Raw genomic sequence first — 112,305 nt, 5'->3', positions numbered from 1 at the left:
GCCGTCACTCGGCGTATAGAGCCGGCTCAGGCAGTTGAACAAAGTGGTCTTGCCCGCACCGTTGGGGCCGATCAGGCCCACGATCTTGCGAACAGGCATATCGAATGAGACGCCGTCGAGGGCGACGATGCCACCGAAACGGACAGCGACGTCGCGAACGGACAGTATTGGCTCTGACATAATGGAGACCGTGGCGGCTAATGCGAACTCGGGACGCGATTCGGCAGCAGGCGGTGCATCGCCTTTCGCGTGACGGATCGTTGAAGTGAGTTTGACACGTGCTCCTCCCTGGGCCGGAATTGGTTTTCGTTTTTCGGCGGCCCATCTTCCTCAGATCGGGCCCGTTTGGCAACGGGCCGCCGCTGGCGGACCGGCAATTTTCATATTTTATTTGTTGTCAGATCCGGCCCGAGCGGGACGCGTCCGCAACCGCCGCGAACAATGCCCACATCATGAGCATTGCGCACAGCGCATGTGCGACCAGTCAGTATGGCATACGTGTGACGCTGTCAAAGCCTTGCCGCGCTGAGGCCGGGAACTCAGCCGTGGTGCCGCGGGTTCCCCTAGGTCCGACGTTCTTGGCAACGCGAGTGGGGAGTCGGGACAATGAGGTTTGCAATTGCAGCGTTTATTGTGGCGATGACGGCCGCGCCGCTCGCCGCACAGGCGCAATCCGCACCTGGCAATGTGCCGCAGGCACCGGTCGGCCACCGGCAACCCCGGCAGGACGACCTGCTGTCCGCCACCAGTCGGCTCGGTGATCCGATCGCAGCGCAACAGCAGCGGCGGAATCAGGAAGACAACAGAATCGTCGGCAGCATCTGCAGCGACTGCGGCGTTTCGCCGAGACGTTGAGCGGGACCGTCTGGCCCGGCAGGGGCGGATCGGCCGCTCCTCGCCGCGTCAGGTGTCGTTCTGCGCGTTGAGCTGGTCGGGGGCCACCGAGGCGACGGGCGCTTCCAACCGGGCCCCGCCGCCGTCCTGGAAGTGCACGCCGTGCGCCCGCAACGTGCGGATGACGACCCCGTACGCCTCGTCGCCGTCCTGCACCGCAGCCCCCCGCTCCACAGCGGCGATCGTCGCGGCCGAGAGGCCGCAATGGGCTGCGAGATCCGCGGCACTCCATTGCAGAAGTGCGCGGCCAGCCTTGATCTGAGCCCCCGTTACTTCGCCCGACATGGCCTGCTCCCTATCGCCTCTTTCCGCCGGCGCGGCGGTGCCAGCTCTACCTGCGATACTGGCTGGCCACCACGAGCCCGGGCGGCGACGGCCAGACATCCTCAGCCTCACCGAGGCGGATGATCTGGGTCACGAACGCCATCATCGCCTTGAACATGGCACTTGTGAACGGCTTCGGCAGGCAACCGATGACATGGGGGTCGTCGAGCCCGGCGAGCTGGCGCTCGCTGGTGATGAAGACGACCTGCGTGGCGTAGTCGCGCATGATGTCGTGGGCGACCTGAAGGCCGGTCAGGCCATCGCGCAGATTGAGATCCACCAGCGCGACGTCGGGCCGATGCGCCTTGGCGAGGGCGATGGCGGCGGCGGAATCGGCCGCCACCCCGATCGGCGCGTGGCCGAGACCTTCGAGCAGGCTCTCGTATTCCAGGGCAAGAAGAGGCTCGTCTTCCACGATCAGAACCCGCAGGCCTCCGACAGCGCCCATTGCACGATCCACTCCTTCGGATGCCAGCACCGTCGTGCGCATCAGCTCGGCGCTATGTCGGCCATCACACAAAATGCCTGTAGTTCATCCATGGTTCCCTTAACAGTGCCAAAAACTGGTTGCGCTCGGGGGGTGTTCGGCCCGTATCCGCTCGCCGATGGTCACAATGGATCGGTTGCGAACTCGGCCGTGGCGTTATCCATGTCGAGCATCGACGGCAGGATGGATTGGGCGCGCCGCCGCTCCTCGTCGTAACAGTTGCACGCGCGCCGCCGGAGAATGCCGGCATCGACGATGTCGAGCCGGCCACGGCTGTAGCGAATGGCCCCCGCGCGCTGGAGCGCCTGGGCCGCCAGGGTGACCGTCGTGCGCTGGACGCAGAGCATCGCCGCCAGGAACTCCTGGGTGAGCGGAAACCGGCGCGCATCGCAGCGGTCGCAGCACATCAGCAGCCAGCGCGCGAGCCGCTCCTCGGCGCTGTGCAGTGCGATGCAGGCAACCGACTGCATCGCCTGGGAGAGGGCCAGATCCGTGCAGCGGACGAGCAGCTCATTGGCTTCGGCATCGTCATCGATGGCAGTCCGCAGCGCCGCCGCGCCGACGCAGTGGGCGTAGCCCGGCACCTGGATCACCGCCCGCTGCAGAGCGACGCGCCCCTCCCACCACGCCGGCAGACCGAGCGCTTCACGCCGGCCGACGAGGCCCGTCTCCACCTGCGCCTGCCCCGGCAGGAGCGTGATCAGCGAGATGATCCCGTCGGACGGAAAATAGATGCGGTCGATGACGTCGCCCGGCTCGTAGAGGATGTCACCCTGCCTCAGATCGGCGAGGGCCAGCTGCCCTGCCAGCCGGGCGAAGACGTCATGGGGCAACAGGCGAAGTATCCGGTTTTTCACCGGTATCTCGGTCACGCTTGGTTTGATCATGCAACCGAAACGCCCAGTCTCCGCTGTGCGTTCCAAGCGATGGCGCGTTCGGCGCAGAACCGGCCGTGGCCGGAAACGAGACGCCCCGCGGAACCGATGGTCCGCGGGGGCGTTTGCATTGGCCGCGGCGAGCCGAGCGGCCGCGCGGGGATCGACGGGGGCCGCCGGCTCGGGCCGGCGACCTTCCAGAGCGACGGACACCCCAATGGAATCGGGGCTGCCGCTCCAGCTTCCTGTCAGAGCTCGTGCAGCTTCTTGCCCTCGGCCGCGACCTTCTCGAGCAACGCCGAAGGCTTGAAATCGTCGCCCATGGTGCGCTCGAACTCGCGCATCTTGGCGAGCACCTTGTCGGCGCCGATCACGTCGCCGTAGAACATCGGGCCGCCGCGATAGACGGGCCAGCCGTAGCCGTTGATCCAGACGATGTCGATGTCGGAGGCACGGATCGCCTTGCCCTCTTCGAGGATCTTGGCCCCCTCGTTGATCATCGGATAGATGCAGCGCTCCAGGATCTCCTCGTCGGAGATGACGCGCCGGTTGATGCCCTTCTTGGCGGCGAAGTCGAGGATGACCTTTTCCACCTCGGCCGACGGCTTGGCGTTGCGGTTCTCGTCGTAGTCGTAGAAGCCCTTGCCGTTCTTCTGGCCGCGGCGATCCATCTCACAGAGCACCTCGCGGATCGTGGAGCTCGAGGTGGTCTCCTTCGACCAGCCGATGTCGAGGCCGGCGAGGTCGGACATGGCGAAGGGGCCCATGGGCATGCCAAAGTCGTAGAGAACGCGGTCGACGTCCCACGGCATGGCGCCTTCCAGCACCAGCTTGTTCGCCTCGCGCTGGCGCTGGGCGAGCATGCGGTTGCCGACGAAGCCGTGGCAGACGCCCACCAGCACCGCGACCTTGCCGATCTTCTTGGAGAGCTGCATGAGCGTGGCGATGACTTCCTTGGAAGTCTTGTCGCCACGCACCACCTCGAGCAGGCGCATGACGTTGGCCGGCGAGAAGAAGTGGGTGCCGATCACCCACTCCGGCCGCTTGGTGGCCGAGGCGATCTCGTTGACGTCGAGGTAGGAGGTGTTGCTGGCGAGGATGGCGCCGGGCTTGGCGATGGCGTCGAGCTTGGCGAACACCTCCTTCTTGATCGCCATGTTCTCGTAAACGGCCTCGATGATGAGGTCGCAGTCGGCGAGCTTCTCCAGCTCGAGCGCGCCGGTGAGCAGGCCCATGCGGGTCTCGACGTCCTCCGGGCGCAGGCGGCCCTTCTTGGCCGTATTCTCATAGTTCTTGCGGATGACGCCGAGGCCGCGCTCGAGGGCGTCCTGCTTCATCTCGACGATGGTTACGGGAATGCCGACGCTGGCGAAGTTCATCGAGATGCCGCCGCCCATCGTGCCCGCGCCGATGACGCCGACCTTCTTGATCGGCAGGACGGGCGTGTTCTCCGGCACGTCGGGAATCTTGGCGGCCTGGCGTTCAGCGAAGAAGATGTAGCGCTGAGCGGCGGACTGCGTGCCGCTGACCAGGCCGACGAACAGGTCGCGTTCCGCCTTCATGCCCTCATCGAAGGGCAGGTTCACGGCCGCCTCGATGCACTTGATATTCGCTTCCGGCGCCTCGAAACCCCGGAACCGGCGGGCGTTGGCCTTGCGGAACTCGGCGAAGATCTCGGGCTTGCCGCGGGCCGCCTCGACCTTGTCCTGGAGATCGCGGACCTTCTTCAGGGGGCGCTGCTCGGCCACCAGCTTGCGGGCGAAGGCGATGGCGCCCTCGCGCAACTTGCCCTCGTCGACGATCTCGTCGACCAGCCCGGACTTGAGCGCGACGCCGCTGCCGACGAACTCGCCGGAGGTGACCATGCCGAGCGCGACTTCGGGACCGACCAGCCGCGGCAGGCGCTGGGTGCCGCCGGCGCCCGGCAGCAGGCCCAGCTTGACCTCCGGCAGGCCGACCTTGGCGGAGGGCACGGCCACGCGATAGTGCGCGGTCAAGGCCACCTCGAAGCCGCCGCCCAGCGCCGTGCCATGGATCGCCGCGACCACCGGCTTGGGCGAGTTCTCCATCATCGCCTGCACCGCCGGCAGACTGGCCCCCTTCGGCGCCTTGCCGAACTCGCTGATGTCGGCGCCGGCGATGAACGTGCGGCCGTCGCAGATGAGCACGATGGCTTTGACCGCATCGTTGTCGATCGCCGCCTTGAATCCGTCGTGCAGGCCGTCGCGCACCGGCGCGGACAGGGCATTCACCGGCGGGGAGTTCAACGTGATCACGGCGACGTCGCCTTCGATCGTCAGATCGGTCACTGGATTGATCGCGGTCATCTGCTTCTCCTTGGCCGGTAGCCCATCTTTTTTGGCATCTTGATCGGCATCCGCTTTAGGCAATGAACGAACGGAAGTCGAGAGTAGCGGGGGGTTGCGACAGCCGCAGCCCCGGCGGCGCCATGGCCTCTCCCCGATGACCTCTCCGCGATGCGGAAGCGCCGGTCGGCCGCCGCGGGACATTTCCTGCACAGGCGCCGCTTCAAGCTGGCATTTCGAGCTGGCTTTTCGACGTGTGCGCTGCCGTAAAACTTTCCAGCAGCCGCCGAAAACTTGCCGCCGACGGATTGAGCAGAGAGCTATTGCGCATGCCCGGCTTAGCGCCCTACACTCTTGGTGTCACGGCGGCGTTTATCCTCTTTCAACTGGCGCGGTCTGGGGGTACTAATGAACTGCCGTTCCAAAACCGACCGCGCCTTGATCTGTAACCACGCCTGAGCATCCGGATGAGCCGAGACAACGATTTTCGCGACCGTCGCCGTTCACGTGACCATGCGCCTGACCCCTGGGCCAACGACCTGCCTCCCCTTCCATCGCGTCCGTCGCCGTCGTTCTCCCGGCCTGCCCCGAGCAGCGGCCCCGAGGTCGGAGCCACGGTCAAGTGGTTCAACGCCCAGAAGGGCTTCGGCTTCGTCCAGCTGACGGACGGGTCCGGTGAGGCTTTCCTGCATATCCGTCCGGTCGAGGCCGCCGGACATACGACGCTGGAGCCTGGCACCACGCTGACCGTGCGCATCGGTCAGGGCCAGAAGGGCTCGCAGGTCACCCAGATCCTGAACGTCGACACCAGCACGGCCGAAGCTCCGCGGCCGCGGAGCGGTGGCTTCGGCGGCGGGGGCGGCGGTGGCGGCTATGGCGACCGCGGTCCCCGTAGCGGCGGCTACGGCGGAGGTGGTGGCGGCGGCTTCGGCGGTGCGGGACCGCGCCGGCCGTTCGGACGTCAATTCGATCCGGCGGTGCTTGAGGGCGTGCCGGAAGAAGCCGGCACCGTGAAGTGGTTCAACCCGGAGCGGGGCTTCGGCTTCATCGCTCTGGAGCGTGGCGGCAAGGACGTCTTCGTCCATCAGTCCGCCCTCGCCCGTTCGGGCATCAACGACCTCCGCGAGGGCCAGCAGGTGCTGGTTCGCCTGGTCGAAGGCCCCAAGGGTCCGGAAGCCGGTTCGATCCAGCTCGGCTGAGCGGATTCGCTGATCAACGACATGAGCGGCGCGGTCGTCTGATCGCGCCGCTTTCGTTTGCGCTTCTCGCCGCGCGGGTGACGTCAGTTCATCACAAGACGCCGCGCGTGACCGGCAGAACCGCCCCAATGGGATCGGAGCCGCCGCTCCGGCTCTCATCCTGGCACCGGATCCACCCCAAGACGGGGCCCCAACTTGATCCAATGCTCCAAGCTCAGGCCCGATTCTGGCCGGAGAGACGGCCTTCCGCCAGCCACGCCGCGAGGACGGCGCCCAGCAGCAGGCCAAGAGCGATCAGGCCGATGCCGAGCGGGAACACCGAGACGCCGCGCACGACGGCGCTGTCGCTCGGGCGAATGCCGATCCAGTCCGTCCCGGCAAAGCGCGAGCCCGAGCGGATCTCGACGATGCGGGGCACGTTGACGCCGCTGCCGGCGGCTTCGACGCGGCGCACGCTGCCGCCGGTCGCGTCCGCCAGCGGCTGCAGGCGCCCCGTGTCGCTGAAGACGTCGGCGAGCTCTCGCGGGTTCTCGGGCCCGACCGAGACGAAAGCCATCAGCTCGCCCGAACGCAGCCGATAGAGGCCCTGCTCGCGCGCCGTGGCCACGGCGCGAAACAGCCCGGGCTTGTCAGGCGACAGAGTGACCGTCGTCTCGCCGCCGCTCGGCGCCGTGACCGTCACCGGGCCCGGATCGTCGCCCATGGTCTGGCGCTCGATGTTGATCTCGCGGCCGCGGCCGGTGGCCCTCAGCGCCTCCTCCTCCAGCTCCGGCTCCTTCATCAGCCAATGGCTGGTGCGCCGCAGCAGATCGAGATACGGGCCGCCGCCGCGATAATTGCGGGCCCACAGCCAGGCGTGATCGGACAGCAGCAGGGCGACGCGGCCCTTCTGCTCCCGCGCCAGGACGACGAGCGGCCGATCGCCGATGCCGTCCATCACCACCGAGCCCTGCGATACGCGCGCACCGATGACGCGCGCCCACTCGCCCCAGCGTGGTGGCTGCGTCTCGGAGCCCGGCAGCTCGCGCGTGACCGGGTGGCGTTGGCCGAGCGGCGTCACCTCGGCCCGGAACGGGCTCTCCTCGATGCGCCCGTCGGGAATGGCGGGCAGCACCGAGAGCAGCGGCGTACGCGCCAGGCTGGCGGCGCTCGCGTATTCGGGGCCCGCCGCCACCAGCAGCGCACCGCCGTCGCGCACATAACGCACGATGTTATCGTAGTAGAGGCTCGGCAGTACGCTTTGGTTGGCGTAGCGATCGAAGATGATGAGATCGAACTTATTGATCTGCTGTTGGAACAGCTCGCGCGTTGGGAAGGCGATCAGCGACAGCTCGTTGATCGGGGTGCCGTCCTGCTTCTCCGGTGGCCGCAGAATAGTGAAGTGGACGAGATCGACGTTGGCATCCGACTTGAGCAGATTGCGCCAGGTTCGCTCGCCCGGATGGGGCTCGCCCGAGACGAGCAGCACCCTGAGCTTCTCGCGAATGCCTTCGATCGTCAGAACCGCCCGGTTGTTGGCGGCCGTCAGCTCGCCGGCGAGAGGGCCGACCTCGATCTCCACCACGTTGGGGCCGCCATGCTCGATGCGCACCGGCAGCGGCACGGGCGTATTGGTGGCGACCTCGACCGTACCGAGGCTGACGCCATCCCGGCGCACCGTCAGGCTGGCGCGACCCGTGCCGCCCCGCTCGACGACCTCGACGCGCATGACCTGATCCTTGCCGACGATTCCGAATCGGGGCGCATCGAGCAAGGCCACGCGCCTGTCGAGCTCTTCGGCGTGACCGGTGATCAGGGCATGCAACGGTGCCTTGAAGCCGAGTTGCGACGCCTGCGCCGGCACATCGTGAACGACGCCGTCGGTGATCAGGAGGGCACCGGCGATGCGCTCGGCCGGCACATCGGACAGGAGGTCGGACAGCGCCGCGAACAGGCGGGTGCCGTCGCCGCCGCCCTCGCTGTCGGTCACGTCGGCGGTGCGGACCTCGATGTCGGGCAGGGCGGCGAGCCGCCGCTCCACCTCCGCCTTGGCTCGGTCCGTCTGGACGGCCCGGTCGGCCAGCGTCTGCGACGTGGTGCGGTCGACGAGCACGGCGACCACGTCCTTCACCGGCTCGCGCTGCTCCTGCACCAGGGAGGGATTGGCGAGGCCGGCGAGCACCAAGGCGAGCGCCACGCCGCGGATCAGCGCCGTGGGTCCGCGCGCCAGCAGCGACACGAGCACGACGATCACGGCGAGCGCCGCGAGCACGCCCAGCGCCCAGAGAGGAACAAGTGGCGAGAAGCTGACCGACATCGTCACTGCCCCAGCCGTTCGAGCAGCGCCGGCACGTGCACCTGGTCCGCCTTATAGTTGCCGGTCAGCGCATACATGACGATATTGACGCCGCCGCGGATGGCCATCTCCCGCTGCCGCGCCTCGCCGTGGCCGACGACCGGATAGAGCGGCTCGCCGCGGCGTCCGACGGCCCAGGCTGCGGCCAGATCGTTCGAGGTGATGATGATGGGCGACACGCCGTCGCCGGCGCGCGCCGGCGCCCGCTCGCCCTCCGTCTCCGCCGGCAGCGCCTCCACCCAGGTCTGTCCCGAGGCGTAGCGGCCGGGGAAGTTGTCGACGAGGTAGAACGCCTTGGTCAGCACGTGGTCGCGCGGCACCAGTTCCAGCTGTGGAACGTCGAGGGTCGCCAGCATCCGGCGCAACTGCTGGCCTTCCGGCGAGGTGGTTCCCGAGGCGCGGCCGGACAGCGCGTCACGCGTGTCGAAAATGACGGTACCGCCGCCCTTCATGTAGGAATCGAGCTTCCGCAAGGCGACGTCCGACGGCAGCGGACGCCCCGCGACCACCGGCCAGTAGAGGATAGGGTAGAACGCCAGCTCGTCCTTGCCGGGGTCGACCCCGGCCGGCTCCCCCGGCTCCATCGCCGTGCGCTGGGCCAGCGCCTGCGACAGGCCGACGAGCCCGGCCCGGCTGGTGGCGTCGACCTGCGCATCGCCGGTCGCCACATAGGCGAGCCGCGTCACCAGGGCCGCCTCGATATCGGATTTACGCAGCGGCGGTTGCGCCGCGGTCCCGTCAGGCGCTGTGGGCGCCTGCGGGGAAGCCGCCGGCGGCGTACCCGGCGTCGGCGGTCCCGCCCTCCCCGTCGGGCTCGCCTGCGAGATCTGCGGCGATGCCGACGTCGGCGCCGCCTGCGCCCGCGCCTGGGGCGGCGCGCCGGTCCAGGCGGCGAATGCCGCCATGACGACGGCTGCCGCCGTCGCGGCGGCGCGGCTGCGACGGCCGAAGCGTGGCCGATAGCCGCCGAGCAGAAGACTGGCGATGCTGTCGATCAGCACCAGCACGGCGGCCGCGAGCAGCAGCGGCATGCGCAGGTCGATCGCCGCCGGGCGGCCGATCCCCTCCAGGCGGGCGTTGAGCGGCGCGACATCGACCATGCCGAGCCGATCGCCCGGCGCCAGCGCATTCACCGCCATCAGCGCCTCATTCGGTCCGTAGAAGCCCGGTGGGTGATCCTCGGTGGCCCGGCCGGCAAAGTTGCGCGCCACCGGCTTCGCCGTGGCCGGCGGCGCCCTGAAGGCGCCGAAGCCGTCGAGCGTCCGCTGCGGCGCCGCCGTCTCGATCCGGCCGGTCGCCGGGTCGGCCGCTTCGGTCGGCTTGCCCGACAGCGCCACGATGCGCCTCAACATATCGACGAAGATGCCGGACAACGGCAGATTCGACCAGGATGGATCCGCGGTGACGTGGAACAGCACGAGAAGCCCGTCGCCGCGCTTGTCGGCGGTGACGATCGGCGTGCCGTCGGCCAGCGCGGCCCAGGTCTTGCCCGCCAGCTCGCCATCCGGCTCGGCCAGGATCTGGCGGCGCACGGTGATCTCCTCGGGCACGGCGAGGCCGAAGAACGGGCTCTCGCGAGGGAATGGCGCGAGCGTCTTGGGCGCGTCCCAGCTCAGCGAACCGCCGAGGCTGCGGCCGCCCCGTCGCAAGTGAACCGGCACCAGATCGTCGTTGCCGGCGGCCAGGCGCGAACCGGCGAAGCGCACCAGCACGCCGCCGCCGGCGACGAAATCACCAAGCTTTTCGGTGGTCTCGCGGTCGAGCGATCCCACATCCGCCAGCACGATCACCGAGACCTTTTCGCCGATCAGCGTGTTGATCGTCTCGTTGGTGCCGGCGCGCGGCTCACGCACGTCGGCAAAAGGAGCCAGCGCCCGGCCGACGTAGTAGGTCGGCGACAGCAGCGGCTGCGCCACGTCTGCCGTCGCACCGGTCACCAGCCCGACCCGGCGGCGCTGGCTGCTCTCGTCCACCAGCGCCACGGCGCCGGCGGAGGGCTCGTCGACGATGTCGATGCGCGCCACGGCATTGCGCAGCTCGATCGGTAGCTCGAAGCGAGCCGTCGTCTCCGTCGCGCCCGACGGAAAGCTGAACCGAGCCTCGCCGAGCGGCAGGCTCTTGACGTCGAGCGCCCGCGCCGTGCCGCTGTCACGACCGCTCGACGGCGGCCGGATCACCGTCACCTCCAGGCCGCTGGCGGCGTTGTTGGTGCCGGCGAGCGCCAGCGCGAGCGGGCGTGGCGCCCGAAAGAGGGTTACCGCGGGCTTGGCACCGTTTGCATCCGCGAGGCGCGACAGCCCGGCGACGAACGCAGCGCTGTCGTCGCTCCGCTGCGCCGCTTGCGGGCTCTGGGCCGCGGCTGCCGGCTCCGCGGCGGGTGCTGCCGCCGTGACCGCCACGCCATCGCTGATCCATTCGATCTCGACGCCTGGCGTCGACGTGACCAGCCGCTCGATGGCGGCCAGGTGTGCGCGCCGGTCCGGCGCATAGGGTGCAGGCACGATGGCCCGCAGCCGCTGCTGGGCGGCGCCCGCTTCCTGTGGCGCCAGCTCGCCCGGCCGGTCGGCCGTCGCCAACACGACGACGGCGCGGCCGCTGCGGCCGGCTGCGGCGATGCGGTCGGCCGCCAGCGCGATACGCTCCCGCCAGTCGTGCGCGGCGGCAAAGCCGTTGTCGAGCACGAGCAGCAGCGGCCCGCGCGCGCCGGCCGGAGCGTCCGGCACGGGGTTCCACACCGGGCCGGCGGCAGCGAGGATGACGCAGGCGGCGATCAGCAGCCGCAAGGCCAACAGCCACCAGGGCGTGCGCGCCGGCGTCTCGCGGCGGGCAGCCAAGTCCACGAACAGCTTGAGGGGTGGAAACACGATGCGGCGCGGCTGCGGCGGCGTCACCCGCAGCAACAGCCAGATCGCCGGCAGCGCGGCCAGCGCGATCAGCGCCATCGGCGCGGCGAAACCCAAGGCGGCGGGGATCATAGGGCCCATGCTCCGACGGATGCGCCCGCCGCCGCGCCGCGGCTCGCGGCGATCAGGGTCATGGCCCGCAACAGCCCTTCGCTCGCCGGCCGGTCGGTGCGATGGATGGTCATCGTCCAACCGCGCTTGGCCGTGACGGCGGTGATGGCCGCCCGATGCTGCGCCAGCTTCGCCCGGTAGTCGTCGCCCCACGAGGCGGCATCGCCGACCCTGAGCCGCAGCCCGGCCTCCGGGTCGGTCAGCTCCGCCTGACCGGTGAACGGAAAGGTCTCCTCCACCGGGTCGGCGATGAGGATCAGATGGCCGCGCGCGCCGCGGCTGGCCAGGCCCTCGACCGACGCCTCGAGCTCGGCCGGACGCACCAGGAAATCGGCGATGAGCACGGCTTCGTTCAGAGGCGGCAGGGCTTCCCGCGGCGGCAGATCCCGCTCCTCGCCAGCCTTGTCGAGGACCAGGGCTTCGGCAAGATCCTCGACGATGCGGCGTGAGGCCCGCGGCGGCAACAAGCCCAGCAGGCCCACGCGCTCGCCGACCTCGACCAGGGCGTCGGCGAGGGCGAAGCCCACCACGATGGCGCGCTCCACTTTGGGCGCCTGCGCCAGCGACGAGGCGAAGGCCATGGAGGCGGAGCGGTCGATCCACAGCCACACCGACTGAGCCGCCTCCCACTCGCGCTGGCGCACGTAAAGCCGCTGATCGCGGGCCGAGCGGCGCCAGTCGACGCGCGCCGCGGCCTCGCCGGGCGAGAACGGACGGAACTGCCAGAAACTCTCGCCCTGTCCGGCGCGGCGGCGGCCGTGCACGCCGTGGGCGGCTGCGGCGACCCGACGCGCCTCGAGCATGATGCGCGGCAGCCGCGACGCGAGCGACAGCGCAGCTTCGATCTCGCGGCGGCCAGGCGTTCGGTTACCGGTTTGAAGCGCCGTGACGTGCGCCATTCCCGCCTCAGGCCAACCGTGAGACGAGCTGGCCGACGATGCCGGTCACCGTCTCTCCTTCGGCGCGGGCGGCGAAGGTCAGCGCCATGCGGTGCTTGAGCACCGGTTCCGCCAGGGCCGCGACGTCGTCGATCGACGGCGCCAGGCGGCCGCCGACCAGGGCGCGGGCACGGGCCGCCAGCATCAACGCCTGGCTGGCGCGCGGGCCCGGCCCCCAGGCCAGCTTGTCGAGGATCGCCTTGTCGCCGTCGCCGGGTCGGGCGGCACGGACCAGATCGAGGATGGCCTCGACCACGCTGTCGCCGACCGGCAAGCGGCGCACCAGCCGCTGCGCCGCCATCAGGGCCTCGGCCGTCATCGCCTGCGTCGGCTTCTTCTCATCGAGTCCGGTCGTCTCGAGCAGGATGCGTCGCTCGGCCACGCGATCGGGATAACCGATATCGATCTCCAGCAGGAAGCGGTCGAGCTGCGCTTCGGGCAGCGGATAGGTGCCCTCCTGCTCGAGCGGGTTCTGGGTCGCCAGCACGTGGAACGGCGCCGGCAGATCGTGCCGCTCGCCGGCGACGGTGACGTGGTGCTCCTGCATGGCTTGCAGCAGGGCCGACTGGGTGCGCGGGCTCGCCCGGTTGATCTCGTCCGCCATCAGCAGCTGCGCGAAGACCGGCCCGCGCACGAAGCGGAAGCTGCGGCGGCCCTCGGGGCTCTCTTCGAGAATCTCGCTGCCCAGGATGTCCGACGGCATCAGGTCGGGGGTGAACTGGACGCGCCGGGCATCGAGACCGAGAACGGTGCCCATGGCGTCGACCAGCCGCGTCTTGGCGAGACCGGGAACGCCGACCAGAAGGCCGTGGCCGCCCGCGAGCACCGTCACTAAAGCCAGCTCGACGACCGTCTCCTGACCGAAAATGACCATCCCGATCGCCTCGCGGGCCTTGCCGATGGTGGCAAGCGCGGCCTCCGCCTGGGCGACGACGGCATCGTCGAGAGCGGTGGGCGGCGTCGTCGGGAAGCCGGCAGAGGCGGCCGAAGCGGAGGCGGATGCGGTGCTCATCTACTCAATCTCCTCATCGCCCCGAGCGGCGAGTGTGCCGTCAATAGCCCCGCCGGAGCAAGCAATCCCGCAGAGCGGGCCGGCCGCGATGGGTCATCTGCAAAGACAGATGGCGAGCAAATGGCGTGCCGGATGCCATCCGAAAAGGGCGCGCCCGCGGCCATGCCCCTCGCATCGAAGCCGATGCCGCGCCTTTCCCGAGACGCAACGTGGCATTACATCATGGAAAAATGGACGTCGTGAGGCGGCCGCCCGTCGAGGTCGATCCGGGGCCGACGGTGGCGGCGGGACCGATCGCCGCAGCGCAGCAGCCGGTGGCCCGGAGGAGGGATTCGTGGTCGAGAGCGCACAAACCGGTGGCAACGCTGCCCCGGCCCAGGCGATGCCAGCCGGGCTCGACAATCTCTTCGCCGCCCTGGGCGGCCCGAATGCCCCCGCCAAGCCCCGCCCCGTCGAGACGTGGAACCCGGAGTTCTGCGGCGACATCGACATGCGAATCGCCGCCGACGGCACCTGGTTCTACATGGGCACGCCGATCGGCCGCCCCGCCCTGGTCAAGCTGTTCGCCTCGATCCTGCGCAAGGATGCGGAGCGCTACGTGCTGGTGACGCCGGTCGAGCGGGTCGGCATCGCCGTCGAGGACGTGCCGTTCATGGCGGTGGAAATGGCCGTCTCCGGTGATGGTCATGACCGCGTGCTGCACTTCCGCACCAACGTGGACGACGTCGTGGCCGCCGGCCCCGAGCATCCGCTGCGCTTCGCGCACGGCGAGGGCGACGCCCTCAAGCCCTATGTCCATGTCCGCGGCGACCTGTGGGCGCGGCTGAGCCGCCCGCTGCTCTATGACCTGATCGAGCTCGGCGAGGAGCGGCCGAACGACGGCGACGGCGACGGCGACGCCATGTTCGGCGTGCAATCGGCTGGTCGCTTCTTCCCGATCGCGCCGGCCAGCACGATCCGCTAAAGCAACGCTCGTGATCGCTGAACCATTCGACATCGACACCTTCCTCGACCGCGCGCGCCGGCGCCTGGAGCCGGAGCCGCCGCCGATCGGCAGCCCGTTGTCCAACCCGCGCGGCGATCACGACCTGAACGAGCATGCGGGGCCGCCTCTGGCCGAGCAGGGCACCAAGCCCGCGGCGGTGCTGATCCCGGTCGTGCGCCACCCGGAAGCCACGGTGCTGCTCACCCAGCGCGCCACCGCGCTGCGCGACCACGCCGGCCAGGTCGCCTTCCCCGGCGGCAAGATCGACCTGGAGGACGCCTCGGCATTGGCTGCGGCCCTGCGCGAGGCCGAGGAGGAAATCGGCCTGGACCGCAGCTTTGTCACGCCGCTCGGCTATCTCGACCCGTACATTTCCGGCACCGGCTACCGCATCATGCCGGTGGTCGCCCTAGTGGAGCCCGGCTTTAACTTGACGCTCAACCCGATCGAGGTCGATGCGGCCTTCGAGGTACCGTTGTCCTTCCTGATGGAACCGCTCAATCACCAGCGCCACGCCCGCGAGTGGCGCGGGCAGCTCCGGCATTATTATGCAATGCCGTTCGGCGATCGCTATATCTGGGGCGCGACCGCGGGCATCATCCGCAATCTCTATCAAAGGCTTTACGGAGCATGAGCCGGGCTCTCTTCGAAGAGCTGATGCTGTTCCTCATCCCGTTCGCCGCGTTTGCCCTCTATCTGGCGGTGCGCCGGCGCAATCCGCTGACCCGCGAGCCGTGGCGCGGCCACGTGCCGTGGCTCGCCATCGTCGGCCTCGGCCTCGCCATCGGCTCGCTCGTGCTGACCGGCCTGTTCGAGCCGCACCGCAGCGGCAGCTACGTGCCGCCGCGCCTGGAGAACGGCAAGCTGGTCCCCGGCGGGTTCCAATGACGACGGCCGTCACGCCAGCTCAGGCCGACCGCCTGCGGGCCGTGCTGGCGAGGCCTCCGCTCGCCACCCTGCTCGACCTCCTCGACCGCGACGGCGAGGAAGCCCGCGTCGTCGGCGGCGCGGTGCGCAATGCGCTCATCGGCGCCGCGGTCAGCGAGGTCGACGTAGCGACGACGGCGGTGCCGGCCGAGACGATCCGGCGCGCCCGGCGGGCGAAGCTCAAGGCGGTGCCGACCGGGATCGAGCACGGCACCATCACCGTGATCGTCGCCGGCACGCCGTTCGAGGTGACCACTCTGCGCCAGGACGTCGTGACCGACGGCCGCCACGCCCAGGTCCGCTTCGGCCGCGACTTCGCCGAGGATGCGGCACGGCGCGACTTCACCATCAACGCCCTGTCGCTCAGCCGCGACGGCGCCGTGCACGACACGGCCGGGGGCCTCATCGATCTCGCCACCCGCCGGGTCCGCTTCATCGGCGATCCGGCGACGCGCATCCGCGAAGACTACCTGCGCACGCTGCGCTTCTTCCGCTTCCATGCGCAATACGCGGACGGGCCCATGGACACCGCCGGCCTCGGCGCGGCAATTCGCGAACGGGCCGGGCTCGCGCGCCTGTCGCGCGAACGGATCCGCGCGGAGCTGCTGAAGCTGGTCGCGGCGCCCGGCGCCACCGCGACGATCACAGAGCTCTCGCACGCGGGCCTGCTGCTCGCCGTGACCGGCGCCGTCGCCGAGCCCGGCCGCCTGGCACGGCTCGTCGCGCGCAGCGATGCGCGCGGGCGCGACACCATCCTGCGGCTCGCTGCCCTGCTGGTGCGGGTGCGGGAGGACGCGGACAACCTGCGGGAGCGGCTGCGCCTCACCAACGCCGAGCACGACCGGCTGCTGGATCTCGCCGCTTTGCAGGCGCGCCTGCGCAGCCTCGATGCCCCGCTCGACCGCCGCGCCGTGCGCCGGCTCGCGGTCGGCCACGGCGCGCAGCCGCTGGCGGACGCCGTGGTTTTGCTGGCGGGCGGCGCCCGGCCGGCCCTGACGGCCGGGGGAGCGGCGACCCTGGCCGCTCTCGCCGCCGGCGACGAGGCGATCCCGTCCTTCCCGCTCGGCGGGGCCGACGTGATCGAGGCCGGCGTCCCGCCCGGCGCCGCCGTCGGCCGCGTGCTCGCCCGCGCCAAGGCGCTCTGGCTCGACGCCGACTGCCCGGTCGACGCCGAGACCGTCGCCGGCCTGCTCCGGCAAAGCCTGGAGCATCCAACGCCCTGAATCTGGAGCGCTGCTTTTGCGATCCGGCGAATTCACCAGATCGCGAAGCGCTCCAGCCACTAGGGCGCTTTGCGATTGGGTGGATACACCCAATCGCAAGAAAGCGCTCCAGATTCAAAAGACTATGAGCATTTCTCTGCCATTGGATGGGTCCATCCAATGGCGAAATGCTCCAGCGACTCGCACCGATCCAAAGGCCGCACTACATTATCCGCGTCCGGCAGGCATGGGTCCGCGCCGGGCTCGGAGCGCGCGATGGCCGATGCCCCCGATCGTCCGGTCGACGTTGCCAGGCGCCTGGCCGAGCGTCGCGACCGCTTCCAGCAGCGGCAGGCCAGGCGGCCGGTGAGCGACGGCTGGCGCCGCGAGACCTTCACGCTGCCGCGCGGCGAGGCGCGTGAGAAGGCCCGCGAGTGGTTCGCACGCTTCCCGAAGGCGGCCTACATGTCCGAGGTGGAGAGCTGGCGCGAGCTCGCCGACGGCTCGATCGAATTCACCATGCGGCGGCTGCCCACCGCGGACTGACCGGCGCGACGCGCCGGCGGGCGTCCGCAGCCGACGCCATCCCACAGGTCCAGGTGGCCGGCATGCCGATGCGACGGCCGGCGCTTCGACGCCTGCGGGCGGCCCTCAGTTGGCGAAGCGGAAATGCAGGACGTCGCCGTCGGCGACGATATAGTCCTTGCCCTCCAGGCGCAGCTTGCCCGCATCGCGCGCGCCGGCCTCGCCCTTGAGGCCGACGTAGTCGTCGTAGGCGATGGTCTCGGCGCGGATGAAGCCCTTCTCGAAATCGGAATGGATGACGCCGGCGGCCTGCGGGGCCCGCGTGCCGCGGGTGATGGTCCAGGCCCGCGCCTCCTTTGGCCCGACCGTGAAATACGTCACCAGGCCGAGCAGCTCGTAGCCGGCGCGGATGACGCGATTCAGCCCCGGCTCGTCGAGGTCGATCGCCTCCAGGTAGTCGCGCTGCTCGTCGGCCGGCAGCACGGCGATCTCGCTCTCGATCTTGGCCGACACGACCACCGCCTTGGCGCCCTCCTCCGCGGCGCGCCCGAACACCTTGGCGGATTGCCCATTGCCGTCGCGGGCCGAGGCCTCCTCGACATTGCAGACGTAGAGCACCGGCTTGGCGCTGAGCAGGCCGAGCAGGCGGAAGCTGCGCTCCTCCTCGGGCTTGAGCTCCACCAGGCGGGCGGGCTGCCCCTCGCGCAGCAGCCCGAGCGCCCGCTGGATCAGGTCGAGCTGCTCCTTGGCCTCCTTGTCGCCGCCGCGCGCCTTCTTCTCCAGGGCGACGACGCGCTTCTCGAGGCTGTCCAGGTCGGCGAGCATCAGCTCGGTCTCGATGGTCTCGATGTCGGCGACGGGGTCGACGCGACCCTCGACATGGGTCACGTCCCCATCCTCGAAGCAGCGCACCACATGGGCGATGGCGTCGCACTCACGGATGTTGGCGAGGAACTGGTTGCCGAGTCCTTCGCCCTTGGAGGCGCCCCGCACCAGCCCGGCGATGTCGACGAAGGTCAACCGGGTCGGAATGATCTGTGCCGAGCCGGCGATCGCGGCGAGACCGTCGAGACGGGAATCCGGCACCCCCACGTCGCCGACGTTCGGCTCGATGGTGCAGAACGGATAGTTGGCGGCCTGAGCCGCAGCCGTCTGCGTCAGCGCATTGAACAAGGTCGACTTGCCGACGTTCGGCAGGCCGACGATCCCGCATTTGAAACCCATGGAAACTCCAGCGCTCCGCTCGACAGACGGCGGCATTCAGCTCGGCGGCGCGCGGCCCGGCGCCCCTGGCGAAGGGGATGTCTCGCAGCCACCCGTTTTTTGCAATAGCCAGGATGGGCGAAGGAGGCTACCCATAGGGCGAGCGCGCGGCGCCGGGCAATGCCGGGCGAGCGCGTGTGGAGCAGGGCCCGAGCGGCGGAGCGCGGGCAGCCGCAACGGCGCCGCGGGAGGTTCATCGAGCCGGACGCGCCCGCAGCACGCAGCCGCGCACCGACAACTCGAAGGTTTCGGCTCCCGGAACCGATAGCTGGAGGAACATGGGCCGCTGGCGCCAATTGAGCATCCTGATCGTCGAGGATGATCCGGTTTTCGCCCTGCAGATGACCTATGCGGTCGAGGACGCCGGTCATCGCGTCGTCGGCCAGGAAGCGCGCTTTGCCGACGCCATCGAGGCGGCACATCGCCTCAACCCGGATGTCGCCTTCGTCGACCTCAATTTGTACGAAGGCCTGATCGGGCCGACCCTGGCGCGCCGATTCGCGCGCGAAGGCCGGCCGCTGGTCATCTTCGTGACCGGCCATCCCGAGCAACTGCCGCCGGATCTCGCCGGCGCCTATGGCCTCCTGCGCAAGCCCGTTTCGCCAGCCGACCTCAAGGCGACCCTCGCCTTCCTCGCGGCGAAGTTCGACGGTGGCGCGGAGACCAAACCCAACCAGCTGCGGCTCGCCGCGGAATGAGCCAGGAGACTCCATGACCGCCCCCTTGACCGAGAGCGGCGCGACGGACACTGCGCCAGCGGCCGAAGTCGTGCTCCGCGCCGCCATCGTCCCGGTCACGCCGTTCCAGCAGAACTGCTCGATCGTGTGGAATGACGAGACCAAGCGAGGCGCCGTGGTCGACCCGGGCGGCGACCTGCCCCGCGTCAGGAAGGCGCTCGAGCACTCGGGCGTCACCGTCGAGAAGATCATTCTGACCCACGGCCATATCGACCACGCGGGCGGCGCGGCCGAGCTCGCCGAGGAGCTCGGCGTGCCGATCGAGGGGCCTCACCTGGAGGACAAGTTCCTTCTCGATCAGCTCGTCGCCAGCGGCGCCGGCTACGGCATGACCGGAGTGCGCAACGTGACTCCGAATCGCTGGCTTGCGGAAGGCGACGTCGTGACCATCGGCGGCGCGCCGTTCGACGTGCTGCACTGCCCCGGCCATTCGCCCGGCAGCGTCGTCCTGGTCAACAAGGCCCAGCGCTTCGCGCTGGTGGGCGACGTGCTGTTCCAGGGCTCGGTCGGCCGCACCGACCTGCCGCGCGGCAGCCACGAGACGCTGATCGCCGGCATCGTGGAGAAGCTCCTGCCGCTCGGCGACGACATCGCCTTCATCTGCGGCCACGGGCCGATGAGCACCTTCGGCCAGGAACGCCAGTTCAACCCGTTCCTGACCTGATCCGGTCTGCCATCCACCGGGCCGTCGCCGCTACACTACGGCGATGAACGCATGGGCGATCTCGCCGACGAACGGCTTGAGGTGGAAGTTCTCCTCGGGCATCACCCGCACGCGCCAGCCGGCTTTCTCGACCGCCACCGCGGTCACCGGCCCAACGGCGGCGACGAGCGTGCGATCGAAGGCGCCGGTCAGGGCGTCGCCCCGGTCGCGCCGCTGGGCGACCTCGGCCAGGCGGCGCACCTGCGGGGCACTGGTGAAGGCGATCATGTCGACGTCGCCGGCAATGATCCGGTCGATGGTCGACGCCACCAGCTCTTCCTCGGCGTCGGACGCGTAGCGGTAGCACAGGATCGGGTCGGGCTCGGCGCCCGCATCCTTCAGCCATGTGACGAGCGTGTCCGGCTGCTCGGGATAGAGCTGCACGCCGACGCGCCGGCCGCGCAGGTCGAGGCCGGCGGCCGCCGCCAGCACGCCGGCGGTGGTGGCCGGCTCCGCCACGATCTGTGCCGACAGGCCGACCTCGCGCAGCGCGCGCTGCGGCTTGGGCCCGCGGCAGACGATGCGGGCGCGGGCGAAGCCCGCCAGCACCTGAGGCTGCACGCTGGCCCGGCTGGCAAAGCCCAGCAGCCGCCGCACCCCCTCCCCCGTCGACAGCAGGAGATCGTCCATCGCACCGTCAGCCAGGCGGCGAAGCCAGGCGACGACGGGGGCTGCGTCCTCGGCGTCGTGGATCGAGACTAGCGGACAGCGCAGCGCCTGCGCGCCCTCCCGCTCCAGCATGGTGCAGAAGAGGTCGAGCGACCGGCTCTCCGGCACCACGATGCGCCGTCCATCCAGTTTGCCCATGGCGTTCATCCTGTACGAGGCGGTTGCGACCTAGAGCATTTCGCCATTGGATGGACCCATCCAATGGCGAAATGCTCATGACATTTTGAATCCGGAGCGCTTCTCTTGCGAGCGGGTGATTCCATCCGATCGCAAAGCGCTCCCGAGCATGATCCTGTCCAAAACCGCGGGTCCGTTGTCCGAGGCCATGCTCTTGCATCGCACCATCATGCCCATTGCGGCCCCGCGAGGCCAGCGCCCACCGCTTTCCATCGGGCGGCCGGGCCGCTATGGAGCGCTGCCGCCGGTTCTCCCACCCCACGGTTTCTCAGCGGAACGGCATAGCGAAGGAAAAGGTTTGGGGAAGGAAAAGGTTTTGGCGAAGGAAAGGTCTGGCGAATGAGCACCGATGCCGCATCCATGACGACGCCCCCCGATCGCCTGTCGGTCGATCCCGACAGCCCGCACCACGACGAAGCGGTGCTGCAGCGGGGCGTCGGCGTGCGCTTCAAGGGCGTCGAGAAGACCAACGTCGAGGAATATTGCGTGAGCGAGGGCTGGGTCAGGCTGACCGCCGGCAACACCGTCGACCGCAAGGGCAAGCCGATGACGGTGAAGCTGAAAGGCACCGTGGAGCCGTACTTCCAAGACTTGGGCTGACGGCAAGACTTGGGCTGACGGCAAGCTTGGGCCGACGGCAAGCTTGGGCCGACGGCCGCGGTCGTCCCGGCCATCGCCGGACGGAAAGGCAGCCATCGCCAGAAAGCGGGTACCACCGCGCCCGTCTTGCCCTTAAGCCGGGCGGCATGAGCGACAGCACGCCCGCCTCCCGTCCGGCCGCGTCCAGCGCGGTAATGACGGCGTCCGGCCCGAAGCCGTGGCGCATGACGCTGTCGGCACTCAGCTGCTACCTCGTCGCCGTCGGCCTGGCGCGCTTCGCCTACACGCCGCTTATCCCGGCGCTGGTGCATGAGCAGTGGTTCTCGGCGTCGCAGGCCGCGTATCTAGGCGCAGCGAACCTGGCGGGCTATCTGGCCGGCGCGGTCCTGTCGCGCCAGATCGCGACCTGGACCTCGACCGTCACGGCGCTGCGCGTCGCCATGGTCGTGGCGGCACTGAACTTCTTCGCCTGCGCCGGCCCGGGGCCTTTCGCCTGGTTCCTCGCCTGGCGCGCGACCGCCGGCTTCGTCGGCGCCGTGCTGATGATCCTCACCGCTCCCTTCATCCTGCCGCACATCGCCCCGTCCCGCCGGGGCCGCGCCGTCGGCATCATGTTCGTGGGTCCCGGCAGCGGCATCGTGCTGGCCGGTCTGGTGGTGCCGGAGCTCCTCACCTTCGGGCTCACGGCGACGTGGCTCGGCCTCGGCCTGATCGCGGCGGCGCTCGTCGCCGTCGCCTGGTCGGGCTGGCCGGCGGACAGCCGCGCCGCCGCGGAGGCGCCGCGCACGCCGTCTACGGACGCCCCGGCCGCGCCGACCGACCGGGCGGTGCTCTGGCTGCTCGCCGCGCTGTACGGGATCTACGCCTTGAGCTCGGTGGGGCTCGTCCCGCACATGCTGTTTCTCGTCGACTATGTGGCCCGCGGGCTCGGCCGGGGCATCGCCGTCGGCTCCTACCACTGGGTGCTGTTCGGCGTCGGCGCCATGGCCGGGCCGCTCGTTGCGGGCAGCATCGGGGACCGCTTCGGCTTCCGCGTGACCCTGCGACTGTCGCTCCTGATCCAGGCCGCCGGCGTCGGGCTGCTGGCACTGACGGCCCACCCGGCCGCTCTGGTGGGTTCGAGCCTCGTCATCGGCGCGTTCATTCCCAGCGTGTCGGTGTTCGTTCTGGGTCGGATCCAGGAGATCACCACCGGGCCCACGGCGGCGAACGCCTGGCGCATCGCCACCATCGGCTTCGCCGTCGGCCAGGCGGTGGCGGCCTACGGCTTGTCCTATGTCTTTGCCGCGACGGACAGCTATCGGCTACTCTATGGCCTCGGTGCCGGCGCCATCCTGGCCGCCTTCCTGGTCGACGTGGCGATGGACGCATGGGCCCGACGCCGCGCCGCGCGCCCCTGAGAGCGCGGATCAGCCGTCGCGCGCCAACGTCTGCAGCCGGTAGAGCGCCTCCAGCGCCGCACGCGGCGTGAGATCGTCGACGTCGAGCGCAGCCAGCGCCTCGCGCAGCGGGTCGGGCCCGGCGGGGTCCGGCGCGGCGGAGGGCCGGCGGGCAATGGCGGCGAACAGGGGCAGGTCGTCGATCAGCGCCGCCACCGGCTTCTCGCGCTCGCTCTTCTCGAGCTCGGCGAGGATCAGCTTGGCGCGCTCGATCACCGCCGGCGGCAGGCCGGCGAGCCGCGCCACCTGAATGCCATAGCTGCGGTCGGCCGCCCCCGCCACCACCTCGTGCAGGAACACCACCTCGCCCTGCCAGTCGGTGACGCGCATGGTGACGTTGGCCAGCCGCGCCAGGCGCTCGGAGAGCGCCGTCAGCTCATGATAGTGGGTGGCAAAGAGCGCCCGGCAGAGGTTGCCGTCGTGCAGGTGCTCGATCGCAGCCCAGGCGATGGACAGGCCGTCGAAGGTCGCCGTGCCGCGGCCGATCTCATCGAGGATGACGAGCGCGCGCGGCCCGGCCTGGTTCAGGATCGCCGCCGTCTCGATCATTTCCACCATGAAGGTCGAGCGCCCCCGGGCCAGGTCGTCGGCGGCGCCGACGCGGCTGAACAGGCGATCGACGAGGCCGATATGGGCGGACCGGGCCGGCACGTAGGCGCCCATCTGCGCCAGCACCACGGCGAGCGCGTTCTGGCGCAGGTAGGTGGACTTACCCGCCATGTTCGGGCCCGTGACCAGGAGGATGCGGCCGGCGTCCTCGCCGGCCGGCGGCGACAGGTCGGCATCGTTGCCGACGAAGGGCTGGCCGTTGCGGGCCAGAGCCGCCTCGACCACGGGGTGGCGCGCCCCGTCGAGTACGAAGGCCAGGCTGTCGTCGACGACCGGACGTACCCATCGGCGCTCGACGGCGAGGTGCGCGAGCGCCGCCGTCACATCGAGCACGGAAAGCGCGTCCGCCGCCGCCTGGATCGCGGGGGCCGCATCCGTCAGCCGGGTGGTCAGCGCATCGAAGACGGCGAGCTCGATCTTCAGCGAGCGATCGGCGGCCGACGCGATCTTGGCCTCCAGCTCGCCGAGCTCCAGCGTCGAGAAGCGCATGGCCCCGGCCATGGTTTGGCGATGCACGAAGGTGGCGTTGAGCGGCGGCTTGACGAAATCCTCGCCGGCCGCCTGCGGTACCTCGACGAAATAGCCGATCAGGTTATTGTGCTTGATGCGCAGCGTGCGGCAGCCGGTATCGGCCGCGTAGCGAGCCTGCAGGCCGGCGATGAACTTGCGGCTGTCGGCCTGCAGCAGCCGCGCCTCGTCGAGCCCTTCGTCGTAGCCCGCCCGCACGAAGCCGCCGTCGCGCTTGAGCAGCGGCAGCTCGTCGGCGAGCGCGGCGCCCAGCGCGTCGATGAGGGACGAATCGGGCCGGCGGAGCGCGTCGGCGGCCTCGGCCAGCTCCGCGGCGAGCTCGGCCTGAGATGCCAGCAGCGCGGCGATCTCGCCGGCCGCCGCAAGTCCCTGGCGTAGCGACGCCAGATCGCGTGGACCACCTCGCCCCAGGGTCAGCCGCGACAGCGCGCGCGCCACATCGGGCGTGGCCTTGAGCGCCGCGCGCAGGCGCTCGCGCAGCACGGTGTCGTCGACCAGGGAGGCGACGGCCGCGTGCCGGCGCGTGATCAGCGGCAGGTCGGTTGCCGGGCCGGCGAGCCGCTCGGCGATCAGGCGGCCGCCGCCGGGGGTCAGCGTGCAGTCGATGGTGGCGAGCAGGCTGCCGGCGCGGTCGCCGCCGAGCGTGCGGGTGAGCTCCAGGTTGGCGCGCGTCGCCGCGTCGATGGCGAGGGTAGAGCCGGCCGCGTCGCGGGCCGGCGGCGCCAGCGCCGGCCGAGCGCCGATCTGGGTGCGCGCCACGTAGGCGAGCGCGGTGGCGGCCGCCACGATCTCGGCGCGGGAGAACGAGCCGAAGGCATCGAGCGAGGCGACCCCGAAGTAATCCTTCAGCCGCCGCTCGGCGGACGCCGGGTCGAGCCCGTCGCGGGCGATGGGCGTCACCAGCACCTTGAGATCGCGCCACAGCCCGGCCAGGTCGGGATCGTCGTAGATCGTGTCAGCGACGACGATCTCGCGCGGATCGAGGCGGGCGAGCTCGGCGGCGAGCCCGGCGGCCTGGGCCTCGACCACGCTAAACCGCCCGGTCGAGATATCGACGGCGGCCAGCGCGTAGATGTACAGCTCGTCCGAGACACGGCGCCGCGCCACGGCGACGAACAGGCTGGCGCGGGCCGGATCGAGCAGGCGATCCTCGGTCACCGTGCCGGGCGTCACCAACCGCACCACGTCGCGCTTCACGACCGATTTGCCGCCGCGCCGCTTGGCCTCGGCGGGATCCTCCGTCTGCTCGCAGACGGCGACGCGGTGGCCGGCGGCGATCAGGCGCTCCAGGTATTCGTCGGCGCGGTCGACCGGCACGCCGCACATGGGGATGTCCTCGCCCAGATGCTTGCCGCGCTTGGTCAGCACGATGCCGAGGGTACGCGAGGCCTGCTCCGCGTCGTTGAAGAACAGCTCGTAGAAATCGCCCATGCGGTAGAACAGGAGCGATTGCGGGTGTCCCGCCTTGATCTCCATGTATTGCGCCATCATCGGCGTAACGCGCGCGTCGGCGGGCGCCGTGGTCGCGGCGGCGGGCGCCACCGGCTCCTGCGCCGGGGGGGCGGGAGCGGCGATCCTCGCGGTCGAGCTGGTCATGGCAGGGACGCTAAAGCCAAGGCCGGCGCGGTGGCTACCCTCTTCATGGGCTCTGCGGCCGCCATCAACAGGCGTATGCTGGCGCCGCTTCTGTTGCAGTGCGCAAGAAATTCTCCGGCGCCGCGGCTTGAGACCACTGCCTCGCCTGCGTAAGGTCCGCGGCTCGCAACCCGAGGGGGCGTCGTTCGCGCCCGCTCTCCCCGTCCGCCCCCGCTCGCACCATCGACCGCGGCAACGAGCACAGAACCGAGCCATGACCGACCAGCCCACGCGCCGACCGACACGCGCCACCTTCACCGACCAGGAAGCGCTGCTGTTCCACTCCCAGGGCCGGCCGGGCAAGCTCGAGATCATCGCCACCAAGCCGATGGCGACGCAGCGTGATCTCTCGCTCGCCTATTCGCCAGGGGTCGCAGTACCCGTGCTGGCCATCGCCTCCGACTCGAGCAAGGCGTTCGACTATACGGCCCGCGGCAACCTCGTCGCGGTGATCTCCAACGGCACGGCGATCCTGGGGCTGGGCAACCTGGGCGCACTCGCCTCCAAGCCGGTGATGGAAGGCAAGGCGGTGCTGTTCAAGCGCTTCGCCGACGTCGATTCGATCGACCTGGAGGTCTCGACCGAGGACCCGGACGAATTCATCAACTGCGTGCGCTATCTCGGCGCCTCCTTCGGCGGCATCAACCTGGAGGACATCAAGGCGCCGGAGTGCTTCATCATCGAAGAGCGCCTGCGCGAGCTGATGGACATCCCGGTCTTCCACGACGATCAGCACGGCACCGCCATCATCGCGGCGGCCGGCCTGATCAACGCGCTGCATCTGACCGGCCGCGACGTGAAGACCACCAAGCTGCTGGTCAACGGCGCGGGCGCGGCCGGCATCGCCTGCGTCGAGCTGATCAAGGCGATGGGCTTCGCGCCCGACAACGTCATCCTCTGCGACACCAAGGGCGTCATCTACCGCGGCCGCACCGAGGGCATGAACCAGTGGAAGTCGGCGCACGCGGCGGAAACCGACGCGCGCACCCTGGCCGACGCCTTCGTCGGCGCCGACGCAGTGCTCGGGCTTTCGGTCAAGGGTGCCTTCAGCGCCGACATGATCCGCTCGATGGCGCCGAACCCGATCATCTTCGCCATGGCCAACCCCGACCCGGAGGTGACACCGGAGGAGGTCACGGCCATCCGCGACGATGCCATCGTGGCCACCGGCCGTTCGGACTATCCGAACCAGGTCAACAACGTGCTCGGCTTCCCCTACATCTTCCGCGGCGCGCTCGACGTGCGCGCCACCGCCATCAACATGGAGATGAAGATCGCCGCCGCGGAGGCGCTTGCGGCGCTGGCGCGCGAGGACGTGCCGGACGAGGTGGCCGCCGCCTACAAGGGCGCCCGGCCGCGCTTCGGCCGCGACTACATCATCCCGGTGCCGTTCGACCCGCGCCTTATCCACACGGTGCCGCCGGCGGTCGCCCGGGCCGCCATGGAGACCGGCGTGGCGCGACGGCCGATCGTCGACACCACCGCCTACAAGAACCAGCTCTCGGCGCGGCGCGACCCGGTCGCCGGCACGCTGCAGCGCATCTTCGAGCGCGTGCGCCGCTACCCCAAGCGGGTCGTCTTCGCCGAGGGCGAGGAGGAGCAGGTCATCCGCGCCGCCATCTCCTTCGTCAACCAGGGCCTCGGCACGGCCGTCCTGGTCGGCCGCGAGGACCGCGTGCAGGCGACCGCCCGCGCCGCCGGCATCGAGCTCGACGGCCGCGACGGCCTGGAGATCCACAATGCGCGGCTGTCCAGGCGCAACGCGGCCTACGCGCAGTTCCTGTACGACCGGCTCCAGCGCCGCGGCTTCCTGCTGCGCGACTGCCAGCGCCTGATCAACCAGGACCGCAACCACTTCGCCGCGGCCATGGTGGCGCTCGGGGACGCCGACGCGGTGGTGACCGGCGTCACCCGCAACTACTCGCTGGCGCTCGAGGACGTGCGCCGCGTCATCGACCCCAAGCCCGGCCACCGCGTCATCGGCGTCTCCCTGGTGCTGACGCGCGGCCGCACGGTACTCGTCGCCGATACCGCCATCACCGAGATGCCGGACGAGCGGGAGCTGGCGGAGATCTCGATCGAAGCCGCCAACGTGGCCCGCCGGCTCGGCTACGAGCCGCGCGTCGCCATGCTGGCCTTTTCGACGTTCGGCCAGCCGGAGGGAGAGCGCTCGAAGCGCGTGCGCGAGGCGGTGAAGATCCTCGACGGCATGCGCGTCGACTTCGAGTACGACGGCGAGATGGGCGCCGACGTGGCGCTCAACCGCGATATCATGGCCCAGTATCCGTTCTGCCGGCTCACCGGCCCGGCCAACGTGCTGGTCATGCCGGCGTTCCACTCGGCCTCGATCTCGACCAAGATGCTGCAGGAGCTGGGCGGCTCGACGGTGATCGGCCCGCTTATCGTCGGCCTCGACAAGCCTGTGCAGATCGTCTCGCTCGGCGCGCGCGACAGCGACATCGTCAACATGGCAGCGCTGGCGGCGTTCAATATCGGCGGCTAAAAGCATATTCCGATCAGATAAGATCACCCGATCCGATCGAAATTATGCAACTCGTTGAATCTAGAGCACTTTTCAGCGATCGGGTGAGTCCACCCGATCGCGACGCGCTCTAGCGTCGTCATACAAGACACCACAAGCGCGGCTAATAGATCTCCCGACGACCAGAACGACGGAGAGCGTTCGATGGGGGTCTTCTCAGGCTGCTGGCCGTGGCCGCGTGGCTCGGCGCCGGCATCGCGGCCGTGCACGCGCAGGCGCCGCCGCAGGACATCAAGGTGGCGACGCGCCTGCTGCCGCCCTTCGTCATGGGCGAGCCGGGCCGGCTCAGCGGCTTCAGCATCGAGCTGTGGAACGCGATCGCCGAGCGCCTCAACCTCAAGACCGAGTACGTGCTGGCGCCGGACGTGCGCTCGCTGCTGGAGTTGATCCGCAGCGGGCAGGCGGAGGCCGGCATCTCCGCGATCTCGATCACGGCGGCGCGCGACAGGGAGTTCGACTTCTCGCAGCCGATGCTCAACAGCGGCCTGCAGATCATGGTGCGCGGCGGCGGCCAGGACAGTGACAGCAACCCGCTGTGGACCCTGCTCGAGCTGCTGTTCTCCAAGGCGATCCTGGTCTGGATCGGCATCGCCCTGCTGCTGATCCTGATCCCGGCCCACATCATATGGTGGCTGGAGCGGCGCCAGCCGGACGGCATCATCCCGACCGATCGCTACATTCCCGGGATCTTTCACGCGCTGTTCTGGGCAGCGGGGACGCTGGCGACGCAGAGCGACCAGATGCCGCGGCAATGGCTCGCCCGCATCTTCGCCGTGCTCTGGATGTTCGCCGGCGTCGTCTTTGTCGCCTTCTACACCGCCCAGCTCACGGCGACACTGACGGTGCAGCAGATCCAGGGCTCGATCAACGGCCCCGACGATCTGCGCGGCAAGGCCGTCGCCACCACACGCGGCAGCACCGCGGCCGTCTTCCTGAACGAGATCGGGGCCTACGTCAGCGAGTTCGGACGCATCGACGAGACGTACCAGGAACTCGTGGACAAGCAGGTGGACGCAGTGGTCTTCGATGCCCCCGTGCTGCTCTACCACGTGGCCAACGAGGGCAAGGGGCTGGTGCACATGGTCGGCCCGATCTTCCGCAAGGAGGACTTCGGCATCGTCTTCCCGCCCGGCAGCCAGCTGCGCAAGCAGGTGAACAACGCCTTGCTCGCCCTGCGTGAGGACGGCACCTACCAGCGCCTCTACGACAAATGGTTCTCGAAATAGCTGATGGAATGGCCAGGCTCGCCCCCCGGCCACCCATAAACCTGGACCTCGCGACCGACGCGGGGCCCCGCGCCCTGAGCCCTACGACTTGGACGGGGGCGCCTTCGCCTCCGCGCCGGCGATGGCCGCGGCCAGATCCTCGTACTCCTCGCTATCCTTGCCGCTGATGGTGGCGATCACCGCCAGTTGCTCGCGGGCCAGGTCGAGCTTGCCCTGGGTGACGTAGGCTTCGCCCAGATACTCGCGCACCTGCGCGTACTTGGGATCGAGCGAGACCGACTTGAGGTAGTAGCCGATGCCTTCGTCGACCCGGCCCAGCTTGCGCGTGATGTAGCCGCGGTAGTTCAGCGCCTTGGGCGTGTTCTGATCCTGCACCAGCGCGAGCACCTCGAGCGCCTCGTCGTAGCGCCCCGCCTTCTTGGCCAACACGATGGCGTATTCGGCAAGGGCGTCGTCGCTCATGACGCCTGCGCGCGCCTTCACGCACTGGCGAGCTCCGGCGCTGTAGACCTCGCCGCGCGGGCAGGTCTCCTGGTCGCCACCACCGCCGCCACCGCCGCCGCCCGCTGCCAGCGCGCCACCGCCGGCGAAGGCGACCGCCAACGCCGCCGAGCAGATCCAGCCAGCGCGCCGTCCGGGCGCGAGGCGATGCACCTCGTTCAAGATCTTGCTCATCCCTGTCCTCCGTCGGAAGCTTCTACGATGTGCTGCGATCACCCCGGGGCATCCCCCCGGGCTGCCATGCTCCGGCTCTCGATCCGGGAGCACGTCCATCCCTGGCGGGATGGCACGCGACCGACCCCGCCGGGGCGCGGCGTGCCCGCCACGGGACGAAAGACTGAGCCGATCGCCGTTCTATTCCGCCGGTAGCGACTTCGTGAGCGGCACGTGTCGGCCTGCGAACAGCTTCTGCTCGCGCGCCTCGTCGACGCGGTCTACGCGCCGGTCTTCCGGTACTTCGACATGTTCGACACGATCGCCGACACGGACGTCTTTACGCAGACGGCCAAAGTCCGGGCTTGGCGCCGGGCGCTTGCCGAACGTCCCAGCGTGCAACATGCGGTCGCATCAGACTATGCCGAGCGGCTGCGCGCCTTCCTCGCCGCTCACGAATGCGCACCTGCTCAGGGTCGCGGCGTGAATGCGGCAACCGGTCGGTGCCGCCTACATCTTGCCCGGCGCGCCGGCCTTTTCGGCGTCCGCGATCGCGTCGGCCAGGTCCTCGTACTCCTCGTTATCCTTGCCGGCGATGGCCTCGATGGCGGTGAGCTGCTCGCGGGCGAGGTCGAGCTTGCCCTGGGTCACATAGGCTTCGCCCAAGTATTCGCGGACCTGCGCATATTTGGGATCGAGCGATACGGACTTGAGGTAATAGCCGATGCCTTCATCCACCCGGCCCAGCTTGCGCGTGGCGTAGCCGCGATAGTTCAAGACCTTGGGCGTACTCTGGTCCTGCACCAGGCCGAGCACGTCGAGCGCCTCGTCGTAGCGCTGGGCCTTCTTGGCGAGCACGAAGGCGTATTCGGCCAGCTCGTCGTCGCTGAGGAGACCGGCGCGGGCCCTGACGCACGCGCGTGCACCGGGGCTGAAGATCTCGCCGCGGGGGCAAGTCATGGCGCCTTCGCCGCCACCGCCGCCGGCACCGCCACCTGCGCCGCCTCCGCCTCCGCCGCCGCCCCCTCCGCCTCCTCCCCCTCCTCCGCCGCCGCCTCCACCGCCAGCAGCCAGAGCCGCGCCGCCCGCCAGGACGACCGCCATCACAGCCGACCAACGCCAGACGCTGCTGCGCCGGGGTGCACAGAGATGCATATCGTTCAAGATCCTGCTCATTGTGTCCTCCCTCTGCTGCTGGAGGCCCGGCTCGTTGGGATCGCGCCGGGCGGGCTCACGGCCTCTCCGCCGGCGAATGCGGCCCGGTCTCCATGGAGGAAAGACTGTTCGCGAAGCCCATTTAATCCGCCGGTAGCGACATCGTGAGCACCGGCCGCCGTCTTTGACGCGGTGGGCGTCCGCTGCCGATATTGCCGCCGTAAAGCGGTCCCGGCCGGCCATGCCTGAACAAAACGTGCGGGGCTTGTCGGATCGCGACGACGCCGATCGTCCTTCGTTCATCGCTCAGGAGAGGAGACTTGCATGCCCTACGTCGATGGCTTCGTGCTGGCGGTGCCGAAGGAGAAGCTGGAGGCCTACAAGGACCTGGCGCGGCTCGCCGGCCGAATCTGGAAGGAGCACGGCGCCCTCGCCTATGTGGAATGCGTCGCCGACGATGTGCCCTACGGCGAGCTGACGTCGTTTCCGCGCGCTGTGCAGGCCAAGGACGACGAGACCGTGGTGTTCTCCTGGATCGTCTACGAATCACGCGAACAGCGCGACGCCATCAACGTCAAGGTCATGGCCGACCCGCGGCTCAAGACCGACCCGGCGGCCATGCCTTTCGACGGCAAGCGCATGATCTACGGCGGCTTCAAATCCTTCATGGAGCTATAGGCGGCAGGAGCGCTCACGGCTTCCCTGCGATCAGGCCGAGCGCCGCCCGCGTGCTGGCGCTGGCGGCACTGGCGGGGCGCACGCCGTGGCGCTTCCCCGTTCTGCGCAATCCGGACGAACGTATCGCGCCTCAGCGGCGTCTCCGAGACGGCCTGGCCAGTGCGTGGGCGTGGGCCGTCCGCAGGGCCGCCACGAGATCCTCTTCGCTCAGCCTGTCCAACTCTGCGGCGGTCCAGCCGCGCCTACCCCAGCCGTTTGGAATAGCCGTGAACGCCTCGGGCGCCACCATGCACTTGAATTCCTGCTCGTCGGGCGTGAAGTTGAAGTTCGCGGTGCGGCCATCGCCGGCGAGGGTCACGTAGATGCGCGCCACCTTGAACGCCGTCCGGTCGAAGTGCGGCGCTTCGGTCGTGCCGTCGAGGGCCAAAGCCAAGCGCCGCAGATCCTCGCCTGTCGCCACCTGGCACCCTCCCCGCCTAACTCATCTTCCGGCAGCATAGCGCGAACCGTGCGCTATTCGTCGACCCGCGTCAGGTAGGCGGCGACCGACTGCGGCTCCGGGATCATGGCGACGATCTTCATCTGGGCGATGTTGCGGTTGAGGGCAGCGCCGAGATGGGCGTCCAGCATGGCAGCCGCCGCATCGACGGAGCCGCGGAGCAGGAGCTCGACGATCAGGCGGTGCTCGGTCAGCGCCGTTCGGTCGCCGGGCAATCCGAGCCGCCGCAGCAGCCGCTCGGACGCCAGCACGGGCAGCAGGTTGTTGCGGATCAGCTCGTTGAGCTTCTCGTTCGGCGTGGCGAGCACGCACGTCTCGATCAGCAGCACGTCGAGCTCGGGACCGGCGCCGCCCGACGGCAGGCTGTCGTCGGTCTCGGCGGCGCGCAATTGGTCGAACAGGGCCGACAGGCGGCCGCGGTCGAGCCGCGGCGCCGCCGCCTGCAAGGCCGGCGGCTCGAGCATGCGCCGGATGGCATAGTGGTCCTTGATCGTCTGCGCCGTCAGCGGCCCGGCGATCCAATGCGAGCTCTGGTTCTTGCGGACGAGGCCGCGCTCCTGAAGGCGGCCGAGAACCTCGCGCACCACCGTGCGGCTGACGCGAAAATGATCCGCCAGCTCCGTCTCGATGATGCGGTATTGGCCGAAGACCACGCAGCCGGCGACGTCCGCTTCCACGGTGTTGTAGATGCGCGACCAGGAGGTGCGGCTGGCCAGCGCCTCGCCGGCCCCGTGCGGCAGGACCAATCCGAGCGCCTTGATGTCACGCCGGATCGGCGCGAGGCCCTGGCCGGGCGGACCGACGAGGTAGCCGCGCCCGTCGAAGCGATGCACGAGGCCGTCGGCGCCGAGTTGCTGCAAGGCGCGCTGCACCGGCGCGCGCGATGTCCGCATGATGGTGGCGATCGGCCCCTCCAGCAGCACCAGTCCGGGGGGGAGGCGCTGGTCGATGATATTGGCCCGGAGCACTTGCTCGATGACCTCGTGCCGCGCCGGCGCCTTCGATGTCTTTGCCTGAGCCATTCGGCGCACCGATCAGATCGACAGGTTGGGGGGGGGACGGCGCCGGACATGCGTTGGCCTGGTCGCCGACGTCACGATAAAATGACTATTGCATACCATATGCCGCTAGCGACTTTCGCTCAAGGCCGGCTCGCGAACATCGCGACACCGCCCGGCTGCATCCAGGCCAAGCTCGCGGTCGCTCCCCCTCGCTATATCTGAGTTTTGAATATCCTTTATTCGACGAACCGAATGCTATGGGAAACCTCTACGCCCGGCGCAGGCTTTGCGTCGACCGCTACGGGCGGCGACATCGGACGCTGCGCCGACACTCTGCCCGCCAATTGGGCGGAATGGTCGATTTTTGTCTTGCGCTGCCAAAATAAAGCCCATTGCATACAAAATTCACTCGTACTACGTTTTCATTCGTTGAGGCGAGCACCTTGCTGCTGATCTCGGAGCGTCCGCAGGCGATCCGAGACGGCGGGCAGTACGATCGTTCATCGTCGCAAGTACTACGATGAACATCTGAATTTTTGCCGACCTATACATCGAACAAAGCCTGTCGATCGTCATCGTACCCGATCTCGACCAGGAGAACTGCGTGGCGACAATCCTCAAGCTCGACAACGTCTCCAGGACCTATGGGGCCTTGCGCGCGCTGGACAGCGTGACGCTGAGCTTGCCGGACAACGCCTATATCTCCCTGCTCGGGCCGAGCGGGTCGGGCAAGACCACGCTGCTGCGCGTCATCGCCGGCTTCGAGCCGCAGGACAGCGGCGTCGTCTCGCTGGCCGGCAAGAGCCTGGAGGGCGTGCCGGCGCATCGCCGCAACATCGGCTTCGTCTTCCAGAACTTCGCGCTGTTCCCGCATTTGAGCGTCGCCCGGAACATCAGCTTCGGGCTGGAGAACCGCGACGGCGCAGCACCGCTCTCCGCCCCGGCCATCGCCGCCAAGGTCCGCGATATCGTCGCCTTGACCGGTCTCACCGGGCTCGAGGAGCGCGGCGTTGCACAAATTTCGGGCGGCCAACGCCAGCGCGTGGCGCTCGCCCGCACGCTGATCACCGAGCCGGGACTGGTGCTGCTGGACGAACCGCTGGGGGCGCTCGACGCCAATCTGCGCACCCGCATGCGCGACGAGCTCCGCGCCATCCGCGAGCGCCTCGGCGTCACCTTCCTGCACGTCACCGGCAGCGAGACGGAGGCGCTGGCCATGGGCGACAGCCTGATCGTGCTGGACCGTGGCCGCGTCGGCCAGATCGACGATCCCGACACCGTCTACAACCGGCCCGCCTCGCCCGCCGTCGCCCGCTTCCTCAATTGCTACAACCTCTTCGACGGCGATCTCGGCGACGGCGCCTTCGTCGGGCCGGCCGGCCGCTTCCCGCTCGACGGCGCGGCGCCGGCGCCGGCGCCCAAGGGCGGCGGCCCGGCCTATGCCGTGCGTCACGACCGCATCCACGTGCGTGCGCCGGCGGAGCCCGTCGACGCCGACGAGGTGCGTATCGAGGGCGCCTTCGTCGCCAGCGAATACACCGGCGCGACCCAGCTGTCCTTCTTCCGGCTCGACGACGGGCGCGTCGTCGAAGTCGAGGCCCACCTGAGCCATCGCAGCCCCGCCGCGTACGGAGCGGAGCAGCGCTACGGCCTGGTCTGGAAGCGCCGCGACGCGCTCGTCTTCGCCTGACGATGGCCCGCATTTGGCCCTGCACCTGCATGAGGAGCCCGACCGTATGACGATGACGGCCCTATCGGACGGCCTGGCGGAAGAGAAAGTGGAACGGCCGACGCCGCGGCGCACGACGCTGTGGCTGGTGCTGCCCGGCGTCCTCTGGATGACGCTGTTCCTCGTGCTGCCGATCCTGATGATGGTCTACGTGTCGTTCTGGACCCAGACGACGTTCACCATCACGCCGGTGCTGACCACCAAGAGCTGGGTCAACTTCTTCTCCAGCGACACCTACCTCACCGCGCTCTGGACCACCGTCCGCATCTGGCTGACGGTGCTGGCGATGACGTTGCTCGTCGGCTACCCGACGGCGCTCTTCGTCGGCCTGTTCGTCAGGAACAAGACGCTCCAGACCATCCTGCTGGTGCTCTGCGTCATCCCGTTCTGGACCTCCTTCCTGATCCGCGTGCTGGCCTGGCGGCCGATGCTCGGCAAGGAAGGCGCGATCAACCTCGTGCTGCAGGGCCTGCACATCACCTCGGCGCCGATCGAGGCGCTGCTGTTCTCCGAGCTCTCGGTCGTCATCGGCATGACCCAGATCTACTGCGTGTTCATGGTCGGGCCGATCGCCTTCATGCTCGGACGCATCGACCCCAACGTGCTGGAGGCGGCGCGCGATCTCGGCGCCGGCTTCGGCCGCATCTTCCGCACCATCATCCTGCCGCTGTCGATGCCGGGCGTCGTCGTGGGCGCCATCTTCGTCTCGGTGATGGTGCTCGGCGAGTTCGCGACGTCGGCCGCGCTGTCGGGCCGCAAGGTCAACCTGCTCGGCAACATCATCGTCACCCAGGTGGGCTCGCTGAAATGGGCCTTTGCCGCCGTCGTCGGCGTGATCCTCACCGTGATCATGGGCGTGGTGGTGGCGGCGCTGCTGCGCGTCGTCGACCTCCGCAAGGAGCTCTGAGCCCATGCAGTCCACCGTCATCAAGCCGGCGCTCGCCACCTACACGGCCCTGTTCCTGCTGTTCCTGTACGGCCCCTTCGTCGTGCTGGCGATCCTGTCGTTCCAGACCGGGCCGGAGGGCGGACCGCAGTTTCCGATCATCGAATGGTCGACCTACTGGTACCGTCACCTGCTCGGCCTGGTGCCGCCGTCACGGGTGGCGCCGCTGCCGATCGACGAGAGCCTGGTGCGCTCGCTCGTGCTCGCCTTCATGACCATGGTGGTGTCGACGGTGCTCGGCGTCGCCAGCGCCCAGGCCTTCCGCACCCGCTTCAAGGGCTCGGGCATCGTCTTCTATCTGATCGTGCTCGGCATGATGGTGCCGGGCGTGCTGGTCGGCCTCGGCACGTCGCTCGTCGCCAACGCGCTGGGCATCGACCGGCACTGGTGGAGCACCGCCTTCGTGCTCCACGTCGTCTACACCTTCCCCTTCGCCTTCCTGGTGATGCTGGCGATCTTCAACCGCTTCGACCAGAGCGTCGAGGAGGCCTCATGGTCGCTCGGCGTCTCGCCGGGGCGCACCTTCCGCAAGGTGACGTTTCCGCTGATCTTTCCCGGCGTGCTGTCGGCCATGCTGTTCGCCTTCACGCTGAGCTACGACGAGTTCTCGCGCACGCTGTTCGCCTCGGGCCGCGACCTGACGCTGCCGCTCGCGATCTACGGCACCTTCTCGGTCGAGATCCATCCCAACGTCTTCGCCTTCGGCGTGCTGACGACCCTGTTCTCGTTCGCTCTGCTCGCCGTCTACGCGGTGCTGATGGGCCTGTCGATCAGGCGCGCCAGGCGCGTCGCCATCCAGGAGGATGCCACGTGAGGAACCCCGTCCATGGCTGACACGACGCCCCGTACCGTCCTCATCACCGGCGCCGGCATCGGCATCGGCCGGGCCACCGCCAAGGCCTTCGCCGCCGCCGGCGACCACGTGGTCGTCACCGACGTGCTCGAGGCGGAAGGCGCCGCCGTCGCCGCCGAGATCACGGCCGCCGGTGGCTCGGCCGAGTTCATAGCGCTCGACGTGCGCTCCACCGAGCGGGCCGACGCCGTCGTCGCCGCCGTGGAAGCCAGGCGCGGCGCCATCGATGTGATCGTCGCCAATGCCGGCATCGCCCACAAGGTGCCCCTGGCGTCGCTGAGCGACGAGAAGTGGGACGTCACGCTCGACATCGACCTCAAGGGCATCCTGCGCGTGGTGCGCGCCGCGGCCCCCGCCATGCGGGCGCGCGGCGCGGGGGCGATCGTCGCCGTCTCCTCGATCATGGGCGTCGCCTACGGCTGGGACGAGCACGTGCACTACTCCGCCGCCAAGTCCGGCGTCGTCGGCCTCGTCCGAGGCCTCGCCGTCGAGCTCGCCAAGGACGGCGTGCGCGTCAACGGCATTGCGCCCGGCTATATCCGCACCGCGCAACTGCTCTCGGAGGAGCACTCGCTCGGCCCCCAGGGCGCCGAGGCGGCGGGCGCCTTCATTCCCATGGGACGCATCGGCGAGCCGGAGGAGATCGCCGATGTGATCGCGTTCCTGGCGTCGGCCGGCGCCCGCTACATGACCGGCCAGGTGGTGGTGGTGGACGGCGGCCTGCTGGTGGGCCGCTACTGAGCCAAAGCAAGCACAGGTGGAGGTGGGACAATGTCGAAGGAAGATCTGAGCCGGCGCTCGGTGCTGAAGCGCTCGGCCGGCATGATGGCGCTGGCGATGGGCGGCGGCACGCCGTTCCTGAGCTCACGTCAGGCCTACGCCAAGGCCGGAACGCTCGCCGACGAGCAGTTGCGCACGATCGGCCTGTCGGTCACGGTGCAGGAGCGCATCCTGGCCGACTTCAAGAAGGAATCCGGCGTCGGCTCGACCTCCGGCACCGCGGCGACGTTCCCCGACGCCCAGACCAAGATCCTGTCGGGCTCGAAGGATTTCGACTGCTGGGAGGCCACAGGCGAGCGGCTGCCCGCCGTCGTCCAGACCAACAACCTGGAAGCCATTCCGACCAGCTCGCTGAAGAACTGGGGGAATATTCGCGACACCTTCACCAAGTCCAACCCGAAGTGGGACGCCAAGGCCCAGATCGTCGGCCAGATCTGGGCGGACGACGGCCATACCAAGCTGTGGCAGGTGCCGTCGGTCTATAACTACGACTCGGTCGGCTACAATCCCGACGTGCTGTCGGCCGAGGAGGCCAATACCTGGACGGCGCTGTTCGACCCCAAGTGGAAGGGCAAGTCCGGCCTCAACACCGACCCGCTGATCGCCTTCGGCCAGGCCATCATGGCCATGAACTCGCTCGGCCTGTCGAACGTGAAGAACCCCGGCAATCCGAGCACCGCGGAGATCGACGAGACGGCCAAGTTCCTCATCGCCAAGAAGAAGGACGGACAGTTCCGGGCCCTGTGGGGCGACTTCGGCGAGCTCGTCAACCTGCTCGCCTCCGGCGAGATGGTGGTGTGCGACGCCTGGCAGCCGGCGGTCATGGCGGTGAAGGCGCAGGGCAAGCCCTGCAAGTACGCCGTGCCCAAGGAAGGCTACCGTGGCTGGGCCATCGGTCCGTGCCTGATCAACGGCTCCGCCAACAAGGACGCGGTGGCCGCCTATTGCGACTACTGGCTGTCGGGCCCGCCCGGCGTCACCGTCTCCGAGCAGGGCTACTACTCGCCGACGACCAACATCCAGAAGGTCATGCCGCCGGCCAAGTACGCCTTCTGGTACGAGGGCAAGCCGTGGGTCGGAGCGCCCGAGCGCGGCATCAAGGAAGGTGACCTGCGCGACGGCGGCTCGCTCGAGGAGCGCGCCAAGCTCGTCGCCTACTGGCACCAGTGGCCCGACGAGTACGACCACCTGATCCAGAAGTGGGACGAGTTCCTCAGCGCCTGAGCCGGCGCAGCCCCCTCCCCCTCCGGCGCGGAGCAGCCCGTTGCTCCGCGCCGACACCGCGCAGCATCACCCGGGCGGACGCATGCTCTATGATCTCGAGCTCATCAAGGTCGGCAAGGTCTACGACAACGGCACGCCGGCCGTCATCGACTTCGACCTGTCGGTGGTCAAGGGCGAGTTCATCGCGTTCCTCGGCCCGTCCGGCTGCGGCAAGACCACGACGCTCAGGATGATCGCCGGCTTCGAGTCGATCACCTCCGGCTACATCCGCGTGCGCGGCTCCGCCATCAACGACCTGCCGCCCGAGCAGCGGCCGACGTCGATGATCTTCCAGAACTACGCCCTGTTTCCGCACATGACCGTGCGCCGGAACATCGGCTACGGGCTGGAGGTGAAAGGGCTCGCCGCCAAGCAGCGGGCCGCCAAGGTCGACCATCTGCTGGCGACGCTCGGCCTGGAGGACGTGGCCGACAAGCGCCCCGACAAGCTCTCCGGCGGCCAGCGCCAGCGCATCGCCCTGGCCCGCGGGCTTGCCGTCGAGCCCGAGATCCTGCTGCTCGACGAGCCGCTCGGTGCGCTCGACGCCAATCTGCGCAAGACCATCCAGGCCGAGCTCAAGATCTTGCAGAAGACGCTCGGCATCACCTTCGTCTTCGTCACCCACGCGCAATCGGAGGCGCTGTCGCTGTCCGACCGCATCGTGGTGATGAACCAGGGCCGCGTCGAGCAGATCAGCCCGCCCCACCAGCTCTACACGCGGCCCGACACGCCGTTCGTGGCGCGCTTCATCGGCCGCAACACCATCCTGGACGGCACGGTCAAGGGCCTCGACGGCGACCACGTCCTGCTCGAGACGGCGCTGGGTCATCTCAGCGGTCGCGCCAATGGGCCGCTGGCCGGCGGCCAGGCCGCCAAGATCGTCATTCCGGCCGAAGCAATCGAGGCGCGCGCAAGCACCGCCGGCGCGACGCCGGCCCAGTCCAGCGTCAACGTCGTCGGCGCCACCGTGCGCCGCTCGGATGTGGTCGGCCACGTCTCGCACATCGCCGTCACCCTGCCGACGGGAGCGCCGATCGCGCTCGAGGGGCACGTGGACAAGTATCCGCCCAACGCCTTTCCGGCGGGCGGCGACATCGTTCTCACCTGGAACGCCACGGAAGCGACCGTCATCCCGGCCGCCTGAGCCTGGATCTCGAACGGCGGCCGCCACAACAAATCGATGGGAGGACCCGATGACAGCGACACGTGCGAGCCACAGCCGACCAACGAGCACGGGCCACGTGGCGCGACGGTGACGCCGATGGCGCCTGCGGAGGCCAAGCTATCGGCCCCGGCCATCCGGACGGCCGGCAAGCCGAAGCTGCGCGTGCTCGGCACGGAGATCACGTTGCTGGACGAGATCCGCCGCCGGGCCGAAGCGGACCTCGGCATCGACATCGTCTTCGAGAAGCACGAGTTCCTGGCGGCGCAACACCGGGCGGCGACCAGCCCGGAGAGCTACGACGTCTACGACCAGTGCTTCCACAACCTCGATATCGTCTGGTACTGGCGCGCGATCCAGCCGATCGACCTCAAGCGCATCGCGCGCTGGGACGAGGTCTCCGACCTCTCCAAGACCGGCCGGATCAGCCCCAACGCGCGGATCGGGCGCGGTGACGCTCCCGTCACCAAGCTGTTCGTGCAGCCGGGCCAGGCTCTGGGTGCCACGCCCTCCCGCTGGATCTCGATGCTGCCGACGGTGCACAACCTCGACAGCTTCGCCTTCCGGCCCGACATCGTGAACGGCGACGCAGCCCAGGTCGCCTCGTGGGGTGCGTTGCTCGACGTGCGCTGGCATGGCCGCGCCGCCCTCGTCGACGAACCGGCGATCGGCATCTTCGACGCGGCGCTGGCGGCCCAGGCCCTGGGCGAGGTGCAGTTCGACGACATCGGCAACATGTCGACCGGCGAGATCGACCAGCTCATCCACGTGCTGGCCATGCGCCGCAAGGCCGGCCACTTCCAAGGGTTCTGGCGGACCACGGTCGAGGCCGCCGATTTCATGGCGAGCGGGGGCACGGTGATCCAGAGCATGTGGTCGCCGGGCATCACCGCGCTGGGCCGCATGGGCGTCGCCGTGGCGGAGGCGGTGCCCAAGGAGGGCTACCGCGCCTGGCATGGCGGCCTGTGCGTATCGAACCGGCTCACCGGCCGGGCACTGGATGTGGCCTACACCTACCTCAACTGGTGGCTCGACGGCTGGGCCGGCGCGGTTGTCTCGCGCCACGGCTACTACATGTCGGTGCCGGGCCGCGTGAAGGATCACCTGGCGCCGGCCGAGTGGGCCTACTGGTACGACGGCGAGCCGACACCGGTCGACCTGCCCGGGCCGGACGGCTCCGTCACCGTCAAGGCTGGCGCGACCCGCAGCGGCGGCTCCTACTGGCAGCGCGCCAGCTCGATTGCCGTGTGGAACACCACGATGGACGAGCACAACTACCTCGTCCGCCGCTGGGCTCAGCTGGTGGGACGCCAGCCATGAGCGCCCCAGCCGCGCCCCACCCCATCACACGCCGACCCGTACCGGTCGGCAGTCGCGCCGGCAGCCCTCGCGGGGCTCGCCGGCCCATACGAAGCCGAACCTAAGGAGCGAGCTCATGTTGCGGGTGGGAGTCGACGTCGGCGGCACGTTCACGGACATCGTCCTGGAACGAACCGATAGCAGCGGCCAGCAGGTCGTCGTCCACAAGGTGCCGAGCACGCCGGCCGACCAGTCGGAAGGCGTGGTGCGCGGCATCGTCGAGATCTGCGGACTGGCCGGCGTGACGCCGAGCCAGGTCGGCGCAGTCTTCCACGGCACCACGGTCGCGACCAACATGGTCATCGAGCGCAACGGCGCCGAGGTGGGCATGCTGACCACCCGCGGCTTCCGCGACATCCTGCACATGGCCCGCCACAAGCGGCCGCACAATTTCTCGCTGCAGTTCGACGTGCCGTGGCAGTCCAAGCCCCTGGTCAAGCGCCGCAACCGCCTGCCGATCACCGAGCGGCTGATGCCGCCCACCGGCGCCATCGAGGTGCCACTGGCGCTCGACGAGGTGAAGGCGGCGGCCGAGCTGTTCGCCAAGCGCAAGCTCGACGCCGTCATCGTCGGCTTCCTGTTCTCCTTCCTCAACGACGCCCACGAGCAGACGGCCAGGGAGATCCTCCTCGCGGCGATGCCCGACGCCTACATCTGTACCTCCTCCGAGGTGGTGAACGTCATGCGCGAGTACGAGCGCTTCTCCACCTGCGCCATGAACGCCTACATCGGCCCGAAGACGGCGCTCTACCTCAACCGGCTCGAGGCGCGCCTGCGCCAGAACGGCATCACCGCCGACGTGCGCATCATGCAGTCGAACGGCGGCATCTCGACGGTGGAGAAGTCGAGCAAGCTGCCGGTCGGCCTGCTACTGTCGGGGCCGGCGGGCGGCGTCATCGGCGGCCGCTGGACCGGCCAGGCGAGCGACACCGGCAACGTCATCACCATCGACATCGGCGGCACCTCGGCGGACATCAGCGTCATCCAGAACGGCGAGCTGCGCATCAAGAACCCGCGCGACACCGAGGTGGCGCATCTGCCGGTGCTGGTGCCGATGATCGACATCGACGCCATCGGCGCCGGCGGCGGCTCCATCGCCTATCTCGATCCCGGCGGCGCTTTTCGCGTTGGCCCGCGCTCGGCCGGCGCCGTGCCGGGCCCCGCCTGCTACGGCAACGGCGGCACGGAGCCGACCGTCACCGACGCCCAGGTGGTGCTCGGCCGCCTCGACCCGGAGCAGTTCCTGGGCGGCGACCTGAAGCTCGACAAGGCGCTGGCCGAGCGGGCGATCAAGACGCACATCGCCGACAAGCTCGGCCTCCCGGTCGTCGAGGCGGCGCTCGGCATCCTCAAGATCATCAACAACAACATGGCGCTGGCGATCAACGCCAACTCGGTGGCCAAGGGCATCGACCCGCGCAACTTCACGCTGATGGGCTTCGGCGGCGCCGGGCCGCTGCATGCCAATGCGCTGGCCGAGCTGATCTCCGCCAAGGATATCGTGGCGCCCCTGCATCCCGGCATCACGGCGGCCATGGGCCTCCTGGTGACCGAGCTCAAGTACGAATACACGCGCTCGGTGCTGCTCGCCCTCGACAAGCTGGGCGACGCCGAGTTCGCGGCGGTGAACGCCCAGCTCGAGGCGCTGATGGCCGAGGCGGCAGCCCAGTTCGAGCGCGACGGCATCGCCGCGGACAAGCGCAGCTTCGCCCGCATCGCCGAATGCCGCTACGTCGGTCAGGGCTTCGAGCTGCGTGCCGCCATGCCCGACGAGCCGCTGACCGCGGCCAACTGGCGGGAGGTGGCGAAGAGCTTCTTCGCCGTCCACAAGCAGGTCTACGGCCACGCCTTCGAGGACCAGTCGATCGAGGTGGTGACCCTGCGCGTCGTCGCCACGGCGACGGTCGACACGCTCAAGCTGCCGGACCTGCCCCGCGGCGGCCGCACCAACCCCGAAGCGGCCCTTATGTACGTGCGCGAGACCATCTTCGACGACGGCCATGCCGTCGACACGCCGCGCTACCAGCGCGCCAAGCTGCTCGCCGACGACGTCATCGTCGGCCCGGCGCTGATCGCGCAGCACAATTCCACCGTGCTGGTGCCGCCCGGCCGCAAGGCCGTCGTGCTCGGCCACGGCGACATCCGCATCACCCGGGCGCCGGCTTCGCCGGGCGCGCTCTGAATCCGTTCGGCAGGAGAGCTCCCATGACCACGCCGTCCGACAGCAAGACCGTCGATCCCATCACGTTGCAGGTCATCTCCGGCGCGCTGCACTCGATCGCCGAGCAGATGGGCAACGTGCTCTACCGCATGTCCTATTCGTCGATCATCCGCGAGAGCCAGGACCTCGGCGCCGGCCTGTTCGACACGCGCTTCAACACGCTGTGCGAATCGGATTCGACGCCGATGCACATCGGCTCGCTGCCCGGCTACCTGCGCGGCATCGAGAAATCGATCCCGCTCGACGCCTGGAAGCCGGGCGACTGCGCCATCCACAACCACCCCTATTTCGGCGCCAGCCATTCACCCGACATCGCCATCGTCATGCCGGTGTTCTTCGAGGGCGACCTCGTCGGCTTCGCCGCCAATACGGCGCACCACGTGGACATCGGCTCGGCGACGCCGGGGCTGATCATCGACGTGCCCGACGTCTTCGCCGAGGGCATGCTGCTCAACGGCGTCAAGCTGTACGAGGAGGGCAAGCGCAACGAGGCGCTGTGGAAGTACATCCGCGACAACACGCGGGTGCCCGACCTGGTGATGGGCGACCTGGAGGCGCAGATCGCCTCGGCCGAGCTCGGCGTGCGCCGCTTCGGCGAATTGCTCGCCGCCTACGGCAAGGCCACCGTGCTCGCCGCCTGCGACCAGCTGATGGACTATTCCGAAGCGATGCTGCGGCGCGAGATCGCCAAGATCCCGGACGGCGAATACACGGCGGAAGGCTTCCTCGACGACGACGGCCGCAACCGCGGCAAGACCCTGCCGGTCAAGGTGACCGTGCGCGTGGCCGGCGACGGCGTCGAAGTCGACCTGACCGGTTCCTCGCCGCAGGTGCCGACCGCCTTCAACGTGCCCTTCGAGGGCTCGACCAAGGTCGCCTGCTACTTCATCTTCCGCGCCCTGCTGCTCGACACCTACACCAACCACGAGCACATCCCGCAGAACGAGGGCTCGTTCCGCCCGGTAAAGGTGACGGCGCCGGAGGGCACCATCTTCAACCCGATCATGCCGGCGGCGGCGGAGGCCCGCTTCTGCCAGATCCAGCGCGTCGCCGACCTGGTCATCAAGGCGCTGGCGCCGGTGCTGCCGGACAAGGTGACGGCGGGCAACAGCGCCACGCTCTCCTTCGCCGCCTACTCGGGTGTGCGCCCCTCCGGCGACTATTGGGTGTTCCTGGAGGTGAACGAGGCGGCCATGGGCGGCCGGCCAAGCTCCGACGGCCCGGACACGGTCGAGGAGCTGATGCGCAACACCCGCAACAACCCGCTCGAGGATCTCGGCATGCACCTGCCGCTGATCTGCGACCGCTACGAGGTGCGCGACGACGTCATGCCCGGCGCCGGCAAGTTCCGCGGCGGCTGCGGCGTGGTGAAGTCCCAGCGCTTCCTGACGCCGGGCTTCATGACGCACGAGTCCGATCGCCACGAGGACGTGCCGTGGGGCATCTTCGGCGGCGGACCCGGCTCGGTGGGCGCCCTCACCATCCACAACGCCGCAGACCCGGCGACGGTACATCATAATCCGGCAAAGTTTTCCGGCCTGCGCGTCGAGGCCGGCGACGTCGCCACCTACATCTCGCCGGGCGGCGGCGGCTACGGCGACCCGCTGGAGCGCGACCCGGGCAAGGTGCTGGACGACCTGCTCGACGACTTCATCACCGTCGAGCACGCCCGCGACGTCTACGGCGTCGTCTTCGACGAGGTCGACGACGGCTACGGCTACGCGGTCAATGCGGCGGCCACCGCGCGCAAGCGCGGCGAGCTGAGCGCGGCGCGCTGACGCGAGGGGGCGACACCATGGGCAAGCTCAGCGGCAAGGTTGCCGTCGTCACCGGCGGGGCGAGCGGCATCGGCAAGGCCATCGCCACGCTGTTCGCGGCCGAGGGGGCTACGATCGGCATCATCGATCTCGACCTCGAGCGGGCGCAGGCGGCGGCCGCGGAGATCGCCGGCTCCGGCGCGACCACGGCGGCGGCCGCCGCCGATGTCGCCGACGAGGCGGCGGTCAAGGCCGCCTTCGAGGCCCTCGTCGAAGAGCTCGGCCCGGTCGACATCCTCGTCAACAACGCCGGCATCGACACCACCTCACCGGTCGACGGCATGGCCACCGAGCTGTTCGACCGGATGATGGCGGTGCACATGCGCGGCACCTTCCTGTGCACGCGCGAGGTGCTGCCGGCGATGAAGGCCGGGCGCTGGGGCCGGATCATCAACATCTCGTCCCAGCTCGCCCACAAGGGCACCGCCGGCATGGCCCACTACTGCGCCGCCAAGGCGGCCATCATGGGCTTCACCAGGGCGCTGGCCTACGAGGTGGCGGGCGACGGCATCACCGCCAACACCATCAACCCCGGGCCGATCAGGACGCCGCTGCTGGAGGCACTGCCGGCCGACTGGCTGGCGGCCAAGAAGGCGGAGCTGCCCATCGGCCGCTTCGGCGAGGTGGGCGAGATCGCCCCGGTGGCGCTGCTGCTCGCCTCCGACGACGGCTCCTACTTCGTCGGCGCAAGCCTCAACCCCAACGGCGGCGACTACATGATCTAGCTCGAGCAGGGCGGCCTCCGACGGAGCCGAGGCCGCCTTGTGCCGCATTGCCCGAGCGGCGTTGGATCCGCCCCCGATGGCACCCGCGCGCGTGCGGGGGCGTTCCGTCCGGTGTGATCGCGTGAGCGGATAGCCAAAGCGCAAGATCATGAACCGGCACCCGCTCGCCGATCGAAGCAGAAGCGTTCAGGGGACCGATACGGGCGAGATGGCCGCCGGGTTTTCGCTGGAGCTCTGGCCGAGATTCGGGTCGTAGGAGATCGACAGCACGCGGGCGTTGCCCGGGCTCACCGAAATATAGACGTGCGGCATGCTGCTGTCGAAATAGGCACTTTCTCCCGCCTTCAGACGAAACGGCGTATAGAGCTCGGTACACACCTCCACCTCGCCCTCGAGAACGTAGAGGTATTCCTCGCCGGGATGACTGCCCCACCGCTCGAACTCGTGGGGCGAGCGGGCACGAACCTCTATCTCCAGCGGCACCATATGCTTCTGTGCCAGCTCCGTGGCGTGGACGCTGTACTCGTACTGGCCGGTGGAATGTACGACCGCCTCACCCCGCAGCGTGACGGTTTTCCGGCCGGTGACGAGCGCCTTCTGGCCGTTGGCCCGGACAAGATCCTCAAGCGAGATATCGAGCCCTTCCGATATGCGCATGATGACGTCGAAGGACGGAGAGACCTGGAGGTTCTCGATCTTCGACAGGGTGGAGATGGACACGCCGGTACGCTGACTGGCCTCCGCCAGCGTCAACCGGCGGCGGAACCGCAGGTCCTTCAGTCGCTCGCCAATTGCCGTCCGCGCTTCGCCCATGAGCATCTCCGTACGCCTGCGGCCACGTCCTTCAGCGTCCTATCACGCGGGGGAACGGCCTGAAATAAAATCTCACGATGAAAATTTAATCATATGATGATAGAAATTTTTTCTTGAAAGAAAATTGATTTTGGAGATGCTCGTAACATCGAAATGGAACGGGGTCTTCCGAATGCCATTGCCCGCCCCCCCGCCGACAGCATCCGCCGCAGAGACGGCGCCAGATGTGGTTACGGTCGAGGTCATCCGCCACGGCCTCGATGCGGCCGCCGAGCAGATGGCGACAAGCATCGAGCGGTCGTCGCGTTCTCAAGTCATCCGCGAAATGCTGGACTATTCGACAGCGTTATTCGACCTCACGGGCGGCATCCTGGCGCAGTCCACGCGCATTCCGGTGCACCTCAATTCCATGACCCGAGCTTTGCGGACCGTCCTGAAGGATCATTTTCCGCTCGAGATGTGGGCCGAGGGCGACATCTTCTGCACGAACGACCCCTATGCCGGCGGCCAGCACCTGCCGGACATCATGACCTTCTCGCTGATAACTCACGGCGGCGCGCCGGTTGCCATCTGCGGCACGCTCGGCCATCACCTCGACGTCGGCGGCCGCGGCTCGGGCAGCTACGGGGCAGACGCCACCGAAATCTATCAAGAGGGCTTCCGCATCAGCCCTTGCCGCATCGGCCGCGGCGGCGCCGTCCACCCCCTGTTCTTCGATCTGCTCCGGCCCAACATCCGGGTGCCCGACAAGACGATACCGGATCTCAACGCCCAGCTCGCCGCGTTGCACATCGGAGCAGGCGAGGTGACGCGCATCGTCGGCCGATTTGGCGCTCCCACCTTCGCCGAGGCCTGCAGGGAGCTGGTCGCCCAATCGGAGCGACGCATGCGGGCCCTCATCGCCGCCCTGCCCGACGGCATCTACACCGCCTCCGATTGGGTGGACGGAGACGGGCTCGACGACGACCCGGTGCCAGTCCACGTCGCCGTCACGGTAATGGGCTCGGAGCTCGTCGTCGACTTCGCAGGCACGGGCGCGCAGACCCGCGGCCCCATCAACTGCCCGATCGCCGCGACGGAGTCGGCGGTCTACTTCGCCGTCCTCTCGATGCTGGCGCCACATCTGTCCCCCAACTACGGCTGCTACAATCCGGTCACCGTGCTGGCGCCGTCCGGCAGCGTGGTCAATCCGCGCCTGCCGGCTCCCGTCGTCGGGCGGAACGTTCTCACCCATCGCATCAACAACGTGGTGAGCGCGGCGTTGGGCCAAGTCGTGCCGGAGCGGGCGTCGGCGGCCTACTACGGCAACTCCAACGTCTACATCCTCTCGACGCCGGAAGCGGATGGCACGGCCAACGTCCTGTTCGAGATCGAGGTCGGCGGATGGGGCGGCCACGCGGACGGTGACGGCCATGACTGCTACTCGGCCGGCGTCCACAATCTCAAGAACAACCCGATCGAGCTGACGGAACAGGAGTTTCCGGCCCGCTTTCTGTCCTACGCCCTGCGCCGCGATTCCGGCGGGCCGGGCCGCCGGCGCGGTGGGCTCGGTGCCCGCAGGGAGATGCAATTGCTCGCCGACAGCACCTTTTCCGCACAGTTCGACCGCATGAAGTTTCCTCCGCCAGGCATGGCGGGAGGAGAGCCCGGAGCCACCGGCCGCATCGAGGTTGTCAGGGACGGCACGGTCACCGAGCTGCCGGGCAAGGTGCTCGCCTATCCGCTGCGGCGAGGCGACGTCCTGGTGATCGCCAGTCAAGGCGGCGGCGGCTTCGGCGTCCCGCGGGAGCGGGAGCCCGCGGCCGTTGCGCGCGATATTGAGGAAGGTCGCGTCAGCCCAGAGGCGTCGGCGCATGCATATGGCGTTCGCCCGGGAGAGCAGGCATGAAGGGCTGGCACGTCGGCGTGGATGTGGGCGGCACGTTCACGGATCTGGTCGCGGTCGACGACGCTGGGGCCCGGCACGTCCATCTCAAGGTATCAACAGTGCCGAGCAATCCCGCGTCCGGGTTCATGGAGGCGGTGGCGGCATTGCGCAGGCGCGCGGATCTCGCTCCAGGCGACATTGCCAGCATATTCCATGGCACGACGCTCGCGACCAATGCCATCATCGAGCGCAAGCTGGCGCGCACCGCGCTCGTCACCACGAAGGGCTTTGCCGACGTCATTGAGATCGGCCGGCATTGGCGGCCCGACCTGTACGACTTGCATGCCTATCGTGCTCCCCCGCTGATCAACCGCCGTCTACGGTTCGAAGCAGACGAGCGGCTGAGCGCAGACGGCACCGTGGTGACACCCCTCGCCGATGCCGAGATCGATGGCATTCTGGAGGAGCTGGATCGAGCCGAGGTCGAGGCGGTCGGCATCGTCTTTCTTCATGCCTACGCCAACCCCGAACATGAGGAGAAGCTTGCACGCCGGCTGCGAGAAGCCACCGGTGGACAGGTCTACGTCTGCGCAAGCTCCGAGCTGAGCCGGGAACCTCGTGAGTATGAGCGCACCTGCACGACCGTGCTCAATGCGTCGTTGATGAAGCTCATCGACGACTATCTCGGCCGGCTCGAGACCGCGCTCAACGACAGCTGGGAAACCAGCCGGCTCTACATCACCCATTCGAACGGCGGAGCTCTCGTGCCGGATGCGGCCCGCCGGCGCCCGGTGTCCCTGGCTCAGTCCGGCCCCGTCGGTGGCGTCCAGGCCTGCCTGCAGCTGGGCGAGACGCTCGGCCTGCGCAACCTCATCGGGTTCGACATCGGCGGCACGAGCACGGACATCGCACTCATCGAGGACGGCAAGCCTCGCTTCGCCAGCGAGATCGACGTGGGCGGAGTGCCCGTCCGTCTGCCGACCGTGCAAGTCTACTCCATCGGCGCCGGCGGCGGCTCCATCGCTGCCGTCGACGAGGTCGGCGCGCTCACAGTCGGGCCGCGCAGCGCAGGCGCGGCCCCGGGGCCGGCCTGCTATGGCGGCGGCGGCACGCTGCCGACGGTGACCGATGCGCACTGCGTTCTCGGACGGCTTCCCCCAGATCGCAAGCTGGGTGGTTTCCTCGCGCTCGACGCTGCAGCAGCGGAACGCGCCATGGTCTCGGGCGTCGGCCGGCCGCTCTCGCTCGCAGTGGAGGATGCCGCCCAGGCCGTCATCGACGTGGTCAACGCCAAAATGGAGGGCGCGGTGCGCGTGCTGTTGCGCGAACGCGGCAGTGACCCCCGTGATTTCGCCCTGGTCGCGTTCGGCGGCGCCGGCCCGCTTCACGCCGTGGAGCTCGCAGCAAGGCTGGGCCTGTCGACCGTCGTCGTGCCGCGACATCCCGGAACATTCTCGGCCTTCGGGCTGCTGACGTCTGACCTGCGGCAGGATTTCGCGCTCAGCCGGCCGATCCGCAGCGATGATCCGCGGGCCTCACAGAAGCTCACCGACAGCTTTCGCGAGCTCGAAGCCCTCGCCCGTGCGCAACTCGACGGGGATCGCGACTTCGCCGGCGAGGTCCGCGCCGAGCGGCGCTGCGACATCCGCTATGCCGGGCAAGCCTATGACGTCGGCGTGCCGCTCGATGTCGAGCCCGACAGCCCGACCGCATGGCAGAGGCTGCAGCAGAGCTTTCATGACGAGCATGAACGCGCCTATGCCTTCGCCGAGCGGGGTGAGCCGTGCGAGATCCGCACGCAACGCCTCTCCCTCACGGTCGCGGTAGGCAGCCGCTACCGCTCCGGCCCCCCAACGGAGATCACCTCCGCCGAACCACAGCTGGCGCGCGTGCTGATCGGCCGCCGGCGCATAGACTGCCCGCTCATCCAGCGGAGCGCCCTGCGAGCCGGCGATGCGGTCCCATCGCCATGCCTCATCGTGCAGGACGACGCCACGACCTACGTGCCGCCCGGCGTGAAGGTCATGGTTTCACCTTCGCTGGCCCTTGTCATCTCGGAGATCGCAACGGCATGAGTTCCGCCTTCCCATCAACGCCCTCAGGCGCAGCCGATGCCCACGACGCTGCTGCCGCCGTTCACGGCAAGGGCGACCGGCTCGCCATCACGGCCGTCGAAGCGGTGCCGTTTCGGTTGCCCCTGCGCCGCGATTTCAAATGGGCAAGCCTGCAGAAGGAGCTGGGAGGCTTCGTCCTGGTGCGCATACGCACCGAATCGAGCCTCGTCGGCTATGGCGAGGCGACACCCTTGCCGGACTGGGGCGGTGACTTCGGCCGCCGCGGCGGCGAGACCCAGCGCTCGGTCGTCACCATCATCGATGACGTGCTGGCACCGGTCCTCGTCGGCCGCAACGCCCTCGACATTCCGCAGGCCCTGGCCGCCATGGACAAGGCGCTGGCCGGCAATAGCTATGCCAAGTGTGCGGTGGACATCGCGCTCCACGACCTGCTGGGCAAGGCGCTCTCGGCACCCCTCTATCGCCTGCTTGGCGGCGCTGCACGGAGCGCTGTCCCGGTCGCCCACATGGTCGGGCTGATGCCGGAGACGGACGCGCTGGAGGAGGGCTGCCGGGCTGCGGCCGATGGGCTGACGGCGCTTCAGATAAAGGGCGGGGTGGACTCCGCCCGTGACATCCGCCTCGTCGGCGCGCTGCGCAGCGAGCTGGGCGTCGGCATCACCCTCAGGCTCGACGCCAATCGCGGCTACCGCGACGTGAAGCATGCGCGGCGTGTGATCGCGGCTCTCGCCGACATGGGCGTCGACTATGTGGAACAGCCGGTCGAAGGCCACCGACGTATGGCCGCGGTACGCGACACGGCCGCCGTCCCGATCATCGCCGATGAAAGCTGCTGGAACGGAGCGGACGCGCTCGCCGTCGTCGCCCACGGAGCCGCCGATTGCCTGTCCGTCTATCTGGCGAAGGCGGGAGGCCTCTCTGGGGCCGGCCGGGTCGCCGCGATCGCGCAGGCTGCCGACCTGCCCTGCGATGTGAACGGCTCCATCGAGTCCGGCATCGGCACCGCTGCCAACCTGCATTTCGCCCTCGCCCACGCAGCGGTCGAGATGGCGAGCGTCATCTCCATCAGCGCGCCGGCGGGCACCCATCCCTTCCAGGTGGGCGGCCGCTACTACGAGGACGATGTGATCACCGAGCCGCTGCCGGTCGTCGACGGCGCCCTGCGTGCACTGGAAGCCCCCGGGCTGGGCATCGAAGTGGATGAAAGCAAGCTTGAGCGGTACCGCTGCGACTGAATATGGACAGCAACAGTACGCGACAAAGACCTGACTATGCCAAATAATTCCTCATTCAGCGCCAGCTCGGAAATGTAATCACTCAGCGCAAGATGCCGCCGTAGATCCATTCCGGGGTCATGTGCTGGCCAATGTTGGAGGTGGTCGTCGTCCATGAAACGCTGGTCGACTTGGCGGCTCGATGGAAGCCACCATCAGCACGGCCGCCGACGGCGCCCGTCCCTCACGGCGCTGGCGCTGGTGATGCCGAGCGTCGTTTGGTTGGGCGTCTTCGCTTTGGCGCCGCTCGGGCTGCTGGTGCTGATGTCGTTCTGGACGTCCAGCATCTTCGGGTTGTCGACAGAATTCACCCTCGACAACTATGCGACGCTGGTCGCGGATCCTGTCTATTCGCTGGTGATGCTCCGGACCTTGCGAATCGCGCTGACGGTCACGCTCTGCTCGCTGCTGATCTCCTATCCGGTGGCCTACTTCGTCGCCTCCCGGCCTGCCCTGCGCCGCAACGGCTGGCTGCTGCTCCTCTTCATCCCATTCTGGTCGAGCTACGTCGTGCGCACGTTCGTCTGGCTGCCGATGCTGGGGCGCAACGGGCTCGTCAACAACGCCCTGCTGTCCCTCGGCATCGTCTCCGAGCCTCTCGACTGGCTGCTCTACAACGAGATGGCCACGCAGATCGGGCTTGTGTACGTCTACACGCTGTTCATGACGCTTCCGATCTACCTGTCTCTCGACCGTATCGATCCGAAGCTGATCGAGGCCGCAGCAGATCTCGGTGCGGGCCCCCTACGTGTCTTCACGCGGGTCGTCCTGCCGCTCAGCAAACCCGGCGTCGTTTCTGGCTGCATCATGGTGTTTCTTCTCAGTTGCGGAGCCTACGTCACCCCGCAACTTCTCGGGGGACTGGCGGAGTGATGATCGGCAACATCATCGCCGCACAGTACACCTCCACCAACAACTGGGCCCTCGGAGCGGCTCTCTCTGTCGTGACGATCGGCGTGGTCCTGCTCATCCTCGCCGTCCTCGGCCGCCATGCGCGCCTCGGCGACGCAGTGGCGAAAGGCTGAGGCCATGAGCAACGCAGCGATCCCCGCCGCATCCCGCGCCACCGATGGCCGCAGGGCCGCCATCCTTCGGCGGCACGTGCTCCATCTCTACGTGGCCTGCTTTTTCTTCATCCTATATCTGCCTATGCTTCTATTGTTTTTCCTTTCCGTAAACAATTCGGAGGTAATGTCGGCCCGTTTCCAAGGACTTACCCTGCGTTGGTACGCCAGCGTCGCGGCGTCGCACAACCTTTTGCTGTCGATCCTGAACAGCATGACGGTCGGGCTGCTGGCTTCCCTCATCGCCACCTTTCTCGCGGTCACCCTTTCCCTGGGCCTCCGTCACGACTTTCCGCTCAAGCCTTTGCTGATGAAGCTGATCCTTCTGCCGATCCTGATCCCCGGGGTCGTTGCTGGCGTCGTCCTGCTCATGTTCTTCGGCTATGGCGGCATCACGCCCAACCTCTGGACCACGGTGCTGCCGACCCACGTCACCTGGGTGCTGCCGTTCGCCTTCCTGACCATCTTCCCGCGCATCCACGGCCTCGATCCCAGCCTCGAGGAGGCGGCCATGGACCTTGGAGCGACGCGCTTCGTGGTGTTCCGGCGGATCGTCTTTCCGATGATACGGCCCGGCGTGATCGCCACCGTGCTGTTCGGCTTCACGCTCTCGTTCGACGAGTTCATCCGCACGTTCTTCATCGTCGGCCGCGAACGAACGGTCCCGGTGCTGCTGTGGGAGCTGCTCTCCGACCAGATGGCGCCCTTCCTGCCGGCCGTGGGCGTCGTGGTCACCGTGATCTCCGTGCTCGCGTCGCTCGTCGGGTTCGCGGTGAGTTCCTCGGCGGCGCGCCGGCACGAGACCTTAAGCAACGGCTACAAGCCAGAGGGGACCAGCAATGACCGATATCCATCATGAGGCACGCTTCCAGGCCATGGCCCAACCATCGCGCCGCCGGATTCTGCAGGGCCTCGGCGCGGCCGGCGCCATCGGCGCAGCCAGCGTCCCGGGATTGGCCCTGGCGCAGGCGCCGAGGCCGGTCGAAACGCTCGGCGTCGGCTCCCTGTTCAACACGACCCTGAAACCCATCATCGAGAAGGAGGCGAACGTCAGCCTCACCAACGGCCCGTTCCAATCATCGGTCGATGCAGTCTCGCGGCTCACGGCCCCGGGGGGTACCCAGTACGACCTGATCGTCAGCTCCTACGACTTCTCGCAGCCCGTGGTGATGGGCGCAAAGGCCGGAGACGAAAGGACCCAGGCCATCGACATCGCCCGCGTGCCCAACATCAAGAACATCAACGACGTGTCGCAGTACGCGCTCAATCCGCGCGACGGAAAATACTATATCGTGCCACTGTGCTGGGGCTTCGACACGGTCCTCTACAATACCCAGTCGGTACCGCCGGACGCACCCGACACGCAGTCATGGGGGCTCCTCTTCGAGGACAAGTATGCGGGCCGCATCGCCTGGTGGGACACGCCGCTCAACATGCTGATGGCAGCGGGCCTCTACCTCGGCCACGCGACCCCCGACACGATGGACCGCAAGGAGCTGGAGGAGGTCGGCAAGTTCCTGATCGCGAAGAAGAAGAACGTGCGGACCATTTTCACCAGCTTCGCCCAGGGCACGAACCTGCTGGCGAGTGGCGAGGTCGTCGCCTGCTACGGCATCGTCACCATGCGCGTCGAGCTGGAGCAGAAGGGCCTGCCGATCGCGGGAGCCTGGTGCAAGGAGGGCGTGCTGTCGGTCATCCAGAGCGGCTATATCCCAAAGAACTCCACCCGCGCGGAAGCGGCGAACGACGTGATCAACGCGATGCTCGGCAAGACCTTTGCCGGTGCCATGACGCGCGCCAGCGGCTATCTCTCCACGTCCAGGCTGGCTGAGCAGGACTTCACGCCGGACGAGCGCCGACGCTACGGCTTCGGCATGTTCGACGGCACCGTAAAATACTACCCTCAGAAATTCCCGAAGGTGATGAACAACTGGATCGAAGTGTGGTCGCGGGTGAAGAGCGCATGAGCTTGGCCGGGCAGAGACCGGCCTGCGCCATGTCGGGCGCGGAGTCCGGCGCACAGCCGGCGCCGGCGGTGTCGATCCGCGGCGTATCCCGCGTCTTCGAAGGCGTCGTCGCACTCGGCGAGCTATCGCTGGACATTCGGCAGGGGGAGTTCTTTTCCCTGCTGGGTCCCTCGGGATGCGGCAAGACCACGCTGTTGCGGATCATCGCCGGGTTCGAGCAGCCCAGCGCCGGCAAGGTCTTCATCGGCGGCCGCGACGTGGCCGATGAGCCGGCCTATGCGCGGCGCACCAACATGGTGTTTCAGCACGGCGCGCTGTTTCCCCACCTCAACGTCGCGGCAAATGTCGCGTTCGGCCTGGAAATGAAACGCATGGCGCCGGGCGAAATCCGCCACCGCGTCGCCGACGCCCTGGACATGGTGCAGCTCGGTGGCTACGGCCGCCGGCGGATCGACCAGCTCTCGGGCGGGCAACGACAACGCATCGCCCTGGCGCGCGCGCTGGTGAACGAGCCTGACGTGCTGCTGCTGGACGAGCCGCTGAGCGCTCTCGACCTCCAGCTCCGCCTCCAGATGCAGGACGAGCTGCGCCGGCTGCAACGCCAGACCGGCGCCACCTTCGTCTTCGTCACCCACGATCAGGGCGAGGCGATCACCATGTCGGACCGCTTGGCGGTGATGCAGGGCGGCCACGTGCTCCAGGTGGGTACCCCCCGCGACATCTATGAGCGCCCATCCCGACGCTTCGTGGCCGAATTCATCGGGCAGTCCAACCTGCTGCCTGGCATCGTGGCGCGAACCGAGGGCCCGCTGACCGTGGTGCGGTGTGCCGGCGGCCTCGAGGTCGCAGGCTTTTCCATCGCTGCGCTGCCCGACGGCGCAGAGGCGCTCGTGGCGCTACGCCACGAAAGGATCGAGTTGGCACCGCCCGGATCGGGCGCCGGCAACGTGGTCGGCGAGATCATCGACGAGATCTATCTCGGGCCTGCGGTCCGCCGCCGGATCGCGCTTCCGGGTGGCATCGTCCTCGTGGCGGAGACGCCGAACTCCGCAGCGATGGGCCTGGACAAGACGGTCGCCCTGCGCTGGCGAGCGGACGCCGTGCGTGTCGTGCAGGATTGATGCGCGTTGTCGGAGGCGGCCTGGCAGCCGCGCCGCCTAGGGTCGTTGCCGTGCGGTAGCGCCGTGTGGTCGGCTCGAACAGCCGATTTCTATATTTCAAATTGATTTGGCATATTGACAGTCAGAAGCGCGTCAGAGTTCATAGGCGCGGGACGCGGCGCGCGTTCCTCACAAAAATGAGGGAGGAGACGACAATGTCTCGAACGACAGGGCTCAGGGTTCGCGACACTATTCTTTGGGTCGACGACACGGGCGAGGCAGACTTGCCGGCCGTTCTCTGCCTGCATTCGCTTTGGCTCGACCGCACCATGTTCGACGATCTCGTCGCTGCGGCGCGCGGCACCTACCGCATGATCCGGCCGGACTGCCGTGGCCAAGGCTTGAGCGCGCCGGCGACCGACGAGGTCGTGACCATGGAGGACTGCGCCGAGGACATCGAAGCGCTCGTCGGTGAACTCGGACTGTCGGCGGTGCATGTGGTGGCCCAGTCGATGGGCGGCGACGTCGCGCTCCGCCTGGCCGCGAAACGTCCCGACCTCATCACCTCCCTGACCATGCTGGGGTCCTCGGCCCGTGGCGAGCCGCCGGAGCAATTGGCCTGGGCCGACGTTTGGCTGGCCGATGCCACCCGGGAGGGCGGCTTCAAGGGGGCCAATCTCGAGACCCTGATGACCGTCATGTTCGGCGAAACCTCGCGCAAGACCGAGGCGAAGCAGGCGGTTCTCAGCCATTGGCGCGACAAGATGGAGGCCGGCACGCTGTCGCTCTGGCCGGCCATCAGGGGCGTCGTTCAGCGCGAGAGCGTCGTCGACCTGCTGCCGCAGATCAAAACGCCGGCCCTTGTGATTTCAGGTGCCGAGGACATGCCGCGGCCACCGGCGTGGGCCGACGAAGTCGTTGCGGGCTTGTCGAACGCCAGGCTGCTCCGGCTCGACAAGGTGGGCCACAGCCCGATCATCGAGGCGCCAAGCCGCGTGATCCCGGAGATCATGAGCTTCATCGCGAGCCAAGCGCGTCCAGTCTAGGCGGCGCCGGCCGGGCCTTGACCCGGCCGTCCGTCCACTCAAGAAGGTCACCGTGCAGACATATGCACGCGGAGGCACGTGTCTCGGCCATGGCCAAATCTTCGGAAGACGGGGAGCCGAACAAATCGGGGACCCCGACACTTCAAACTGTCGATCGTGCCCTGGCATGTCTCGAATACGTGGCCGAGTGCCCCCAGCCGCCTTCGGTTCAACAGATTTCCGACGCGCTGGGTCTCAACATCACCACCTGCTATCATCTGATGCGGAGCCTGGAGAGCCGCAACTACCTGAAGCGCCTGGCGGGCGGGAAGCTGGTGATCGGGAATGCGGTCGGACCGCTCTACCGCGCCTATCGTCTGCGCCTCAAGGTCGATCAGGAGATCGCCGACATTGTCGCGTGCCTTTCGGAGAGCACCGGGGAAACGGCCTTCTTTTCGGCACCCGAGGGCGATGCGGTCATTCTGGAAGTTCTCGTGGAGGGGTCGCAGCAACTGCGAGTGGGTGGCCTGTTCGTTGGCATGACCGGGAATGAACATCTGCGTGCGTCAGGCCGCGCCATCCTGCCTTATCTCGACGAAGCGCGTCGCAACAGGATCCTCGGCAACGCGCTGGCAAAGCTCTCCCGCAAGGAGATCGAAAAGGCCCGCGCAGCCTTCGCGGACGCCGCGGCCAAGACCAGGGAGCGCGGCTGGTCCCTGGACGGCGGCGATGTGGAGAGAGGCATATCCAGCGTCGGCTGGCCGATCTTCGATGGCGGCGAGACCATACGCGGAGCGATCGGCGTGATCGTGCCGACCGTCCGCTTCAACCGTTCGCAGGATGAGCTGCTGCGAGCGGTATCCGAGGCGGCGCAGCAGGCCATGCGAACCCTCAGAAACGCCGTGACCGCATAGCCGTCCCGAGCTCGGCGGCCGCGGTCAGCTCACAGGAATATTCTCGCGAAACACCACCTGCAGGCGGGGTGGGTATTCGCTCTTCGTCGTGCCGCGCACCGCACAGGTTAGCAGCTGAACGATCTCGCGCGCTTCGGCGCGGGCATTCTGGTCGATCACCGCGTCCATGGTGCGGTCCAGCAACATCAGCCGGGTCGCGTCGGTCAGATCATGACCGATGAAGATGGTGTCGCGCCCCAGATGCGCCTCGCGGAGCGCGCGGCCGATGCCCTGATTGCCGGACCCGGTATTATAGACCCCCGAGATCGGGCCCTGCGCGAGGATGCGCCGCATGTCATGATAGGCGCGCTCACGGTCGTCATCCATTTCGGCATAGGCGATGATGCGAAGCTCCGGGAAGTCCTCTGCCAGAATCGAGCGGAAGCCCATCTCGCGCTCTTCGTGGCCGCGATAGGTGCGCGAGCCGACAAAGAGCGCGATGTCACGCCCGCCGGTCGGGCCCAGAAAGCGCCCCATCAGGAGCCCGGCCAGCCGCCCCGAGGCGCGGTTGTCGACGCCCACATAGCCCACCTTGTCGACCGACGGCACGTCCGAGACCAGCGTTGCCACCTTGATGCCCTCGCGCGCCAACGCGTTCAACTCCTCCCGAACCTCCGGGCGGTCGGGGGCAACCACGCCTACGGCATCGGTCTGGCCCCGCAACTCGTGCAGCTTTCGCGCTTGGCGGCCCGCGCTCCAGTCTTCCACATCGTGGATGCGCACCGAGACGTCGCTCCGGGTAGCGCATTCCTCGATCAGCCGGGCGCGCAGATGGCGCATGAAGCTGTTCGAGCCGGCGGGCAGCACGAAATCGAGGCGAACGCCCAGCGGCGCCGTCTGTAGCGGGGGCCCGAAGTAACCCAGATCGCGGGCGACGCGCAGGACGATATCGCGCGTCCTCTCGCGCACGCCCTCACGCTTGTTGAGAACGCGGTCCACGGTCGCGGTCGAAACGCCCGCCTGTTCGGCGATTTCGGAAATGGTGGTGCGCATGATGTTTCTGATGGCTGATTTTCACCAAATTGCCTCAATATGACATCCTTTTCCATCATTTTTTGCACATCCGCGGCGTTTCGAACACGCATCTGCACTTTGTGATCGAAAATGATTTAAAACGATCGAATTTGAAGATTGTCATTGCGGGATACCGAGGCCACCGTCGCAGCCAATCAAGCGGCGTGGAGGGACGCGGGAGGACATATGACACACGAGGCTCTGACGCCGGATCCAGCGATCCGTTGCCGGGATTATCGGATCGGCGCCGTCGGCGCGGGCATGATCATGGCGGAATGCCACCTCGAGGCCTATCGCCTGGCCGGCTTTCCGGTCGTGGCGATCGCCTCGCGCACCCGCTCTCGCGCGGAACAGGTGGCTGCGCGCTATGGCATCGGCACCGTCCACGACACGCCGGAGGCGCTGATCGAGGATCCCGCGACCGATATCGTCGACATCGCCTATCCACCGCACCTGCAGCCGGCGCTCATCCGTTACGCGCTGAAGCAGCCGCACCTGAAGGGCATCCTGGCGCAAAAGCCGTTGGCCTTGTCGCTGGAGGAGGCGCGGGCCCTGCGCGACGAGGCGGAGGCCGCGGGCAAGCCGCTCTCGGTCAACCAGAACATGCGCTACGACCAGTCGATGCGGGCGCTGAAGCAACTGCTCGAGCGGGGTGCGCTCGGCACGCCCGTCTTCGCCCAGATCGACATGCATGCGATCCCCCACTGGCAGGGCTTCCTCGAGGGCTACGACCGGCTGACGCTGTCCAACATGAGCGTGCATCACCTCGATGCGTTGCGCTTCCTGTTCGGCGATCCGTCCGAGGTCACCACCGTCACCCGCACCGATCCGCGCACCCAGTTCGCGCATGCGGACGGGATCGTCTCGACCGTGCTGCGCTTTCCCTCCGGGCTTCTGGCGCTGTCGCTCGAGGACGTCTGGTCCGGCCCGCGGGCCGAGGGCTATGCCGACGACCAGCATATCAATTGGCGGGTCGAAGGCACCGAAGGCGTGGCGCGCGGCACCATCGGCTGGCCCAGCGGCGCGCCCTCGACGCTGAGCTACGCCTCACGCCACGAGACCGCCGGCGCGTGGGCGAGCCCCCATTGGCAGACGATGTGGTTCCCCCACGCCTTCATCGGCGTGATGGAGCAGTTGCAATGGGCAATCCGGAGCGGCGAGGCCCCGGCCCTTTCGGTGGCGGACAACGTCCGCACCATGGCGCTGGTCGAGGCGGCGTACCGCTCGATCGACGAGAAGCGCACCGTTGCGCTCGACCTGTCGAAAGACTGAAAACGGGAGGACCATAGACATGATGCAAGCAGGTATCTTCACGGGGTATTTCCCCTACGACTTGCAGACGACGGCCCAGAAGATCCGCGCCCATGACTTCAACACCGTGCAGCTCGATCTGCATTTCACCGACGTCGACGTGACCCAAGGGCAGGTGACGGCGGAGAAGTGCCGCCTGATCCGCGACACGTTTCGCGATCATCACCTGCCGATCTGCTGCACCTCGGCCTATACCAACATCGTGCATCCCGATCCGGGCACCCGCAAGCAACTGCTCGCCCGGCTCAAGGAGATTCTCGCCCACGCCCAGTATCTCGGCTCGCCCTACGTGATCTCTGAGACCGGCACCTTCGCCACCGAAAGCGACTGGGTGCACCATCCGAAGAACAAGACCGACGACGGCTGGGACGATTGCCGTGCGGTGGTCGCGGATCTCGCGCAGTTCGCCTATGACCACGGCGCGGTGTTCCTGCTGGAAACCTATGTGAACAACGTCGTGGGCTCGGTCGAGGAAACCCTGCGCATGTTCGCCGAGGTCGACCACCCGGGCCTGGGCCTGCTGATGGATCCGACGAACTATTTCGAGGCCCACAATATCGGCCGGATGGACAAGACGTTGAACCATGTCTTCGATGCCCTGTCCGACCATATCCGCATCGCCCATGCCAAGGACGTGAAGCGCTCGGGCGACGACAAATCGGAAAAGCACTCGGACATCGGCGACGCTTCGGCGGCGGAAAGCCACACCTTCCGCGGCGTCGGCGAGATCGAGCTGCCGGCGCCGGGCCTGGGCGAGCTGAACTACGACCTCTATCTCAAGCGGCTGGCGAAGAGGCACCCCAACATTGCGATGATCATCGAGCACCTGGACGAGGCCGACGTGCCGCGCGCGAAAGCCTTCCTCGACGGCAAGCTGCGCAAGAACGGTTGCTGAGACCGGCTGAACCGAGGAGTGCGCGCCGGTCCGGGCGCCACTCCGCCCACGGTGTCGCGTGAAGCGGAGCCAGACGAGAGCATGGTACAACTTTACGGCAAGACCTTCACGCGGCGCGAGATCGAGGCCGTCAGCGGCGATCTCGGCCATGCGGCGGGCGTCCGCCTCATGGTGCTGGACAACGGGCTCGAACGCGGTAACCGCATGCTGGAGTTCCGCACGGGCTCCGGGCTGCGGTTCACCGTCCTGGTGGACCGCGCCATGGACATCGCCGATTGCGAGCACGCGGGCCGGGCCATCGGCTGGCATTCGCCTGCAGGGTTCCGTCACCCCTCGCTTCACGACTACGAGGGCGAAGGCGGGCTCGGCTGGATGCGCTCCTTCTCGGGCCTGATGGTGACCTGCGGGCTCGATCATATCCTCTTCATGAACGAGGTGCCGGCCGACACCTACGTCTACGGGCCGCGCCGGACGGCCGCCCATTCGCTGCACGGCCGCGCCGGCACGATCCCCGCGAAGCTGACCGGCTACGGCGAGCGCTGGGACGGGGACCGGTGCGTCCTCTGGGCCGAGGGCGTGGTGTCCCAAGGCACCGTGTTCGGCGAGCATCTGGAGCTTCACCGCCGCATCGAGGCCGAGGTCGGCACGGACGAGATCCGCCTCTCGGACCGGGTGGTGAATCGCGGCTTCTACCGCACGCCGCATATGTATTGCTATCACATCAACGTCGGCCATCCGGTGCTGGACGACGGCGCGCGCTACCTCGCCCCCATCGCCGAGACCGTCTGGGCCGCCCACGCCGGGAGCTATCGCAACCAGGGCGTCGGCTACCGCACGCTCCCCGGGCCTCGGCTCGATTTCCACGAGCAGGTCTGGCAGCACGAGATGGTGGCCGATGCCGCGGGCGACGTGCCGGTGGCGCTGGTCAACGACCGCCTCGGCTTCGGCTTCATGGTCGTGACCCGCAAGGATCAGTTCCCCTGCCAATATCAATGGCAGAACCTGCAGGCCGGCCAATACGCCGTGGGGATCGAGCCGTCGACCCATCATGTGCTGGGCAATGCCGCCGCGCGCGAACGCGGCGAGATGATCTGGCTGGGCCATGGCGACGAGCGCGCCTACGACTGCCGCTTCGTCGTCTTGCCGGACCAGGCTGCCGTTGCGGCGGCGGAGGCGAAGATCCGCGCCATCTCAGGCCAGCCCGACGCCGACTATCCTGAGCCCACCGGCCATTTCCGCAAGCTGGAAGGCCGGGCATGACCTCGCTTCACGGACGCCGCGTTCTTTACACCGGCGCGGCGGGAGGTCTCGGCCATCAGACCACGCTGCAGCTCCTGGCCGCGGGGGCCGAGGTCCATGCCCTCGACCGCGACCACGCCAAGAACGAAAGCCTGATCGCCGAAACGCCCGCCGATCTGAGGGCGCGGCTGCACTTGATCGAGGTCGATCTGGCCGACAAGCCCGCGCTGGAAAGAGCTTTGGCCAAGATCACGGCCGATAAGCCCCTCGATGTCGTGATCAACAATGCCGCGATTTATCCGTCGAAGCCGTTCGAAGACTACAGCTTCGCGGACCACGCGCTGGTCCACGCCGTCAACGTCGAGGCGGCGCTGATCTGCACCGGCGCTGCCCTGCCGGGGATGCGGGCGCAGAACTGGGGCCGGATCATCAACATCACCTCGATCACCCTGTCCGGCGGCTGGGAGAACCTGGCCCCCTACGTGCAGTCGAAGGGCGCGCTGCTGGGCCTCACCCGCGCCTGGGCGCGCGAGTTCGGCAAGTGGGGCGTCACCGTCAACGCCATCGCGCCGGGCGCCTTCCCGACCGACGCCGAGAAGATCCATCCCGACCCCGAGGGCTACAACGCCCATGTCCTGTCCTGCCAGTCGATCAAGCGCCGCGGCCATGCGGGCGATATCGCGGCAGCCATTCTGTTCTTCCTGTCGGACGGAGCAGGTTTCATCACCGGCCAGTCGTTGAGCGTCAACGGCGGCTGGACGATGCAGTGAGGAGCATCAGATCACCATGGGTATTCTCGGCGGCTATACGGTGCTCGACTGCTCCATCGCCATGGCGGGGCCTTTCGCCGCGCAACGGCTGGGGGATCTGGGCGCCGACGTCATCAAGATCGAGCCGCTCGCGGGGGAATGGCAGCGTCATGCGCCCGCAGGCGGCCTGACCGGCAACAAGATCAACGTCTCGTTCCTCTCGCTCAATCGCAACAAGCGCTCGCTCGCCATCGACCTGAAGACCGAGGGCGGCAAGGCCGTCCTCAATAAGCTCGTCGAACAAGCCGACGTCTTCATCCAGAACTATCGCCCCGGCGTCGCCGCACGACTGGGCGTGGACTATGAAAGCCTCTCCGCGATCAATCCCCGCCTCGTCTATGTGTCGATGTCGGGCTATGGCGAGGACGGACCGAGCGCCAGGCGTCCCGGGCAGGATCTGCTGCTGCAGGCCATGTCGGGGGCGATGATGTCGACCGGCCGCGAGGGTGAGCCGCCCCAGCCGGCCGGCCAGTACCTGGTGGATGCGATCACCGCCTATACGGCGTTCGAGGGCGCGCTGGCCGCCCTTCTGCACCGCGAGCGCACGGGCGAGGGCCAGAAGGTCGAGGTCAACATGCTCGACGCCATCGCCACCATCCAGATGCAGGAGCTGTCGGTCTTCACCGTGGGCGGCAAGCCCCAGACCCGCAGCGCCGAACCGCACGCCCATGTCTATATCCGCTCGCCCTACGGGATCTTTGCGGCGAAGGACGGCTACATCGCGCTGGCCATGCCGAACTTCCCCGGCCTCGCCCGCGCGCTCGACGAGCCCCGCTTCGAGGGGCTCGACGAGATGAAGGCGGGCTGGGAGGATCGGGACGCCACCTTCGCGCTGGTGCGCGAGGCGGTGGGCAAATACAGCCGCGACGAGGCGCTGGCCCGGCTCGAGGCCGAGGGCATCTGGGTCGCGCCGGTCTATGGCTATGCCGACCTGGTGGCCGACCCGCAGGTGATCCACAACGGTACCTTCATCGACTACGAGCACCCGACCGAAGGCCGTGTGAAGACGCCGGGCTTTCCCATCAAGTTCTCGAAGACGCCGTCCGAGCTGCGCTATGGCGCGCCGCTGACCGGCCAGCACACCGACGAAGTGCTCGCAGCCGCCGGCTACAGCCCCGAAGCGATCGCGGCGCTGATCGCGGCCGGCGCCGTGGGCAGGGGCGAGGCATGAGGTTCCGCGGGCTGACGTGGGATCACCCACGCGGGCGTCACGCGCTCGAGGCCGCGGCCAGGGCCGGCGGTCCCATCGATTGGGAGGCGCAGCCGCTCGAGGGCTTTGAAAGCGCCCCGATCGGGGTGCTGTGTGCGCGCTACGACCTCGTGGTGCTCGATCATCCGCATCTGGGCGAGGCGCTGTCGCACGACTGCCTGCGCCCGCTGGATCAGGTCTTTGCGGCCGGCGACCTCGAGGCCATGGCCGGCCGCGCCATCGGCCCCAGCATGGCGAGCTATGTCATGGCCGGCCGCGCCTGGGCGCTCCCGCTCGATGCGGCCACGCAGGTCATGGCGCTCCGATCCGATCTGATCGCCCAGGCCCCGGTGACATGGGCGGACGTCGCCGACCTCTCGCGTACGACCGGCAAGGTGGCGCTGTCGCTCGCCGGGCCGCATGCGCTGCTGTCGTTCCTGTCGGTGGCGCAGGCCATCGACCGCACGCTGGATCTGCGCGACGGCAACGTCTGGGTGCCGGAGGCGGCCGCCGTGCAGGCGCTCGCTATCCTGGCCGATCTGGCCGACCGCAGCCCGGCGTCGGTCGCGGAGCTGAACCCGATCGGCATTCTGGAGCACATGTCGGGCGGCCACGACGACGTGGCGCTCTGCCCGCTGATCTATGGCTACGTGAACTATGCCGCCCCCGCCCGCACGGTGCGGCTTCGCTTCGCGGATGCCCCGCGGATCGCGGCGGGCATGCCGCCGGGCTCGATCCTCGGCGGAACGGGCATCGCGGTCTCGACACGCTGCCAAGTGAACGACGAGCTGCGCGCCCACCTTCTGTGGCTGATGAGTGCTGAGGCCCAACGGGGCTTCATCCCGCAGAACGAGGGCCAGCCCGGCACGCGCGAGGCCTGGCTCGACCCGGCCGTGAATGCGGCCACGGGGGGCTTCTTCCAGAATACGGCCGCAACGCTGGAAGCCGCATCGATCCGGCCGCGGCATGACGGCTACATCGCCTTCCAGAGCGCGGCCTCGGCTGCGCTCCGTGACGGTTTCGCCGCCCGGACGGCGCCCGCAGCCCTGGCAAGACGGCTGGAGGAGATGGTCCGGGCATCGCACCGCGCCGCACAGGAGGCAGGGGCATGAGCGCACCGCTGACATTCGAAATCGAAGGCCGTGTCGGCATCATCACCTACAACCGCCCCGACAAGCTGAACGCCATGACACCGGAGATGGCCGAGCTGATGGTCGAGGCCGTCGCGCGCTGCAACGACGACGATACGGTGCGGACCGTGGTGCTGACCGGCACCGGCAAGGCCTTCTGCGCGGGCTCGGACATCTCCCTGCTGGAGACCTATGCGACCCCTTGGGACTTCCGCAATCGCACCGAATATTGCGATGCCGTGCGCGCCCTGCTGAAGCCCTCCATCGCCGCGATCAACGGCTACGCCTTCGGCGGCGGGCTGGAGATGGCGCTCACCTGCGACATTCGCCTCGCCGCGGACACGGCCCGCATGGCCGCTCCCGAGATCAAGCTCGGCTGGATCGGCGGCGGCGGCATGACGGCGCTGCTCGCGCATTCCATCGGCCCGTCGAATGCCGCGCTGATGGTGATGACCGGCGAGGCCATCGACGCGGCCAAGGCCCTGTCGTGGGGGCTGGTCAGCGAAGTGACCGCGCCGGATGCGTTGCGCGCTCGTGCCGTCGAGATAGCCGCCCAGATCGCCGATCGCGCGCCGATCGCGGCCGAGACCGCCAAGGCCAATCTGGCTGCCGCCTTCAACATGCCGCTGGAGCAGGCCATCGCCTATGAGCGCGACCTGCAGACGATCTGCTTTGCGACCGAAGATGCCCATGAGGGCCGTGCCGCCTTCGGCGCGAAGCGGCCCCCCGTCTTTCGGAGGCGTTGAGCATGAGCGTCGATCTTCGCATGCTCCGGCTCCGCCGGTGCGCCGGGCTGGATGAAACGCATCGTCCGTACCTGGAGCGGGATGATTTATCGTCGGATCGCCCCGCTCCGAATCTTTGTTTTGAGCATGATCTTGTCCAAAAACCGGTGTCCACTTCTTGGGATCACGCTCTGGAGCATTTCGCGATTGGGTGGACTCACCCGATCGCAAAAGAAGCGCTCCAGATTCAAAAGGTTATGAGCATTTCTCTGCCATTGGATGGGTCCATCCAATGGCGAAATGCTCTAGCCGGCAGCGGCCATCGACCAACGAAGATGGGGAGGTTGCAGCATGATTGACGATCTTTCGGGCCTGTGGCTCGGCCGCGTCTGGCTGCCCGAGGTCTCGGGCCCCGCCGTGGTCACCCTGCGCGACGGCCGGGTGATCGACATCACCTGCAAGGGGGCCGCGACCGTCTCCGAAATCTGCGAGACGGATGATCCCGCCGGTTTCGTGCGAAACGCACCAGGACGTGACCTCGGCAGGCTCGACGGGATCGCGGCGGGCACGCCGGGCGACCTGGCCGTACGGCATATCCTCGCCCCCTGCGATCTGCAGGCCGTCAAGGCCTGCGGCGTGACCTTCGCCCGCTCCATGGTGGAACGAGTAATCGAGGAGAAGGCCAGTGGGGACCCCTCGCGGGCCGAGGCGATCCGCGCCCGTATCGGGGCCGTCATCGGCGACTCCCTGCGCAACATTCGGGCCGGCTCCGCCGAGGCAATGCGCGTCAAGGACGCGCTGATCGTCGAGGGCATGTGGTCGCAATACCTGGAGGTGGGCATCGGCCCGGATGCCGAGGTCTTTTCCAAGGCGCAGGTGCTCAGCGCCGTCGGTTCCGGCGCCGATGTGGGGCTGCATCCGATCTCGACCTGGAACAACCCCGAGCCAGAAGTGGTGCTGGCCGTGTCGTCGCGCGGGCGGATCGTCGGTGCCACGCTGGGCAACGATGTCAACCTGCGTGACGTCGAGGGGCGCTCGGCCCTGCTCCTGTCCAAGGCCAAGGACAACAATGCCTCGGCTGCGATCGGGCCGATGATCCGTCTGTTCGACGACAGGTTCACGCTGGACGATGTGCGCCGTGCGGAGCTGACGCTGACCGTCGAGGGCGAGGACGGCTATGAGCTGAGAGGGCATTCCTCGATGGCCGAGATCAGCCGGGACCCCGAGGATCTGGTGCGCCAGACCGTCGGGCGTCATCACCAGTATCCCGACGGTCTCATGCTGTATCTCGGCACCCTGTTCGCCCCGACCGAGGATCGCGACGTGAAGGGCGAGGGCTTCACCCATAAGCGCGGCGATCGGGTCACGATCTCGGCCCCAGGTCTCGGCGTGCTGGTCAATACCGTCCGGTTGTCCACCCAATGCCCGCCTTGGGAATTCGGCATCCGCGCGCTGATGACCAACCTTGCCGGCCGCGGCCTGATCTGAGGATGATCGCCATGACCCACGCCACTCTGTCCCTGCACGGCAAGCATTTCATCGCCGGCGCGCGCGTCGGCGCCGCCCGAACCTTTCCCTCGAGCCCGGCGCATGGCCCTGTCCGGCAATTCTCCGCGGGCACCCCGGAGCTGGTCGATCAGGCCTGTCGCGCAGCCGCTACGGCGTTCCCCGCCTATGCTGCCACCTCGCGCGAAGAGCGTGCGCGCTTCCTCGACGCCATCGCCGACGAAATCGAGGCTCGCGGGGCTGAGATCACCGAGATCGGCACGCAGGAGACCGGGCTTCCGCAGGGCCGTCTCGAGGGCGAGCGCGGACGGACCACCGGCCAGCTGCGGCTGTTCGCCGACCATATCCGCAGGGGCGACTATCTCGACCGCCGTCACGATTGGGCGCTGCCCGACCGCAAGCCCGCTCCGCGGCCCGAGCTCGTCATGGTGCAGCGCCCGATCGGGCCGGTCGCCGTCTTCGGCGCATCGAACTTCCCGCTGGCCTTCTCGGTCGCCGGCGGGGACACGGCGGCAGCTCTGGCGGCGGGCTGCCCCGTCGTGGTGAAGGGGCATTCCGCCCATCCCGGCACGGGTGAGATCGTGGCCGAGGCGATCGACGCCGCGATCGCCCGCAGCGGCGTGCCGCACGGCGTGTTCAGCCTCATCCAGGGGGGCGACCGCAGGGTGGGCGAGGCGCTGGTGACCCATCCGGCAATCAAGGCGGTGGGCTTCACGGGGTCGCTCGGCGGCGGGCGCGCGCTGTTCGACCTGTGCGCGGCGCGGCCGGAGCCTATTCCCTTCTTCGGAGAGCTCGGCTCGGTCAACCCGGTCTTTGTTCTGCCCGAGGCCGCAGCCTCACGAGCCGAGCCCATCGCCCGCGACTGGGCCGCATCGCTGACGCTCGGCGCGGGCCAGTTCTGCACCAATCCCGGCATCGCCGTCCTGTCGGCCGGGGACGATGCGGAGCACTTTGCCGCGACCGCGGCCGCGGCGCTTCGCACGGTCGATGCGCAGACCATGCTGACCGACGGGATTGCCGCAGCCTACCGGCAGGGGCGCGACCGGTTCACCACCGCCAATTCGGTCGAGACGCTGCTGGCAGGCGCGAGCGACCAGCGCAGTGCCAAGCCCAGCCTGTTCCGCACCACCGGGGCCGCCTGGTTGGCGGACCGGCATCTGGGCGAAGAGGTCTTCGGTCCTCTCGGCCTGATCGTGACGGTCGCGGATGCCGAGGAGATGGTCGCGCTGGCCGAGTCGATCGAGGGGCAGCTCACCTGCACCTTGCAGCTGGACGACGGCGATGTCCCGCTTGGCCGTCAGCTGCTGCCGATCCTCGAGCGCAAGGCCGGCCGCGTGCTGGCCAACGGCTTCCCGACGGGGGTCGAGGTGGCCGACGCCATGGTGCACGGCGGCCCCTACCCGGCGTCGACCAACTTCGGCGCGACGTCGGTGGGCACGCTGTCGATCCGGCGCTTCCTGCGCCCGGTCTGTTATCAGAACATGCCCAGGGGCTTGCTTCCGGAGGCGCTGGGCTAGAGCTTTCGCCATTGGATGGCGATCCATCCAATGGCGGAAAAATGCTCATAACCTTTTGAATCTGGAGCGCTTTGCGATCGGCAGCTCCGCCCGGTCGGGAAGCGCTGCGGAGAACGTCAGCTTGCCCGTCATCCCGCGGGATGGCCCGCCCTCGACGGAGGGCGGGCCCAGAGCGCCCGACGTGCAGGCTCAGAAGCCGATGCGCAGGCCGGCCGTGACGACGTGGGCGACGTCGCCGCCTTTGGTCGCGATGTTGGCGTCGTAGCCGACACGCCAGCCGATGCTCGGCGAGATGTCGCCTTGCAGGCCAACGCCGATCGCCACCGAGCTGGTGTCGAAGCCGGGCACGGCCACGGTCTGCGTCGCCATCGGGCTCAACACGCCGGCAAGGCTCACCGACGCCAGCTTGGTGTCGCCATTCACCAGATGGTTGTAGGCGACCCGCAGCGACGGCGTGAGCCCGTTGAACGTGGTTGCGACCTCGCCACCGACACGCAGCGTCGTGGCGTTTGCCCAATGGCTCGGATAGGTCACGTTGCCGCCGGCGGCGCCGAACTCGGTGAAGCCGCGGACGTTGGCCGTTGCATAGGTCAGGCCGACGAACGGGGTCAGCCGCAGCGCGCCCAGCTTCAGCTTATAGCCGGCCTCCGCATCGATGGCATAGGCGTCCACGTTGGTGCGGCCGACGCCGACCAGGTCGTAAGCGCCGAAACGGCGGATGTCGGAGAACTTCACGTTCGGCGCCGCGCTGACCGACGCGTAGATATAGAACGGATCGCCGAAGTAGCCGGCGTAGAGCGACGGGGCGATCGACGCCGAGATGTCGTATTGGCCGCGCGCGCCATCACCGAGCTGGCCGCCCTGGACCGTCGCCGCCACGCCCGCGCGGAACTCGTTCCAGCCGTAGTCGAGGCCCACGGTGCCGCCGAACAGCGTCCTGTCGGCGCCGATCGTTTCGGGCTGGATCAGGCCGGCGCCGAACTCCGCTCGGCCCCCGACCCACGCCGACAGGCCCTGGCTCGCCCAGGCCGAGCCCTCCGCCCGACGGATCGCCCGCAGCTGGTCGGCGACGGACGCGGCGGCGCTCTGGCCCAGGCCCAGGGCGCCGGCGTTGAGGCGCGCGAGGATGAGCGGAGCGGTCTCGCGCATCGACTTGAGGAACAGCGGGTCGACGGCGGTCGGCAACGTGAGCTTGTAGACGAGCACCATGTTGTCGTTGTTCTGGCCCGAATTGTAGGGCTGGCCCTGCATGGAGCCGTTGGTCGTCAGGAAGTCGTTGTCGTTGGAGACGAACAGGAAGAAGTCGTTCGGCCGGCCCTCGACCAGGGTCGGCACCAGCGCCATGCCCTCCCACTTCTCCGAAATCGTCAGGCTCGACTGCGGGCCTTGCCCCGGCGCGCCATTGTTGAGGCCGAGGCCGAAGCGCGCCAGCTGGGTCGAGTTGACCATGTTGACGAGCTCGACCGAGCGGGCCGGCGTGATGGCGGGATTGAGCTTGCCGGCCGTCGCGATCTGGCCTGAGGGCGAGGTTTCCGCGGACGAGCCCGCGATGTTCGAAGCCTGGCTCACATCGACGAGATAGACCGACTTGGTCATGATCGGCGTGCCGGGGGCCGCGCCCTGCCCCGTGCCGTCACGCGCCAGCACGAGGAACTGCCGGTCGTTGAGCGCCACCATCTCGCTCTGCGCCGCCGTCCGGTTCGCGGGGCCGCCGTTGCCGTTCAGGGTGAAGGTCGGCAGTTGCAGCACGTAGGATTCGACCGGCGCCGTCGGCGTCGCGGTCCTGGAGATGTCATAGACGAGGATGCGCGTGTTGAGGCGGGTCTGCTGCTGGGAGTCGGTCAGGTCCTGCATGGCCGAGCTCTGCAGGACGGTGATCAGCTTGTTGCCGTCGGGGCTCACGGCGAGCGCCTCGAGGCCCTGGTTGTTGCGACGCCCCGTTGTCGGCGCGGTGATGGAGTTGAAGTTCACGGTGCCGTCGGTGCGCGGGATCAGCGCCGGCGGAACGGGGATCGAGCCCTTCAGATTGCCGTTGGCATCGAAGTAGAAGATCGAGGGCCCGTATTCGTCGCTGACGTAGAACGACCGGTCGGTCTTGAAGGCGACCGCTTCGGCGTCGATGGCGATGCGCCCGGCGCCGAGGCTTCCGGCCGCCGGGCTCGGCGCCGGGCGGCCATAGAGGAGCGTGGTGCCGCTGCCGGGATCGGCCCCTGTGAAGGTCCGGCCCTGGTCGTCACGGAGGACCATGCCGCCGTTCGGTGTGAGCTGCACTTGGCTCTGCGAGCTCGTCGCGGCCGGAAGATTGGGCCCGGCGTAAGGGGAAAAAGCCATCTGGAACTTGAACAGCCGCGCCGCATAGTCGGAATAGATAGGCGGGCTGGCGGCCGGATCGTTGCGGCCGCGATCGGGAAGGGCGAGCAAGGTCGCCGTATAACCGCCGCCGGGCGTCATCCGCCACGAATAGGGGTCGATGGCGAGGCCTGAGAACGAGCCGAGCGTGTCGCCCAGAAAGTCCCGCGCCGTCGCCGGAAAGCGGCCGGCGCCGAGCAGTCCCTGGTTGGTGAAGGTGATGCCGTCGACATTGATGGAGGTGGGCAGGCCGGTGGTCGCCACATGCGGCGTCGTATAGGTTTGCGCCTGCGCTACGCTATGAATTGCAAGCGATGACGCGGATGCAAAAAGAAGCGCGCGGAAAAACATCGTCAGCCCCCATCCTTGGAATGCGGGACTGATCGGGGGCAGGTGCAACAGCCCCATGACAAAAGATGAGGCCCGGGGCAGTTTGCGGCGGGCTAGTCTCATTCTGGCCACAGTTCAGAAACGTTCAGAAACGCGAAGCGGCGTCGAGCGAGGCGACGGCTCGAAGGCGAACCGGCCAGCTCCGGCTGCCGGTCGGGGGCGTTCCACGATTGGGTGGGCTCGCCCAGCCGAAGAAGAAGCACCCGGATTCAAGAACTCGGAACAGGTCAATCCGACCAGATGGGCTCAACCGGCCAAGATATGCTCTCGGCGATGATCCTTGAAATCGGAGACGTTCCGGAGAAGATCACGCTCAAGACATCGAGTTGGAGAAGGTGATGGCCGGCTCGACATGCAGCAGATGAGACGTCACCTGCCGGCCGGCGATCCAATGCAGCAGAAACGCCGGTGGTTCGAGCGTGAGAGCCATGCGACCCGTGTCGCGGAAGTCCGGCGCGACCTGATGCGCCACCGAGGGGGCGACGACGCAGATGGTCGTCCCGAAGCGCATCTGGATGCTCCGGTGCACATGGCCGCACAGAACGCGCTCCACCTGTTCGTGGTCGCGCAGAATCTCCTCCAGCGCGGCCGCCCCGTCCAGCAGACGGATGCGATCCATGGCCGGAATGCCGCACGCGATCGGCGGATGGTGCATGAACAGCAGGGTGCAGGCGTGCCGGTCCTCCTCGAGCGAGCGCGACAGGAACGACAGGCCCGCCTCGTCGAGCTGGCCGTGGCTGCTCCCCTCCACCAGCGTGTCCAGCCCGATCAGGCGCACTTCGCCGACTCGCGTCGAGACGTGCAGGGGGCCTTGCGCCGGGACGTCGTAGCGCCGCGCCCACGCCTGCCGGAAAGCCTCACGCCGGTCATGATTGCCCGGCACCGCGAGAAGCGGCATCGGCAGCCGGGCAAGCTCCGTCAGGAGCGCCTCGTATTCGTCGGACAATCCGTGCTCGGCGAGGTCGCCGGTCATGATCACCGCGTCGGGCGGCGTCGGAAGGCCCAGCACGGCGTCGACCACCCGCCGCGCCATCGCCGCCACGTCCACGCGAGCGCCGAACAATGGCGCCCGCGAGAAATGGAAGTCCGACAATTGGGCGATCAGCATGGGCCCGTCGTCCCGTCAGCTCTCGTCCGCATAGATGCCGTCGAGCTGCCCGGCGGTGAGGTTGGCCGCCCGCTCGTCCAGCACGAGGCGCCCCTGGCGCATCGCCACGATACGATCGGCAAAGCGCAGGGCCAGATCCGTCTGGTGCAGGCTGCACAGCACGGCGATGTCCCGTTCGCGAGCGATCTCGCGAAGCACGGTGAGCACATTGGAGGCCGACGCCGGATCGAGACTGGCCACCGGCTCGTCAGCAAGAACGAGCCGGCTCTGCTGGGCCAGCACGCGGGCGATCGCCACGCGCTGCTGCTGGCCGCCCGAGAGCGAATCCGCCCGCTGATAGGCCTTTTCGAGGAGCCCGACACGATCCAGCGCCGCCAGCGCGATGTGCCGATCCTCGGATGAGAAATGCCGCAGGAGCACACGCCAGGTCGGCGCATGGCCGAGGCGGCCCGCGAGCGTGTTGTCGAGCGCATTGAGGCGCATGATCAGGTTGAACTGCTGAAAGATGAGGCCGATGGCACGACGATGCTCGCGCAGCGCATTGCGATCGAGACCTCCGACATCGTGACCCAGCACGGTCACGCGACCGCCATCGACATCGGCAAGGCGCGAGATGCAGCGGAAGATGGTCGATTTGCCGGCGCCGCTGGGACCGAGCAGGGCGACGAACTCGCCGGGGTTGATGCGAAAGCTGACACGGTCGAGCGCGATCGCCGAGCCGAAGATCTTGGTGACGCCATCGAGCTCGAGCGCCGGCCGGGCGGTCACGGCGGTTTCGGTCGCCACCGATCGAGCCGGGACTATGACCGTCACGACAATCTCCGACGCAGCCAGGCGCTGAACTGGTCGATGACGGTGACCATGATCAACATGATGACCGTCACGGTCAGCAGCTTGGGAAAATCCAGGAGATCGATCGCCGCCTTGATCTCGATGCCGATGCCGCCGGCTCCGACGATGCCGAGAATGGTGGAGGTGCGGACATTGGCTTCCCAGACGTAGAGCGAGACGGAGGACAGGTTCGGCAGCACCGAAGGGAGCAGCGCATAGGTGACGATCTTGGTGCGGTTAGCGCCGGTCATGGCGGCCGCCTCCAGAGGCGCCTTGGGCATGGTCTCGATCGCCTCGCTGTTCAGCTTGGCGATCACGCCCAGCGAATGCACGATCATGCCGAGCACGCCGGCGAAGGGACCGAGGCCCACCGCCGCCACGAAGAGCAGCGCGAAGACGATGGTGTCCACACCGCGAAAGCAGTTCAGGATCATCCGCACCGGCGCCGCCAGCAAGGGCGAGGGCGTCACGTTGTGCGAGACAAAAATGGACAGCGGAAAGGCGAGCAGCGTGGCAACCGCAGTCGCCACCGTCGCGATGGCGACCGTTTCGGCCGCCCGCAGCCAATAGACGTCGAGGTCATTGAGATAAGGCGGCCACGCCTTCGCGGCCCAGCTGGCAAGACGCGGCAACCCGGCAATCAGCGCCGCGGGATCCACTTCGGCGAGCTTCACGCATAGGCCGAACAGCATGATCAGCACTGCGGCGAGTGCCAGCCGCACCAGCACCGCCGGCGATGTGAACGGAATGCGGGGCTCGACATATCGTCCCGCGCCATCGCGAACCGGCGGGGGCCGCGTAAGTTGCCATATGTTGTGCATCTGATCCCACCCGCTGCACGGCCGGAGCGGCCCGGGCGCTCCAGCCGCCACGCCCGTCAGGCCTTGAGCACGCCGAGATCGCGCCCCATCCGCTCCAGCACCGCATAGGGCTCGTGCGTGGTCGAGCGGAACCCGGTGTAGGGATAGGGCAGCGTCGCGAGCTCGGCGGGCGTCAGTTCGTTGAAGGCGGCCTGAAGCTTGCTGGCCAATTCGTCGTCCATGCTCTTGCGCACGACGATGGGCTCGTTCGGCAGCGGCGCGGACTGCCACACCACCTTGTTGGCGTCGGCGGCCATCAGCCCGTTCTTGATCATGGTGTTGCGATGCGTGTCCCAGCCGGTGGCGAGATCCACCTGGCCATTGATCGTGGCCATCTGCGCGGCGGCGGCCGACGCGCCTTCCGCATACCGCCCGAAATAGGTCTTGGGCTCGATGCCGAGCGAACGGAAATAATGTGTCGGAACCATCCAGCCGGTGGTTGAGCCGGTGTCCAGCATCTGCATGGACATACCCTTGGCGTCTTCTGGGAACTTCTCGATCACCAGATCCCGCCGGGCGACAATCAGGCCGTGATAAGTCGGCTTGCCGTTCACCAGCATGACGTTGATCACGCGCGTACCGGAACTGTTCTTCGCCAGCACATAACCCCAGGGCCCGAGCTGGGCGAGATCCACCTGCTCGCTGCCGATCGCCATGGAAACACCGGCCCAGTCATTGGCCACGGTGAGGTGAAGGTCGGCGCCGATACGCTCGCACACCGAACGATACAGCGGCTCCCATACCTTGCGCGTCTCGGCCTGGGTCGGCTGCGAGGGCGCAAGTGCAACCTTGATGGTCTTGCGTGTCTGGGCGCTCAGGATGGCCGGAGCGCAGAGCATTGCGGAGGCCCCGATGAGAAGGGATCGGCGGTGGATCATGGTTCGTTTCCTTCGTGAAAAACGACTGCCGAGAACGGGTCGAGACGCCATGAAGACCCCGCAGACTTATGGATGCTCAGTGACATGACAATGACACTGAGGTAAACTCAAAAATGTGCATCACGCAATGAAATCGACGACATACTGAATTTACCTCACTCACGTGCCGCTGCTATTGAGCCTGGAGACATGCGAGGACGCGATGCGGCGGACGGTGATGACGGACGACACTGCAGGCCGACTGACGGACCTGGCGCACGCACGCGCCGCGCTTCAGGCCGCCAACGCGGTTCTTTTCGATCTGGACGGGACGCTCATGCGCACGAACGAGGTGATCGACGGTGCGCGGGACATGCTGGCCCGTGTCGGCGAGCGTGCCATGATCCTGTCCAACAACTCCTCGGACACAGAAGAGGAGTTGTCCCGGCACTTGGCCCGCTCCGGTCTCGACGTCGCTCCGGCGCGGATCGTGCTGGCAGGCATGGAAGCGGTCCGCTTCATCGCGTCACGCTGGCCAGGCAGGCGCATCATGATGCTGGCCCGCGAGCCCTTGGTCGCCCTGGCGCGCCGGCTCGGCCTCGTGGTCACCGACGAGGCGCCCGAGGTGGTTTTCGTCGCCCGCACCACGGCGTTCGACTATGCGATGCTGTCCCGAGCGGCCAACGCCGTGCGGTCGGGAGCGTCATTCGTGGTGGCCAACCCGGACCTGCGTCATCCCGGCGCCGGAGGCCGTCTCGTGCCCGAGACCGGCGCGCTTGCTGCGGCGATTGCAGCCGCATCGGGGCGTCAGCCCGCTCACGTCTTCGGCAAACCGCAGGCCGAGCTCTTTCAAGCGGCGCTTGCGCGACTGCGCCTCGCGCCCCATGAGGTCATCATGGTGGGGGACAATCCCGACACCGACGGGGCGGGCGCGCGCCGGCTCGGCATCCCCTGCATTCTTCTCGACGAGCGACTTTCGCTGCGCTCGCTCGTCGCGTGATCTGCGGGCTGCGGCGACGGCTATTTTTCGGTCGTCGGTCGCGTGCGCTTGGTGGCAATGACGTCATACGATTTCTGGATCGCGGCGAGCGATGTCTCCCATCGCGCGAGCGCCAGCCGCGCATAGAGGACATCTATGACAAACAGCTCGGCGATCCGGCTGGACAGCGCTTCCATCCGGTATTTCGTCTCCTGCGCCGCTGTGAACAGCACCACGTCGCAATATTGCTGGAGCGGTGACTTGCCGAAATTGGTGATGCACACCGTGCGCGCCCCCGCCTCCTTCGCGAGACGGGTGGCTTCGAGCGTCTCATGCGTGCGGCCCGAATGCGAGATCGTCACCGTGGCGACATGCGGACCGGTGAAGGCGGCGCTGACGGCCTGGCCATGGGAATCCGTCACCGCCTTGGTGATGAGACCGAGCCTGAGAAAGCGATAGGCCGCGTCCTCGGCAATGGGCGCGGACGTGCCGATGCCGTAGAATTCGATGCGCTGCGCTCCCGCGAGATAAGCCGCCGCGCGGTCGACGTCCGCCGTGTCCAGAACCTTGGCGGTGTCCTCGAGCGCCACCGCATGGCTGGCGGCGAACTTCGCCACGACGTTCGCCGTGCTGTCGCCCGGCACGATAGCCTCGTGCAGCAGGGCCCGCGAGATTGCGATCTCCTGTGCGACCGCGATCTTCAGCTCGGCAAATCCCCGCGCGCCGATCTGCTGGCACAGCCCGATAACCGACCCCTCGCTGGCCTGTACCGCGATCGCGATCTCGCTCGCCGACATTTCCAGCACGCGATGCGGCTGTTCGACCATGAAGCTCGCAATGCGCCGGGCCGTCGGCGGGAGCTCATCGAGCATGGCCTTGAACCGGGCGAGCGGGAATTCCAGCTGGGACATAAGCAACTTCCATAGCGATGGGCACGGCCAACGGATAGCAGATCGTTCCGCCGTCAGCGTTTCGCTTTTCAGCCATCCGCAGATTTCCAGCGCGTTTCGCGCGGACAGCGCAACCCGCCCTCGAGCGGATCGCACCGTCCGACGGCCGGAGGCGAAGCGCCGATCTCTCCAGCGCAAAGACCTCGACGAAGGTGAGCGACCTCCCCTCTCCTCGCGCGCTGGGGCCGCCGGCGTTGCCCGCGCATCTCGAACGTCTTGCTGGCCGTACCCGCCACCATGTCGAGGCGTCGAGCTCGAGCCCCCGGAGCCTATGGCCTCGGACTATAGAAGCATTGGCGCCGAGGGCGTGTTCGCGGCCCCCACGGCGCGATGAGACCACGACGCCTCCCCGCCCGCGCGCAGCGAACGAATTGGGCCCGTGGGCTCAGGCGCTCGGGGGCAGGAACGTCAGATCCACCACACTAAAGCAGGATGATTTTTCTTCGAATCACCCCATTCCAAGTCTTTGTTTTGAGCATGATCTTGTCCAAGAGCCGGTGTCCAATTCTTGGGATCAGGCTCTAACTCTGAAAGATCAGGCATGTCGTCGTGCCGTGGGCGAGCAGTCGGCCGCTCCGATCGGTGATCCGCCCCTCGGCCGTGCCGATGCGTCGGCCGCAGTTCAGGACGACACCCTCGGCCATGATCAGGCCCGTCTCCGGAGTAATGGGGCGGACGAGCGAGATCTTGAACTCGACGGTCGTCTGTCCGACGCCCCGCTCCAGCGTCGACTGGATGGCGAGGCCCATGCAGCTGTCGAGCAGCGTGGCCGCCAGGCCGCCGTGCACCGTGCCGGCCGGATTGAGGTGGGTGCCGTTGGGCTCGGCCGCGACGACGACGCGTCCGCGCGACACCTCGGTGACATCATAGCCCAGCGTCTCGGCGATCGTGTTGAGCGGCAGCGTGCCGTCGACGAGCCCTCCCACGAACTCCAGCCCGCTCATCTCCTTCTGCCGCTCGGCGCTGACGGTCCCATAGATCTTGTTCGCGGTACGGCTCTGCATCGGCTTATCCCGTGGTTTCTGGAGCAACACTCAAGGTGCCGCCCATCATCGCCGCGGCCGGGGCGTTGTCTCGCGGGATCCGGACTCCGTCGCTCGGGAGCCTGCTCATCCTGTTCGGATCTTCTATCGCCAGGGCATAATCAACCCGACGAATCGGAGTTTCGCTCTTTGGCAAAGAGGCCCATTTCGCTCACATCGGCCGAGGCCCGCGCCCTCTGGCTCGGCGCGCAACGTCTCGGCGAGACGGCACCGTTCGGCGACGGGCCGGAGGCCACCCGGCAGGCCGTCGCTCATCTCGGCTATGTGCAGATCGACACAATCAACGTGATCGAGCGCAGCCACCATCACATCCTCTTTACCCGCATTCCGGCTTACGCCCGCACCGACCTGGAACAGGCACAGTCGGTCGACAAGTCGGTTTTCGAGTACTGGGCACACGCGCTCGCCTACATACCGAGCGCCGACTATGGCTTCTTCATGCCGGCCATGGAGCGGTTCCGCGAAGCTCCGCCCAACTGGTTCGATCCCGTCGATGCGGCTGACTACGCGGCCCTGCTGAAGCGCATCCGCAAGGAGGGTGCGCTCTCGATCCGCGATATCGACGACGACGTGCTCGTCGAGAAGACCCATCCGTGGGGCAGCCGGAAGCCGTCGAAGCGCGTGCTCCGCCTCGCCTTCTTCGTCGGCGACCTCACCATCAGCAAGCGCCAGGGCATGCTGAAGAGCTACGAGCTCACCAGCCGGCATTTCGGCTGGCGCCGCCGCCCGAAGCCGGCAAGCGACGAGCAGTTTGCAGGCTATCTGCTGGCGCGGGCACTGCGCTCGCAAGGCATCGTCAGCCTCGATTCCATCTGCTTCGGCAATCTGTCGACGAAGAAGGCGGTGGCCGGCCTGATCGCGACGGCCGTCCGCCGCAAACGGCTCGTGCCCGTGCACGTGGATGGCCGTGATAGCGCGCAGCATTGGACGGCGCCGGAGGCCTTGGACGGCATGGCAGGGGTGGCCGGGATGGAGCCCGGCCCGCTCGTCCACATCCTGTCGCCGTTCGACCCGCTGGTGATCCAGCGCAAGCGCCTCAGCCTGTTCTTCGGCTACGAGCACCGCTTCGAGGCCTACGTGCCGCCCGCCAAACGGGTGCTGGGATATTTCGCCCTGCCCGTGCTGATGGGCGACGAGATCGTCGCCGCGCTCGACCTCAAGACCGACCGCACGGCCCGCAAGCTGCTCATTCAGCAGTGGACCTGGATCGTGGAGGAACGCCCGGAGCTGAAGGCCGCGATCGAGGCGGCCCTGGATCGCTTCGAGCAGTTCCAGTTGGCCGAGCCGCGGTCACTTTGAGGACGCGGCAGCGGCAGCTGCGAACGCCGACATCGCGGCCACCTGTGTCCAGCCGATCGGCAGGCTCGCAACTATGTCGGGCAAGGAACACAGGAACAACGACATCCGGCCCTGGTTGACGTGGTTCAATGGTCGCGCATGCGGGGTGCTGCCCGGCCAGTCAAGCAACCAGGGAGAACTGATATGGCCGAGTACCAACAGGTCGCGACCGACGAAACACGAAGCCTGATCGCCGCCAGCAAGGTCGAGGGTACCAATCTCTACAACAGCCAAGGCGAGAGCATGGGCTCGATCTACGATGTCATGCTCGACAAGCGCTCCGGAAACGTCGCCTACGCGATTGCGTCCATTGGCGGCTTCCTGGGAATGGGCGCCGACTATCATCCGGTGCCGTGGGAAAAGCTTCGGTACGATACACAGCTCGGCGGCTACAGATTGGATGAGACCATCGACCGTCTGAAGGCCGCCCCGACCATACCCGGCGACTACGCATCCGATCCGGACTGGGGGTCGACGGACCTCGGCTGGCGCGGGCGGGTCGATGACTATTATCGTCCCGTCCTCTGAGCCGTCCGCCGCGTCAAAGCCTGGAGCGCTTCTTGTGCGATGGGGCGGGTCCACGCAATCACTCAGCGCTCCAGCCCACCTCGGCTGGGGCCGCGGGAGGCGAGGCTGTCACCAGATGCGTACGTCGATCATCGCAACGATCGCGCTGCTGGGCTGCATCGCAGCCGCCCCCGCACGGGCTCAAGCGCCTCCCGAGGTCGAGGCCTGCCGGCTGGCCGGCCAAGCCGCGCTGAAGAAGCGGTCGCCCAGCCTCGACCAGATTACGGTCGAGCTCGACACGATCGCCGTTTCAAAGGCCGATTCCAAAGTCGGCGACACGCCGATCAAGGGCGTGGTGATGGGAGAGGCCTACCTTCAACGCGACAAGAGCGACAAGCCTGTCCGCTTCGTTTGCCTCCTGGGCAACGACAGCCAGGTCGTGTTCACGTTCTTCACGGAGCAGTGATCCGGCTGCGGTTGGCAGCCAAGCGAGCGGCGGCTACGACGGACCCTGCCATACCTTACTCAGCGGTGAGGGTGAGGCCCACGGCCCTGGCGAGCTTCATGAACGTGATGATGTCGAGGACCTCGCGACGATCGAATATCTCGACGAGCTCGTCGGTCGTGAGTCCCAGGGCCTCGGCTCCCTCCTCGAGACCGTAGGCAATCACGATTGCCCCGAGCGCATCGCAGGCGAAAAAGCCGTCGCCGCTCCGCAGCGCGAGCGAGAGATAGGCCGCACGCGCCTTCTGCCGTTCGGTCATGGCTGGATCGGCGCTTTCTCGCACGGCAGCCTCCGCTACAGGTCGAGGACGAGTTTCGGGCCGTGCACGCGGCCGCAACAGATGATCATCTCGCCCGCCTCCTTCTCGGCCTCGGTGAGGAACGTGTCGCGATGATCCGGCACGCCTTCGAGAACACGCGTCCGGCATGAGCCGCAGTAGCCCTGCGTGCAGGAGAACGCGACCGGCACGAACGCATTCATCAGCACCTCCCCCAGCCGGCACTCAGCAGGAACGTGGAAGGTCTGCCCCGACCGCGCCAGCATGACATCGAAAGCGCGATCATCGCCCACAGGCGCAAGCGGCTCACCGCTGAAACGCTCGAGATGCAGCGTGCGTCCCTCGCGGCCGGCGATCACGGCGGCGGCCTCGATCATCTCCGCCGGTCCGCAGCAATAGATGGCGGCATCGGCCGGAGCGGCGGCAATCGTCGCGGCCAGGTCCATCCGCCCTCTCCGGTCCTTGGGGAAGAGATCGACGCTTTGTCCCTGGGCGAGCCTGTCGACGAAGGCCATGGCGCGGATCGCACGCCCCCCATACGCGAGCGTGTAGCGCCGACTGTCGGCGCCGAGCGTCTCGATCATCGGCAGGAACGGAGTGATGCCGATGCCGCCCGCAATGAACAGGTGGTGCTCCGCCTCCACCATGGGGAATTGGTTCTGCGGCGGGGAAACGGGCAGCCGGTCACCTCGCCGCAGCTGACCATGGATCTCGGACGAGACGCCGCCCTCGCCCATGCGCAACACGGCGATGCGGTAGGAGGTGGGATCGAGAGGGCTGCCGCAGAGCGAATACTTGCGCGTCCGTCCCGAGGGGACGCTCACATCGACGTGCGCGCCGGCCGTCCACGACGGCAACGGCGAGCCGCCGGGATCGGCCAACGTCACGCCCACGACGCCCTCCGCGAGCGGCGTGATCTCCGTGACGGTGAGGGTCAGGGTTTCAGGAGGTGGCATCGATCGCCTCGTCCAGGAGTTCACGGATGGCCGCCTCGACTTGGCGGCTCTCGTTGCGATGGCGCCCCGGCGCTCCTGCGACATGGCCCAGGGACGAATGGATCGGACGCAGCTCCGCCCCCGGCACGGCCGCCACCTCGAGCGCATTTTCGTCCAGGGTGAAGTAGCGATCGGTATCGCAGGGCATGGCGATCACCCTGGCCGTCACGCGCGCGAGCGCCCGGCGCCAGTCGCCCGACATCCCGGGAAGGCACCCGACATCCGCGCTCTGCCAGGTGCGGAGCTTGTGGATCAGGTTCGCCGCGTCCCAGGCGAGATGGTCGTCCTCCCACCATTGGAGCAGCTCCTCCACCGAACCGAAGCCCAGGCTCCGCCAGAGCTCGTCGCGGAAGAACGCCGGCGAATAGGCCCATCCCGCATAGACGCGACCGAAGGCCCGCAGGCCCTCCCGGGGCGGCTGCGCATACGCCCCCGCCGCCCACGCCGGATCGGCCATCAGGGCCGCGCGCACGCCTTCCAGGAAGACATGGTTCTGGGGCCAGCAGCGCGCGGCGCCGCAGACCGGCAGGATCGCACGAACGCGCTCCGGCCAAGCCGATGCCCAGCCCCAGGCCTGGAGCGCGCCCATCGACCAGCCGTAGATCAGCCTCAGCGTCGCGATGCCCAGATGGTCGAGGAGGAGCCTCTGGGCCCGCACGTTGTCGAAGAGCGTGAGCGCGGGGAACGCGGCCCGCTCGACGGGCGTCCGGGCGTGCGACGGGGACGACGCGACACCGTTGCCGAACATGTCGACCGCGACGATGAGGAGGCGGGCGGGGTCGAACGGTCGCCCCGATCCGATCAGGCCATCGAAGGAGCCGCTCGTGCCGGTGAAGTGAGAGCACAGCAGCACGGCATTCCCGCCGGCCTGGTCGATGCGCCCCCAACGGCGAAAGGTCAGCGTCACGTCGATCCTGTCGCCACGTTCGGTGGCGAAGTCGGGGATCGCGAACCGCTCCAGCGTCGTCATCCCCTTGCTCAGAACAGGTGGCTGTAGCGCTCCGTTTCCCACCGGCTGATCGACTGGTGGTACTCGTTCCACTCGTTCGTCTTGTAGGTGACGAACTCGTCGCGCAGCGCCGTTCCGAGCGTCGCCTCGATCAGCGGATCGGCGGCGAAGGCCTGCACGGCTTCGAGCAGCGTCTGCGGCAGAAACGCAATGCCGCGCTTGGCGCGCTCGCCCTCGGAAATCGTATAGAGGTTGTCCTCGTTGGGCAGGCCCGGGTCGATTCCTTCGCGGATCCCTTCGAGGCCGGCGGCAAGCGCCAGCGCGGCAGCCAGATAAGGGTTGACCGCGCCATCGGCATTCCGGCTCTCGCAGCGCCCGCCCCCCTGGGGCACGCGCACGGAGTTGGTCCGGTTGTTGGAGCCGTAGGAGTTGAACACCGGAGCCCACGAAAAGGTGGTCATCGCGCCGCGCCGCACCAGCCGCTTGTAGCTGTTCACGGTCGGCGCGAAAGCCGCACAGAGCCCGCGGCCGTGCTTGAGGATGCCGCCGATGAAGTTGTAGCCGAGCTCCGTCAGCCCGTAGCCGCGCGGATCGTCGGCCGGATCGCACGCAAAAACATTCGCTCCGGTTCCGAGATCGAAGAGCGACATGTTGAAATGCGCGCCGTTGCCGGTCTTGTCGGCGAACGGCTTCGGCATCATCGTTGCGACCAGACCTTCTTCCTTGGCGTAGTGCTTGGCCATCATGCGGAAGAACGTGAGCCGGTCACACGTGGTGAGCGCGTCGGCATAACGAAAATCGAACTCGAACTGCCCGTTCGCGTCCTCGTGGTCGAACGAGTAGAGATCCCAGCCGAGGCCGTTGATACAGCTCGCCATTTTGTCGAGCCAGTGAAAATTGTCGAGGAAGCTCCGCACGTCGTAGCAAGGCTTGGTCAGCTTGTCGTCGGCGTGCGGAACGACCAGAGATCCGTCCTCAGCCTGCCGCAGAAGGAAGATCTCGCATTCCACACCAAGGTTGAAGCCGAAGCCGAGCTCCGCCGCCTGCTCGAGCGCTTTCTGCAGGACGACACGCGTCGACATGGGGTATGGCGCGCCCTTGAAGTGGTTGTCCGCCGGCATCCAGGCAATCTTCGGCTCCCACGGCAGCTGGATGATGCGGTCGAGATCGGGGACGGAGGTGATCTCGTCTTCGTTCGGCTCCTGCCCCAGTCCATCGAGAGCGTAGCCCGTGTAGCGCTCCGACCCGGCTGCCATGTGGTAGAGATGTCCGATCGGAACCACCTTGGCCTTCTGCACGCCATGGATGTCCACATAGGCGCCGATACAGTACTCGACGCCCCTCATGCGGAGGTCCTGCTCCAGATCTTTGATTGGAGTAATCTGATCCATGATCTTTGCCTTGATGATCAACGAGCTCAAAACACGAGCCGTTCGTGGCTTTCGCGGGTGTAAGGGCGGATGGAGCCGAAATCGCGCGCGGCGATCTTGCTGACCCAATCGGGATCGGACAGCAGGGCGCGACCGACTCCCACCATCTGGTAGTCGTCGCGGTTCAGCCCCGCGACGAGCTCGCCGAGCCGGTCATAGGACGGGCGCACCTCCGCGCCTTCGTCCTGGGTGATGAACTCGCGTTCGACGCCGACGCTGCCCACCGTCATCGTCGGCTTGCCCGTGATCTCGCGCGTCCAGGCGGCGAGGGTCTTGTCCGAGCCGGCGAAGCCGGGCAGCCAGAAGCGGCGCGTCGATGCATCGAATACGTCGACGCCCGCCTCCGAGAGTGGCGTCAGGATGCGGGCCAGCTGGTCGGACGTCTCGGCGATGCAGGCGCCGTAGTCCGACTGTTTCCACTGTGAGAAACGCAACACCAACGGAAAGTCGGGACTGATCGCGGCCCGGACCGCGCGCACGACCTCGACCGGAAAGCGCACCCGGTTCTCGATCGAGCCGCCGTACTCGTCCTCGCGGCCGTTGGTCTTCGCCCACAGGAAGTTGTCGATGAGGTACTCGTGTGCGCCGTGCAGCTGGACCCCGTCGAAACCCAGCTCCTCGGCGATCGCCGCCGCCTCGGCATAGGCGGTGACGACGTCGGCGATGTCCTGCTTCGTCATGGCCTTCACCACGATCCGGCCGTCGTCGACGATCTCCATCGCCGAGTAGCCGGGGACCGAAGGGTCCGGCTCGACCCCCGGACGGCGCATGAGCCCGTAGTGCCAGATCTGCGGGATGATCATCCCTCCTTCGGCGTGCACCGCATCGACGATGCGCTTCCATGCATCGAGGCTCGCCTTGCCATGGAAGGCCGGAATCGCCGGTTCCCCGTTCGCGGCCGGGTGATTGATGTATGTCCCTTCGGTAATGATGAGGCCGACGCCGCCGCGCGCCCGGACCCGGTAGTAGGCGAGCACGTCGTCCGTCGGCACGCCGCCCGGCGACTGCATCCGGGTCATGGGCGCCATCACGAAGCGATTTCGCATCTCCCCCCTGCCGAAGCGATAGGAGGTCAGGAGCGGCTCGAGGCTTGGAATGCTATCGAACATCGCCACGTCTTCAGATTCTCTCGCCGATGCGCCGACGTATGAAGTTCGAGAGCTGCCAGACGGCGATTTCGGTATGACTGAGCCGGCCGGCAGCAGCGGAAGCGGTCTTGGCGCCCCGCTGTTGCATCTCGTTGACCGTGATATCCTCCATGTTGATCGTATCCCACATCTTGAGCTGCTTCTCGACCTCTGCGGGAAAACCTTCGGACTCGGTCGTTTCCGGCAAGAGCAGCAGATGGGTCTTGATGACGGTGTGGTCGGCCGCCTTCGGCTCGATCTGGAACCAGACCATCCGGTCGGGAAAGGTTGCCGCCAGATGGAAAGGATAAGCCAAATAGAGCCGCATCTCGGTCTTCTCGGCCTCGCTGATGCCGGGAAAGAACGGCAAGCCGGAGAAGAACACCTCGGGGCCCGCGCCGGGCCGGGCGGGCGAATGCACGACCGTCCAGGCCTCCCGCGTCTCCTCGCCCCAGCTCAGGCGCGCCGGGAAATCGCGCTCGAAGGTGATGGGGTGCGCCGCCAGATGATGATAGCACTCCATGAAGGTCTCAACGACGATCTTCCAGTTGATCCTGGTGTCGTAGTCGAGCGAGGCGCAGAGCTTCATCTTCTCTGCCTGGAAGTAGCCTTGGTGCTCGAGCATGGACTGCAGACGCGGCGCGAGCGGCAGCGCATCTCCCGAGAGATTGACATAGACGAAGCCGTCGACAACGTCCGAGCGATAGATCGGCAGCCGGCAGGATTTCGGGGTGAAATCCTTGGCGCGCTCCATGAGGGGCGTGCCGATCAGCGTGCCGTCGAGCGCGTAGCCCCACGCATGGAACGGACACATGAACGTGCGGGTATTGCCCTGGCCGTTGACGAGCGGGGCCCAGCGGTGAAGACAGATCCGAGACATCACGCGGATCTGATCGTCGGCCCCTCGCACCGCCATCAGCATCTCGTTCGCGATGTCGGCAGTCACATAGTCGCCAGCCTTCGGCAGCTGCGATACATGGGCGATCGACACCCATTCCTTTCGGAAGATCTGTTCGACTTCGAGGTCGTAGAACGCCTCCGACGTGTAGGCTTGCGGCGGCAGCGTCTCCGCCCGGTCGAGTGATTTGTTCGATCCGCTCAGCGCCTGAGTCACGATCTCGCGTACAGCACTATCCAGAGAGCTCATCGGTTCACCTATCTGATCTGGAAAGGCGGGCGCAGCGTGCTCGCCCGGGTCACTCGCCCTGATGGAACGACCAGTCGATGACGTCCTCGATCGGCACGGGAGCCTTGACGCGACCCAGATGGCCCCAGATCTCATTGCCGAGCGCGATCACTTCGGCGATCTTGCCGGGCTTCCCGGGCGTGCCGAAGTATTCGGCGTTGGCTGCCTTGTCCATGAAGCGGACATGGGTCAGCGTCGTGGCGACATCGCTCGGCTTCGACAGCCAGCCGCCGATTCCCTTGGCCATGATCTTGTTGGCCTCTTCGGGATTCTGCTTCATATAGTCGAGGGCCATATAGTAGCCCTTGACGAGCGCCTTCACGTCGCCGGGCCGCGTCTTGATCACCTCGCAGGAGATGGTCACGACATCGACGATGATGCCGGGTGTCGCCTTGGAGTCGATCAGCACCTTGGTGTCCGGCCGGTTGGCCTTGGCGAAGGTGAGGTTCGGCTCCCAGGTCACGGCTGCATCGGCCCGCTTGGCGATGAACGCGGCAGCGGCCTCGTCCGCGGTCATGTTCGCCACGGTGATGTCGGAAGAGCTCATCCCTTCCTTGCGCATCAGGTAATGCAGCCAGAAACTGGTGACGGAATCCTGGTTCAGGGCGACGGTCTTGCCCTTCAGGTCGGTGATCTTGTTGACGTCCGGCGCCGTCAGGATGCCATCGCCGCCGTAGCTGTCGTCCAATACGAGCACCGTCTTGAAGCACGCATCGGCGTTGCGATACACGAGGATGTCGTCGATCGTATCGGGCACGCCATCCGCTTTACCTGCCGCGAGCGCGAGAAATCCCTCGCGGGTCTCGTTGGTGACAGGCAGGTTCAGCTTGAGCCCCATTTTCTCGAAGTATCCGAGATCCCGAGCGAGGTAGAGCGGTCCCCAGCCGACCCATGTGGTGTTGGCAAGGGTGAGTTCCCCTGCCGTCGACGTCCCGGCGGTGGCCGACAGCGCAGCGGCGACGAGACAGGCGGAGAGCAATTTCTTCATGATCGTCGTCCTTCCTGAAGGATCAGCGGCGGATTGCGGCGGCGTGACTTATTCGGCTTCGTCCCGCTCTTCCCCTGCGTGCAGGAGGTTGAACAGGCGCTGCTTGAGTGAAATGAATCCGGGCGCAAGCATCATCGACAGGGCGCGTGGCCTCGGCAGGGCCACCTCGATGACTTCGCGCAGTCGGCCCGGATGGGCCGACATCACGAAGATGCGGTCGGCGAGCAGGATCGCTTCGTCGATATCGTGGGTCACGAAGAGCACCGTCGTCTTGTCATGCTCCCAGACCCGCATCAGCATCTTCTGCATGTTGAGCCGGGTCTGGCTGTCCAGCGCGCCGAAGGGCTCGTCCATCAGGAGGATCTTCGGGTTGTTGGCCATGGCTCGGGCGATGGCGACCCGTTGTTTCATTCCGCCCGAGAGCTCGCTCGGATAGTGGTCGGCGAACTTCTTCAGGCCCACTTCCTCGATGTACCTGTCGATAATCGGTGTGCGCTCCTGCGCCGGCACGCCGCGCTGCTTGAGGCCGAAGCCGATATTGTTTCGCACCGTCAGCCACGGAAACAGGGTGTACGATTGGAACACCATGCCCCGCTCCGCTCCGGGACCCGTCACCTCGACGCCGCCGAGGCGGATGCTGCCCGCGGTGGGCGCGGCCAAGCCGGCCACGAGGTAGAGAAGGCTGGATTTGCCGCAGCCTGAAGGGCCCACGATGACCGCGAACTCGCCTTCCCTCACGTCGAAGCCCAGGCTGTCGATCGCGCGCAGCGCCTTGCGGCCGCTGCCGTAATCGAGGGTGATGTTGGTGAAGCTCAGCAGCGTGGGGGCCGGCGCGGCCACCGGCGCCTGACGCAAGGCGCCGTTCATCGCGACCATGGGAAGAACACCCTCCGGATCAGGCGGAAGATCTGATCGGTTGCCAGCCCTAGCAGCCCGATGATGGCGATGGCGAGAAAGATGGTGTCGACCTGGAAGCCGCGCATGGCCCGCATGCTCATGTAACCCAGGCCCGCCGATGCGCCGACCAGCTCGGCGACGACGAGATAGGTCCAGCCCCAGGCGATGGTCACGCGCAGGATATCGATGATCGCCGGGGCGGACGCGGGCAGCAGCACGCTGACGAGGACGCTACGTCTCGACGCGCCGAGCGTATAGGACGCGTTCAACAGGTCGTCGGACACATTGCGCGCTGCGTCGGCCACCAGGACGATCTGCTGGAAGAAGACGCCAAAGAAGATGATGGCGGCTCGCTGTTCGATGCCAATGCCGATCCAGAGGATGAAGAGCGGCACGAACGACGTCACGGGCAGGTATCGGGTGAAGTCGACGAGCGGACCGATGGCGGACTGCACGACCCTGTAGGTCCCGGCGAGCAGGCCGATCGGGATCGATATCAGCGACGCGAGCCCGAAGCCGAGGAGCACCACCGAGACCGACGACCAGATATTCGGCAGCAGCGTTCCATCGCCCCACAGTTCGATGCCCCTCCGCAGGACCGCGCCCGGGGTCGGAAGGAAGATCGGACGCACGAGGCCGCCATAGGTGGCGATCATCCAATAGCCGAGCATCAATGCCCAAACGAGCAGCGCTGCGGCGAGCGAGGCGCCGGCGGGAATCGGTGCCCGCGGCGTTGTGAGCCGTCCCAGGACGGGGTTGCGCGCGCGGCGCGCGGTGCTCCGCTCCGCCATCGCGACAGTCCGAACTTGAGTGAAGGTCATGATGCCTCCCTCTTCGATGTCTCAGTCCGAGCAAGCTGACATTGATTAATCGCTCGATCAACCGAGTCGTCGCCTCAGATCCGCCCGAAGCGCGCTATTTCCTCAATATGGCCAACGTATATGCATGCTGATCAGTTTATGCGCGGCCAATTGAATGCATCATGTTCAGTATTTGCTCGCAGTGTCCGCCATATCCAAGAAGCTGCACTCTCCGATTGCCGGACACAAAATTCTGACATATCTGTCAGATAACGATCCGCGTCGGCGTCAGGGAGATCGCGAGGATGGCACAGCCCCAGGGTGTTGAAGCGAAGTTGCGGCTGCTCGAGCTGGCCGAGACGCTGGGCAATGTGAAGCGCGCTTGCGAGATCACGAAGTTCAGCCGCGACAGCTACTATCGCTTTCGCCGTCTGTATGAGGCTGGAGGCGTCGCCGCCCTGGAGAGCCGGACCCGACGTGCGGCGCCCGAGGATCGCGACGAAGCCGAGATGCCCGGAGCCGTCGACGACGATGGCGGGCCAAGCTCGCCGGTCGAGCTTGGCGAAACGGCGCCGAGCAGCTCGCAGCACATTCTGAAAACCGCCTTCGGGCTCTTCGCACAGCGCAACTATGCCCAGGTGACCATCAAGGACATAAGCGACGCGACCGGTCTGAACCCGGGACTGATCTACTACTATTTCGGCAGCAAGGAGGGGCTATTCCTGAAGGTCGTCGAAATGGCGGCCAACAATGCGTACGAGAGCTTTCGCACGATCTCGCGCAGCGTCTCCGCGCCGGAAGACATCATATCGACCTGGATCGTCAACCACGCACGGCAGTACCCGCTGATGCGCGACCTCATCAAGATATCGATCGACTACGCCAACACCCATAGCGCCAACGCCGAGATCGACGCCGCGATCCGCCGCTTCTATCAGATCGAGCGTGAGATCCTACGCGACGCGATCAGCCGAGGCGTCGCCTCGGGCCGCTTTCCCGCTGGCATCGATGACGAAAAGGCGGTGACGTTCATCTCCACCTTCCTCGACGGGGTGCTCGTGCGTTCGGTGATGTTCGAGGAATTCGACTTCAACGCAGCGATCTACAATCTGCGCGATTTCGTCATTCACTCAGGCTTGATGCTCTAGTCTAGGTCCCGTTGACAAAATTGGTTCCCAAATCAGCGGAAGCATGATTCAAGGCCGCCTTTCAGGAGGCGGTTTTGGCTCGCGGCGATGTGACGGATATCGAATGGCATATCATTGAGGGGCTTTTGCCGCAGAGCGCGGGAGGACGTCACGCCCCGCCCAGGACAATCGGCGCTATCCCACCCGATGCGATAAAACCCGGAAATCGTTCGCGGCCTTTCTCGTCGGCATCCGCAAAGATAGGGTTGCCACATTTGCTCTGGTTCGTGAGTTGTGCGTCGGCCGGGTGAGATCCGCCCGATCCGTAAAACTTGCGCACCGCTGGTGAACAACCGAATCCATTTACACACGAAAGGCGTTTCTGCAGTGGACATCCCCCGGATCTTCAACGTCACGGAAAGCGCTCACCGCATCCATAATCCGTTCACACCCGAAAAGCTCGCCACTCTCGGCGCGGCGTTGCGCCTGGAACCGGAGACCCGCGTGCTGGACCTTGGCAGCGGCTCGGGCGAGATGCTGTGCACTTGGGCACGCGACTACGGGATTAGCGGCACTGGTATCGACATGAGCCAGTTGTTCACCGGGCAAGCGAAGCTGCGCGCTGAAGAGCTCGGGGTCGCCGATCGGGTCGAGTTCATCCACGGCGACGCTGCCGGCTATGTGGCCGAGGAAAAGGTCGGCGTCGCAGCCTGTGTCGGTGCCACGTGGATCGGCGGGGGTGTCGTCGGCACCATCGAGCTTCTGGCGGAGAGCCTTCGCACCGGAGGGATGATTCTCATCGGCGAGCCGTACTGGCTGCAGTTGCCGCCCACGGAAGACGTTGCCAAAAGATGCCTTGCCGGCTCGATCTCCGACTTTCTCATGCTTCCAGGACTTCTCGCATCCTTCGGCAGGCTCAACTACGACGTTGTGGAAATGGTGCTGGCGGACCAGGACAGCTGGGACAGGTACGAGGCAGCCAAGTGGCTCACGATGCGCCGATGGCTCGATGCGAACCCCGACGACGATTTTGCGAAAGATGTGCGAGCCCGACTGACCTCGGAACCCGAACGCTACGTCACGCACACGCGCGAATACCTGGGCTGGGGGGTGTTCGCGCTGATGGCGCGGTGAGGCGAGGCAGTTGGCATCCGGCGGATCGTTGATGGTCGTGCGCAACAGATGATGCGGCGCGGGGGGCGGCGCAGCCTTCCGCGCACCGCCTATTCCGCGTCCGTCACATAACGTCGTCCCATTGCTCCACGGCCGAAGGAGAGCTCGGCCAAAGAGGGCGGCCGAGGGATAGAGCCCCAAGGCGGCAGCCGGCACGGCAAACACAGGCGGCTCGCCGCGTCTCCAGGCGCCGCGGCGCGCCTCACACCGCCGCCTTCAGCGCCGCCACCGCCGCCGCCCGCTCCTTGCGCGCCGCCAGCGCCTCGGCCATGTCGACGGCGCGGAAACGCGCCGGCTGGTGCGGCTGGAGCTGGCCGATGAGGTCGAGGTCGGCCGAGATCACCGTGCCGAGCATGAAATAGCCGCCACCCGACACCGCATCCCGATGCAGCACGATCGGCTCGGTGCCGCCGGGCACTTGGACCGAGCCGTAGGGGTAGCAGCTGTCGACGATATTGGACGGGTCGGAGCCGGCGCCGAAAGGCTGCTGGCGCGGCAGGAATGCGAGCGGCCGGCCGCCGCGGAAGCGGTAGCCGATGCGGTCGGCCTCGGGCGCCACCTTCCAGACGTCGTCGAAGAAGTGCCGGCCCGCCTCCTCGGTGATGCGGTGCCAGTAGAGGCCGGGCAGGACGCGCAGCACCGCCTCACGGCCGGTCGTCCGCCGCAGCGCCGGCGGAATGTGCGCGCCTGGCCTGAGCGTGCGCTTGGCCGGGCCGACGGAGAGCACGTCGCCCTCCTTGAGGGCCCGGCCCTCATGGCCACCCAGCGCGCCCAGCGGATAGGTCGAGCGAGAGCCGAGCACCATCGGCACGTCGATGCCGCCGGCCACCGCGATGTAGGCGCGGGCGCCAGCCTTGAGGAAGCCGAAGCTCAGCACCTGCGCGGCCTTGACCGGAAACGCCTGCCACGTCGGCTGCTCGACGCCGTCGACCTTGGGCGGCAGCTCGGCCCCGGTGACGGCGACGACCGCATCCGCGGTGAAGCGGATCTCCGGCCCCATGAACACCGCCTCCAGCGCCGCGTCGCCGTCGTCGTTGCCGACCAGCGCGTTCGCCGCCACCAGCGCCTCGCGGTCCATGGCGCCGGAGAGCGGAATGCCGAGGTGGTAGTAGCCGGGACGGCCCAGGTCCTGCACCGTGGTGGAGAGGCCGGGCTTCAGGATCTCAAGCGCCATGGAGCACCCCCAGCAGCTTGGCATTGGTGGCGGCGGGATCGGCGTGGAACTCGGCCAGCGAGAAATCGACGGTGCGGATCAGCGGGGCGAAGGTGCCCTTGTCGACCTCCTCCACGGCAGCATCGTAGCCGGCCCGGTCGACGGGCTTGAACTTCACGATGTCGCCGGGGCGGAAGAAGATCATGAATTCGCGGAGATAGCTGATCTCCTGCCGGGGATCGTAGATCGGCATGGGCGTGATGCCGAACATCTGGTAGCCGCCGGCGCCGCGCACCGAATAGATGCAGCCGAAGCAGCCGCCGTGGCCGACCGTCAGTCGCGGCGTATCGGTGCGCGGGCGCAGATACTTCGGCACCTCGATCTGCCTGGCGCGCTCGACCATCTGATACATGAACGGCAGGCCGGCGACGAAGCCGACCATGGAGACGAACCAGGGCGAGCCGGCATGGGCGGCGACGAAGTCGTCGACGCCGGCGTAGCCGTTGACGCGGGCGGCGTAGTCGAGGTCGGTGCCATCAGGCTCCTGATGCCGCTCGCGGAAGCGCATCAGGGTCTCGTGCGTCCACGGGTCGCCGTAGTACACGGGGATCTCGACGATGCGCGTCGCCAGGGTCGACTGGCCGTTGCCGGTGGCCGCTTCGATGCGCTTCAGCTCGGTGAGCAGGTCGTCCGGCGCGATCACGTCGGGATCGAACTTGATCTGGAACGAGGCGTTGGCCGGGCAGATCTCGGTGACGCCGCGGATGTTGCTGTCGCGGACCGCCTGGGTGATGGACAGGCCCTTGAAGAAGGCATCGAGCGACATCTCTTCGTCCACCTCGACGAAGATGTGCTCGTCGCCTCCGAACGCGTATCTCGTCGTCATCGGCCCCTCCAATGGAATAACGTCCCAGGCGATTGATGGCCGGATCGAGCCCGGCCATTCCACCCACTCAACCCAAGCCGCCGCGCTCCAGCCAGCCCTCCAGCCAGCGCGTATGCACATCGCCTGCCAGCACCGCCGCGTCGCGCGCCAGCGCCTGGTGCAGGGCCGCCGTGGTGACCAGCCCGTCGACGCGCAGCTCCTCCAGGGCGGCGGCCAAGCCGGCAATGGCGGCGTCCCGGCTCTCGCTCCACACAATCAACTTGCCGAGCAGGCTGTCATAGAACGGCGGGACGGCGTAGCCGGCATAAAGCATCGTATCGAAGCGGATCCCGGTCCCCTCCGGCACCGTGAGCGCCGTCACGACGCCCGGCGACGGCATGAAGCCCTTCGCCGGGTTCTCGGCGTTGATGCGCACCTCGACGGCGTGCCCGTTGAGGGCGACGTCGGGCTGCGCGATGGCGAGCTTGGCGCCCCCGGCGATCTCCAGCATGGCGCGCACCAAATCGATGCCGGTGACCATCTCGGTGACCGGATGCTCGACCTGGATGCGCGTGTTCATCTCGATGAAGAAGAATTCGCCGGTCTCGGGATCGTAGAGGTATTCGAGCGTGCCGGCGCCACGGTAGCCGACGGACTGCGCGAGCCGCACGGCCGAAGCGCACAGCGCCTCGCGCACGGCGGGCGTGAGACAGGCGGCCGGCGCCTCCTCCCACACCTTCTGCCGCCGCCGCTGCAGCGAGCATTCACGCTCGTAGAGGTGGATGACGTCGCAGCCGTCGCCGAGGACCTGCACCTCGATGTGACGGGCGCGCGCAATGAAGCGCTCCAGGTAGAGGCCGCCGTCGCCGAAGGCCGCCTTGGCCTCGGAGCTCGCCTGGGGGATGAGGGCGTCGAGCTCCGCCTCCGTCGCGGCGACGCGGATGCCGCGCCCGCCGCCGCCGGCTGAGGCCTTGATCATCACGGGATAGCCGATGTCGCGGGCGACGCGGCGGGCGTCGTCCGCGGTCTCGACCCGCCCCTCGCTGCCCGGCACCGTCGGCACGCCGGCCTTGGCGGCCATGGCGCGGGCGGTCGCCTTATCGCCCATGGCGCGGATGGTCTCGGGCCGCGGGCCGACGAAGACGAGCCCCGCCTCCTCCACCATGGCGGCGAAATCGGCATTCTCGGAGAGGAAGCCGTAGCCCGGGTGCACCGCATCGGCGCCGCTCGCGACGGCCGCCTGCACCATCACCGCCTTGTCGAGATAGGACTTGCTGGCGTGGGCCGGGCCGACCTCCACGACGGCGTCCGCGAGCCGGGCGGCCAGCATGTCGCGGTCGGCGGCGCTGACCGCCTGGACGGTGCGGATGCCGAGCTCGCGCGCCGCCCGGATAATGCGGACCGCGATTTCCCCGCGGTTCGCAACGAAGAGTGTCCTGATCGCCATCTCAGCCTGTAATGTCAGCCCGCAATGTCAGCTTGCGGCGATCATGCCTCGAGGTCGTACAGCGGATCGCCCGCCATCACCGGATCCTCGTTCTCGATATGGAAAGCGGCAAGCTTGCCGCCCTCCTCGGCCAGCACGGGCATGAACGACTTCATCACCTCGATCAGGCCCACCGTGTCGCCGACGGCGATCGTATCGCCCGGCTCCTTGAACGCCGGCTGGTCGGGGGACGGCTTGCGGTAGAAGGTGCCGGGGATCGGCGCTTGGATCGTCTTCAGAGCCATCGGGCGGTCTCGTTCGCTGTGAGCATCATGGTGCGGCGTGAGCGGGGGCGAGCATGCCCTCCCGCGCCAGCCGCGCGTGCAGGACCTGGGCCAACGTGTCGGCACCCGGCGTGTCGGAATGGACGCAGATGGTCTCGGCGCCGACGGCCACGTCGTTGCCGGCCACGGTCTTGACCAGCCCCTCGCGCACGGCGCGCACGCACTTCGCCGACGCCGCCTCCGGGTCGACGGCCTCGTGCTCGCGCGTGATGATCAGCGAGCCGTCGCCGGCGTAGTCCAGGTCGGCATAGAATTCCGGCATGAAACGGTGGCCCCGCGCCGTGTAGACGCGCTGGTGCTCGGTGTTGATCATGCCGAGCAGCGGCACCTTGAAGACGTCGGCGGCATCGCAGACCGCCTCCGCGATGTCGGGCATGCGGGCCGCCATGCTGTAGAGCGAGCCGTGCGGCTTGATGTGGTTGAGCGCCATGCCTTCCGCGTCGAGGAAGCCCTTGAGCGCGCCGATCTGGTAGATCAGGCAGTTGGCCAGCTCCTCGCGGCCGATCTTCATCTCGCGGCGGCCGAAGCCCTGCAGGTCCGGCAACGAGGGATGGGCGCCGACGGCGACGCCGTGGCGCTTGGCGAGCCGCACCGTGGCACGCATGTGGTTGAAATCGGAGGCATGGAAGCCGCAGGCCACGTTGGCGATGTGGATCGCCGGCATCAGCGCTTCGTCATTGCCGAGCCGCCAGATGCCAAAGGCTTCGCCCATGTCGCAGTTGATGAGGACCATGTTGTCGTCCGGCTGTCGCGCTCGCTCCCCATCGGCTTTTCCGATTGGTAGCCCCGCGATTCGAATGTTGTAAAAATCAAAAAACTTGTACGCTGCATTCGAAAATCAGATAGCATCCGCGAAACCAGGGCGAACCCGGGCCCTCGCGACGCTCTCGGGCAGAATGGTGCCGATTTTCACCGCTGTCGAGACAAGATGGCTCGGTTGATGCATGGCATTGGGCTTCGGCTCGCTGCGTGGTTGGCCAAACGAACCGGCACGACAGGCAGGGAGCGCCGCAAATCCGCTCTGGCCCATCCATCTGGTTTTTCGATATGAAGCGGTGAGCCGATCCGACCGAGGCCGCATGACCGTCTCGCTGAAGCAGATGCGCTACTTCATCGCCGCAGCCGAAAGCGGGCAGATCTCGCAGGGCGCGATCGAGCTCAACGTCTCCCAGTCGGCGGTCACCTCGGCCATCCAGCAGCTCGAGCAGACCCTCGGCGTGCGCCTGCTCGAGCGCTACCCCACCGGCGTGCGCGTCACGCCGGAAGGCAGCCGCTTCCTGTCCCATGCGCGCGAGATCATGGCCGCGGTCGAGGAGGCGCTGCGGGTGCCGCGCTCGTTCCATGCCGCGGCGTCCGGCCAGGTCCGCGTCGGCGTCACCTATACGGTCGCCGGCTATTTCCTGCCGCGCCACCACGCCCGCTTCACGCGCAGCTTCCCGAATGTGACGCTGCATCTCTACGAGGCACCGCGCGACGTCATCGAGCAGGCGCTGCTCGACGGCGCCCTCGACATCGCCGTCATGCTCGTCTCCAACCTGGCGGCGCGGGACCGGCTGCAGGCCGAGCCGCTGCTGCGCTCGCAGCGGCGCCTGTGGCTGCCGGCCGAGCATCCGCTGCTCAAGGCCGAGCGCATCAGTCTCGGCGACGTCGCCCAATACCCCTACGTCATGCTGACCGTCGACGAGGCCATGCACACCGCCCGCCTCTACTGGGACAAGACTCCCTACCGCCCCAACGTCGTCTTCCGCACCATGTCGGTGGAGGCGGTGCGCAGCATGGTGGCCGCCGGCATGGGCTTGACCATCCTCTCCGACATGGTGTTCCGGCCCTGGTCGCTGGAGGGCCAGCGCATCGAGACCCGCCTCCTCGACGACGACATTCCCACCATGGATGTGGGCCTGGCCTGGCGGCGGGACGTCGAGCCCAGCGCCGCCGCCCGCGCCTTCCACGATTTCCTGAGCCTCGCCCACGGCGGCGTCGGGCCTCCCTGAACCCCGCGGCCGCGCGCAGCGGCAAGCCGACGACCGCATCCCTTCGCCATCAGTCACCTCATCCCCAACCCAGAGAAGGCCCATGCCGCCCATGGAAGATCTGTCGACGCTCGCCCGGCGCCTGGCGCGCGGCGAAACCACCGCTGAAGCCGCGACCCAGGAGGCGCTGGCCCGGATCGAGTCCGACAACGCCCGCCTCGGCGCCTTCGTCCGCGTCGACCGCGAGCGGGCGCTGATCGACGCGCGCCGGCTCGATGCCCTGGCGCGGCTCGGGGGACCGCGCGGCCCGCTGTTCGGGGTGCCGGTCGGCATCAAGGACATCATCGACGTGGCCGGCCTGGTGACCGGCGGCGGCTCGCTCACCCGCAGCGAGGCCGTCGCGGCGGCGGCCTCGGCCGCGGTCGTGCAGCGGCTCGTGGCCGCCGGTGCCGTCGTCGTGGGCAAGACGGCGACGGTGGAATACGCCTTCGGCGGCTGGGGCACCAACGAGACGCTCGGCACCCCGCGCAATCCCTGGGACCCTGCGACCCCGCGCGTCCCCGGCGGCTCGTCGAACGGCTCGGGCGTGGCGGTGGCGGCCGGCCTGGTGCCGCTGGCGCTGGGCACCGACACTGGCGGCTCGGTGCGCCTGCCGGCCTCGTTCTGCGGCGTCGTCGGCCTGAAGACCTCCGTCGGCCTGGTCGACCGGGCCGGCGTGCTGCCGCTCTCCGCCCTGCTCGACACCATCGGCCCGCTGACGCGGACGGTCGCCGATGCGGCGCTGGCGCTGATGGTGATGGCCGAGACCGGCCACCTGCGCGGCGGCTCGCTGGCCGAGCTGGCGCAAGGCGCCGTGCCGCCGCTGGCGGGCATACGGCTCGGCATCACCGCCCTCGGCGCCGACCTCGACCCGGACGTCGCCGAGACCTTCGACCGCGTGCTCGGCTTGCTGGCGAATGCCGGCGCCGAGATCGTCGAGGTCACGCTGGAGCAGCCGCCCGCGGCCTATGTCGGCCCCTGCGGGATCATGATCGCCGCCGAAGGCTATCAGCACTACGGCCACCTGGCCGAGGCGGAGCCCAACCGCCTGGGCCCGCCGGTGCGCGAGCGGCTGCTCTCCGGCAAGGCGATCCCGGCGCCCGCCTACCTCGCCGTGCTGGACGAGCGGCGGCGCGGCAAGGCCAAGCTGGACACGGTGTTCGACCGCATCGACGCGCTCGTCACGCCGACCACCGCCACGCCGGCGCCGAGCCTCGCGACCTACGACGAAGGCGCGAGCCCGGGCGTCTTCACGCGCTTCGCCAACTTCTTCGACCTCGCGGCGCTGTCGGTGCCCGCCGGGCCGTCGCGGGACGGCCTGCCGATCGGCTTCCAGATCAACGTGCCCGCGCTCCACGAGCCCCGCGCGCTGGCGATCGGCGCGGCCGTCGAGCAGGCGGTCGGACGCTTCACCTGCCCACCCGTCGGCGGGAGCTGACCGCCGGCGGCTCTCCAGGCGCTCATCGGCTCCATCCATGCCGTCTTGATGCATTCATGACCATCATCAGGTATAGATGGAGCCCGAAGAAGGAGGACGAGCCATGAAAGTCAGCCGGGAGCAGGTCGCCGAGAACCGCCAGCGCATTCTGGACGCGGCGGCGCGCCTGTTCCGGGAGCGTGGCTTCGACGGGGTCACGGTGGCGGAGATCATGAAGGCGGCGGACCTCACCCACGGCGCCTTCTACGGCCATTTTCGCTCCAAGGAGGATCTGATCGCCCAGAGCTGCGGCCACGCGCTGGGCGCGAGCGCGGAGGGCGAGACGCCGCGCGCGCTGAAGGACTACGCCGCGGCCTACCTCAGCGCGCGCCACCGGGACGACGTGGGCGGCGGCTGCCTGTTCGCCGGCCTGGGCAGCGAGGCCGTCCGTGCCTCGCCGGAGGTGCGCCACACCCTGACGCAGGCGATCCGGCGCCAGATCGACGCCTTGAGCCGCACGGCGCCCGGCCGGACGCCGGAAGCCCGGCGGCGCGCCGCCGTCGGCAGCTGGGCGGCCATGGTCGGCGCCGTGCTGCTCGCCCGCATCGCCGACGATGAAGAGCTCGCCGATGAGCTGCTCGACGAGACGAGGGCCTGGCTGGGCGCCTGACGGCGACGGCCTTCAGGCGGCAGGCAGCGAGATCTCGAAGCGGGCGCCGCCGGCGGACGGCAGCAGCCGGATACTGCCGAGATGCGAGCGCAGCATCGACTGTACGATGTGCAGCCCCATGCCTGTACCTCCGGCCTCGCGGCGGGTGGTAAAGAAGGCATCGAAGACCTGTCCCCGATTGGCCTCGGAGATGCCCTCGCCGTTGTCGCCGACGACGAACGTCACTTGGCCCGGCACCGTGCTCCGCTCGATCACCAGCTCGGTCGCCCCATGGCGCAACGCATTGTCCGCCAGGTGGGAGAACAGGATCACCGCGTTGTCCTGCGACATCGCCAGGACCTCGTGCCGGCCGCCGTCGACGCGGATGGCCAGGGCGGGGCACTGGCTCTCCAGCTCGCGCACCACAGCGCCCAGCGTGGTGGTGCCCGCCAGTTGCGGATTGTCCGCCTGCGCCAGGTCCTTGAGCCGCTGCAGCAGCAACGTCAGCCGCCGGGTGTCGGCGACGATGTTGTCGAGGAAGCGGCGGCGGCGCTGCGGATCCATCGCCCGGCCCTCCTCGTCATCGATCAGCAACTCGGCCGCCCCCTGGATCGAGGTGAGCGGTGATTTGAGCTCGTGCGACACGTGGGCGGCGAAGGTGGTGATGTAGGCGGCGCGCTCCGACAGACGGCCCGCCATGTCGAGGAAGCTCTGCGCCAGCAGGGCGATCTCGCGCGTGCCGTAGTTGCGCAGCGGCTCGATCCCGGCGGCGCCCTGACGGCCGACGTCGCGGGTGCGGGCGATGAGCTGGTGGATCGGCTGGGTGATGGTACGGGCGAACAGCAGGCCGACGACCAGGATGACGGCGAGCAGGCATGCGCCGGCAAGGGCGACCTTGCGGCGCTCGGAATAGAGATGACGCACGATGTTGTTGGGCGTGCGTGAGGCATAGACGACGCCCACCACCTGCCCGGCGACCATGGCCGGCATGGCCACGAACACCCGCACGCCGGTGCCGCGGCTGACCGAGTAGAGGGGCGGCGGTTCGTGGTTGGAGATGCGGACGCGCAGCGCGCTGCCGTAGCGACCGCCCATGGCGGCCGCGACCTCCTCGACGTGGGCCAGCGAACGGCCGACGTCGTCCTCCCCCGCGACGATGGTGCCGTTGGCGTCGAGCACCCTGAAGCCGGCGAGCGTCACCTCCCGCGTGCGCAGCGCGACCGCATACAGGTCGGTGCCGATTCTCTGGATCGCGGGATCGACCGGCCGCTCGGCCGCGATCGCATCCGGCCGGCGCGGCAGCACGTCGCTGCCGGCGAGGTCGAGCCGCGGCTCGACCGGGTGGTAGCGTTCCCCCGACACCGATCCCGGCGGCAGCTCCGCGGCCGGCGCCGGGGGAGACGCGGCCTCCACGTCACGGCTGAACAGGGCGGCCAGCACTGCAGCCTGGGCGATCAGCTCCGCTTCGGTCTGCCGGATCAACTGGTTCTCGTAGAGGCGGAAGAAGAACAGGCCCGCGAGCGGCAGCGCCGCGACAGTGAGCAGCACGGCCAGGACGATCATGCCGAGCGACGGCCGCCATTTTCGCGGCACCATCGTCCGCGTCACGCGTCGGCCTCGCAGCGGCCGAGCCGGAAGCCGACGCCGTGCACCGTCTCGATGGCGTTGCCGCAGCCGGCGGCGACGAACTTCGCCCTGATGTTGCGGATGTGGCTGTCGATGGTGCGGTCCGAGACGTGCACGTCGTGGTCATAGGCCGCGTCCATCAGAGAACCGCGCTCCAGCACGCGGCCGGGGCGGCTCACCAGGGCACGCATGATCAGGAACTCGCGGACCGTCAGCCCGAGGTCACGGCCGCCGAGCCGCGCCTCGTGCCTGCCCTCGTCGAGGGTGAAGGCGCCGTGCGCGAAAGAGGGGACGCCATCGACCGGGGCCGCCGGCGGCCTCTTGGTCCGGCGCAGGATGACGTTGATGCGCGTCACCAGCTCGCGCGGGCTGAACGGCTTGGTCACGTAGTCGTCGCCGCCGAGCTCCAGGCCGAGGATGCGGTCGATCTCGTCGTCCTTGGCCGACAGGAACAGGATCGGCACGTCCGACTGGCGGCGCAGCCGCCGGCACACCTCCAGGCCGTCCATCTCGGGCATGCCGACGTCGAGCACGATCAGGTGCGGGACCGCCTGCACGACGGCGCGGAGCGCCTCCACGCCGTTGGCGGCCACATCCGTCGTCATGCCGGCCTTCTCGAGGGCGAAGCAGATGACCTCGCGGATATGCGGATCGTCGTCGACGACGAGGATGTGGGTCACGGCCGCGTCTCCCGCGCTCAGGGGCTGATGTCCGGTATAGCCGAGCTCCCGGAGGCAGGCGCGGGCGCCTCGTTCAGATAGCGCGTCAGGCGCGCGCTGCGAAAGCTCCAGCTCCGCCAGTCGTCGAGCGGCTTGATCGCCTGGAGCGTCAGGTCGGGCCGCCGCCTGTCGAGATATTGCAGCGCTGGATCCGATGCGGCGTCGGCGCCGCTCTGGAGCCGGAGGCTCCTGTATGTGTCGATGGCGGGGATGGCCTGAGGACCCAGACGGACCAGGTAGAGGACATCGAGCACCGGCCCGCTGCCCGATATCTCACGAGCGTGCGCGACGTTGTAGGTGGCGATCAGGGAGGGGATGTTGAGGAAAGCGCAGGCGTAGAGGGCGACGCCCAAGCTCACGAGGTTGGCGCCGATCAGCCATCGGTTCGGACGCAGCAGCACCATCCGCACGATGATCAGCGCAAGCCCGACGGCCACCAGGATCATCCAGACGAAGGCCCAGAACCGCAGCCACGTCAGCGAGTAGGTTTCGACGTAGAGATCGAGCCGCAGCATCGACGAGAGGACGAGCAGGATGTTCTGCGCGATCCACGCGAAGATCAGCGTGCGGATCGCCCGCGAATCGTTGGCACCGGTGCCCGGCCGCAGCGCCGCCAGCACGAAGGCCGCGGCCAGCAAGGCCGTGGCGATCAGCGGATAGGCCCCCCGGTGGGCGTAGTCGGCATAGGTCATGCCGGGCGGCAACGCCGCGCCCGCCCAGAGGTAGGTGAGGTCCAGCCCGGTCTGGAGGGCGAACAGCAGGTTGAAGAGCACCAGCGAGCGCAGGATCGCGGCCTGGCCGAAGACCTCGGCCGTCCGCGGATCGGACACAGCCACGCGGGCCGGAAGCGGCGCCCCGCCGGCACGCGGCTTCGGCTTGCGAGCACGCAGGAATGGCCAGGCCACGACCGCCAGAGCGCACCAGAACAGCAGCCGGAGATAGTCCAGGCTGGCGTCGGTCGCCTCGACTGACGTCAGCCAGCGTTCGATGAGCGGATTGGCATCGGCGAACAGAACGAGAAAGACGCCCGTGCAGACGACGGGCACGATCCAGCCCAGCAGCGCCCTCGCCTCGCACCGCATCACGCCCAGGCGCCGGCAGAGGCGCGGAAACCGCCAGGCGTCCGCGGCAAGGCGCCAGGGCCCGCCCAGCAGCAGCGCCGCCACGGCATGCGCCCGAGCAGCGGCGCTGCCCATGAAGCTGCCGCGCAGCACCAGCGTCGCGCCGGCAGCCGCCACGCACGCGAGGCCGAAGGAGAGCAACGTCAGCTCCTCGACGACGGGCAGGAGGCCGGCCGCCGCGATGAGGCAGGCGAGGACGAAACGACGGCCCGCCGGCGGGACCGGATTGGTCAACACCGCGCCGGCAAACAGCGCCGCGAGGAACAGGGCGACGGAGATCCCCGGCCCCCGGTTCCAGAACAGCCAGTCCCCCAGCACGATCAGGGCGAGCGCGAGGAGCAGGCGCTGCGAGACCGTTCGGGCGGCCCGCGTGGAGGCGTCGGTCAGCGGCAGCGATAGGCCGGTCATGGGCGGAAGCCTTTGCGGTTGCGGATGCGGGACGAGATCGCCGGCACGGGAGCCGCGGCGTGGGAGCAAGCCGGCCCAGGCGGCGCGGCGGTGTCCGCCAGCCACCAGCCGTCATTGAGCAGGCTCGTCGGCAGAACGGTCGGGAAGAAAGGCGGCAGGCGAATGCGGCGTCTCATGGCCCTCGTTGTGCCCGCACGCCTTGCAGGCCGTTGGCCGCCGTCGCGCATGAACTCAGGAGTCTTGTGCAGATTGCGTGCAGCGCTGCCGGGGCGCGGCGACATAGCCGCAGCGCACATGATGAGGCTGCACGATCGGCCGATGTGGCCCCATTTTCCGCATGCTACAGCTGCGCGAACCTGTCGGTTGCGTCGTCCTGCGCCCGAGCCATCAAGGCGGGCGCGCGGGCGGCGCTCAGCCGAAAGGCGGATGGCCGCGCTTGGCGCCGGCCTCTAAGGAAACCATTGTTGCAACGGGACGATCGGGCCGAGGCCTCGGGGCGAACATGACGAGCAACGACAGTGCACTTTCGGGCGCGACGCCCCAGATCGGGCCCGGCGCCGAGCCGCAGCGCAGCGCCCAGCCCTGGTACAAGGTGCTCTACATCCAGGTGCTGATCGCGATCGCCCTCGGCATCCTCGTCGGCCACCTGTTCCCGCATACGGGCGAGGCCCTGAAGCCGCTCGGCGACGGCTTCATCGCGTTGATCAAGATGATGATCGCGCCGGTGATCTTCTGCACCGTCGTGCACGGCATCGCCTCGGTCAGCGACCTGCGCAAGGTCGGCCGCGTGGGTATCAAGGCGCTGGTCTACTTCGAGACGGTGTCGACGATCGCCCTCGTCATCGGCCTCATCGTCGGCCGCACGGTGCAGCCGGGTGCCGGCTTCAACATCGATGCCAGCGCCCTCGATGCGGGCGCCGTCCAGGGCTTCGTCAAGCAGGCCGCGTCCGACAGCTTCGTCGGCCATCTCATGGCGATCATCCCGTCGAGCTTTCTCGACGCGCTGGTCAAGGGTGACCTGCTGCAGGTGCTGCTGGTGGCGATCCTCACCGGCATCGCCGCCGCGAACATGGGCGAGGCCGGCCGCAAGGTCGAGCATGTGGTCGACGTCGCCGGCAAGCTGTTCTTCCGCATCATCGGCATGATCGTGAAGCTCGCGCCGCTCGGCGCCTTCGGGGCGATGGCCTTCACCATCGGCAAGTACGGCCTGGGCTCGCTGGTCAACCTCGGCCAGCTGATCGCCACCTTCTATCTCACCAGCGCCCTCTTCGTGCTCCTGGTGCTTGGTACCATCGCCCGGCTCGCCGGCTTCTCGATCCTGCGCTTCCTGGCCTACATCAAGGACGAGCTCCTGATCGTGCTCGGCACCTCGTCGTCCGAGACGGTGCTGCCGCACATCATGCGCAAGATGGAGCGGCTCGGCGCCTCCAAGTCTGTGGTCGGGCTGGTGGTGCCGACGGGCTACAGCTTCAACCTCGACGGCACCAACATCTACATGACGCTGGCGACGCTGTTCCTCGCCCAGGCGACCAACACGCCGCTGACGATCTGGCAGGAGCTGTCGATCCTCGCCATCGCCATGCTCACGTCCAAGGGCGCCTCCGGCGTGACCGGCGCGGGCTTCATCACCCTCGCCGCGACCCTCTCGATCATCCCCGACATTCCGATCGCTTCACTCGCCGTGCTCATCGGCATCGACAAGTTCATGAGCGAGTGCCGCGCCCTGACCAACCTGATCGGCAACGGCGTCGCCACCATCGTGATCTCCCGCTGGGAAGGCGAGCTCGACAAGGCCGCCCTGCACGAGGCCATGGCGCATCCGCTCGAGCTGTCCGACCGTGTCGAGGCGGAGATCGCCCGGGAGGGGGCCGAGGTCGCCGTCGTGGACGGCCCCGCAGCCGCGCCGCGGCCCGCGGGCTGACAGCGCACCGGCGTCGAGGACAGCGGCAGCCGCAGAACAGGACTGTACCGGGCGCAGCGAGACCCGGTGAGCCCGCGGCGGGGCAGCGGTGCCGCCGCGGGCGAACGCAACCGGCCGGCAGCTCAGTTGCCGACGGCGCTCTTGAGCTGCTCCTCGATCCGCGACAGGTTGAAGGATCCCGGCGCCTGGCTCGGCGGGTAGTCCTTCATGGTGGCGAGGAACCGGGCCGCCATCGCCTGGATCGGCACGATGACGAACACGCGGTCCATGAACCAGTCGTTGTAGGTGTTGGAGCTGTGCTGGGCTCGCTCGAACGGATCGCGCCTGAGGTTGAACAGGAGCGGCACCCGCAGCTCGACGAAAGGCTCGCGCCAGACGCCGAAGCCCTCACCGCGGTTCTCGAGGAACACAACCTTCCAGTCCTGGTAGCGGGCGGCGACGATCTGCCCGTCGTCGTTCACGTACCAGAATTCGTTGCGCGGCGGCTCCTTCACCTTGCCGCTGAGGTAGTCGAGCTGATTGTAGCCGTCGATGTAGTTTCGATATTTTCGGCCGTTGAGCTCAACGCCGGCCAGCAGCTTCTCCTTGATGTCCGGCGCGCCGGCGACGGCGGCGAAGGTGGGCAGCCAGTCCTCGTGGGCGACGAGGCCGTTCAGCGTCGTACCGGCCGGGAAGTGTCCGGGCCAGCGCACAAAGGCCGGCACGCGATAGGCACCTTCCCAATTGGAGTTCTTCTCGCTGCGGAACGGCGTGGTGCCCGCATCGGGCCAGCTGTTGAAGTGCGGGCCGTTGTCGGTGGAGTAGAAGACGATGGTGTCGTTGGCGATGCCGAGGTCGTCGATGAGCTTGAGGAGGTCTCCCACCTGCTCGTCGTGCTCGACCATGCCGTCCGAATACTCGTCCTGGCCGGACTTGCCGCGATGTTCCGCCTTCACATGGGTGCGCAGGTGCATGCGCGTGGCGTTCCACCAGGTGAAAAAGGGCTTTCCGGCTTTCACCTGCCGGTTGATGAAATCCTTGGCGGCGGCGAGCGTCTCCTCGTCCACCGTCTCCATGCGCTTGCGCGTGAGCGGGCCGGTATCCTCGATCCTCTGGGTGCCGTCCGGGTTCGCCCAGGCGCGGATGACGCCGCGCGGGCCGAACTTCTTTCGGAACTCCGGATTTTTCGGGTAGTCCTCGTTCTCCGGCTCCTCCTCGGCATTGAGGTGATAGAGGTTGCCGAAGAACTCGTCGAAGCCGTTCATGGTGGGCAGGTGCTCGTCGCGGTCGCCCTGATGGTTCTTGCCGAACTGGCCCGTGGCGTAGCCCTGCGCCTTGAGCACCGTCGCAACGGTGACGTCGCTCTTCTGCCAGCCCTGGGCCGCGCCGGGCAGCCCGACCTTGGTCATGCCGGTGCGCACGGGGACATTACCGCCGAGGAAGGCGGCACGGCCGGCCGTGCAGCTCTGCTGTCCGTAATAATCGGTGAAAGACACGCCTTCCCGGGCGATACGGTCAATGTTCGGCGTAGAATAGCCCATCATGCCGCGGCTGTTGTGGCTGATGTTCCAGGTGCCGATGTCGTCGCCCCAGATGACGAGGATGTTGGGCTTCTTCCCCGGGCTTGCAGGTGGCGTCTGAGCGCGAGCGGCCTGGGCCGAAGCGGCCGGCGCGAACGCCTGCGCGGCCGCCAACGTGGTTCCCGCCAGCAGAATGCTGCGCCTGTTCAAGCCGGACGGGCCGCGTGGCACGTTGCGATCGCTGTCTTGGTCCATGACTTTCCTCCGCTGGCCTGCGCGCCTCTTGCTTCAGGCAACAGGACCTCGACGGCGCCGTGCGCCGGCGCCGCGGAGATCGAACGTTTGACATTTCAGTCGAGATGCCCCGTCGGCGGTGCCGTGCCTGCTTCCGCACGGCACTCCTCCGTCAGTCACGCCGGCTCGTGGAGCCGAGCGCGTAAACGCTGCGTGACCTCAGTTCTCTCTCTGCCGGGCGGACTATAGTGAGCACGGTGGGCGCAAATGCGCGATTTTGATCAATCTGGTGCACTATGCATGCGGGGAAATTGGCGCCTCTCGATCGGGTCGGCTGGCTCGCCAGCGAAAGCGAGGCATTTCGCGGTTGGGTCGCCGAAGCGGGGCGCTGGCGCGTCTACGATGCCGGCCAGCTCATCTACAGCGCCGGCGACCCATCCGACGGGCTCTATGGGCTGGGGTCGGGCAGCCTGGAAATCATGTTCCCCGTGGCCGCCGACGAGCCCGCGTTCGTACATCTGGCAGAAATCGGATTCTGGATCGGGGATGCGGCCGAACTGGCGGGCACGCCCCGAATCGTGACGATCTCGGCCGCCTCGCGCTCGCGCCTGCTGCACCTCCCCAGCCGAGCGATCAAGGCCCTGCTCGCCAGCCAGCCGGAGCACTGGCAGGCGTTCTATCGCCTGGGCACCAGGAACGTCGGCGCCGTGGTCAAGTACTATTCGGAGGCGCTGTCGCTCAGTGTCCGGGCGCGCGTCTGCAGGCACCTGCTTCGCCTGACGGAGACGCCGCAAGCCGTGCAAGCGACCCAGGACGACCTGGCGCGGCTGCTCGGCGTGGCACGCGGTACGTTGCGGCGATGCCTGTCCGAACTTGCGGAGCTCGGTGCCATCGAAAACCGCTACCGTAAGATCCGGGTTCTGGATCCGGCCATCCTGGCTCGGTTCCGCAACGAGGCATAACCCGAGCTCGGTCGGCGCGTCCCACCCCCGTGCGGGGCGAGACGCGACCGCCTCCGCTCGCTCAGGCTGTCGCGGGCGCCGCCGCAGGCGCTGCGGAGGCGATCGGTTGCTTGGCCTTCGGCTTCAGCAGCAGCACCAGGCCAGAGGCGATGAGGCAGGCGAAGCCCGCCGCGTAGAAGGCCGGGAGGTAGGTCTCCAGCGCCGTGCGCGACAGGCCGGCGCCGTAGGCCGCCACCGCCGCGCCGATCTGATGGCCGGTGAAGATCCAGCCGAACACCAGCGGCGCCTTGGCCGCGCCGAACGTCTGGCCGGCGAGCTTGACGGTGGGCGGCACTGTGGCGATCCAGTCGAGCCCGTAGAACAAAGCGAACAGCGACAAGCCGTAGAACGAGAAGGTGGAGTGCGGCAGCCACAGCAGCGAGAGGCCGCGCAGGCCGTAGTACCAGAACAGCAGCCACCGGTTGCTGTAGCGGTCGGAGAGCCAGCCGGAGAGGATGGTGCCGACGAAATCGAAGGCACCCATCATGGCGAGCGTCGTCGCGGCGTCGACCTGCGGCATGCCGAAATCGGCGCAGAGCGCGACGAAGTGGGTCTGGATCAGGCCCGCGGTGCTCAGCCCACAGATGAAGAAGGTGGAGAACAGGATCCAGAACGCCGGGCTGCGCGAGCTCTCGGCGAGGATGGAGAAGGCGCGGCCGACGGCGCTGAACACCGATCCTGCAGGGAGCGCCGGAGCGGGTGCCGGTGCACCTTGCGGCTCGACGGGAGCGCCGAAAGGCGTGAGACCGACGTCCGACGGACGGTCGCGCAGGAACAGCACCACCAGCGCCGCGGCGATCAGCAGCCCCGCCACGTTGGGCACCAGCGCCAGCCGCCAGCCGACGACATCGATCAGGTGCGCCGCGAGCGGCAGGAAGACCAGCTGGCCCGTCGCCACCGCGGCGGTCAGGATGCCGAGCACCAGGCCCCGGCGCTCCACGAACCAGCGGCTCGCCACCGTGGCGCCCAGCACCATGGCGGTGAGCCCGGTGCCGATGCCGACGACGAAGCCCCACAGCAGGACGAGCTGCCAGAGCTTCGTCGCCAGTGTGCCGAGCACCAGCCCGGCCGTCACCAGCGTCAGCGCCGTCAGGATGACGCGGCGCAGGCCGTAGCGCTCCATGAAGGCGGCGGCGAACGGCGCCATGAGCCCGAACAGCAGCAGGCGGATGGCGAAGGCGCTGGAGATGGAGGCGGTATCCCAGCCGAACTCCTTGGCCAGCGGCGCGATGAACACGCCGGCGAGGCCGACGGCGCCGGCGGTGCTCAAGCTGGTGAGGAAGGTGACGGCGACGATCACCCAGCCGTAGTGGACGCCCTGCTTCGACAGCGTGCTCGCCGTGACCCGCGCAACCATGTCCCGATCCTCTTCGCCCAGCGCTTGCAGCGTCGGCGCCACGAGCTATGATGACATCTATCATCGAATAATGATGACGCCAATCATCGAAGAGCAAGAGTGCGGACGCCGGACGGGGTTGTGCGATGCGCATAACAAAGCAGAAAGCCGCGGAGAACCGGGCCCACGTGCTGGAGCAAGCCGCCCGCCTGTTCCGCGAGCGGGGCCTCGACGCGCCGAGCGTCGCCGACCTGATGCGGGCCGCCGGCATGACCCACGGCGGCTTCTACAACCATTTCGCGTCGAAGGCCGAGCTGCAGGCCGACGCCTTGGCGCTGACCTTCGAACAGGCGGTGGAGCGGCTGGACGACATCTCCGCTGCGCCGGCCGGGCCGGAGCGCACGGCCGCGCTGCGGCGCTACGTCGAGCGCTATCTGTCGCTGAAGGCGCGCGATGCGGCAGGGGCCGGCTGCCCGATGGTGGCCTTCAGCGCCGACGTGTCACGCGAGGACCAGGGCGTGCGCGCCGCCTATGCCGTCGGCCTCGAGCGCTATATCGCCAAGCTGGCCAGGATCTGGTCCGACGCCCCGGCGGAGTCCGCCGAGGCGGCGGCGGCGCGCAAGCGCGCCATGGCGCTGCTGGCGCCGCTCGTCGGCGGCCTGTCGCTGGCCCGCAGCGTGGCGGCGGCCGACCCGGCGTTCTCCGACGAGATCCTCACCGACGTGCGCGAGGGCCTGCTCGCCGCCATCGACGGGTTGTTGCCACCATGCGCGACGACGGCGTCAGAACAGCACCTCGCCGGCGAATAGGCCCAGGATGAGCAGGATCGCGAAAATCGCCAGGGCGACGAAGAACAGGATCTTGGCGATCTGGCTGGTACCCGCGGCGATGCCGGAGAAGCCCAGCGCACCGGCTATGATCGAGATGACGAAGAAGATCAGGGCCCACTTCAGCATCGAAACTCTCCCATGAACGCGGTGCACCGCATCAACCGCACCGCGTCACGAGAGTTCCCCCGCCCGAGACATCGTAGGTCTGGCGTCCGGCGCACCGAATCGAACGGATGCGTGCGAAACGGCGGCCGTCCGCGGGCTGCGAGCCCGGCGTTCAGCGAACGATGGTGAGCCTGCGGGCGGCGCGTGTCACGCCCGTATAGAGCCAGCGATGCCGGTGCTCCCGGAAGGCAAAGCTCTCGTCGAAGAGCACGACCTCGTCCCATTGCGAGCCCTGGGCCTTGTGCACGGTGAGCGCATAGCCGTAGTCGAACTCGTCGGAGCGGCGGCGCAGCTCGTAGGGCAGCCCTTCCTCGCGGCCCTCGAAGAACTCCTTGAGCACGCTGACCTTGATTCCTTTGCGCCCGGCCTCGTCCTCCGGCGTCACCTCCAGCTTGACCATGCCTTTGGCCTCGCCGCGTAGCGTCGCGATCTTGAAGGTGCCGCCGTTGAGAAGGCCCTTGGTCTTGTCGTTGCGCAGGCAGACGATCTTCTCCCCGGCCCCGGGCATGCTGTCGCGGAAGCCGAGCAATTCGCGGATACGGCCGTTGTAGAGCCGGCGCGTCCGGTTCATCCCGACGAGCACCTGGTCGGCGGCCAGGATCGCCGCCGCGTCGATGTCGCGGCGGCCGATGACGCGGCTTTCGCCGTAGAGGCCGGGCTCGATCTGGCCGCCCTCCCGCGCCACCATCGACAGGCGCACGATCGGATCGTCCTTGGCCTGGCGGTGAACCTCGGTGAGCATCACGTCCGGCTCGACCTCGGTAAAGAAGCCGCCGCCCTTGACCGGCGGCAGTTGCGCCGGGTCGCCCAGCACCAGGATGGGCACGCCGAACGACATGAGATCCCGGCCCAGGTCCTCGTCGACCATGGAGCATTCGTCGATGATGACGAGGGCGGCCGTCGAGGCCGGGCCGCTGCGGTTCAGGACGAAGCTGGGCTCCTCCTCCTCCGTGCCGCGCGAGCGATAGATCAGGCTATGGATGGTCGAGGCATCCGGGCAGCCCTTGCCGCGCATGACCAGCGCCGCCTTGCCGGTGAAGGCGGCGAAGACGACATCGCCGTCGACCCCCTCCGCGATGTGGCGGGCGAGCGTCGTCTTGCCGGTGCCGGCAAAGCCGAACAGGCGGAACACCTGCGGCGCGCCGGTGGCGAGCCAGCGCGCCACCGCCTTCAACGCGTCATCCTGCTGCGGCGACCAGGCCATCGATACACTCTGAATCTGGAGCGTTTCTCGGCGATCGGGTGTTTTCACCCGGACGCCAAGCGCTCTAGGGATGGGTGCGGTGTGGACCGGAAACGGGCCAACCTCACGGCGATCAGGATAGATAAATTGATTCGCCGCTGGCGCATGTCGCGATCGGATAACGCCGTCCGATCGGATTGACAGGCTCCAACGCCTTGAATCCGGGCCCTGGATCGGCCGAGGCTTGCCATGGCAAAGCCCGGGGCT

The 112,305-nt window shown here is 67.9% G+C and carries 103 protein-coding genes (1 of these 103 running past the window's edge); 56 read left to right on the top strand and 47 right to left on the bottom strand.

Translation table 11 applies throughout. The features are described 5' to 3' along the window. On the bottom strand, nt 1-180 hold the 5' portion of the coding sequence (locus tag ACZ5PO_RS18925) for an ABC transporter ATP-binding protein (RefSeq protein ID WP_464196249.1). Its footprint begins 594 nt before the window's first position; only the first 180 of its 774 coding nucleotides appear in the window; its start codon is at nt 178-180; its stop codon lies off the left edge, out of view. 426 nt (nt 181-606) lie between these two features. On the opposite strand from ACZ5PO_RS18925, the gene ACZ5PO_RS18920 reads away from it, so the two are divergent. Continuing rightward, entirely contained in the window at nt 607-855 is a 249-nt protein-coding gene (locus ACZ5PO_RS18920) for a hypothetical protein (protein WP_464196247.1), read from the top strand. 48 nt (nt 856-903) lie between these two features. Here ACZ5PO_RS18920 and ACZ5PO_RS18915 read toward each other — a convergent pair whose 3' ends face one another. The 4 genes from ACZ5PO_RS18915 to ACZ5PO_RS18900 form a co-directional block, all read right to left on the bottom strand. Further along, nucleotides 904-1,179 carry a helix-turn-helix domain-containing protein gene (locus ACZ5PO_RS18915; protein WP_464196245.1) on the bottom strand — a complete coding sequence of 92 codons (276 nt, stop codon included), beginning with the start codon at nt 1,177-1,179 and terminating at the stop codon, nt 904-906. Between the two features lie 46 nt (nt 1,180-1,225). Continuing rightward, complete coding sequence (locus ACZ5PO_RS18910) at nt 1,226-1,708, bottom strand: response regulator (RefSeq protein WP_464196243.1); 483 nt, start codon at nt 1,706-1,708, stop codon at nt 1,226-1,228. Nucleotides 1,709-1,827: 119 nt separating this feature from the next. Beyond that, nucleotides 1,828-2,577, bottom strand: coding sequence for a Crp/Fnr family transcriptional regulator (locus ACZ5PO_RS18905; RefSeq protein ID WP_464196241.1), 750 nt, complete (start codon nt 2,575-2,577; stop codon nt 1,828-1,830). 251 nt (nt 2,578-2,828) lie between these two features. Next, nucleotides 2,829-4,898, bottom strand: coding sequence for a 3-hydroxyacyl-CoA dehydrogenase NAD-binding domain-containing protein (locus ACZ5PO_RS18900; protein ID WP_464196908.1), 2,070 nt, complete (start codon nt 4,896-4,898; stop codon nt 2,829-2,831). 455 nt (nt 4,899-5,353) lie between these two features. Between ACZ5PO_RS18900 and ACZ5PO_RS18895 the strand changes: the two genes are divergently transcribed. Beyond that, entirely contained in the window at nt 5,354-6,085 is a 732-nt protein-coding gene (locus ACZ5PO_RS18895; protein WP_464196239.1) for a cold-shock protein, read from the top strand. A 214-nt stretch (nt 6,086-6,299) separates the two neighbouring features. Here ACZ5PO_RS18895 and ACZ5PO_RS18890 read toward each other — a convergent pair whose 3' ends face one another. The 4 genes from ACZ5PO_RS18890 to ACZ5PO_RS18875 are packed head-to-tail and all read right to left on the bottom strand — an operon-like array spanning nt 6,300 to nt 13,384. Then, entirely contained in the window at nt 6,300-8,381 is a 2,082-nt protein-coding gene (locus tag ACZ5PO_RS18890; RefSeq protein ID WP_464196237.1) for a hypothetical protein, read from the bottom strand. 2 nt (nt 8,382-8,383) lie between these two features. Beyond that, nucleotides 8,384-11,395 carry a DUF4159 domain-containing protein gene (locus tag ACZ5PO_RS18885; RefSeq protein WP_464196235.1) on the bottom strand — a complete coding sequence of 1,004 codons (3,012 nt, stop codon included), beginning with the start codon at nt 11,393-11,395 and terminating at the stop codon, nt 8,384-8,386. Then, nucleotides 11,392-12,333 carry a DUF58 domain-containing protein gene (locus tag ACZ5PO_RS18880; RefSeq protein ID WP_464196233.1) on the bottom strand — a complete coding sequence of 314 codons (942 nt, stop codon included), beginning with the start codon at nt 12,331-12,333 and terminating at the stop codon, nt 11,392-11,394. The genes ACZ5PO_RS18885 and ACZ5PO_RS18880 overlap by 4 nt, the downstream gene beginning before the upstream one ends. Before the next feature lie 7 nt (nt 12,334-12,340). Beyond that, nucleotides 12,341-13,384 carry an AAA family ATPase gene (locus tag ACZ5PO_RS18875; RefSeq protein WP_464196232.1) on the bottom strand — a complete coding sequence of 348 codons (1,044 nt, stop codon included), beginning with the start codon at nt 13,382-13,384 and terminating at the stop codon, nt 12,341-12,343. Nucleotides 13,385-13,766: 382 nt separating this feature from the next. Between ACZ5PO_RS18875 and ACZ5PO_RS18870 the strand changes: the two genes are divergently transcribed. The 5 genes from ACZ5PO_RS18870 to ACZ5PO_RS18850 all read left to right on the top strand — a co-directional run bounded on the left by ACZ5PO_RS18870 (nt 13,767) and on the right by ACZ5PO_RS18850 (nt 17,044). After that, entirely contained in the window at nt 13,767-14,348 is a 582-nt protein-coding gene (locus ACZ5PO_RS18870) for a DUF1285 domain-containing protein (RefSeq protein WP_464196906.1), read from the top strand. Nucleotides 14,349-14,358: 10 nt separating this feature from the next. Then, nucleotides 14,359-15,003, top strand: a complete 645-nt coding sequence (locus ACZ5PO_RS18865) for a CoA pyrophosphatase (protein WP_464196230.1) — start codon at nt 14,359-14,361, stop codon at nt 15,001-15,003. Beyond that, a complete protein-coding gene (locus tag ACZ5PO_RS18860; protein WP_464196228.1) occupies nt 15,000-15,257 on the top strand; it encodes a DUF6111 family protein in 258 nt (85 codons plus the stop codon). The genes ACZ5PO_RS18865 and ACZ5PO_RS18860 overlap by 4 nt, the downstream gene beginning before the upstream one ends. Then, nucleotides 15,254-16,519, top strand: a complete 1,266-nt coding sequence (locus ACZ5PO_RS18855; RefSeq protein ID WP_464196226.1) for a CCA tRNA nucleotidyltransferase — start codon at nt 15,254-15,256, stop codon at nt 16,517-16,519. The genes ACZ5PO_RS18860 and ACZ5PO_RS18855 overlap by 4 nt, the downstream gene beginning before the upstream one ends. Nucleotides 16,520-16,774: 255 nt before the next feature. After that, a complete protein-coding gene (locus ACZ5PO_RS18850) occupies nt 16,775-17,044 on the top strand; it encodes a hypothetical protein (RefSeq protein WP_464196224.1) in 270 nt (89 codons plus the stop codon). A gap of 105 nt (nt 17,045-17,149) precedes the next feature. Here the strand turns inward: ACZ5PO_RS18850 and ychF are convergent, their stop codons facing one another. Further along, nucleotides 17,150-18,247, bottom strand: coding sequence for a redox-regulated ATPase YchF (gene ychF, locus ACZ5PO_RS18845; protein WP_464196222.1), 1,098 nt, complete (start codon nt 18,245-18,247; stop codon nt 17,150-17,152). A 317-nt stretch (nt 18,248-18,564) separates the two neighbouring features. Between ychF and ACZ5PO_RS18840 the strand changes: the two genes are divergently transcribed. Together ACZ5PO_RS18840 and ACZ5PO_RS18835 are read left to right on the top strand one after the other, a co-directional pair. Next, the gene (locus tag ACZ5PO_RS18840; RefSeq protein ID WP_464196220.1) at nt 18,565-18,984 is read left to right on the top strand and encodes a response regulator; all 420 of its coding nucleotides are present in this window, start codon (nt 18,565-18,567) and stop codon (nt 18,982-18,984) included. Nucleotides 18,985-18,997: 13 nt separating this feature from the next. Then, nucleotides 18,998-19,687, top strand: coding sequence for an MBL fold metallo-hydrolase (locus ACZ5PO_RS18835; RefSeq protein WP_464196218.1), 690 nt, complete (start codon nt 18,998-19,000; stop codon nt 19,685-19,687). Nucleotides 19,688-19,717: 30 nt separating this feature from the next. Here the strand turns inward: ACZ5PO_RS18835 and ACZ5PO_RS18830 are convergent, their stop codons facing one another. Continuing rightward, on the bottom strand, nt 19,718-20,533 hold the full coding sequence (locus tag ACZ5PO_RS18830; protein WP_464196216.1) for a uroporphyrinogen-III synthase: 816 nt from the start codon (nt 20,531-20,533) through the stop codon (nt 19,718-19,720). Between the two features lie 399 nt (nt 20,534-20,932). Between ACZ5PO_RS18830 and ACZ5PO_RS18825 the strand changes: the two genes are divergently transcribed. Further along, on the top strand, nt 20,933-21,172 hold the full coding sequence (locus tag ACZ5PO_RS18825; protein WP_464196214.1) for a DUF3297 family protein: 240 nt from the start codon (nt 20,933-20,935) through the stop codon (nt 21,170-21,172). 146 nt (nt 21,173-21,318) lie between these two features. After that, on the top strand, nt 21,319-22,572 hold the full coding sequence (locus tag ACZ5PO_RS18820) for a YbfB/YjiJ family MFS transporter (RefSeq protein WP_464196212.1): 1,254 nt from the start codon (nt 21,319-21,321) through the stop codon (nt 22,570-22,572). A 9-nt stretch (nt 22,573-22,581) separates the two neighbouring features. Here the strand turns inward: ACZ5PO_RS18820 and mutS are convergent, their stop codons facing one another. Beyond that, the gene (mutS, locus tag ACZ5PO_RS18815; RefSeq protein ID WP_464196210.1) at nt 22,582-25,344 is read right to left on the bottom strand and encodes a DNA mismatch repair protein MutS; all 2,763 of its coding nucleotides are present in this window, start codon (nt 25,342-25,344) and stop codon (nt 22,582-22,584) included. Between the two features lie 253 nt (nt 25,345-25,597). Between mutS and ACZ5PO_RS18810 the strand changes: the two genes are divergently transcribed. Then, complete coding sequence (locus tag ACZ5PO_RS18810; RefSeq protein WP_464196208.1) at nt 25,598-27,886, top strand: NADP-dependent malic enzyme; 2,289 nt, start codon at nt 25,598-25,600, stop codon at nt 27,884-27,886. A 209-nt stretch (nt 27,887-28,095) separates the two neighbouring features. After that, a complete protein-coding gene (locus ACZ5PO_RS18805; RefSeq protein ID WP_464196206.1) occupies nt 28,096-29,151 on the top strand; it encodes a transporter substrate-binding domain-containing protein in 1,056 nt (351 codons plus the stop codon). A gap of 81 nt (nt 29,152-29,232) precedes the next feature. On the opposite strand, the gene ACZ5PO_RS18800 is transcribed toward ACZ5PO_RS18805, so the two are convergent. Both ACZ5PO_RS18800 and ACZ5PO_RS18795 read right to left on the bottom strand, forming a co-directional pair. Further along, nucleotides 29,233-29,826: a tetratricopeptide repeat protein gene (locus tag ACZ5PO_RS18800; protein WP_464196204.1), complete on the bottom strand. Its 594-nt coding sequence runs from the start codon at nt 29,824-29,826 to the stop codon at nt 29,233-29,235. 489 nt (nt 29,827-30,315) lie between these two features. Further along, nucleotides 30,316-30,765: a tetratricopeptide repeat protein gene (locus ACZ5PO_RS18795; RefSeq protein ID WP_464196202.1), complete on the bottom strand. Its 450-nt coding sequence runs from the start codon at nt 30,763-30,765 to the stop codon at nt 30,316-30,318. A 519-nt stretch (nt 30,766-31,284) separates the two neighbouring features. Here ACZ5PO_RS18795 and ACZ5PO_RS18790 point away from each other — a divergent pair. Then, a complete protein-coding gene (locus ACZ5PO_RS18790) occupies nt 31,285-31,638 on the top strand; it encodes a DUF1428 domain-containing protein (protein ID WP_464196200.1) in 354 nt (117 codons plus the stop codon). 130 nt (nt 31,639-31,768) lie between these two features. On the opposite strand, the gene ACZ5PO_RS18785 is transcribed toward ACZ5PO_RS18790, so the two are convergent. Further along, the gene (locus tag ACZ5PO_RS18785; protein WP_464196198.1) at nt 31,769-32,098 is read right to left on the bottom strand and encodes an MmcQ/YjbR family DNA-binding protein; all 330 of its coding nucleotides are present in this window, start codon (nt 32,096-32,098) and stop codon (nt 31,769-31,771) included. Nucleotides 32,099-32,151: 53 nt separating this feature from the next. Beyond that, the gene (locus tag ACZ5PO_RS18780) at nt 32,152-33,159 is read right to left on the bottom strand and encodes a GntR family transcriptional regulator (RefSeq protein WP_464196196.1); all 1,008 of its coding nucleotides are present in this window, start codon (nt 33,157-33,159) and stop codon (nt 32,152-32,154) included. A gap of 583 nt (nt 33,160-33,742) precedes the next feature. Between ACZ5PO_RS18780 and ACZ5PO_RS18775 the strand changes: the two genes are divergently transcribed. The 10 genes from ACZ5PO_RS18775 to ACZ5PO_RS18730 all read left to right on the top strand — a co-directional run bounded on the left by ACZ5PO_RS18775 (nt 33,743) and on the right by ACZ5PO_RS18730 (nt 45,993). Next, entirely contained in the window at nt 33,743-34,828 is a 1,086-nt protein-coding gene (locus tag ACZ5PO_RS18775) for an ABC transporter ATP-binding protein (RefSeq protein WP_464196194.1), read from the top strand. Nucleotides 34,829-34,874: 46 nt separating this feature from the next. Continuing rightward, nucleotides 34,875-35,774 carry an ABC transporter permease gene (locus tag ACZ5PO_RS18770; protein WP_464196192.1) on the top strand — a complete coding sequence of 300 codons (900 nt, stop codon included), beginning with the start codon at nt 34,875-34,877 and terminating at the stop codon, nt 35,772-35,774. 4 nt (nt 35,775-35,778) lie between these two features. Continuing rightward, nucleotides 35,779-36,627, top strand: coding sequence for an ABC transporter permease (locus ACZ5PO_RS18765; RefSeq protein WP_464196190.1), 849 nt, complete (start codon nt 35,779-35,781; stop codon nt 36,625-36,627). A 12-nt stretch (nt 36,628-36,639) separates the two neighbouring features. Continuing rightward, a complete protein-coding gene (locus tag ACZ5PO_RS18760) occupies nt 36,640-37,407 on the top strand; it encodes an SDR family NAD(P)-dependent oxidoreductase (protein WP_464196188.1) in 768 nt (255 codons plus the stop codon). 30 nt (nt 37,408-37,437) lie between these two features. Continuing rightward, on the top strand, nt 37,438-38,670 hold the full coding sequence (locus ACZ5PO_RS18755) for an ABC transporter substrate-binding protein (RefSeq protein WP_464196186.1): 1,233 nt from the start codon (nt 37,438-37,440) through the stop codon (nt 38,668-38,670). Between the two features lie 82 nt (nt 38,671-38,752). Beyond that, on the top strand, nt 38,753-39,853 hold the full coding sequence (locus ACZ5PO_RS18750; protein ID WP_464196904.1) for an ABC transporter ATP-binding protein: 1,101 nt from the start codon (nt 38,753-38,755) through the stop codon (nt 39,851-39,853). Between the two features lie 117 nt (nt 39,854-39,970). Then, nucleotides 39,971-41,191, top strand: a complete 1,221-nt coding sequence (locus tag ACZ5PO_RS18745; protein ID WP_464196902.1) for an ABC transporter substrate-binding protein — start codon at nt 39,971-39,973, stop codon at nt 41,189-41,191. Between the two features lie 115 nt (nt 41,192-41,306). Then, nucleotides 41,307-43,412, top strand: a complete 2,106-nt coding sequence (locus tag ACZ5PO_RS18740; RefSeq protein WP_464196184.1) for a hydantoinase/oxoprolinase family protein — start codon at nt 41,307-41,309, stop codon at nt 43,410-43,412. Nucleotides 43,413-43,435: 23 nt separating this feature from the next. After that, entirely contained in the window at nt 43,436-45,229 is a 1,794-nt protein-coding gene (locus ACZ5PO_RS18735) for a hydantoinase B/oxoprolinase family protein (RefSeq protein WP_464196182.1), read from the top strand. Nucleotides 45,230-45,246: 17 nt separating this feature from the next. Continuing rightward, nucleotides 45,247-45,993 (top strand): SDR family NAD(P)-dependent oxidoreductase, encoded by a 747-nt coding sequence (locus ACZ5PO_RS18730; RefSeq protein ID WP_464196180.1) that lies wholly within the window; start codon nt 45,247-45,249, stop codon nt 45,991-45,993. 186 nt (nt 45,994-46,179) lie between these two features. Here ACZ5PO_RS18730 and ACZ5PO_RS18725 read toward each other — a convergent pair whose 3' ends face one another. Beyond that, nucleotides 46,180-46,806, bottom strand: coding sequence for a helix-turn-helix domain-containing protein (locus tag ACZ5PO_RS18725; protein ID WP_464196178.1), 627 nt, complete (start codon nt 46,804-46,806; stop codon nt 46,180-46,182). Nucleotides 46,807-47,032: 226 nt separating this feature from the next. On the opposite strand from ACZ5PO_RS18725, the gene ACZ5PO_RS18720 reads away from it, so the two are divergent. The 10 genes from ACZ5PO_RS18720 to ACZ5PO_RS18675 all read left to right on the top strand — a co-directional run bounded on the left by ACZ5PO_RS18720 (nt 47,033) and on the right by ACZ5PO_RS18675 (nt 58,092). Then, nucleotides 47,033-48,694 carry a hydantoinase B/oxoprolinase family protein gene (locus ACZ5PO_RS18720; protein ID WP_464196176.1) on the top strand — a complete coding sequence of 554 codons (1,662 nt, stop codon included), beginning with the start codon at nt 47,033-47,035 and terminating at the stop codon, nt 48,692-48,694. After that, complete coding sequence (locus ACZ5PO_RS18715; RefSeq protein WP_464196174.1) at nt 48,691-50,748, top strand: hydantoinase/oxoprolinase family protein; 2,058 nt, start codon at nt 48,691-48,693, stop codon at nt 50,746-50,748. The genes ACZ5PO_RS18720 and ACZ5PO_RS18715 overlap by 4 nt, the downstream gene beginning before the upstream one ends. Further along, a complete protein-coding gene (locus tag ACZ5PO_RS18710; protein ID WP_464196172.1) occupies nt 50,745-51,983 on the top strand; it encodes a mandelate racemase/muconate lactonizing enzyme family protein in 1,239 nt (412 codons plus the stop codon). The genes ACZ5PO_RS18715 and ACZ5PO_RS18710 overlap by 4 nt, the downstream gene beginning before the upstream one ends. Before the next feature lie 153 nt (nt 51,984-52,136). Then, a complete protein-coding gene (locus ACZ5PO_RS18705) occupies nt 52,137-52,895 on the top strand; it encodes an ABC transporter permease (RefSeq protein ID WP_464196170.1) in 759 nt (252 codons plus the stop codon). Then, nucleotides 52,895-53,047, top strand: a complete 153-nt coding sequence (locus ACZ5PO_RS18700) for a hypothetical protein (protein WP_464196168.1) — start codon at nt 52,895-52,897, stop codon at nt 53,045-53,047. The genes ACZ5PO_RS18705 and ACZ5PO_RS18700 overlap by 1 nt, the downstream gene beginning before the upstream one ends. Nucleotides 53,048-53,051: 4 nt before the next feature. Continuing rightward, nucleotides 53,052-53,945 (top strand): ABC transporter permease, encoded by an 894-nt coding sequence (locus ACZ5PO_RS18695; protein WP_464196166.1) that lies wholly within the window; start codon nt 53,052-53,054, stop codon nt 53,943-53,945. After that, nucleotides 53,926-55,053 carry an ABC transporter substrate-binding protein gene (locus tag ACZ5PO_RS18690; protein ID WP_464196164.1) on the top strand — a complete coding sequence of 376 codons (1,128 nt, stop codon included), beginning with the start codon at nt 53,926-53,928 and terminating at the stop codon, nt 55,051-55,053. Before ACZ5PO_RS18695 ends, ACZ5PO_RS18690 begins: the two co-directional genes overlap by 20 nt. Next, nucleotides 55,050-56,174 (top strand): ABC transporter ATP-binding protein, encoded by a 1,125-nt coding sequence (locus ACZ5PO_RS18685; RefSeq protein ID WP_464196162.1) that lies wholly within the window; start codon nt 55,050-55,052, stop codon nt 56,172-56,174. The genes ACZ5PO_RS18690 and ACZ5PO_RS18685 overlap by 4 nt, the downstream gene beginning before the upstream one ends. Nucleotides 56,175-56,239: 65 nt before the next feature. Beyond that, nucleotides 56,240-57,199: an alpha/beta fold hydrolase gene (locus ACZ5PO_RS18680; protein WP_464196161.1), complete on the top strand. Its 960-nt coding sequence runs from the start codon at nt 56,240-56,242 to the stop codon at nt 57,197-57,199. 89 nt (nt 57,200-57,288) lie between these two features. Further along, the gene (locus tag ACZ5PO_RS18675; RefSeq protein ID WP_464196159.1) at nt 57,289-58,092 is read left to right on the top strand and encodes an IclR family transcriptional regulator; all 804 of its coding nucleotides are present in this window, start codon (nt 57,289-57,291) and stop codon (nt 58,090-58,092) included. A gap of 24 nt (nt 58,093-58,116) precedes the next feature. Here ACZ5PO_RS18675 and ACZ5PO_RS18670 read toward each other — a convergent pair whose 3' ends face one another. Then, complete coding sequence (locus tag ACZ5PO_RS18670; protein WP_464196157.1) at nt 58,117-59,124, bottom strand: LacI family DNA-binding transcriptional regulator; 1,008 nt, start codon at nt 59,122-59,124, stop codon at nt 58,117-58,119. A 207-nt stretch (nt 59,125-59,331) separates the two neighbouring features. Here ACZ5PO_RS18670 and ACZ5PO_RS18665 point away from each other — a divergent pair, with 207 nt between their 5' ends. From ACZ5PO_RS18665 to ACZ5PO_RS18620, 10 genes are all read left to right on the top strand, one after another. Further along, a complete protein-coding gene (locus ACZ5PO_RS18665) occupies nt 59,332-60,417 on the top strand; it encodes a Gfo/Idh/MocA family protein (RefSeq protein WP_464196155.1) in 1,086 nt (361 codons plus the stop codon). Nucleotides 60,418-60,436: 19 nt separating this feature from the next. Next, nucleotides 60,437-61,351, top strand: coding sequence for a sugar phosphate isomerase/epimerase family protein (locus tag ACZ5PO_RS18660; RefSeq protein ID WP_464196153.1), 915 nt, complete (start codon nt 60,437-60,439; stop codon nt 61,349-61,351). A gap of 81 nt (nt 61,352-61,432) precedes the next feature. Continuing rightward, nucleotides 61,433-62,611, top strand: a complete 1,179-nt coding sequence (locus tag ACZ5PO_RS18655; RefSeq protein ID WP_464196151.1) for an aldose 1-epimerase family protein — start codon at nt 61,433-61,435, stop codon at nt 62,609-62,611. Beyond that, on the top strand, nt 62,608-63,360 hold the full coding sequence (locus tag ACZ5PO_RS18650; RefSeq protein WP_464196149.1) for an SDR family NAD(P)-dependent oxidoreductase: 753 nt from the start codon (nt 62,608-62,610) through the stop codon (nt 63,358-63,360). Before ACZ5PO_RS18655 ends, ACZ5PO_RS18650 begins: the two co-directional genes overlap by 4 nt. A gap of 16 nt (nt 63,361-63,376) precedes the next feature. Next, nucleotides 63,377-64,570, top strand: a complete 1,194-nt coding sequence (locus ACZ5PO_RS18645) for a CaiB/BaiF CoA transferase family protein (RefSeq protein WP_464196147.1) — start codon at nt 63,377-63,379, stop codon at nt 64,568-64,570. Then, nucleotides 64,567-65,700: an extracellular solute-binding protein gene (locus tag ACZ5PO_RS18640; RefSeq protein ID WP_464196145.1), complete on the top strand. Its 1,134-nt coding sequence runs from the start codon at nt 64,567-64,569 to the stop codon at nt 65,698-65,700. The genes ACZ5PO_RS18645 and ACZ5PO_RS18640 overlap by 4 nt, the downstream gene beginning before the upstream one ends. Further along, the gene (locus ACZ5PO_RS18635) at nt 65,697-66,464 is read left to right on the top strand and encodes an enoyl-CoA hydratase/isomerase family protein (RefSeq protein ID WP_464196143.1); all 768 of its coding nucleotides are present in this window, start codon (nt 65,697-65,699) and stop codon (nt 66,462-66,464) included. The genes ACZ5PO_RS18640 and ACZ5PO_RS18635 overlap by 4 nt, the downstream gene beginning before the upstream one ends. A gap of 2 nt (nt 66,465-66,466) precedes the next feature. Continuing rightward, nucleotides 66,467-66,802 carry a hypothetical protein gene (locus ACZ5PO_RS18630; RefSeq protein ID WP_464196141.1) on the top strand — a complete coding sequence of 112 codons (336 nt, stop codon included), beginning with the start codon at nt 66,467-66,469 and terminating at the stop codon, nt 66,800-66,802. Continuing rightward, complete coding sequence (locus ACZ5PO_RS18625; RefSeq protein WP_464196139.1) at nt 66,795-67,931, top strand: fumarylacetoacetate hydrolase family protein; 1,137 nt, start codon at nt 66,795-66,797, stop codon at nt 67,929-67,931. Before ACZ5PO_RS18630 ends, ACZ5PO_RS18625 begins: the two co-directional genes overlap by 8 nt. A gap of 11 nt (nt 67,932-67,942) precedes the next feature. After that, nucleotides 67,943-69,466: an aldehyde dehydrogenase (NADP(+)) gene (locus ACZ5PO_RS18620; RefSeq protein WP_464196137.1), complete on the top strand. Its 1,524-nt coding sequence runs from the start codon at nt 67,943-67,945 to the stop codon at nt 69,464-69,466. A 189-nt stretch (nt 69,467-69,655) separates the two neighbouring features. On the opposite strand, the gene ACZ5PO_RS18615 is transcribed toward ACZ5PO_RS18620, so the two are convergent. The 5 genes from ACZ5PO_RS18615 to ACZ5PO_RS18595 all read right to left on the bottom strand — a co-directional run bounded on the left by ACZ5PO_RS18615 (nt 69,656) and on the right by ACZ5PO_RS18595 (nt 75,882). Then, on the bottom strand, nt 69,656-72,079 hold the full coding sequence (locus tag ACZ5PO_RS18615) for an esterase-like activity of phytase family protein (RefSeq protein WP_464196135.1): 2,424 nt from the start codon (nt 72,077-72,079) through the stop codon (nt 69,656-69,658). 439 nt (nt 72,080-72,518) lie between these two features. Further along, nucleotides 72,519-73,313: a phosphodiesterase gene (locus ACZ5PO_RS18610; RefSeq protein ID WP_464196133.1), complete on the bottom strand. Its 795-nt coding sequence runs from the start codon at nt 73,311-73,313 to the stop codon at nt 72,519-72,521. 15 nt (nt 73,314-73,328) lie between these two features. Then, nucleotides 73,329-74,126, bottom strand: a complete 798-nt coding sequence (gene phnC / locus ACZ5PO_RS18605; RefSeq protein WP_464196131.1) for a phosphonate ABC transporter ATP-binding protein — start codon at nt 74,124-74,126, stop codon at nt 73,329-73,331. After that, a complete protein-coding gene (phnE, locus tag ACZ5PO_RS18600) occupies nt 74,123-74,965 on the bottom strand; it encodes a phosphonate ABC transporter, permease protein PhnE (protein WP_464196129.1) in 843 nt (280 codons plus the stop codon). The genes phnC and phnE overlap by 4 nt, the downstream gene beginning before the upstream one ends. A 56-nt stretch (nt 74,966-75,021) precedes the next feature. Next, nucleotides 75,022-75,882, bottom strand: a complete 861-nt coding sequence (locus ACZ5PO_RS18595) for a phosphate/phosphite/phosphonate ABC transporter substrate-binding protein (RefSeq protein WP_464196127.1) — start codon at nt 75,880-75,882, stop codon at nt 75,022-75,024. A 202-nt stretch (nt 75,883-76,084) separates the two neighbouring features. On the opposite strand from ACZ5PO_RS18595, the gene ACZ5PO_RS18590 reads away from it, so the two are divergent. Further along, nucleotides 76,085-76,861: an HAD-IIA family hydrolase gene (locus ACZ5PO_RS18590; protein WP_464196125.1), complete on the top strand. Its 777-nt coding sequence runs from the start codon at nt 76,085-76,087 to the stop codon at nt 76,859-76,861. A 20-nt stretch (nt 76,862-76,881) separates the two neighbouring features. On the opposite strand, the gene ACZ5PO_RS18585 is transcribed toward ACZ5PO_RS18590, so the two are convergent. Together ACZ5PO_RS18585 and ACZ5PO_RS18580 are read right to left on the bottom strand one after the other, a co-directional pair. Then, complete coding sequence (locus ACZ5PO_RS18585) at nt 76,882-77,712, bottom strand: MurR/RpiR family transcriptional regulator (protein ID WP_464196900.1); 831 nt, start codon at nt 77,710-77,712, stop codon at nt 76,882-76,884. Between the two features lie 599 nt (nt 77,713-78,311). Next, on the bottom strand, nt 78,312-78,794 hold the full coding sequence (locus ACZ5PO_RS18580) for a PaaI family thioesterase (RefSeq protein ID WP_464196123.1): 483 nt from the start codon (nt 78,792-78,794) through the stop codon (nt 78,312-78,314). A 168-nt stretch (nt 78,795-78,962) separates the two neighbouring features. Between ACZ5PO_RS18580 and ACZ5PO_RS18575 the strand changes: the two genes are divergently transcribed. The 3 genes from ACZ5PO_RS18575 to ACZ5PO_RS18565 all read left to right on the top strand — a co-directional run bounded on the left by ACZ5PO_RS18575 (nt 78,963) and on the right by ACZ5PO_RS18565 (nt 81,144). Further along, nucleotides 78,963-80,132, top strand: a complete 1,170-nt coding sequence (locus ACZ5PO_RS18575) for a winged helix-turn-helix domain-containing protein (RefSeq protein WP_464196121.1) — start codon at nt 78,963-78,965, stop codon at nt 80,130-80,132. 183 nt (nt 80,133-80,315) lie between these two features. After that, nucleotides 80,316-80,699: a PRC-barrel domain-containing protein gene (locus ACZ5PO_RS18570; RefSeq protein WP_464196119.1), complete on the top strand. Its 384-nt coding sequence runs from the start codon at nt 80,316-80,318 to the stop codon at nt 80,697-80,699. Between the two features lie 115 nt (nt 80,700-80,814). Next, nucleotides 80,815-81,144, top strand: a complete 330-nt coding sequence (locus ACZ5PO_RS18565) for a hypothetical protein (RefSeq protein WP_464196117.1) — start codon at nt 80,815-80,817, stop codon at nt 81,142-81,144. 55 nt (nt 81,145-81,199) lie between these two features. Here ACZ5PO_RS18565 and ACZ5PO_RS18560 read toward each other — a convergent pair whose 3' ends face one another. From ACZ5PO_RS18560 to ACZ5PO_RS18520, 9 genes are all read right to left on the bottom strand, one after another. Continuing rightward, on the bottom strand, nt 81,200-81,442 hold the full coding sequence (locus tag ACZ5PO_RS18560) for a hypothetical protein (RefSeq protein WP_464196115.1): 243 nt from the start codon (nt 81,440-81,442) through the stop codon (nt 81,200-81,202). A 35-nt stretch (nt 81,443-81,477) separates the two neighbouring features. Next, a complete protein-coding gene (locus ACZ5PO_RS18555; RefSeq protein WP_464196113.1) occupies nt 81,478-82,416 on the bottom strand; it encodes a PDR/VanB family oxidoreductase in 939 nt (312 codons plus the stop codon). Then, nucleotides 82,403-83,425 carry an alpha/beta fold hydrolase gene (locus ACZ5PO_RS18550; protein ID WP_464196111.1) on the bottom strand — a complete coding sequence of 341 codons (1,023 nt, stop codon included), beginning with the start codon at nt 83,423-83,425 and terminating at the stop codon, nt 82,403-82,405. Before ACZ5PO_RS18550 ends, ACZ5PO_RS18555 begins: the two co-directional genes overlap by 14 nt. 8 nt (nt 83,426-83,433) lie before the next feature. Beyond that, nucleotides 83,434-84,750: a type III glutamate--ammonia ligase gene (gene glnT / locus ACZ5PO_RS18545; RefSeq protein ID WP_464196109.1), complete on the bottom strand. Its 1,317-nt coding sequence runs from the start codon at nt 84,748-84,750 to the stop codon at nt 83,434-83,436. A 71-nt stretch (nt 84,751-84,821) separates the two neighbouring features. After that, nucleotides 84,822-85,943, bottom strand: coding sequence for an NADH:flavin oxidoreductase (locus ACZ5PO_RS18540; protein ID WP_464196898.1), 1,122 nt, complete (start codon nt 85,941-85,943; stop codon nt 84,822-84,824). A 10-nt stretch (nt 85,944-85,953) separates the two neighbouring features. Continuing rightward, on the bottom strand, nt 85,954-87,243 hold the full coding sequence (locus ACZ5PO_RS18535) for an aromatic ring-hydroxylating oxygenase subunit alpha (protein WP_464196107.1): 1,290 nt from the start codon (nt 87,241-87,243) through the stop codon (nt 85,954-85,956). Beyond that, nucleotides 87,158-88,135 (bottom strand): ABC transporter substrate-binding protein, encoded by a 978-nt coding sequence (locus ACZ5PO_RS18530; protein WP_464196105.1) that lies wholly within the window; start codon nt 88,133-88,135, stop codon nt 87,158-87,160. Before ACZ5PO_RS18530 ends, ACZ5PO_RS18535 begins: the two co-directional genes overlap by 86 nt. Before the next feature lie 48 nt (nt 88,136-88,183). Continuing rightward, entirely contained in the window at nt 88,184-88,975 is a 792-nt protein-coding gene (locus ACZ5PO_RS18525) for an ABC transporter ATP-binding protein (RefSeq protein ID WP_464196103.1), read from the bottom strand. Between the two features lie 23 nt (nt 88,976-88,998). Beyond that, nucleotides 88,999-89,853, bottom strand: a complete 855-nt coding sequence (locus ACZ5PO_RS18520) for an ABC transporter permease (protein ID WP_464196101.1) — start codon at nt 89,851-89,853, stop codon at nt 88,999-89,001. A 284-nt stretch (nt 89,854-90,137) separates the two neighbouring features. Between ACZ5PO_RS18520 and ACZ5PO_RS18515 the strand changes: the two genes are divergently transcribed. After that, nucleotides 90,138-90,980 (top strand): TetR family transcriptional regulator, encoded by an 843-nt coding sequence (locus ACZ5PO_RS18515; RefSeq protein ID WP_464196099.1) that lies wholly within the window; start codon nt 90,138-90,140, stop codon nt 90,978-90,980. Between the two features lie 324 nt (nt 90,981-91,304). Beyond that, a complete protein-coding gene (locus ACZ5PO_RS18510; protein WP_464196097.1) occupies nt 91,305-92,093 on the top strand; it encodes an SAM-dependent methyltransferase in 789 nt (262 codons plus the stop codon). A 241-nt stretch (nt 92,094-92,334) separates the two neighbouring features. Here the strand turns inward: ACZ5PO_RS18510 and ACZ5PO_RS18505 are convergent, their stop codons facing one another. The 5 genes from ACZ5PO_RS18505 to pxpA form a co-directional block, all read right to left on the bottom strand. Continuing rightward, nucleotides 92,335-93,306, bottom strand: coding sequence for a 5-oxoprolinase subunit C family protein (locus ACZ5PO_RS18505; RefSeq protein ID WP_464196095.1), 972 nt, complete (start codon nt 93,304-93,306; stop codon nt 92,335-92,337). Continuing rightward, nucleotides 93,296-94,171, bottom strand: a complete 876-nt coding sequence (locus tag ACZ5PO_RS18500; protein ID WP_464196093.1) for a 5-oxoprolinase subunit B family protein — start codon at nt 94,169-94,171, stop codon at nt 93,296-93,298. The genes ACZ5PO_RS18505 and ACZ5PO_RS18500 overlap by 11 nt, the downstream gene beginning before the upstream one ends. A gap of 67 nt (nt 94,172-94,238) precedes the next feature. Next, on the bottom strand, nt 94,239-95,597 hold the full coding sequence (locus ACZ5PO_RS18495) for an acetyl-CoA carboxylase biotin carboxylase subunit (protein ID WP_464196091.1): 1,359 nt from the start codon (nt 95,595-95,597) through the stop codon (nt 94,239-94,241). A gap of 41 nt (nt 95,598-95,638) precedes the next feature. Beyond that, complete coding sequence (locus ACZ5PO_RS18490; RefSeq protein WP_464196089.1) at nt 95,639-95,881, bottom strand: acetyl-CoA carboxylase; 243 nt, start codon at nt 95,879-95,881, stop codon at nt 95,639-95,641. A 25-nt stretch (nt 95,882-95,906) separates the two neighbouring features. Then, nucleotides 95,907-96,653: a 5-oxoprolinase subunit PxpA gene (gene pxpA, locus ACZ5PO_RS18485; RefSeq protein WP_464196087.1), complete on the bottom strand. Its 747-nt coding sequence runs from the start codon at nt 96,651-96,653 to the stop codon at nt 95,907-95,909. Nucleotides 96,654-96,999: 346 nt separating this feature from the next. On the opposite strand from pxpA, the gene ACZ5PO_RS18480 reads away from it, so the two are divergent. The 3 genes from ACZ5PO_RS18480 (at nt 97,000) to ACZ5PO_RS18470 (ending at nt 100,016) form a co-directional block, all read left to right on the top strand. Beyond that, nucleotides 97,000-97,911, top strand: coding sequence for a LysR family transcriptional regulator (locus ACZ5PO_RS18480; RefSeq protein WP_464196085.1), 912 nt, complete (start codon nt 97,000-97,002; stop codon nt 97,909-97,911). 82 nt (nt 97,912-97,993) lie between these two features. After that, nucleotides 97,994-99,367: an amidase gene (locus ACZ5PO_RS18475; RefSeq protein WP_464196083.1), complete on the top strand. Its 1,374-nt coding sequence runs from the start codon at nt 97,994-97,996 to the stop codon at nt 99,365-99,367. Between the two features lie 103 nt (nt 99,368-99,470). Continuing rightward, complete coding sequence (locus tag ACZ5PO_RS18470; RefSeq protein WP_464196081.1) at nt 99,471-100,016, top strand: TetR/AcrR family transcriptional regulator; 546 nt, start codon at nt 99,471-99,473, stop codon at nt 100,014-100,016. Nucleotides 100,017-100,028: 12 nt separating this feature from the next. Here the strand turns inward: ACZ5PO_RS18470 and ACZ5PO_RS18465 are convergent, their stop codons facing one another. Genes ACZ5PO_RS18465 through ACZ5PO_RS18450 form a run of 4 tightly spaced genes read right to left on the bottom strand, consistent with a single transcriptional unit; the run spans nt 100,029 to nt 104,045 of the window. After that, nucleotides 100,029-101,603 (bottom strand): ATP-binding protein, encoded by a 1,575-nt coding sequence (locus tag ACZ5PO_RS18465; protein WP_464196079.1) that lies wholly within the window; start codon nt 101,601-101,603, stop codon nt 100,029-100,031. Continuing rightward, a complete protein-coding gene (locus ACZ5PO_RS18460; RefSeq protein WP_464196077.1) occupies nt 101,600-102,301 on the bottom strand; it encodes a response regulator in 702 nt (233 codons plus the stop codon). The genes ACZ5PO_RS18465 and ACZ5PO_RS18460 overlap by 4 nt, the downstream gene beginning before the upstream one ends. Nucleotides 102,302-102,318: 17 nt before the next feature. After that, a complete protein-coding gene (locus ACZ5PO_RS18455) occupies nt 102,319-103,869 on the bottom strand; it encodes a DUF4153 domain-containing protein (protein WP_464196075.1) in 1,551 nt (516 codons plus the stop codon). Further along, on the bottom strand, nt 103,866-104,045 hold the full coding sequence (locus tag ACZ5PO_RS18450) for a hypothetical protein (protein WP_464196073.1): 180 nt from the start codon (nt 104,043-104,045) through the stop codon (nt 103,866-103,868). Before ACZ5PO_RS18450 ends, ACZ5PO_RS18455 begins: the two co-directional genes overlap by 4 nt. 326 nt (nt 104,046-104,371) lie before the next feature. Between ACZ5PO_RS18450 and ACZ5PO_RS18445 the strand changes: the two genes are divergently transcribed. After that, nucleotides 104,372-105,790, top strand: coding sequence for a dicarboxylate/amino acid:cation symporter (locus ACZ5PO_RS18445; RefSeq protein ID WP_464196071.1), 1,419 nt, complete (start codon nt 104,372-104,374; stop codon nt 105,788-105,790). Between the two features lie 122 nt (nt 105,791-105,912). On the opposite strand, the gene ACZ5PO_RS18440 is transcribed toward ACZ5PO_RS18445, so the two are convergent. Next, nucleotides 105,913-107,544 (bottom strand): arylsulfatase, encoded by a 1,632-nt coding sequence (locus tag ACZ5PO_RS18440; protein ID WP_464196069.1) that lies wholly within the window; start codon nt 107,542-107,544, stop codon nt 105,913-105,915. 290 nt (nt 107,545-107,834) lie between these two features. On the opposite strand from ACZ5PO_RS18440, the gene ACZ5PO_RS18435 reads away from it, so the two are divergent. After that, a complete protein-coding gene (locus ACZ5PO_RS18435; protein WP_464196067.1) occupies nt 107,835-108,485 on the top strand; it encodes a Crp/Fnr family transcriptional regulator in 651 nt (216 codons plus the stop codon). A gap of 61 nt (nt 108,486-108,546) precedes the next feature. Here ACZ5PO_RS18435 and ACZ5PO_RS18430 read toward each other — a convergent pair whose 3' ends face one another. After that, nucleotides 108,547-109,881, bottom strand: a complete 1,335-nt coding sequence (locus tag ACZ5PO_RS18430) for an MFS transporter (protein ID WP_464196065.1) — start codon at nt 109,879-109,881, stop codon at nt 108,547-108,549. Nucleotides 109,882-110,006: 125 nt separating this feature from the next. Between ACZ5PO_RS18430 and ACZ5PO_RS18425 the strand changes: the two genes are divergently transcribed. Beyond that, nucleotides 110,007-110,669, top strand: a complete 663-nt coding sequence (locus ACZ5PO_RS18425; RefSeq protein WP_464196063.1) for a TetR/AcrR family transcriptional regulator — start codon at nt 110,007-110,009, stop codon at nt 110,667-110,669. Here ACZ5PO_RS18425 and ACZ5PO_RS18420 read toward each other — a convergent pair. Together ACZ5PO_RS18420 and ACZ5PO_RS18415 are read right to left on the bottom strand one after the other, a co-directional pair. Beyond that, complete coding sequence (locus ACZ5PO_RS18420; RefSeq protein WP_464196061.1) at nt 110,643-110,816, bottom strand: DUF1328 domain-containing protein; 174 nt, start codon at nt 110,814-110,816, stop codon at nt 110,643-110,645. The genes ACZ5PO_RS18425 and ACZ5PO_RS18420 overlap by 27 nt on opposite strands. 151 nt (nt 110,817-110,967) lie before the next feature. Beyond that, nucleotides 110,968-112,059, bottom strand: coding sequence for an ATP-dependent DNA helicase (locus tag ACZ5PO_RS18415; RefSeq protein WP_464196059.1), 1,092 nt, complete (start codon nt 112,057-112,059; stop codon nt 110,968-110,970). Nucleotides 112,060-112,305: the final 246 nt, after the last annotated feature.

This window comes from Chelatococcus sp. KU-N122 (genome assembly GCF_055391085.1).
The sequence above is the reverse complement of the archived record's forward strand: the minus strand, read 5'-3'. Positions and strand labels throughout refer to the sequence as shown.

Excerpts from the sequence above, each read along its gene's own strand:
- ACZ5PO_RS18920 (WP_464196247.1), top strand. The coding sequence starts at position 607 with ATGAGGTTTGCAATTGCAGCGTTTATTGTGGCGATGACGGCCGCGCCG.
- ACZ5PO_RS18915 (WP_464196245.1), bottom strand. The coding sequence starts at position 1,179 with ATGTCGGGCGAAGTAACGGGGGCTCAGATCAAGGCTGGCCGCGCACTT.
- ACZ5PO_RS18910 (WP_464196243.1), bottom strand. The coding sequence starts at position 1,708 with ATGCGCACGACGGTGCTGGCATCCGAAGGAGTGGATCGTGCAATGGGC.
- ACZ5PO_RS18895 (WP_464196239.1), top strand. The coding sequence starts at position 5,354 with ATGAGCCGAGACAACGATTTTCGCGACCGTCGCCGTTCACGTGACCAT.
- ACZ5PO_RS18890 (WP_464196237.1), bottom strand. The coding sequence starts at position 8,381 with ATGTCGGTCAGCTTCTCGCCACTTGTTCCTCTCTGGGCGCTGGGCGTG.
- ACZ5PO_RS18885 (WP_464196235.1), bottom strand. The coding sequence starts at position 11,395 with ATGATCCCCGCCGCCTTGGGTTTCGCCGCGCCGATGGCGCTGATCGCG.
- ACZ5PO_RS18880 (WP_464196233.1), bottom strand. The coding sequence starts at position 12,333 with ATGGCGCACGTCACGGCGCTTCAAACCGGTAACCGAACGCCTGGCCGC.
- ACZ5PO_RS18875 (WP_464196232.1), bottom strand. The coding sequence starts at position 13,384 with ATGAGCACCGCATCCGCCTCCGCTTCGGCCGCCTCTGCCGGCTTCCCG.
- ACZ5PO_RS18870 (WP_464196906.1), top strand. The coding sequence starts at position 13,767 with ATGCCAGCCGGGCTCGACAATCTCTTCGCCGCCCTGGGCGGCCCGAAT.
- ACZ5PO_RS18860 (WP_464196228.1), top strand. The coding sequence starts at position 15,000 with ATGAGCCGGGCTCTCTTCGAAGAGCTGATGCTGTTCCTCATCCCGTTC.
- ACZ5PO_RS18855 (WP_464196226.1), top strand. The coding sequence starts at position 15,254 with ATGACGACGGCCGTCACGCCAGCTCAGGCCGACCGCCTGCGGGCCGTG.
- ACZ5PO_RS18850 (WP_464196224.1), top strand. The coding sequence starts at position 16,775 with ATGGCCGATGCCCCCGATCGTCCGGTCGACGTTGCCAGGCGCCTGGCC.
- ychF (WP_464196222.1), bottom strand. The coding sequence starts at position 18,247 with ATGGGTTTCAAATGCGGGATCGTCGGCCTGCCGAACGTCGGCAAGTCG.
- ACZ5PO_RS18840 (WP_464196220.1), top strand. The coding sequence starts at position 18,565 with ATGGGCCGCTGGCGCCAATTGAGCATCCTGATCGTCGAGGATGATCCG.
- ACZ5PO_RS18835 (WP_464196218.1), top strand. The coding sequence starts at position 18,998 with ATGACCGCCCCCTTGACCGAGAGCGGCGCGACGGACACTGCGCCAGCG.
- ACZ5PO_RS18830 (WP_464196216.1), bottom strand. The coding sequence starts at position 20,533 with ATGGGCAAACTGGATGGACGGCGCATCGTGGTGCCGGAGAGCCGGTCG.
- ACZ5PO_RS18825 (WP_464196214.1), top strand. The coding sequence starts at position 20,933 with ATGACGACGCCCCCCGATCGCCTGTCGGTCGATCCCGACAGCCCGCAC.
- ACZ5PO_RS18820 (WP_464196212.1), top strand. The coding sequence starts at position 21,319 with ATGAGCGACAGCACGCCCGCCTCCCGTCCGGCCGCGTCCAGCGCGGTA.
- mutS (WP_464196210.1), bottom strand. The coding sequence starts at position 25,344 with ATGACCAGCTCGACCGCGAGGATCGCCGCTCCCGCCCCCCCGGCGCAG.
- ACZ5PO_RS18810 (WP_464196208.1), top strand. The coding sequence starts at position 25,598 with ATGACCGACCAGCCCACGCGCCGACCGACACGCGCCACCTTCACCGAC.
- ACZ5PO_RS18800 (WP_464196204.1), bottom strand. The coding sequence starts at position 29,826 with ATGAGCAAGATCTTGAACGAGGTGCATCGCCTCGCGCCCGGACGGCGC.
- ACZ5PO_RS18795 (WP_464196202.1), bottom strand. The coding sequence starts at position 30,765 with ATGACTTGCCCCCGCGGCGAGATCTTCAGCCCCGGTGCACGCGCGTGC.
- ACZ5PO_RS18790 (WP_464196200.1), top strand. The coding sequence starts at position 31,285 with ATGCCCTACGTCGATGGCTTCGTGCTGGCGGTGCCGAAGGAGAAGCTG.
- ACZ5PO_RS18780 (WP_464196196.1), bottom strand. The coding sequence starts at position 33,159 with ATGGCTCAGGCAAAGACATCGAAGGCGCCGGCGCGGCACGAGGTCATC.
- ACZ5PO_RS18770 (WP_464196192.1), top strand. The coding sequence starts at position 34,875 with ATGACGATGACGGCCCTATCGGACGGCCTGGCGGAAGAGAAAGTGGAA.
- ACZ5PO_RS18765 (WP_464196190.1), top strand. The coding sequence starts at position 35,779 with ATGCAGTCCACCGTCATCAAGCCGGCGCTCGCCACCTACACGGCCCTG.
- ACZ5PO_RS18760 (WP_464196188.1), top strand. The coding sequence starts at position 36,640 with ATGGCTGACACGACGCCCCGTACCGTCCTCATCACCGGCGCCGGCATC.
- ACZ5PO_RS18755 (WP_464196186.1), top strand. The coding sequence starts at position 37,438 with ATGTCGAAGGAAGATCTGAGCCGGCGCTCGGTGCTGAAGCGCTCGGCC.
- ACZ5PO_RS18750 (WP_464196904.1), top strand. The coding sequence starts at position 38,753 with ATGCTCTATGATCTCGAGCTCATCAAGGTCGGCAAGGTCTACGACAAC.
- ACZ5PO_RS18745 (WP_464196902.1), top strand. The coding sequence starts at position 39,971 with ATGGCGCCTGCGGAGGCCAAGCTATCGGCCCCGGCCATCCGGACGGCC.
- ACZ5PO_RS18740 (WP_464196184.1), top strand. The coding sequence starts at position 41,307 with ATGTTGCGGGTGGGAGTCGACGTCGGCGGCACGTTCACGGACATCGTC.
- ACZ5PO_RS18735 (WP_464196182.1), top strand. The coding sequence starts at position 43,436 with ATGACCACGCCGTCCGACAGCAAGACCGTCGATCCCATCACGTTGCAG.
- ACZ5PO_RS18730 (WP_464196180.1), top strand. The coding sequence starts at position 45,247 with ATGGGCAAGCTCAGCGGCAAGGTTGCCGTCGTCACCGGCGGGGCGAGC.
- ACZ5PO_RS18725 (WP_464196178.1), bottom strand. The coding sequence starts at position 46,806 with ATGGGCGAAGCGCGGACGGCAATTGGCGAGCGACTGAAGGACCTGCGG.
- ACZ5PO_RS18715 (WP_464196174.1), top strand. The coding sequence starts at position 48,691 with ATGAAGGGCTGGCACGTCGGCGTGGATGTGGGCGGCACGTTCACGGAT.
- ACZ5PO_RS18710 (WP_464196172.1), top strand. The coding sequence starts at position 50,745 with ATGAGTTCCGCCTTCCCATCAACGCCCTCAGGCGCAGCCGATGCCCAC.
- ACZ5PO_RS18705 (WP_464196170.1), top strand. The coding sequence starts at position 52,137 with ATGAAACGCTGGTCGACTTGGCGGCTCGATGGAAGCCACCATCAGCAC.
- ACZ5PO_RS18700 (WP_464196168.1), top strand. The coding sequence starts at position 52,895 with ATGATCGGCAACATCATCGCCGCACAGTACACCTCCACCAACAACTGG.
- ACZ5PO_RS18695 (WP_464196166.1), top strand. The coding sequence starts at position 53,052 with ATGAGCAACGCAGCGATCCCCGCCGCATCCCGCGCCACCGATGGCCGC.
- ACZ5PO_RS18690 (WP_464196164.1), top strand. The coding sequence starts at position 53,926 with ATGACCGATATCCATCATGAGGCACGCTTCCAGGCCATGGCCCAACCA.
- ACZ5PO_RS18685 (WP_464196162.1), top strand. The coding sequence starts at position 55,050 with ATGAGCTTGGCCGGGCAGAGACCGGCCTGCGCCATGTCGGGCGCGGAG.
- ACZ5PO_RS18675 (WP_464196159.1), top strand. The coding sequence starts at position 57,289 with ATGGCCAAATCTTCGGAAGACGGGGAGCCGAACAAATCGGGGACCCCG.
- ACZ5PO_RS18670 (WP_464196157.1), bottom strand. The coding sequence starts at position 59,124 with ATGCGCACCACCATTTCCGAAATCGCCGAACAGGCGGGCGTTTCGACC.
- ACZ5PO_RS18665 (WP_464196155.1), top strand. The coding sequence starts at position 59,332 with ATGACACACGAGGCTCTGACGCCGGATCCAGCGATCCGTTGCCGGGAT.
- ACZ5PO_RS18660 (WP_464196153.1), top strand. The coding sequence starts at position 60,437 with ATGATGCAAGCAGGTATCTTCACGGGGTATTTCCCCTACGACTTGCAG.
- ACZ5PO_RS18655 (WP_464196151.1), top strand. The coding sequence starts at position 61,433 with ATGGTACAACTTTACGGCAAGACCTTCACGCGGCGCGAGATCGAGGCC.
- ACZ5PO_RS18650 (WP_464196149.1), top strand. The coding sequence starts at position 62,608 with ATGACCTCGCTTCACGGACGCCGCGTTCTTTACACCGGCGCGGCGGGA.
- ACZ5PO_RS18645 (WP_464196147.1), top strand. The coding sequence starts at position 63,377 with ATGGGTATTCTCGGCGGCTATACGGTGCTCGACTGCTCCATCGCCATG.
- ACZ5PO_RS18640 (WP_464196145.1), top strand. The coding sequence starts at position 64,567 with ATGAGGTTCCGCGGGCTGACGTGGGATCACCCACGCGGGCGTCACGCG.
- ACZ5PO_RS18635 (WP_464196143.1), top strand. The coding sequence starts at position 65,697 with ATGAGCGCACCGCTGACATTCGAAATCGAAGGCCGTGTCGGCATCATC.
- ACZ5PO_RS18630 (WP_464196141.1), top strand. The coding sequence starts at position 66,467 with ATGAGCGTCGATCTTCGCATGCTCCGGCTCCGCCGGTGCGCCGGGCTG.
- ACZ5PO_RS18625 (WP_464196139.1), top strand. The coding sequence starts at position 66,795 with ATGATTGACGATCTTTCGGGCCTGTGGCTCGGCCGCGTCTGGCTGCCC.
- ACZ5PO_RS18620 (WP_464196137.1), top strand. The coding sequence starts at position 67,943 with ATGACCCACGCCACTCTGTCCCTGCACGGCAAGCATTTCATCGCCGGC.
- ACZ5PO_RS18610 (WP_464196133.1), bottom strand. The coding sequence starts at position 73,313 with ATGCTGATCGCCCAATTGTCGGACTTCCATTTCTCGCGGGCGCCATTG.
- phnE (WP_464196129.1), bottom strand. The coding sequence starts at position 74,965 with ATGCACAACATATGGCAACTTACGCGGCCCCCGCCGGTTCGCGATGGC.
- ACZ5PO_RS18595 (WP_464196127.1), bottom strand. The coding sequence starts at position 75,882 with ATGATCCACCGCCGATCCCTTCTCATCGGGGCCTCCGCAATGCTCTGC.
- ACZ5PO_RS18590 (WP_464196125.1), top strand. The coding sequence starts at position 76,085 with ATGCGGCGGACGGTGATGACGGACGACACTGCAGGCCGACTGACGGAC.
- ACZ5PO_RS18585 (WP_464196900.1), bottom strand. The coding sequence starts at position 77,712 with ATGCTCGATGAGCTCCCGCCGACGGCCCGGCGCATTGCGAGCTTCATG.
- ACZ5PO_RS18580 (WP_464196123.1), bottom strand. The coding sequence starts at position 78,794 with ATGCAGAGCCGTACCGCGAACAAGATCTATGGGACCGTCAGCGCCGAG.
- ACZ5PO_RS18570 (WP_464196119.1), top strand. The coding sequence starts at position 80,316 with ATGGCCGAGTACCAACAGGTCGCGACCGACGAAACACGAAGCCTGATC.
- ACZ5PO_RS18565 (WP_464196117.1), top strand. The coding sequence starts at position 80,815 with ATGCGTACGTCGATCATCGCAACGATCGCGCTGCTGGGCTGCATCGCA.
- ACZ5PO_RS18560 (WP_464196115.1), bottom strand. The coding sequence starts at position 81,442 with ATGACCGAACGGCAGAAGGCGCGTGCGGCCTATCTCTCGCTCGCGCTG.
- ACZ5PO_RS18555 (WP_464196113.1), bottom strand. The coding sequence starts at position 82,416 with ATGCCACCTCCTGAAACCCTGACCCTCACCGTCACGGAGATCACGCCG.
- ACZ5PO_RS18550 (WP_464196111.1), bottom strand. The coding sequence starts at position 83,425 with ATGACGACGCTGGAGCGGTTCGCGATCCCCGACTTCGCCACCGAACGT.
- glnT (WP_464196109.1), bottom strand. The coding sequence starts at position 84,750 with ATGAGGGGCGTCGAGTACTGTATCGGCGCCTATGTGGACATCCATGGC.
- ACZ5PO_RS18540 (WP_464196898.1), bottom strand. The coding sequence starts at position 85,943 with ATGTTCGATAGCATTCCAAGCCTCGAGCCGCTCCTGACCTCCTATCGC.
- ACZ5PO_RS18535 (WP_464196107.1), bottom strand. The coding sequence starts at position 87,243 with ATGAGATCTGGGGCCATCTGGGTCGCGTCAAGGCTCCCGTGCCGATCG.
- ACZ5PO_RS18530 (WP_464196105.1), bottom strand. The coding sequence starts at position 88,135 with ATGAAGAAATTGCTCTCCGCCTGTCTCGTCGCCGCTGCGCTGTCGGCC.
- ACZ5PO_RS18520 (WP_464196101.1), bottom strand. The coding sequence starts at position 89,853 with ATGACCTTCACTCAAGTTCGGACTGTCGCGATGGCGGAGCGGAGCACC.
- ACZ5PO_RS18515 (WP_464196099.1), top strand. The coding sequence starts at position 90,138 with ATGGCACAGCCCCAGGGTGTTGAAGCGAAGTTGCGGCTGCTCGAGCTG.
- ACZ5PO_RS18505 (WP_464196095.1), bottom strand. The coding sequence starts at position 93,306 with ATGGCGCTTGAGATCCTGAAGCCCGGCCTCTCCACCACGGTGCAGGAC.
- ACZ5PO_RS18500 (WP_464196093.1), bottom strand. The coding sequence starts at position 94,171 with ATGACGACGAGATACGCGTTCGGAGGCGACGAGCACATCTTCGTCGAG.
- ACZ5PO_RS18495 (WP_464196091.1), bottom strand. The coding sequence starts at position 95,597 with ATGGCGATCAGGACACTCTTCGTTGCGAACCGCGGGGAAATCGCGGTC.
- ACZ5PO_RS18490 (WP_464196089.1), bottom strand. The coding sequence starts at position 95,881 with ATGGCTCTGAAGACGATCCAAGCGCCGATCCCCGGCACCTTCTACCGC.
- pxpA (WP_464196087.1), bottom strand. The coding sequence starts at position 96,653 with ATGGTCCTCATCAACTGCGACATGGGCGAAGCCTTTGGCATCTGGCGG.
- ACZ5PO_RS18480 (WP_464196085.1), top strand. The coding sequence starts at position 97,000 with ATGACCGTCTCGCTGAAGCAGATGCGCTACTTCATCGCCGCAGCCGAA.
- ACZ5PO_RS18475 (WP_464196083.1), top strand. The coding sequence starts at position 97,994 with ATGCCGCCCATGGAAGATCTGTCGACGCTCGCCCGGCGCCTGGCGCGC.
- ACZ5PO_RS18470 (WP_464196081.1), top strand. The coding sequence starts at position 99,471 with ATGAAAGTCAGCCGGGAGCAGGTCGCCGAGAACCGCCAGCGCATTCTG.
- ACZ5PO_RS18455 (WP_464196075.1), bottom strand. The coding sequence starts at position 103,869 with ATGACCGGCCTATCGCTGCCGCTGACCGACGCCTCCACGCGGGCCGCC.
- ACZ5PO_RS18450 (WP_464196073.1), bottom strand. The coding sequence starts at position 104,045 with ATGAGACGCCGCATTCGCCTGCCGCCTTTCTTCCCGACCGTTCTGCCG.
- ACZ5PO_RS18445 (WP_464196071.1), top strand. The coding sequence starts at position 104,372 with ATGACGAGCAACGACAGTGCACTTTCGGGCGCGACGCCCCAGATCGGG.
- ACZ5PO_RS18440 (WP_464196069.1), bottom strand. The coding sequence starts at position 107,544 with ATGGACCAAGACAGCGATCGCAACGTGCCACGCGGCCCGTCCGGCTTG.
- ACZ5PO_RS18430 (WP_464196065.1), bottom strand. The coding sequence starts at position 109,881 with ATGGTTGCGCGGGTCACGGCGAGCACGCTGTCGAAGCAGGGCGTCCAC.
- ACZ5PO_RS18425 (WP_464196063.1), top strand. The coding sequence starts at position 110,007 with ATGCGCATAACAAAGCAGAAAGCCGCGGAGAACCGGGCCCACGTGCTG.
- ACZ5PO_RS18420 (WP_464196061.1), bottom strand. The coding sequence starts at position 110,816 with ATGCTGAAGTGGGCCCTGATCTTCTTCGTCATCTCGATCATAGCCGGT.
- ACZ5PO_RS18415 (WP_464196059.1), bottom strand. The coding sequence starts at position 112,059 with ATGGCCTGGTCGCCGCAGCAGGATGACGCGTTGAAGGCGGTGGCGCGC.